Annotated in this window: 94 protein-coding genes and 1 pseudogene (2 of these 95 only partly in view); 31 read left to right on the top strand and 64 right to left on the bottom strand. The window is 62.5% G+C overall.

From position 1 onward, the window contains the following. The 4 genes from ftsH to MKD49_RS17460 form a co-directional block, all read left to right on the top strand. Positions 1–1393, top strand: partial view of an ATP-dependent zinc metalloprotease FtsH gene (gene ftsH, locus MKD49_RS17475; RefSeq protein ID WP_121038211.1) — the 3' portion only. The gene continues 497 nt to the left of window position 1, outside the view; only the last 1393 of its 1890 coding nucleotides appear in the window; its start codon lies beyond the left edge, outside the window; the stop codon is at positions 1391–1393. Positions 1394–1651: 258 nt separating this feature from the next. Further along, complete coding sequence (gene folP, locus MKD49_RS17470; RefSeq protein ID WP_121038214.1) at positions 1652–2500, top strand: dihydropteroate synthase; 849 nt, start codon at positions 1652–1654, stop codon at positions 2498–2500. A 140-nt stretch (positions 2501–2640) separates the two neighbouring features. Then, positions 2641–3975, top strand: a complete 1335-nt coding sequence (gene glmM, locus MKD49_RS17465; protein WP_034340380.1) for a phosphoglucosamine mutase — start codon at positions 2641–2643, stop codon at positions 3973–3975. 25 nt (positions 3976–4000) lie between these two features. Then, positions 4001–4693: a response regulator gene (locus MKD49_RS17460; RefSeq protein WP_034340383.1), complete on the top strand. Its 693-nt coding sequence runs from the start codon at positions 4001–4003 to the stop codon at positions 4691–4693. Positions 4694–4760: 67 nt separating this feature from the next. Here the strand turns inward: MKD49_RS17460 and MKD49_RS17455 are convergent, their stop codons facing one another. The 3 genes from MKD49_RS17455 to MKD49_RS17445 all read right to left on the bottom strand — a co-directional run bounded on the left by MKD49_RS17455 (position 4761) and on the right by MKD49_RS17445 (position 9814). Next, a complete protein-coding gene (locus tag MKD49_RS17455; protein WP_252696922.1) occupies positions 4761–6062 on the bottom strand; it encodes a cytochrome c in 1302 nt (433 codons plus the stop codon). Further along, the gene (locus MKD49_RS17450; RefSeq protein ID WP_371925481.1) at positions 6059–6793 is read right to left on the bottom strand and encodes a cytochrome c; all 735 of its coding nucleotides are present in this window, start codon (positions 6791–6793) and stop codon (positions 6059–6061) included. Before MKD49_RS17450 ends, MKD49_RS17455 begins: the two co-directional genes overlap by 4 nt. Before the next feature lie 546 nt (positions 6794–7339). After that, complete coding sequence (locus MKD49_RS17445; protein ID WP_252696920.1) at positions 7340–9814, bottom strand: penicillin-binding protein 1A; 2475 nt, start codon at positions 9812–9814, stop codon at positions 7340–7342. Between the two features lie 326 nt (positions 9815–10140). On the opposite strand from MKD49_RS17445, the gene MKD49_RS17440 reads away from it, so the two are divergent. Then, on the top strand, positions 10141–12063 hold the full coding sequence (locus MKD49_RS17440) for an ATP-binding cassette domain-containing protein (RefSeq protein ID WP_121038227.1): 1923 nt from the start codon (positions 10141–10143) through the stop codon (positions 12061–12063). Between the two features lie 15 nt (positions 12064–12078). Here MKD49_RS17440 and MKD49_RS17435 read toward each other — a convergent pair whose 3' ends face one another. Then, positions 12079–12927, bottom strand: a complete 849-nt coding sequence (locus tag MKD49_RS17435) for a SirB1 family protein (protein WP_034340401.1) — start codon at positions 12925–12927, stop codon at positions 12079–12081. Positions 12928–13038: 111 nt separating this feature from the next. Next, a complete protein-coding gene (gene murJ / locus MKD49_RS17430) occupies positions 13039–14592 on the bottom strand; it encodes a murein biosynthesis integral membrane protein MurJ (RefSeq protein ID WP_252696919.1) in 1554 nt (517 codons plus the stop codon). A gap of 374 nt (positions 14593–14966) precedes the next feature. Here murJ and rpsT point away from each other — a divergent pair, with 374 nt between their 5' ends. Then, a complete protein-coding gene (gene rpsT / locus MKD49_RS17425) occupies positions 14967–15233 on the top strand; it encodes a 30S ribosomal protein S20 (protein WP_006463174.1) in 267 nt (88 codons plus the stop codon). Positions 15234–15404: 171 nt separating this feature from the next. Here the strand turns inward: rpsT and MKD49_RS17420 are convergent, their stop codons facing one another. The 3 genes from MKD49_RS17420 to MKD49_RS17410 all read right to left on the bottom strand — a co-directional run bounded on the left by MKD49_RS17420 (position 15405) and on the right by MKD49_RS17410 (position 16959). After that, positions 15405–15878, bottom strand: coding sequence for a DUF192 domain-containing protein (locus MKD49_RS17420; RefSeq protein ID WP_134134743.1), 474 nt, complete (start codon positions 15876–15878; stop codon positions 15405–15407). A 169-nt stretch (positions 15879–16047) separates the two neighbouring features. Continuing rightward, positions 16048–16218, bottom strand: a complete 171-nt coding sequence (locus tag MKD49_RS17415; protein WP_006463172.1) for a hypothetical protein — start codon at positions 16216–16218, stop codon at positions 16048–16050. Positions 16219–16398: 180 nt separating this feature from the next. Further along, entirely contained in the window at positions 16399–16959 is a 561-nt protein-coding gene (locus MKD49_RS17410; RefSeq protein ID WP_209568601.1) for a pseudouridine synthase, read from the bottom strand. A 236-nt stretch (positions 16960–17195) separates the two neighbouring features. Between MKD49_RS17410 and icd the strand changes: the two genes are divergently transcribed. Then, positions 17196–18452: an NADP-dependent isocitrate dehydrogenase gene (icd, locus tag MKD49_RS17405; protein WP_121038241.1), complete on the top strand. Its 1257-nt coding sequence runs from the start codon at positions 17196–17198 to the stop codon at positions 18450–18452. Positions 18453–18630: 178 nt separating this feature from the next. Here the strand turns inward: icd and MKD49_RS17400 are convergent, their stop codons facing one another. Further along, positions 18631–18837: a cold-shock protein gene (locus MKD49_RS17400; RefSeq protein WP_006463169.1), complete on the bottom strand. Its 207-nt coding sequence runs from the start codon at positions 18835–18837 to the stop codon at positions 18631–18633. A 337-nt stretch (positions 18838–19174) separates the two neighbouring features. Here MKD49_RS17400 and clpS point away from each other — a divergent pair, with 337 nt between their 5' ends. Together clpS and clpA are read left to right on the top strand one after the other, a co-directional pair. Further along, positions 19175–19489 (top strand): ATP-dependent Clp protease adapter ClpS, encoded by a 315-nt coding sequence (gene clpS / locus MKD49_RS17395; RefSeq protein WP_034330154.1) that lies wholly within the window; start codon positions 19175–19177, stop codon positions 19487–19489. Next, on the top strand, positions 19486–21789 hold the full coding sequence (clpA, locus tag MKD49_RS17390) for an ATP-dependent Clp protease ATP-binding subunit ClpA (protein ID WP_039788676.1): 2304 nt from the start codon (positions 19486–19488) through the stop codon (positions 21787–21789). The genes clpS and clpA overlap by 4 nt, the downstream gene beginning before the upstream one ends. Positions 21790–21932: 143 nt before the next feature. Here clpA and MKD49_RS17385 read toward each other — a convergent pair whose 3' ends face one another. The 21 genes from MKD49_RS17385 to MKD49_RS17285 all read right to left on the bottom strand — a co-directional run bounded on the left by MKD49_RS17385 (position 21933) and on the right by MKD49_RS17285 (position 43504). After that, the gene (locus MKD49_RS17385) at positions 21933–23024 is read right to left on the bottom strand and encodes a M48 family metallopeptidase (RefSeq protein ID WP_199725002.1); all 1092 of its coding nucleotides are present in this window, start codon (positions 23022–23024) and stop codon (positions 21933–21935) included. 11 nt (positions 23025–23035) lie between these two features. Continuing rightward, positions 23036–23485: a dUTP diphosphatase gene (gene dut / locus MKD49_RS17380; protein ID WP_034330145.1), complete on the bottom strand. Its 450-nt coding sequence runs from the start codon at positions 23483–23485 to the stop codon at positions 23036–23038. Positions 23486–23563: 78 nt separating this feature from the next. Continuing rightward, positions 23564–24760: a bifunctional phosphopantothenoylcysteine decarboxylase/phosphopantothenate--cysteine ligase CoaBC gene (gene coaBC, locus MKD49_RS17375; RefSeq protein ID WP_121038247.1), complete on the bottom strand. Its 1197-nt coding sequence runs from the start codon at positions 24758–24760 to the stop codon at positions 23564–23566. A gap of 55 nt (positions 24761–24815) precedes the next feature. Further along, positions 24816–25331: a signal peptidase II gene (gene lspA / locus MKD49_RS17370; RefSeq protein ID WP_039788672.1), complete on the bottom strand. Its 516-nt coding sequence runs from the start codon at positions 25329–25331 to the stop codon at positions 24816–24818. 74 nt (positions 25332–25405) lie between these two features. Continuing rightward, positions 25406–28300 carry an isoleucine--tRNA ligase gene (gene ileS / locus MKD49_RS17365; RefSeq protein WP_121038250.1) on the bottom strand — a complete coding sequence of 965 codons (2895 nt, stop codon included), beginning with the start codon at positions 28298–28300 and terminating at the stop codon, positions 25406–25408. Between the two features lie 137 nt (positions 28301–28437). Further along, positions 28438–29415 carry a bifunctional riboflavin kinase/FAD synthetase gene (locus tag MKD49_RS17360; protein ID WP_252696918.1) on the bottom strand — a complete coding sequence of 326 codons (978 nt, stop codon included), beginning with the start codon at positions 29413–29415 and terminating at the stop codon, positions 28438–28440. 184 nt (positions 29416–29599) lie between these two features. Continuing rightward, a complete protein-coding gene (locus MKD49_RS17355; protein ID WP_034330133.1) occupies positions 29600–30301 on the bottom strand; it encodes a GntR family transcriptional regulator in 702 nt (233 codons plus the stop codon). A gap of 34 nt (positions 30302–30335) precedes the next feature. Next, positions 30336–30713: an oxalurate catabolism protein HpxZ gene (gene hpxZ, locus MKD49_RS17350; RefSeq protein WP_088755978.1), complete on the bottom strand. Its 378-nt coding sequence runs from the start codon at positions 30711–30713 to the stop codon at positions 30336–30338. Next, the gene (locus MKD49_RS17345; protein WP_252696917.1) at positions 30710–31393 is read right to left on the bottom strand and encodes a cysteine hydrolase family protein; all 684 of its coding nucleotides are present in this window, start codon (positions 31391–31393) and stop codon (positions 30710–30712) included. The genes hpxZ and MKD49_RS17345 overlap by 4 nt, the downstream gene beginning before the upstream one ends. Continuing rightward, a complete protein-coding gene (locus MKD49_RS17340; RefSeq protein ID WP_252696916.1) occupies positions 31390–32958 on the bottom strand; it encodes an ABC transporter ATP-binding protein in 1569 nt (522 codons plus the stop codon). The genes MKD49_RS17345 and MKD49_RS17340 overlap by 4 nt, the downstream gene beginning before the upstream one ends. 1 nt (position 32959) lies before the next feature. After that, complete coding sequence (locus MKD49_RS17335) at positions 32960–33655, bottom strand: cysteine hydrolase family protein (protein WP_252696915.1); 696 nt, start codon at positions 33653–33655, stop codon at positions 32960–32962. Positions 33656–33679: 24 nt separating this feature from the next. Continuing rightward, a complete protein-coding gene (locus MKD49_RS17330; RefSeq protein WP_034330120.1) occupies positions 33680–34600 on the bottom strand; it encodes an ABC transporter permease in 921 nt (306 codons plus the stop codon). After that, positions 34593–35741 (bottom strand): ABC transporter permease, encoded by a 1149-nt coding sequence (locus MKD49_RS17325; protein ID WP_252696914.1) that lies wholly within the window; start codon positions 35739–35741, stop codon positions 34593–34595. The genes MKD49_RS17330 and MKD49_RS17325 overlap by 8 nt, the downstream gene beginning before the upstream one ends. Positions 35742–35769: 28 nt before the next feature. Then, positions 35770–36867 carry a BMP family ABC transporter substrate-binding protein gene (locus MKD49_RS17320; RefSeq protein WP_034330116.1) on the bottom strand — a complete coding sequence of 366 codons (1098 nt, stop codon included), beginning with the start codon at positions 36865–36867 and terminating at the stop codon, positions 35770–35772. Between the two features lie 272 nt (positions 36868–37139). Beyond that, entirely contained in the window at positions 37140–37997 is an 858-nt protein-coding gene (locus MKD49_RS17315; protein ID WP_252696913.1) for an ABC transporter ATP-binding protein, read from the bottom strand. Beyond that, positions 37994–38842: an ABC transporter permease gene (locus MKD49_RS17310; protein WP_252696912.1), complete on the bottom strand. Its 849-nt coding sequence runs from the start codon at positions 38840–38842 to the stop codon at positions 37994–37996. The genes MKD49_RS17315 and MKD49_RS17310 overlap by 4 nt, the downstream gene beginning before the upstream one ends. Before the next feature lie 7 nt (positions 38843–38849). Next, positions 38850–39863 (bottom strand): ABC transporter substrate-binding protein, encoded by a 1014-nt coding sequence (locus MKD49_RS17305; RefSeq protein ID WP_121038277.1) that lies wholly within the window; start codon positions 39861–39863, stop codon positions 38850–38852. A gap of 22 nt (positions 39864–39885) precedes the next feature. Beyond that, entirely contained in the window at positions 39886–41715 is a 1830-nt protein-coding gene (gene atzF, locus MKD49_RS17300; RefSeq protein WP_252696911.1) for an allophanate hydrolase, read from the bottom strand. Between the two features lie 327 nt (positions 41716–42042). After that, complete coding sequence (locus tag MKD49_RS17295; protein WP_252696910.1) at positions 42043–42324, bottom strand: helix-turn-helix domain-containing protein; 282 nt, start codon at positions 42322–42324, stop codon at positions 42043–42045. Then, positions 42321–42659 carry a type II toxin-antitoxin system RelE/ParE family toxin gene (locus MKD49_RS17290; RefSeq protein ID WP_252696909.1) on the bottom strand — a complete coding sequence of 113 codons (339 nt, stop codon included), beginning with the start codon at positions 42657–42659 and terminating at the stop codon, positions 42321–42323. Before MKD49_RS17290 ends, MKD49_RS17295 begins: the two co-directional genes overlap by 4 nt. 119 nt (positions 42660–42778) lie before the next feature. After that, a complete protein-coding gene (locus MKD49_RS17285) occupies positions 42779–43504 on the bottom strand; it encodes a 16S rRNA (uracil(1498)-N(3))-methyltransferase (protein ID WP_034329720.1) in 726 nt (241 codons plus the stop codon). A gap of 161 nt (positions 43505–43665) precedes the next feature. Here MKD49_RS17285 and tkt point away from each other — a divergent pair, with 161 nt between their 5' ends. The 5 genes from tkt (at position 43666) to MKD49_RS17260 (ending at position 49106) form a co-directional block, all read left to right on the top strand. After that, positions 43666–45708: a transketolase gene (gene tkt / locus MKD49_RS17280; RefSeq protein WP_371925491.1), complete on the top strand. Its 2043-nt coding sequence runs from the start codon at positions 43666–43668 to the stop codon at positions 45706–45708. Positions 45709–45722: 14 nt separating this feature from the next. Beyond that, positions 45723–46250 (top strand): GNAT family N-acetyltransferase, encoded by a 528-nt coding sequence (locus MKD49_RS17275; protein WP_252696907.1) that lies wholly within the window; start codon positions 45723–45725, stop codon positions 46248–46250. 192 nt (positions 46251–46442) lie between these two features. Continuing rightward, entirely contained in the window at positions 46443–47456 is a 1014-nt protein-coding gene (gene gap / locus MKD49_RS17270) for a type I glyceraldehyde-3-phosphate dehydrogenase (RefSeq protein WP_034329725.1), read from the top strand. Between the two features lie 226 nt (positions 47457–47682). Continuing rightward, a complete protein-coding gene (locus tag MKD49_RS17265; protein ID WP_034329726.1) occupies positions 47683–48198 on the top strand; it encodes a hypothetical protein in 516 nt (171 codons plus the stop codon). Between the two features lie 179 nt (positions 48199–48377). Beyond that, positions 48378–49106, top strand: coding sequence for a class I SAM-dependent methyltransferase (locus tag MKD49_RS17260; RefSeq protein WP_121040297.1), 729 nt, complete (start codon positions 48378–48380; stop codon positions 49104–49106). 90 nt (positions 49107–49196) lie between these two features. On the opposite strand, the gene glnE is transcribed toward MKD49_RS17260, so the two are convergent. Next, on the bottom strand, positions 49197–51911 hold the full coding sequence (gene glnE / locus MKD49_RS17255) for a bifunctional [glutamate--ammonia ligase]-adenylyl-L-tyrosine phosphorylase/[glutamate--ammonia-ligase] adenylyltransferase (protein WP_121038295.1): 2715 nt from the start codon (positions 51909–51911) through the stop codon (positions 49197–49199). Positions 51912–52222: 311 nt separating this feature from the next. Here glnE and MKD49_RS17250 point away from each other — a divergent pair, with 311 nt between their 5' ends. The 4 genes from MKD49_RS17250 (at position 52223) to aroG (ending at position 60542) form a co-directional block, all read left to right on the top strand. Continuing rightward, the gene (locus tag MKD49_RS17250) at positions 52223–56527 is read left to right on the top strand and encodes a YhdP family protein (protein WP_252696906.1); all 4305 of its coding nucleotides are present in this window, start codon (positions 52223–52225) and stop codon (positions 56525–56527) included. Positions 56528–56623: 96 nt separating this feature from the next. After that, positions 56624–57430, top strand: coding sequence for a carbon-nitrogen hydrolase family protein (locus MKD49_RS17245; protein WP_252696905.1), 807 nt, complete (start codon positions 56624–56626; stop codon positions 57428–57430). Between the two features lie 25 nt (positions 57431–57455). Next, complete coding sequence (gene tldD / locus MKD49_RS17240) at positions 57456–58916, top strand: metalloprotease TldD (protein ID WP_134134763.1); 1461 nt, start codon at positions 57456–57458, stop codon at positions 58914–58916. A gap of 552 nt (positions 58917–59468) precedes the next feature. Further along, positions 59469–60542: a 3-deoxy-7-phosphoheptulonate synthase AroG gene (gene aroG / locus MKD49_RS17235; RefSeq protein ID WP_121038307.1), complete on the top strand. Its 1074-nt coding sequence runs from the start codon at positions 59469–59471 to the stop codon at positions 60540–60542. A 513-nt stretch (positions 60543–61055) separates the two neighbouring features. Here the strand turns inward: aroG and MKD49_RS17230 are convergent. From MKD49_RS17230 to MKD49_RS17215, 4 genes are all read right to left on the bottom strand, one after another. Then, complete coding sequence (locus MKD49_RS17230) at positions 61056–61694, bottom strand: type VI secretion system amidase effector protein Tae4 (protein ID WP_034333604.1); 639 nt, start codon at positions 61692–61694, stop codon at positions 61056–61058. Continuing rightward, positions 61691–62242, bottom strand: coding sequence for a PAAR domain-containing protein (locus MKD49_RS17225; RefSeq protein ID WP_252696904.1), 552 nt, complete (start codon positions 62240–62242; stop codon positions 61691–61693). The genes MKD49_RS17230 and MKD49_RS17225 overlap by 4 nt, the downstream gene beginning before the upstream one ends. After that, positions 62239–62652 (bottom strand): PAAR domain-containing protein, encoded by a 414-nt coding sequence (locus MKD49_RS17220; RefSeq protein ID WP_252696903.1) that lies wholly within the window; start codon positions 62650–62652, stop codon positions 62239–62241. Before MKD49_RS17220 ends, MKD49_RS17225 begins: the two co-directional genes overlap by 4 nt. Before the next feature lie 222 nt (positions 62653–62874). Beyond that, positions 62875–63360 carry a YajQ family cyclic di-GMP-binding protein gene (locus tag MKD49_RS17215; RefSeq protein WP_034333613.1) on the bottom strand — a complete coding sequence of 162 codons (486 nt, stop codon included), beginning with the start codon at positions 63358–63360 and terminating at the stop codon, positions 62875–62877. A 135-nt stretch (positions 63361–63495) separates the two neighbouring features. Between MKD49_RS17215 and murB the strand changes: the two genes are divergently transcribed. Then, positions 63496–64527, top strand: coding sequence for a UDP-N-acetylmuramate dehydrogenase (gene murB, locus MKD49_RS17210; RefSeq protein ID WP_252696902.1), 1032 nt, complete (start codon positions 63496–63498; stop codon positions 64525–64527). 77 nt (positions 64528–64604) lie between these two features. Here the strand turns inward: murB and MKD49_RS17205 are convergent, their stop codons facing one another. The 3 genes from MKD49_RS17205 to argF all read right to left on the bottom strand — a co-directional run bounded on the left by MKD49_RS17205 (position 64605) and on the right by argF (position 67281). After that, positions 64605–64919 (bottom strand): pyrimidine/purine nucleoside phosphorylase, encoded by a 315-nt coding sequence (locus MKD49_RS17205; protein WP_145606412.1) that lies wholly within the window; start codon positions 64917–64919, stop codon positions 64605–64607. A 42-nt stretch (positions 64920–64961) separates the two neighbouring features. Next, positions 64962–66296 carry an argininosuccinate synthase gene (gene argG / locus MKD49_RS17200; protein WP_121038321.1) on the bottom strand — a complete coding sequence of 445 codons (1335 nt, stop codon included), beginning with the start codon at positions 66294–66296 and terminating at the stop codon, positions 64962–64964. A 70-nt stretch (positions 66297–66366) separates the two neighbouring features. After that, positions 66367–67281: an ornithine carbamoyltransferase gene (gene argF / locus MKD49_RS17195; RefSeq protein WP_252696901.1), complete on the bottom strand. Its 915-nt coding sequence runs from the start codon at positions 67279–67281 to the stop codon at positions 66367–66369. A gap of 340 nt (positions 67282–67621) precedes the next feature. On the opposite strand from argF, the gene MKD49_RS17190 reads away from it, so the two are divergent. Beyond that, on the top strand, positions 67622–69832 hold the full coding sequence (locus MKD49_RS17190) for a TonB-dependent siderophore receptor (protein WP_252696900.1): 2211 nt from the start codon (positions 67622–67624) through the stop codon (positions 69830–69832). Between the two features lie 11 nt (positions 69833–69843). On the opposite strand, the gene rsgA is transcribed toward MKD49_RS17190, so the two are convergent. From rsgA to MKD49_RS17175, 3 genes are all read right to left on the bottom strand, one after another. Continuing rightward, positions 69844–70791 carry a ribosome small subunit-dependent GTPase A gene (gene rsgA / locus MKD49_RS17185; protein ID WP_121038330.1) on the bottom strand — a complete coding sequence of 316 codons (948 nt, stop codon included), beginning with the start codon at positions 70789–70791 and terminating at the stop codon, positions 69844–69846. After that, a complete protein-coding gene (locus MKD49_RS17180) occupies positions 70791–71147 on the bottom strand; it encodes a 4a-hydroxytetrahydrobiopterin dehydratase (protein WP_134221799.1) in 357 nt (118 codons plus the stop codon). The genes rsgA and MKD49_RS17180 overlap by 1 nt, the downstream gene beginning before the upstream one ends. Positions 71148–71209: 62 nt before the next feature. Then, positions 71210–72520: a M48 family metallopeptidase gene (locus tag MKD49_RS17175; protein ID WP_252696899.1), complete on the bottom strand. Its 1311-nt coding sequence runs from the start codon at positions 72518–72520 to the stop codon at positions 71210–71212. Positions 72521–72694: 174 nt separating this feature from the next. On the opposite strand from MKD49_RS17175, the gene orn reads away from it, so the two are divergent. Further along, positions 72695–73264: an oligoribonuclease gene (orn, locus tag MKD49_RS17170; protein WP_008326970.1), complete on the top strand. Its 570-nt coding sequence runs from the start codon at positions 72695–72697 to the stop codon at positions 73262–73264. A gap of 107 nt (positions 73265–73371) precedes the next feature. Here the strand turns inward: orn and MKD49_RS17165 are convergent, their stop codons facing one another. Next, the gene (locus tag MKD49_RS17165) at positions 73372–74067 is read right to left on the bottom strand and encodes a UPF0149 family protein (protein WP_121038339.1); all 696 of its coding nucleotides are present in this window, start codon (positions 74065–74067) and stop codon (positions 73372–73374) included. A gap of 136 nt (positions 74068–74203) precedes the next feature. On the opposite strand from MKD49_RS17165, the gene MKD49_RS17160 reads away from it, so the two are divergent. The 3 genes from MKD49_RS17160 (at position 74204) to MKD49_RS17150 (ending at position 78950) form a co-directional block, all read left to right on the top strand. After that, a complete protein-coding gene (locus tag MKD49_RS17160) occupies positions 74204–75217 on the top strand; it encodes a serine/threonine protein kinase (protein WP_252696898.1) in 1014 nt (337 codons plus the stop codon). Between the two features lie 31 nt (positions 75218–75248). Then, a complete protein-coding gene (locus MKD49_RS17155) occupies positions 75249–75818 on the top strand; it encodes a DNA-3-methyladenine glycosylase I (protein ID WP_034330504.1) in 570 nt (189 codons plus the stop codon). Positions 75819–75974: 156 nt separating this feature from the next. After that, positions 75975–78950 (top strand): DNA translocase FtsK, encoded by a 2976-nt coding sequence (locus MKD49_RS17150; protein WP_252696897.1) that lies wholly within the window; start codon positions 75975–75977, stop codon positions 78948–78950. Between the two features lie 103 nt (positions 78951–79053). Here MKD49_RS17150 and MKD49_RS17145 read toward each other — a convergent pair whose 3' ends face one another. Further along, complete coding sequence (locus MKD49_RS17145) at positions 79054–80487, bottom strand: NAD-dependent succinate-semialdehyde dehydrogenase (protein ID WP_134134773.1); 1434 nt, start codon at positions 80485–80487, stop codon at positions 79054–79056. A gap of 315 nt (positions 80488–80802) precedes the next feature. Here MKD49_RS17145 and MKD49_RS17140 point away from each other — a divergent pair, with 315 nt between their 5' ends. Next, positions 80803–82242 carry a YihY/virulence factor BrkB family protein gene (locus MKD49_RS17140; protein WP_252696896.1) on the top strand — a complete coding sequence of 480 codons (1440 nt, stop codon included), beginning with the start codon at positions 80803–80805 and terminating at the stop codon, positions 82240–82242. Here the strand turns inward: MKD49_RS17140 and MKD49_RS17135 are convergent. The 4 genes from MKD49_RS17135 to MKD49_RS17120 are packed head-to-tail and all read right to left on the bottom strand — an operon-like array spanning position 82239 to position 85374. Next, on the bottom strand, positions 82239–82916 hold the full coding sequence (locus MKD49_RS17135) for a glycosyltransferase family 2 protein (RefSeq protein ID WP_121038351.1): 678 nt from the start codon (positions 82914–82916) through the stop codon (positions 82239–82241). The genes MKD49_RS17140 and MKD49_RS17135 overlap by 4 nt on opposite strands. Positions 82917–82952: 36 nt before the next feature. Continuing rightward, positions 82953–83546, bottom strand: a complete 594-nt coding sequence (locus MKD49_RS17130; RefSeq protein WP_252696895.1) for an SAM-dependent methyltransferase — start codon at positions 83544–83546, stop codon at positions 82953–82955. Beyond that, positions 83543–84328 (bottom strand): PIG-L deacetylase family protein, encoded by a 786-nt coding sequence (locus MKD49_RS17125; protein WP_252696894.1) that lies wholly within the window; start codon positions 84326–84328, stop codon positions 83543–83545. The genes MKD49_RS17130 and MKD49_RS17125 overlap by 4 nt, the downstream gene beginning before the upstream one ends. Beyond that, positions 84316–85374, bottom strand: a complete 1059-nt coding sequence (locus MKD49_RS17120; RefSeq protein WP_252696893.1) for an acyl-CoA dehydrogenase — start codon at positions 85372–85374, stop codon at positions 84316–84318. Before MKD49_RS17120 ends, MKD49_RS17125 begins: the two co-directional genes overlap by 13 nt. 321 nt (positions 85375–85695) lie before the next feature. On the opposite strand from MKD49_RS17120, the gene MKD49_RS17115 reads away from it, so the two are divergent. Further along, entirely contained in the window at positions 85696–88017 is a 2322-nt protein-coding gene (locus MKD49_RS17115; protein WP_252696892.1) for an FdhF/YdeP family oxidoreductase, read from the top strand. 129 nt (positions 88018–88146) lie between these two features. Beyond that, on the top strand, positions 88147–88341 hold the full coding sequence (locus MKD49_RS17110) for a helix-turn-helix domain-containing protein (protein ID WP_252696891.1): 195 nt from the start codon (positions 88147–88149) through the stop codon (positions 88339–88341). A 172-nt stretch (positions 88342–88513) separates the two neighbouring features. Here MKD49_RS17110 and MKD49_RS17105 read toward each other — a convergent pair whose 3' ends face one another. The 17 genes and pseudogenes from MKD49_RS17105 to folD all read right to left on the bottom strand — a co-directional run bounded on the left by MKD49_RS17105 (position 88514) and on the right by folD (position 107180). Continuing rightward, positions 88514–89584 (bottom strand): asparaginase, encoded by a 1071-nt coding sequence (locus MKD49_RS17105; RefSeq protein WP_034337408.1) that lies wholly within the window; start codon positions 89582–89584, stop codon positions 88514–88516. 284 nt (positions 89585–89868) lie between these two features. Beyond that, the gene (locus MKD49_RS17100; RefSeq protein ID WP_252696890.1) at positions 89869–90936 is read right to left on the bottom strand and encodes a GGDEF domain-containing protein; all 1068 of its coding nucleotides are present in this window, start codon (positions 90934–90936) and stop codon (positions 89869–89871) included. Positions 90937–91495: 559 nt separating this feature from the next. After that, positions 91496–92395 (bottom strand): lipid A hydroxylase LpxO, encoded by a 900-nt coding sequence (lpxO, locus tag MKD49_RS17095; protein ID WP_039785901.1) that lies wholly within the window; start codon positions 92393–92395, stop codon positions 91496–91498. A 398-nt stretch (positions 92396–92793) separates the two neighbouring features. Next, the gene (locus tag MKD49_RS17090; RefSeq protein WP_121038368.1) at positions 92794–94104 is read right to left on the bottom strand and encodes a D-amino acid dehydrogenase; all 1311 of its coding nucleotides are present in this window, start codon (positions 94102–94104) and stop codon (positions 92794–92796) included. 192 nt (positions 94105–94296) lie between these two features. Further along, positions 94297–94725: a hypothetical protein gene (locus MKD49_RS17085; protein WP_121038371.1), complete on the bottom strand. Its 429-nt coding sequence runs from the start codon at positions 94723–94725 to the stop codon at positions 94297–94299. A 23-nt stretch (positions 94726–94748) separates the two neighbouring features. Further along, complete coding sequence (locus MKD49_RS17080; protein ID WP_121038374.1) at positions 94749–95168, bottom strand: DNA polymerase III subunit chi; 420 nt, start codon at positions 95166–95168, stop codon at positions 94749–94751. A 72-nt stretch (positions 95169–95240) separates the two neighbouring features. Continuing rightward, positions 95241–95596 (bottom strand): annotated as a pseudogene (locus MKD49_RS17075) (transposase); the annotation flags it as partial. Between the two features lie 109 nt (positions 95597–95705). Then, positions 95706–96383 carry a DUF1028 domain-containing protein gene (locus MKD49_RS17070; protein ID WP_252696889.1) on the bottom strand — a complete coding sequence of 226 codons (678 nt, stop codon included), beginning with the start codon at positions 96381–96383 and terminating at the stop codon, positions 95706–95708. Positions 96384–96396: 13 nt separating this feature from the next. After that, entirely contained in the window at positions 96397–96813 is a 417-nt protein-coding gene (locus MKD49_RS17065) for a RidA family protein (protein WP_121038381.1), read from the bottom strand. A 44-nt stretch (positions 96814–96857) separates the two neighbouring features. After that, positions 96858–98177, bottom strand: a complete 1320-nt coding sequence (locus tag MKD49_RS17060) for an NAD(P)/FAD-dependent oxidoreductase (protein ID WP_252696888.1) — start codon at positions 98175–98177, stop codon at positions 96858–96860. Positions 98178–98296: 119 nt separating this feature from the next. Then, a complete protein-coding gene (locus MKD49_RS17055; RefSeq protein WP_252696887.1) occupies positions 98297–99028 on the bottom strand; it encodes a class II aldolase and adducin N-terminal domain-containing protein in 732 nt (243 codons plus the stop codon). A 24-nt stretch (positions 99029–99052) separates the two neighbouring features. Next, entirely contained in the window at positions 99053–99883 is an 831-nt protein-coding gene (locus MKD49_RS17050) for an ABC transporter substrate-binding protein (RefSeq protein WP_121038389.1), read from the bottom strand. Between the two features lie 42 nt (positions 99884–99925). Continuing rightward, positions 99926–100798, bottom strand: a complete 873-nt coding sequence (locus tag MKD49_RS17045) for a phytanoyl-CoA dioxygenase family protein (RefSeq protein ID WP_252696886.1) — start codon at positions 100796–100798, stop codon at positions 99926–99928. A gap of 27 nt (positions 100799–100825) precedes the next feature. Continuing rightward, positions 100826–102346: an amino acid ABC transporter permease/ATP-binding protein gene (locus MKD49_RS17040; protein WP_252696885.1), complete on the bottom strand. Its 1521-nt coding sequence runs from the start codon at positions 102344–102346 to the stop codon at positions 100826–100828. Positions 102347–102776: 430 nt separating this feature from the next. Continuing rightward, positions 102777–103769: a LysR family transcriptional regulator gene (locus tag MKD49_RS17035; protein WP_252696884.1), complete on the bottom strand. Its 993-nt coding sequence runs from the start codon at positions 103767–103769 to the stop codon at positions 102777–102779. Between the two features lie 420 nt (positions 103770–104189). Further along, entirely contained in the window at positions 104190–106265 is a 2076-nt protein-coding gene (locus tag MKD49_RS17030) for a M3 family metallopeptidase (protein ID WP_252696883.1), read from the bottom strand. Positions 106266–106334: 69 nt separating this feature from the next. After that, positions 106335–107180: a bifunctional methylenetetrahydrofolate dehydrogenase/methenyltetrahydrofolate cyclohydrolase FolD gene (folD, locus tag MKD49_RS17025; RefSeq protein WP_209531613.1), complete on the bottom strand. Its 846-nt coding sequence runs from the start codon at positions 107178–107180 to the stop codon at positions 106335–106337. A 298-nt stretch (positions 107181–107478) separates the two neighbouring features. On the opposite strand from folD, the gene gshA reads away from it, so the two are divergent. The 4 genes from gshA to lpdA form a co-directional block, all read left to right on the top strand. Further along, positions 107479–109074, top strand: coding sequence for a glutamate--cysteine ligase (gene gshA, locus MKD49_RS17020; protein ID WP_204725156.1), 1596 nt, complete (start codon positions 107479–107481; stop codon positions 109072–109074). Between the two features lie 546 nt (positions 109075–109620). Beyond that, positions 109621–112317 (top strand): pyruvate dehydrogenase (acetyl-transferring), homodimeric type, encoded by a 2697-nt coding sequence (aceE, locus tag MKD49_RS17015; RefSeq protein ID WP_121038407.1) that lies wholly within the window; start codon positions 109621–109623, stop codon positions 112315–112317. A gap of 203 nt (positions 112318–112520) precedes the next feature. Continuing rightward, on the top strand, positions 112521–114188 hold the full coding sequence (gene aceF / locus MKD49_RS17010; RefSeq protein WP_252697037.1) for a dihydrolipoyllysine-residue acetyltransferase: 1668 nt from the start codon (positions 112521–112523) through the stop codon (positions 114186–114188). Positions 114189–114218: 30 nt separating this feature from the next. Next, positions 114219–114509 carry the 5' portion of a dihydrolipoyl dehydrogenase gene (gene lpdA, locus MKD49_RS17005; RefSeq protein WP_134134784.1) on the top strand. 1485 nt of this gene lie beyond the right edge of the window, so only the first 291 of its 1776 coding nucleotides appear in the window; the start codon lies at positions 114219–114221; its stop codon lies off the right edge, out of view.

Below are 114509 nucleotides of genomic sequence, written 5' to 3'. Positions count from 1 at the left end.
GGAAGAAGTCCAGGAGCTGGTCGAATTCCTGCGTGACCCGACCAAGTTCCAGAAGCTGGGCGGCCGCATCCCCCACGGCGTGCTGATGGTCGGCCCCCCGGGTACCGGCAAGACCCTGCTGGCCCGCGCCATCGCCGGCGAAGCCAAGGTGCCGTTCTTCACCATCTCGGGTTCGGACTTCGTGGAAATGTTCGTCGGTGTCGGTGCCTCCCGTGTGCGCGACATGTTCGAGAACGCCAAGAAGCACGCTCCCTGCATCATCTTCATCGACGAAATCGACGCCGTCGGCCGCCATCGTGGTGCCGGCATGGGCGGCGGCAACGACGAACGCGAACAGACCCTGAACCAGATGCTGGTGGAGATGGACGGCTTCGAAGCCAACTCCGGCGTCATCGTGATCGCTGCCACCAACCGCGCCGACGTGCTGGACAAGGCGCTGCTGCGTCCGGGCCGCTTCGACCGCCAGGTGATGGTCGGCCTGCCCGATATCCGTGGCCGCGAACAGATCCTCTACGTCCACATGCGCAAGGTGCCCATCGCCCCTGACGTCAAGGCTGACATCCTGGCCCGTGGCACCCCCGGTTTCTCCGGTGCCGACCTGGCCAACCTGGTCAACGAAGCCGCGCTCTTCGCTGCGCGCCGCAACAAGCGCCTGGTGGAAATGCAGGACTTCGAAGATGCCAAGGACAAGATCGTCATGGGTCCGGAACGCAAGTCGGCCGTGATGCGCGAGGAAGAACGCCGCAACACCGCTTATCACGAGTCCGGCCACGCGGTTGTCGCCAAGCTGCTGCCCAAGGCCGATCCGGTCCACAAGGTCACCATCATGCCGCGTGGCTATGCCCTCGGCCTGACCTGGCAGCTGCCGGAACATGACCGCGTGAACATGTACAAGGACAAGATGCTGGAAGAGATCTCGATCCTCTTCGGTGGCCGTATCGCTGAAGAAATCTTCATGCACCAGATGTCCACCGGCGCGTCCAACGACTTCGAGCGCGCCACCAAGCTGGCCCGCGCCATGGTTACCCGCTATGGCATGTCCGTGACCCTGGGCACCATGGTGTATGAAGATTCGGAGCAGGATGCCTACTTCGGCCGCATGTCGTCCAAGACCGTCTCCGAAGCCACCCAGCAAAAGGTGGACGCTGAAATCCGCAGCATCCTGGACGAGCAATATGCCCTGGCCCGCCGCCTGCTGGAAGAGAACCGCGAGAAGGTCGACGTCATGGCCAAGGCCCTGCTGGAATGGGAAACCCTGGACGCTGATCAGGTCAACGACATCATGAATGGCGACGAACCGCGTCCGCCGCGCAATGGTGTGCCGGTCAAGAAGTCGCCCTCGGACAACAACCGTTCCGGCGACGTCTCGCCCAACGCCACTGCCCCGGCCTGAGGCGTGCAGCGCAAGGCGCAGGGCGTGAATGCCTGAAGCCGCAGACCCGATGAAGGTGAGGAGAAATCCTCACCTTTTTTATTTGGCGAATGAATTTGGCAGATGAAAAACCGTGCAGCCGATGGCGCCCCTGCCGGACAAAAGTGTAAAGGCGGTCCATCGGCGGTGTATCATGCTGCCGCACAGCGATGGTGCGCGGCGCAGCATGCTTAGGGCCGCCACCTCGGGCAATTCATCCGCATTACCTACCACAGCAAGATGACGCAAGCTTTCCTCAAATGCGGCAGGTTCCGCCTGCCGGTCCAGCCTGGCCGCCGGCCGCTGGTCATGGGCATCCTCAACGTGACGCCCGATTCCTTTTCCGATGGCGGTCGCCATCATTCGCTGGAACTGGCCCTGACCCATGCCGAACAGATGATTGCCGACGGCGTCGACATCATCGACATCGGTGGCGAGTCCACCCGCCCCGGCATTGCGCCGCTGTCGCTGCAGGAAGAGCTGGAGCGCGTCATGCCGGTGATCTATGCCCTGCGCGACTGCGGCAAGCCCCTGTCCCTGGATACCTACAAGCCGGCCGTCATGCGCGAAGCGCTGGTCGCCGAGGTGGACATGATCAACGACATCAACGGTTTCCGTGCCGAGGGGGCCATCGATGCGGTCAAGGACAGCGAAGCCGGCCTGTGCGTGATGCACATGCAAGGCCAGCCCCAGACCATGCAGCAAGAACCCCGATATGAAGATGTGGTCACCGAGGTCGAGCAATTCCTGCAGACCCAGGTCGGCCTGATGAAGGCGGCCGGTATCGGACGTGAACGAATTTGCATCGACCCCGGTTTTGGTTTCGGCAAGACTGTGGAGCATAATCTGGCTTTGCTCAGGAACACGCGCCGATTGATCGACACGCTGGACCTGCCGCTGCTGGCCGGCATGTCGCGCAAGTCCATGATCGGTGCGGTCACCGGCAAGCCGCTGGAACGCCGCATGGCCGGCAGTATCGGTGCGGCGCTGGCGGCGGCGCAGCAGGGGGCGATGATCATCCGCGTGCACGATGTGGCCGAAACGGTCGATGCGCTGGCCATGTGGCAGGCAGGACGTGGCGACCTTTGATGCGGGCGGCGCTACGTGTGCGAACGTGATCGAAACTCAAGCACGACAACAGATTTCATGGGAAACAGGCCAGTGCGCTCGCCGGGCCTGCAAGACATCAATCAGCAGAAGCGTTAAGCATTAAGCGATAAGGGACCAACATGGCAGGAAAATACTTCGGCACCGATGGCGTGCGCGGTCGCGTGGGCGTGGCCCCGATCACACCGGATTTCGTCATGCGCCTGGGCTATGCGGCAGGCAAGGTCCTGGCCAAGTCCAAGGATGGCGTGGCCCGTCCCACGGTGCTGATCGGCAAGGACACCCGGATCTCCGGCTACATGCTGGAAGCCGCGCTGGAAGCCGGCTTCGCCGCTGCCGGCGTGGACGTCTGGCTGGCCGGCCCGCTGCCGACCCCGGCCGTGGCCTACCTGACCCGCGCCCAGCGTCTCTCGGCCGGTGTGGTGATCTCGGCCTCGCACAATCCCTATCACGACAATGGCATCAAGTTCTTCTCGGCCAAGGGCAACAAGCTGCCCGACCAGGTCGAGGCGGATATCGAAGCGGCGCTGGAGCAGCCCATGGAGTGCGTCCCCTCCGAGAAGCTGGGCAAGGCGCGCCGCCTGTCGGATGCGGCCGGCCGCTACATCGAATTCTGCAAGAGCACCTTCCCCAGTGCCATGGACCTGCGCGGCATGCGCCTGGTGGTGGACTGTGCCAACGGCGCGGCCTACAACATCGCGCCGCACGTATTCCATGAGCTGGGCGCGGAAGTCATCACCATCGGCAACCAGCCCGATGGCCTGAACATCAACGAGGATTGTGGTGCCACCGCGCCTAAATCGCTGGTGGCCTCGGTGCGTGAATACCGGGCCGACCTCGGCATTGCACTCGATGGCGATGCCGACCGTCTCATCATGGTCGATGGCAGCGGCCGTATCTACAACGGTGATGAACTGCTTTACCTGATGGTCAAGGACCGCCTGAGCAGCGGCGCGGTCGATGGCGCAGTCGGTACCCTCATGACCAACATGGCCCTGGAAGTGGCCTTCAAGAAGATGGGCGTGCCCTTCGCACGTGCCAAGGTGGGCGACCGCTACGTGCTGGAAGTGCTGCAGGAGAAGGGCTGGCTGCTCGGCGGCGAAGGCTCCGGCCACCTGCTGGCACTGGACAAGCACACCACCGGCGACGGCATCGTCTCGGCGCTGCAGGTGCTGTGTGCCTTGAAGCGCGCCGGCCAGACCCTGGCGCAGATGACCGGCGACATCACCCTGTATCCGCAATCGCTGATCAATGTGAAGATTCCTGCCGGCTACGACTGGAAGTCCAACACCGCCCTGCAAGCCGAACAGGCCGCCGTGGAAGAAGAACTGGGCGAGCGCGGCCGCGTGCTGCTGCGTCCGTCCGGCACCGAGCCGCTGATCCGCGTGATGGTGGAGGCGCAGGAAGCCGAGCTGGCGCGCAGCATGGCCCAGCGTATCGCGGCCAAGGTGCTCTGAGTCAGTTGTTGCGGATCCAAGGACGATGTCAAAAGAGCTCCCTCATATCCTGATGGTCGAAGACGAACCCAGCATCGCGGAGCTGTTGCGCTTCACGATGCAGGGCGCGGGCTTTGCCACCACCATCGCCACCGACGTGGCCCAGGCCCGCAAGCTGATTGCCGAGTCGCTGCCTCATGTCGTGCTGCTGGACTGGATGCTGCCAGACAGCTCCGGCCTGGTGCTGCTCTCGGAGCTGCGGCGCGACCAGCGCACGGCGGCGCTGCCGGTCATCATGCTCACCGCCAAGGGCATGGAAGAAGACAAGGTCAAGGGCTTGAACGAAGGTGCGGATGATTACGTGACCAAGCCGTTCTCTCCCAAGGAACTGGTGGCGCGCGTGCAGGCCCTGTTGCGCCGAAAGGCGCCGGAGATCGGCAGCCAGGCTCTCAAATACCGCGACATCAGCATTGACGTCGAACGCCGCCAGGTGGCGGTGGCGGGCCGGGCGGTGGCGCTGGACCAGGCCGAATTCAAGCTGCTGCGCTATCTGGTGGCGCATCCGGAACGTATCTTCTCGCGTGCCCAGTTGCTGGACAAGGTCTGGGGTGACCACACCTTCATCGAGGAACGCACGGTGGATGTGCACATCATGCGGCTGCGCAAGTCGCTGGGAGATCTGGCGCATTACGTGCAGACGGTGCGCGGGATGGGGTACAAGCTGAGCGCCGAGCAGTGAGGTGAGCTACCCGCTGGCAGCGCGATGAATGAAAAGGCGATCCCCGGATCGCCTTTTTTGCGTCTGCTCAGTCCAGCGGCACGCTGCGATAGCGGTTCACGTCTGACGCCGAGACGAATCCGCCTTGGTTGCCCCAACTGTTGCGGACATAGGAGACCAATGCCGCCACTTCCTGGTCGCTCAGTTGCGGACCGAAGGGCGGCATGCCGAAGGGATAGGGATTGCCGGCCGTCGAGGGCGGGAAGCCGCCATTGAGCACCGCACGGATGGCATTGACCGGCTGTGGTCCGCCGATGGCGTGGTTGCCCGCCAGCGGCGGATAGTCCGGGGCGCTGCCTTGACCCTTGCCGCCGTGGCAGTCCACGCACAACTCCCCATAGAGCTTCTTGCCCTGTTTGATGATGCGTTCCGCCTCGGCGGGCTCCGGCTGCGCGGCGGCGCTGGCAGCGGGCAGGGGCTGGGGCGGCAGCGACTTCAGGTAGACCGCCATCGCATTGATGTCCTCATCGTTCAGATACTGCAGGCTGCGCCCGACGATTTCCGACATCGGCCCCAGCGAGGTGCCGCGCGGCGAGACGCCAGTCCTGAGCAGGGCGGCGATGTCGGCTTCACTCCAGCCGCCCAGGCCGTGTTCGCCACCATGCAGGGGCGGTGCATACCAGTCCAGCGCGGGGATCATGCCGCCGGCCAGATCCAGCGGTGCGATGCTGGCCGCCACCACGTTGCGGGCGCTGTGGCAGGCGCTGCAATGGCCAGCGCCGCGCACCAGATAGGCACCGCGATTCCACTGGGTGGAGCGCGCCGGATCAGGCTGGTAAACAGCCGGTGTGAAGAAAAACGCACGCCATAGCCCCAGCAGCGGGCGCTGGTCGTAAGGGAAGCGCAAGTCATGTGAACGATTGGGCTGATTTACGGGGGGCAGCGTGCGCAGCCAGGCGAACAGGGCGTCGCTGTCTTCGCGGCTGAGCTGGGTGTAGCTGGTGTAGGGGAAGGCCGGAAAGAGGAAGCGGCCATCGCGTCCGCGCCCGTGGTGCAGGGCACGCCAGAAATCGTCGGCGCTCCAGTCGCCGATGCCGTTGGCGCGATCGGGTGTGATGTTGGTGGTGTAGATCGTGCCGAAGGGTGTCGGCAGGGGGCGTCCCCCGGCATAGGCCGCGCCGCCGCGCACGGTGTGGCAGGCCATGCAATTGCCGGCGCGCGCCAGGTACTGGCCCCTGGTCAGCTGCGCCTGATGGTCGGTCACCGGGACGACCACGCCAGGATCTTCACTGCGCAGGCTTTGCCAGGCGATCACGCCGCCGGTCAGCGCCACCACGGCCAGCACGCTGCCCAGCAGGATTCCCAGGCCCAGGCGCAGGGTCTTGTTCATCGTGCCGCTCCTGCACTGGCGGAGGAAGCTGGCATGCTGCCGCAGGCCACCGGCAAAGGTTTGGGCAGCACGCGCTCAGGCGCATAGTCCGCCGGGACCGGCTGGGAGGACAGCCAGCTGCTGGCGGCATTGATTTCTTCCGGGCTCAATGCCCTGGCGATCTCGCCCATGCAATCGGGGGCCTTGGCGGTGCGTTCGCCATTGCGCCAGGCGCCCAGTTGCGCATTGATGTAGTCGCGCGGCAGGCCCAGCAATCCCGGAATGCCGGGCTGCACGCCGGTCAACCCGGCACCGTGGCAACTGGCGCAGGCCGCAATGCCCTGGGCTGGCTTGCCCTGGCTGACCAGCAGGCGTCCGCGTTCCAGCACCGTGGCGCTCACATCGGCCGGCACCGGGGGCGGATAGGGCGGATGCTGGTCGGCGAAGAACAGGGCGATCTGCTGAAGATAATCGTCAGAGAGATGGCCCAGCAGGTAATTCATCATCGGATAGCGGCGTCGGCCATCGCGGAAACTCTGCAGCTGGTTCAGCAGATAGCCCTCCGGCTTGCCGGCGATGCGCGGATAGTAGCCATCGGCCGTGGCGCGCCCTTCCTTGCCATGGCAGGCGATGCAGGCGGCCATGCGTTCGGCCATGCCCGGTATGGCGCGCGGCTTGTCCGCGGGCGTCTGGGCCATGGCTGCGCCGCCCGCGATCAGTGTCCCCAGGGCGGCGGCTGCAAGCTTCTTCATATTTGTTGTGGGCAAGCGCATCGGCCTATTGTAGTCCATGCGTGCGCCGCGCTTGCGGCTTTGCAAGGCCGGGCGCAGCGGATACAATAGCGGCCTTGTTGGCCCCCGTAGCTCAGTGGATAGAGCGATCCCCTCCTAAGTCAAATTGGGCAGCGGATGCCGAAAGGCGCCGCCTGAATGGAGTCAAAGTCGGTGAACCCTGACAGCGCATGCATGCACGTTTGCAGCGGCTGCTGGCAATACCGAGCCAAGCCGGTTTCCTGCGAAGCCGGAAGGTGTAGAGACTAGACGGCTCCGGCCTTCCGACCTTGCCGTCAGGGCAGGGTCCATGGCCAAGGTATAGTCCAGACTACAAACATCCGGTTACACGACGTTCATGTATCTGATGGTGGCGAAAGCCATAGTGGTATGAAGGGATAGGTCACACGTTCGATCCGTGTCGGGGGCACCAGACAAAAGGAAACGGGCACTTCTTCGGAAGTGCCCGTTTTTTTTGTGCTGCCGATTGGTTGAATGAAGTTGCCAGGCCAGTGGCCTGGCATTGCCTCAATGACCCTGGTTGGTATTGTCCAGGAAGCGTCTTGCGCTCTCGCTCTGAGGCCGGTTTGCTGAGCCGCCAGGCGCTGCCCCCGGCGCTCCCTGCGACGTGCCCGGCACGTTCGGTGCCGGTTGCGCATTGCCCGGTGCAGCCGGAGTCTGGCTGGGTGTCCAGCCGAAGAAGTTCGAGATCGCATCCACCACCGTCACGCCCACATTGGTCACCAGGCCGTTGTTGGGCGTGAAGTTGTCGTAATAGGGCTCGCCATCGATGAAGCGGATGCCTTCCGGTACCGGCAGGTCGAACTGCGGCACCCCCTTCAAGGCCTTGGCCATGTAGTCGACCCAGATCGGCAGCGCCAGCTGTGCGCCGAATTCCTTGCTGCCCAGGCTCTTGGGCTGGTCATAGCCCATCCAGGCCACGGTGGCCAAAGTGCGCTGGTAACCGGCGAACCAGCCGTCGACGGCATCATTGGTGGTACCGGTCTTGCCGGCCAGGTCGGTGCGGCCGATGCTGTTGCTGCGTGCGCCGGTGCCGCCCTGGGCCACCGCCTTGAGCATGCTGGTCATCATGTAGCTGTTGCGTTCCGAGACCACGCGCGGTGCGCCATTGCCCACGATCAGCGGCTCCGCCTTGGACAGCACCTTGCCGCGCGCATCGGTGATCTGCGAGATCAGGTAGGGCTGGATCTTGTAGCCGCCGTTGGCAAACACCGAGTATGCCGCCGACAGTTGCAGCGGATTGGTCTGCCCTGCACCCAGCGCCATGGGCAGGTAGGGCGGGACCTTGTCGGCATCGAAACCATAGGTGCCGGTGATGAAGTCCTTGGCATAGGGAACGCCGATGTAGTCCAGCGTGCGGATGGCCACCAGGTTCACCGACTTCTGCAGGGCAGTGCGCACGGTGATGGGGCCGGCCGGGGTTTCGTCATCCTTGGGTTCCCAGTTCGGCTGGCCGGGGCCGGCCGGATAGGAAACCGGGGCATCGTTGACGATGGAAGCCGGTGCAAAACCCTTCTCCAATGCAGCCGAATAGATGAAGGGTTTGAAGGTCGAACCCGGCTGGCGCCAGGCTTGGGTCACGTGGTTGAAATTGTTCTGGGTGAAGTCGAAACCACCCACCAGGGCGCGGATGGCACCATCCTGCGGCACCACCGAGACCAGCGCCGCTTCCACCTGCGGCAACTGCACCACCTGCCAGTTCTGCTTGGCATCCTGCATCACGCGGATCAGGGCACCCGGCGCGATGCGGATCTCCTTCTTGGCCTTCTCCGACAGGGCCGCGGCCACGAAGCGCAGGGCTTCGCCCTTGATGCTGATCTTGTCGCCGCTGCGCAGCACCGCATCGATCTGCTTGGGGCTGGCAGCCACCACCACGGCGGCCAAGATGTCGTCGTTGTCGGGATGGTCGTCCATGACGTCGTCGATGGCCGAGGCGCGGTCGTCCGCATTGGCGGGCAGCTCGATGGTTTCTTCCGGACCGCGATAGCCGTGGCGGCGGTCGTAATCCATTACGCCCTTGCGCACGGCCAGGTAGGCCGCCTGCTGGTCGGCTGCATTGACGGTGGTGTAGACGTTGAAGCCCTGGGTGTAGGTGTCTTCCTTGTACTGCGCATACACCATCTGGCGCACCATTTCGTTCACGTATTCGGCGTGGATACTGTACTGGCTGCCCGGTGCGCGTACCTTCAGTTCTTCCTTGGCGGCCTTTTCATATTGCGCCTTGGTGATGAAGCCCACTTCCATCATGCGCTGCAGGATGTATTGCTGGCGGATGTGCGCGCGCTTGGGGTTGACGATGGGGTTGTAGGCCGAGGGGGCCTTGGGCAGGCCGGCCAGCATGGCGGCTTCGGCCAGGGAAATATCCTTCAGGTCCTTGCCGAAGTAGGTGCGGGCGGCGGCGGCGAAGCCGAAGGCGCGCTGGCCCAGGTAGATCTGGTTCATGTAGACCTCCAGGATCTGGTCCTTGGTCAGGGCATGTTCGATCTTGTTGGCCAGCAGCACTTCGTAGAGCTTGCGGGAGAAGGTCTTTTCCTTGGTCAGGAAGACGTTGCGCGCCACCTGCATGGTGATGGTGCTGGCCCCCTGCGAGGCACTGCCGCGCAGCACGTCGGTGGCCAGGGCGCGGGCGATGCCGATCCAGTCGATGCCGCCGTGCTCATAGAAACGATAGTCCTCGATGGCCAGCACGGCATTCTTCATGTCGGCCGGGATATCTTCCAGTTTGACCAGGCTGCGCTTTTCTTCACCAAACTCGCCGAGCAGGACCTTGTCCTCGGACCAGATGCGCAGCGGCACCTTGGGACGGTAGTCGGTGATCAGGTCCAGCGAAGGCAGGCGCGGGTTGATGAAGATCAGTGCATACACCACCAGCAGGGCAGCGGCGACGCCGAGACCGAGGATGGACAGACCGATGAACTTGGCGATGTTGGGATTGAGGAAGCCGCGCTGGCGGCGCAGGTCCGGCAAAGAGGAAAAAGGCATGGGATGAGCGGGAATCGGAATGCGCTATCTTACCGCATCGCACCGCCGGCCCGGCGTGCGCGCCACGGGCAATGCTTAACCAGTTGTAACATGGCGCCCGGACGACGGGGAAATTCGAGCTTTTGTCGTTATTTTTCATCAATCCCGTTGCCAAAGTGCAAGCCGCAGCCGTTCCAGCCCATCGGAAGGGGCAAGGGCGCGCTTAAATCAGCATTTGTGCGGCGCAGTCGGTACAATGCCGCTCTCGCGCTTTTTCCTGCATCAAGCGCCTTTCGCATTCATCCTGCGCGGCTTGGGCCGACGCATTCACGCAGATCACGCACGCTATGGCAGTCATTTCCCTCTCCGACGCACAACTGGCCTTCGGCCACGTCGCCCTCCTGGATCACGCCGAATTCTCGCTGGAGACCGGCGAACGCATCGGCCTGATCGGCCGCAACGGCACCGGCAAGTCCTCGCTGCTGAAGATCATTGCCGGCCGTTCCAAGCTCGATGATGGCCTCTTGGTGATGCAGCAGAACCTGAAGATCGCCTACGTCGACCAGGAACCGCATTTCCCGGAAGAGATGACCGTCTTCGACGCCGTGGCCTCGGGCCTGGGCGAGCTGCCGGCGCTCTTGGCCGAATACGAAGCCATCACCGGCCAGTTCGGCGGCGACAATGACGACGCCCTGCTGGAACGCATGCACCAGATCCAGACCGTGCTGGATGCGGCCGACGCCTGGTCTATCGGCAACAAGGTCGAGACCACCCTGGACAAGCTGAACCTGAACCGCGACGCCCGCATCGGCGAGCTCTCCGGCGGCATGAAGAAACGCGTGGCGCTGGCCTGCGGCCTGGTCGGCAACCCCGACGTGCTGCTGCTGGACGAACCGACCAACCACCTCGACTTCGGCTCCATCCTGTGGCTGGAAGGCCTGCTGCGCGACTTCAAGGGCAGCATCCTCTTCATCACCCACGACCGCAGCTTCCTGGACAACGTCTCCACCCGCATCATCGAACTGGATCGCGGCAAGATTCTTTCCTTCCCCGGCAACTTCACGACCTACCAGGCCCGCAAGGCCGAGCTGCTGGCCAATGAAGAAGTGGAAAATGCCAAGTTCGACAAATTCCTGGCGCAGGAAGAAGTCTGGATCCGCAAGGGCGTGCAGGCCCGCCGCACCCGCGACGAAGGCCGCGTGCGCCGCCTCGAAGCCCTGCGCGTGCAGCGCAGCGAGCGCCGCGAGCGGCAGGGGCAGGTGAAGCTGGAAGTGGGTACCGGTGAACGTTCCGGCAAGATCGTGGCGGAACTGGAAAACGTCAACAAGGCGTACGGCCCCAAGACCATCGTGCGCGACTTCAGCAGCATCCTCATGCGCGGCGACAAGGTCGGCCTGATCGGCCAGAACGGTGCCGGCAAGACCACCCTGCTCAAGCTGATCCTGGGCGAGGAAACGCCCGACAGCGGCACCGTGAAGCAGGGGACCAAGATGCAGGTCGCGTATTTCGATCAGATGCGCGCGCAGCTGAATGAAGAAACGACCCTGGCCGATACCATCGCGCCGGGCAGCGACTGGGTGGAAGTCAACGGCCAGCGCAAGCATGTGATGACCTATCTGTCGGACTTCCTGTTCGCGCCGGAACGCGCCCGTTCGCCGGTGCGCACGCTCTCCGGTGGCGAGCGCAACCGCCTGTTGCTGGCGCGCCTGTTCGCCAAGCCGGCCAACGTGCTGGTGCTGGACGAGCCGACCAACGACCTCGATATCGATACCCTGGAACTGCTGGAAGAATTGCTGGAAGAATATGAAGGCACCGTCTTCTTGGTCAGCCACGACCGCATGTTCCTGGACAACGTGGTCACGCAGGTGATCGCCTCCGAAGGCAATGGCGTCTGGCGTGAATACGTGGGCGGTTATTCAGACTGGGAGCGCCAGCGCCCGGCGCAGACATCGGCAGGGGCCAAGGCTGCTGCCAAGGCGGCCGACAAGAACGAGGTCAAGGCCGAGTCCACCATGGCCGCACCGGCCGCAGCACCTGCGCCGGCCAAGAAGAAGCTGAGCTACAAGGAACAGCGCGAGCTGGAAGAACTGCCCAAGCGCATCGCCGCGCTGGAAGCGGAACAGAAGGAGCTGTCGGCGAAACTGGCCGATCCGGATCTGTACAAGAAGGGGGCCGATGAAGCCGTCAAGCTGAACCAGCGCTTCGCCGAGATCGACGAAGAACTGCTGGTGAGCCTGGAACGCTGGGAAGAGATCGAAGGGAAGCAGTAAGCCCGAACGGGCTGTTCAGCTCGGCTTGCGCAATGCTTCGCGCAGGTCGGGCAGCATCTCCCGCAGGTTGGGCGCGTCCTCGGCATGGGGACGCAGGGCCAGATAGGCTTCCAGATCCTCCAGCGCCGCCTGGGCTTGCCCGAGGTTGGCATAGGCCAGCCCACGGTCGCGTTTCTCGGTGATTTCCTCGGGCAGCAGGATCACCAGCCTCTCCTGTACATCCAGCACCTGTTGCCAGCGCTGGCTTTCCATGAAGATGGCCTTGAGGTTGCGCAGCATGCGCGCCAGGATCTCGCGTGGATGGGCCGCGCGCAGGTAGGCCGCCAGCGGCAGTTCATCCCCGAAATCTTCTTCCGGCTGATGCGCCAGATAGGGCTCCAGCCGCTCTTCCAGTTCCTGCCGCGACAGGCTCGCGCCATTCATGGGATCGAGCACGATTTCACCGGATTGCACCGACAGCTTCATCAGGAAGTGGCCGGGGAAGGAAACCCCCTTCATCTCCAGGCCGATCTGCTGCGCCAGTTCGATATAGACCACCGCCAGCGAGATCGGAATGCCGCGCCGCGTCGAAATCACGCGGTGGATATAGCTGTTGTCGGGATCGTAGTAATTGTTGACGTTGCCGGCGAAGGCCATTTCCTGGAAGAAGAAATGGTTCAGCATGCGCAGCTTCTGGATCTGCGAGGCATCCTGGGGCAGGCGCTGCCTGAGCTTGAGCGCCAGCGTGTCGAGCGCCATCTCTTCCTCGGCAAAATCCATTTCCGGATAAAAATCCTGTCCCAGCGTCAAGGCGGATTCGAACAGCGGAATCGAATCGTCCTGGCGCACCAGCGAAGCAAAATAGTCGAGGGAGGTGAGCGTCATGTCACCCATGCTATCAAAATATTGCGCGCTGCGTCAGGTCTGCCGGGCGGGGAATGAAATTTCTTGTTTCAGACCGCCCCAGGCTTGTGCTGAAGCGGCCTGCAAGGCTGATCAGCGGCGCGCGATGCGCTTGAATTCACGCAGGCGGAAGCCCATCGCGAACAGCGGGCCGAAATAGGCCACCGCACACACCGCCAGCACCAGCATCAGCGCCCCGATGCGCAGCAGCGGATGAGCGCGCAGGGCGACCCAGTCGAAGTGGCCGGAAATCCACAGCGCCACCCCGGCCATCACCAGCAGCGCGCCGGTCAGGCGCACCAGGAACAGTCCCCAGCCCGGACGCGGCACGTAGATCTGGCGGCGGCGCAGGCCGATGTAAAGACACAGGGCATTGAGGCAGGCCCCCAGACCGATCGACAAGGCCAGGCCGGCGTGCGAGAACAGGGGCACGAAGACGCTGTTCATGAGCTGGGTGGCGATCAGCACGCCCACGGCGATGATGACGGGGGTGCGGATATCCTGCTTGGCATAGAAGCCGGGGGCCAGAATCTTCACCACGATCAGGCCGATCAGGCCGACACCGTAGGCCACCAGTGCGTGGCCGACCATGGTCACCGACAGAGCATCGAAGCGGCCATAGTGGAACAGGGTGGCGGTGAGCGGCTCGGAGAGCGTGGCCAGGCCCACGGCCGAGGGCATGGCCAGCATGAAGGTCAGGCGCAGGCCCCAGTCCAGCAGGGCGGAATATTCATCCATGTCGTCGGCAGCATGGGCGTTGGCCAGGCTGGGCAGCAGGATGGTGCCGAGCGCCACGCCCAGCAGGGCGGTGGGAAATTCCATCAGGCGGTCGGCATAGCTGAGCCACGAGACGCTGCCGTGTTCCAGGCGCGAGGCGATGTTGGTGTTGATCATCAGGCTGATCTGCGCGGCCGAGACGGCGAAGACGGCCGGGCCCATCTTCTTGAGCACGCGCTTGACGCCTTCGTCGCGCAGGCCCAGCAGGGGATTCCAGTACAGGCGCGGCAGCATGCCGATCTTGATCAGCGCCGGCACCTGGATCGCCACCTGCAGGATGCCGCCCACCAGCACCGCGAAGGCCATCGCATAAATGGGCTGTTCCATGAAGGGGGCCACGAAGAGCGAGGCCACGATGAAGGCGACATTGAGCAGCACCGAGGTGACTGCCGGGATCTTGAATTCCTTCCAGGTATTGAGGATGCCGCCGGCCAGCGCCACGAAGGCCATGAAGCCGATGTACGGGAACATGATGCGGGTCATCAGCACCGAGGCATGGAAGGCCTCCGGGTTGTATTGGAGTCCGGTGGCGATGAAATAGACCACGAACGGGGTGGCGATGATGCCGGCCACGCAGGTGATCAGCATGACCCACATCAGTGCCGTGGCCACGTGGTCCACCAGGTGTTTGGTCTCCTCGGGACCGCGGCGGTTCTTGTATTCGGCCAGGATGGGCACGAAGGCCTGCGAGAAGGCGCCTTCGGCGAAGAGCCGGCGCAGCAGGTTGGGAATGCGGAAGGCGATGTTGAAGGCGTCGGTGTAGGCCGAAGCGCCGAAGGCGCGGGCGAACAGGATTTCCCGGGCCAGCCCGGTGATGCGCGAGAGCATCGTCATGCCGGAGATGGCGGCGAGGGTTTTATGCAGATTCATGGAGCGGCATTATAGCGGTGGGCAGCGGTGCTTTTGCTGGAGTGGCAAGGATTGGTGCGGGAGCACGACAGGGGGCGGGCAGGCCCGGACACGGGTGGTTCGGAGGCGATATGAAGGAAAAGACAATCCCCCTGCTGCACGGCGCAATAGACTCGCTGCCTTGGCCACAGGTTCGGCGGCAGGCATGAATTTCTTTGCGGAAATCGGGATGAGTGCGGTGGCATCGCAACGGATGGCACCGTGTTTACAGCAGAAGCAGACAAGTTGATTGCCTTGTCACGGGAATCTCGTTATAATCCGATGCTTTACAGAATTTGGCATCGCGAGTCCTCGGGGTTTGCGGCGCAAACGACTCTCGATTTAGGATAATTTTCATGGCAAATACCGCACAGGCACGTAAGCGTGCTCGTCAAGCAGTCAAGCAAAACGCTCACAACTCGAGCCAGCGCTCGACCCTGCGCACCGCAATCAAGGCAGTTCGCAAGGCGATCGCCGCCGGCGACAAGGCTGCAGCAACCTCCGTGTTCCAATCTTCCGTGTCGACCATCGACAGCATCGCCGACAAGAAGATCATTCACAAGAACAAGGCCGCTCGCCACAAGAGCCGCCTGGCTGCTGCCCTGAAGGCCCTGGCTGCTTAATTGCATCCTGGCTTGAACTGAAGCGCGGCGTTGCCCGCTTCAGGCTGCAGTACAAGAAAACCGCTTGATTTCAAGCGGTTTTTTGCGTTTGGGCGACGGTTTTCCATGGCCGTCTCCAGTATGTCGCTGGCGAGATAACGGGCTGCAGCCACACGCTGCAGCCCGGATGCCTTATTGGGGCAATCCCTCGATCCTGGTACCGGGCTTGATGTTCTTCTGCTTGAACCAGCCCTTGTTCATCTCCAGCGCATAGACCGCCGCGCGCTTGGCACAGTGCGAATCCAGGGTCTGTTCCTTCATTTCCTCGATGTTGATGATGACGCCTTTTTCGTCCATGAAGGCCACCGACAGCGGGATCAGCGTATTTTTCATCCACATGCATACCCCGGCCGGCTGGCCGAACAGGAACAGCATGCCCTCGTTGTCGCCCATCTTCTCGCGGAACATCAGGCCTTGCTCGCGCTCGGCTTCGGTCTGGGCCACTTCGGCCTTGATCAGGTGGATGCCGATATTGAGCTGGGTGGTCGGGAATTTGCGCACCTGCGGCGTCTGCGCGCCGGCGGTGGACAGGCAGCCGACAGCCAGCAGGGCGACGGCGCTGTGCATGAAGCAACGGGAAAGTCGGGAAAGTGAAGATTGGCGCATGTTCTTTATCAATCGGGATTCGGATCGGGCAGGATAGCAGCAGCGGGGCGGGCGTGTGCAGCGGGAGCGGGGCGCTGGCCGGCGTGGATGGCTACGGGGCGCGTCGCCTGAACCGCGCGGACATGAAAAAAGGCAGGACCAGCCTGCCTTTTTTGAGTGCGGACGCTAATTACTTAGCTTCAGCTGCCTTCTTTGCCTTCTTTGCCTTCTTTGCCTTCTTGGCCTTCTTTGCCTTCGGAGCAGCGGCTTCAGCCTTCGGCGCTTCCGGAGCGGCCGGAGCTTGTGCGAAAGCAGCAGTGGCGAACAGACCAGCGATCAGAGCGGCGATCAATTTTTTCATTTTGCGTCCTTCAATTCAACATGTTAGGGATGTGAGGCAAACGATGATTCGTGCGAATCACTGCCAATAACGGCGCGCGCGTATGAAGGTTGACACCATTTCGGATCTTTTTTATGAGGTTTCGGGAAGAAGTGTGCAGCCCTGAGTGCTTCAAACCTTGTCAGATTGTTCACGCAGCGCTCAGGCATCCAGTTCCTGTGGATCGACTTCGCGCCATTCGCCGGGCATCACCGGATGGGTCGCCAGCGAGAACGGGCCGATGGCGATGCGCACCAGTCGCAGCGTCGGCAGGCCCACGGCCGCCGTCATGCGGCGCACCTGGCGGTTCTTGCCTTCGCTGATGGTCAGGGCGATCCAGCTGGTGGGCTGGTTGGCACGCTGGCGGATGGGCGGCGTGCGTGGCCACATCCAGGCCGGCTCCTGGATCAAGCGGGCCTCTCCGGGTTGGGTGACGAAGTCGCCCAGGTCCAGCGGATCGCGCAGGCGCTGCAGCGCCTCCGGCGTGGCCAGGCCTTCCACCTGTGCCAGGTAGGTCTTGGGCTGCTTGCGGCGCGGATGGGCGATGGCGTGCTGCAGCTTGCCGTCATCGGTGAGCAGCAGCAGGCCTTCACTGTCGGCATCGAGCCGGCCTGCAGGGTAGATGTCGGGAAGGTCGAGGTAATCGGCCAGCGTCTGGCGCTCGGGATGGGCGGAGAACTGGCTCATCACGCCGAAGGGTTTGTTGAAGAGGATCAAAGGCATGCGCTAGTGTCGCAAAAAGATGGCCTTGCGTAAAATCCTGATGCATAATCAATCAGGCAAGTCATGTGTCTTATATAAGACCTGCTGATTGCAATCCGGAATTTTTCCGGCTGAAAATCCGGAAATCTCTTAAAATTCCCCGCTTGTATGGCAATTCATGCAAGGTCCTTGCCGATGTGCATGGGCTTTGCCGCTGATGCTTCCCAACGCTACCGCCTCAACCGTCGGAGACCACGATGTCGTACCAACATATCCAAGTGCCTGCAGAAGGGTGCAAGATCACCGCCAACGCCGATGACACTCTCAATGTCCCCAACAACCCCATCATTCCTTTCATCATGGGCGATGGCGTGGGCGTGGACGTCACGCCGGTGATGCTCAAGGTGGTCGATGCCGCGGTGGAGAAGGCCTACGGCGGTGCGCGCAAGATCCACTGGATGGAAATCTATGCGGGCGAGAAGTCGACCAAGCTCTACGGTGCCGATACCTGGCTGCCCGAGGAGACACTGGACGTGCTCAAGGAGTATCTGGTCTCGATCAAGGGGCCGCTGTCCACGCCGGTCGGGGGCGGCATCCGTTCCTTGAACGTGACCATGCGCCAGCAGCTGGACCTCTATGTCTGCCTGCGTCCGGTGCGCTATTTCAAAGGCGTGCCCTCGCCGCTGAAGGAGCCCGAGAAGACCGACATGGTGATCTTCCGCGAGAACTCCGAAGACATCTACGCCGGTATTGAATGGCAGGCCGGTACCCCGGAAGTGAAGAAACTGATCGAGCTGCTCACGCGCGAGATGGGGGTCAAGAAGCTGCGCTTCCCTGAGACCTCGGCGCTGGGCATCAAGCCGGTCTCGCGCGAAGGTACCGAGCGACTGGTGCGCAAGGCCATCCAGTACGCCATCGACCACGACAAGCCTTCGGTGACGCTGGTCCACAAGGGCAACATCATGAAGTACACCGAGGGTGCTTTCCGTGACTGGGGTTATGCGCTGGCCGGCCGCGAATTCGGGGCCGAACTGATCGACGACGGCCCGTGGATGCGCCTGAAGAACCCCAAGACCGGCCGCCAGATCGTCATCAAGGATGCCATCACCGATGCCTTCTTCCAGCAGGTGCTGATGCGCCCGGCGGAATACAGCGTCATCGCCACCATGAACCTGAACGGCGACTACATTTCGGACGCCGTGGCGGCTCAGGTCGGCGGTATCGGCATTGCTCCGGGCGCCAACATGTCCGATTCGGTGGCCGTGTTCGAAGCCACCCACGGCACCGCACCGAAGTATGCCGGCAAGGATTATGTGAACCCCGGTTCCAGCATTCTTTCGGCAGAAATGATGCTGCGCCACATGGGCTGGATCGAGGCCGCGGATCTCATCATCACGGCCATGCAGAAGTCAGTCTCGGCCAAGCGCGTGACCTATGATTTCGCGCGTTTGCTGGAAGGGGCGACGCAGGTTTCCTGCTCCGGTTTCGGTGAAGCGCTGATCGAAAACATGTAAGCCGGACGGACTGCTTCTGCAGCGTGATTTGCTGCAAATCAATGATGAAAAAACAACACTCAGCCAGGCATCTACCTGGCTGTTTGCATTTCGGTTACGTAGTCATTGCGGGCGCAGCAATGGCGGCGCCCCAATGAAAAAAGCCCCGCAAGAGCGGGGCTTTTAGAGAAACCGGGGTTTAAGCGGCGTTCTGGATGTTCGAAGCTTGCTTGCCTTTGGGGCCTTGCGTAACGTCAAACTGGACTTTTTGACCTTCTTTCAGGGTCTTGAAGCCGTTCATCTGGATTGCGGAGAAGTGAGCGAACAGATCTTCGCCGCCGTCATCCGGAGTGATAAAGCCAAAGCCTTTGGAATCATTGAACCACTTGACAGTACCTGTTGCCATAAAAGCATCTTTCAAAATTAACTATTCACACGAGCCGTCAAAGCAAGAAGCATCGCGCGTCACGCAGCCCCCCTTAAACCTGCCCCCTATCGTATCGATGAGTTGTTACATTTAGTAACTACTAATCAATGAATTCCATTGTTCTCGGTCGAAATCCAAAAGTCAAGCAGTTTTCACGTTCCGCTTTGTGGCCCTGTTTGAGCGATGGAGAAAGAAACCCTTGATTTAGGATAAATCATCGTCATCTGCGCAAGGTCCGGAAAACAAGTAATATCTATCTCATCTAGAGGTTACGTGATCATTGTGCGTTGCACAGCTTTGATGGTCGAATAAACGCATGGCAACCAAGCACGAAAATGATGGCGGTACAGTCCTGGAACGGCAGGAGGCAAAACTCAAGCCGCCCCCGATGTACCAGGTTTTATTGTTGAACGATGACTATACGCCGATGGAATTCGTCGTCGCAGTCATCCAGCAGTACTTCAACAAGGACCGTGAAACCGCGACGCAGATCATGCTCAAGGTTCACCGCGATGGGAAGGGAATGTGTGGTGTGTATCCCAAAGATATCGCATCCACAAAAGTGGAACTCGTTTTAACCCACGCTCGAAAAGCAGGGCACCCCCTGCAATGCGTGATGGAGGAAGCATGATTGCGCAGGAACTCGAAGTCAGTTTGCACATGGCCTTTGTCGAAGCCAGACAATCGCGTCATGAATTCATTACCGTGGAACACTTGCTGCTCGCGCTGCTGGACAATCCTTCGGCGGCCGAAGTGCTGCGCGCCTGCTCGGTGAACATTGATGATCTGCGCAAGACGCTGACCAATTTCATCACCGACAACACGCCCACGGTCCCCGGCACCAATGAGGTGGATACCCAGCCCACGCTGGGCTTCCAGCGCGTCATCCAGCGCGCCATCATGCACGTGCAGTCGGCCTCCAACGGCAAGAAGGAAGTCACCGGCGCCAATGTGCTGGTGGCCATCTTCGGCGAGAAGGATTCGCACGCGGTCTACTACTTGCACCAGCAGGGCGTGACCCGTCTGGACGTGGTCAACTTCATCTCGCACGGCGTGCGCAAGGATCAGCAGGCTGATCCGCAGAAGGCCCCGGAAGGCGCGGAAGACGTGCAAGCCGAAGGCCAGCAGAAGGAAAGCCCGCTGGACCAGTTCACCCAGAACCTGAACAAGGCGGCCGCCGAAGGCAAGATTGATCCGCTGATCGGCCGCGATTCCGAGGTCGAGCGCGTCATCCAGACCCTGTGCCGCCGCCGCAAGAACAATCCGCTGCTGGTGGGTGAAGCCGGTGTGGGCAAGACCGCCATCGCCGAAGGCCTGGCCTGGCGCGTGACGCAAGGCGACGTGCCCGAGATACTGAAGAATGCCGTCGTCTATTCGCTGGACATGGGCGCGCTGCTGGCCGGTACCAAGTACCGTGGCGATTTCGAGCAGCGCCTGAAGGCCGTGTTGAAGCAATTGAAGGACAGCCCCAACGGCATTCTCTTCATCGACGAAATCCACACCATCATCGGTGCGGGTTCGGCGTCGGGCGGTACGCTGGATGCGTCCAACCTGTTGAAGCCTGCGCTGTCGAGCGGCCAGTTGAAGTGCATCGGCGCGACCACCTACACCGAATTCCGTGGCGTCTTCGAGAAGGACCACGCGCTGTCGCGTCGCTTCCAGAAGATCGATGTGAACGAACCGACCGTGGAGCAGACCGTGCAGATCCTGCGCGGCCTGAAGTCCAAGTTCGAGGAACACCACGGCGTGAAGTATTCTGCTTCGGCCCTGACCTCGGCAGCCGAACTGGCGGCACGCTTCATCAATGACCGTCACTTGCCCGACAAGGCCATCGACGTGATCGACGAAGCTGGTGCTGCCCAGCGCATCCTGCCCAAGTCCAAGCAGAAGAAGACCATCGGCAAGCCGGAAATCGAGGAAATCATTTCCAAGATCGCCCGTATCCCGCCGCAGTCCGTGAACCAGGATGATCGCGCCAAGCTGCAGACCATCGATCGCGACCTGAAGAACGTTGTGTTCGGGCAGGATCCGGCCATCGAAGCACTGGCCTCGGCCATCAAGATGGCACGTGCCGGCCTGGGCAAGACCGACAAGCCGATCGGTTCCTTCCTGTTCTCCGGTCCGACCGGCGTGGGCAAGACCGAAGTGGCCAAGCAGCTGGCCTTCATCCTCGGCATCGAGCTGGTACGGTTCGACATGTCCGAATACATGGAGCGCCACGCCGTGAGCCGCCTGATCGGCGCGCCCCCGGGCTATGTCGGTTTCGACCAAGGCGGCCTCTTGACCGAAGCCGTCAACAAGAAGCCGCACGCCGTGCTGCTGCTGGATGAAATCGAAAAGGCGCACCCTGACATCTTCAACATTCTGTTGCAGGTGATGGACCATGGCACGCTGACCGACAACAATGGCCGCAAGACCGACTTCCGCAACGTGATCATCATCATGACCACCAACGCGGGGGCCGAGAGTCTGCAGAAGCGCACCATCGGCTTCACCGAGAAGAAGGAAGCCGGCGACGAAATGGCGGACATCAAGCGCATGTTCACCCCGGAGTTCCGCAACCGTCTGGATGCCATCATCAGCTTCCGCCCACTGGACGAGGAAATCATCCTGCGCGTGGTCGACAAGTTCCTGATGCAACTGGAAGAGCAGCTGCACGAAAAGAAGGTGGAAGCCGTCTTCTCGGACAACCTGCGCAAGTTCCTGGGCAAGAAGGGCTTCGATCCGTTGATGGGGGCACGCCCGATGTCGCGCCTGATCCAGGACCTGATCCGCAAGGCGCTGGCCGACGAACTGCTGTTCGGCAAGCTGGTCAGCGGTGGCCGCGTGACGGTGGAGATGGACGACAAGGAGCAGATCAAGCTGGACTTCCCCGAGGGTGACGATTCGTCCCCGCCGGAAGAGCCGCAAGAGAAGCTCGAAGTCGAATAAGCGCATCAAGCAAGCCATCAAGGCCACGTCGGGAAACCGGCGTGGCCTTTTGTTTTGCAGCTTGCTTCACTTTCATTACGCAAACAAAAACGGCGCGGTTTTCACCGCGCCGTCTTCACTTCAACTACTTCATATCACCGCATTTACGGCACCAGCGGCTTGCCCGCCTCCTGCTTTGCCTTCACGATTTGCGTGACCTTGTCGATCATCGAGAGGCGATAAGCGGTAGCCGGATGCAGCGCCGTGTAGCCGTTGGGCACGCTGGCCGGATACTGGTCGGCCAGGCGCTTCCAGAACGCCGGCACGTTGTCGATGCTGTAGCCGGCGCGCGCCAGCAGGTACAGCGAGAGCGTATCGGCAGCTGCATCCAGGTCTTGCGGATAGACGCGGATGCCGGCAGTGCCGGCCGTGGTGGTCGGGTCCGGATGTGGCAGCAGCAGGTTGTCGATCACTTCGGCAATCGTCGAAACCATGCGCTGGCGGATGGCGTGGCCGAGGATGTTGTGCGCCATCTCCTTGGCGATCAGGTAGGCCAGTTCATCATCGGACTGGGTGAACTTGAGCATGCCGCGGGTAATGAGCACGCGGCGGCCATCGGCATAGGTGTTCACGTTGTCGGCATTGCCCAGCTCGATGCTGAAGGCGCAGGCGAAGGTCAGCGGCACATTGACGGTGGTGTTCTGGCCGTTGCGCTGCACGCCCAGCGCAATGGGGGCCTTCTTGACCACCAGCGGACTCAGCAGCACGGCGGCCTGGCGTTCGGCATCGGTGCCTTGCGGCATCGGCTTGCCTGCCACCGAGATCAGGAAGTCGCCCCGCTGGATGCCAGCCTGGGCAGCACCGCTGCCGGGCAGCACGCCGGTGACCTGCAGGCGGTCGTCGTAGCCCAGGCTACGCGCGGTTTCTGCATATTCGATGGGGAAGGAATAACGGTTCTTGGCGGTGAAGCCCAGCAGGTTGCGGGCATTGCCACGGCAGAGCTGGGCGTTGCTGGTCAACAGCGGTGCAGCGACGCGGTAGAGCCGGTCCTGCTGCGCGATCAGTTCGCGCAATTGTGCCTGCTGGGGATTGTCGGCCACCGGGCGCGGGGCCTGGGTCGTCGTGGTCACCGGTTTGGACGGCGTGGTGGTGACCGGTCCGGGTTCCTGGGTGGCGCAGGCGGCCAGGAAGGCCAGCGGGGCCAGGACGGCGAGGGTTTTCAGTTTCTGCCACTGGGGCAGGGGGGATACGAGCATGCGGTTCTCCATCAGTGTTTGCCTGTGCTGCCGAAACCACCGGCGCCGCGTTCGCTGCTGTCGAATTCATCTACCACATTGAAGCCGACCTGCAGTACCGGCACGATCACCAGCTGCGCCAGGCGTTCCATGGGGTTTAGGACAAACTCGGTACTGCCGCGGTTCCACGTCGAGATCATCAACTGGCCCTGGTAATCCGAATCGATCAGCCCGACCAGGTTGCCCAGCACGATCCCATGCTTGTGCCCCATGCCGCTGCGCGGCAGGATCACGGCCGCGTAATTCGGATCGGCCAGGTGGATCGCCAGTCCGGTCGGGATCAGGTGCGTGGAACCCGGCGCCAGGGTCAGCGGCGCATCGATGCAGGCCCGCAGGTCCAGGCCGGCGCTGCCAGGGGTGGCGTAGGCAGGCAGTTGGTCTTTCATGCGGGGGTCGAGGATCTTGATGTCGATGGTCTTCATGATGCGTAATCGGATTCAAATACAAAACGTACGGAAACGTACAAAAGACACGGCCCGCAAGAGGCGGGCCGTGCACCGTCAGGCCGCCATGCGGCGCGCGATCTCGCGTACCAGCTGGCGGGCCAGGGTCTGCTTGTCCGCACGGGGCAGGGCGCTGTGGCCCTGGGCGTCGAACAGCATGAGCGCGTTGTCATCGCGGCCAAAGGTCTGGTGGCCGATATTGCCGACCAGCAGCGGAATGTTCTTGCGGATGCGCTTGGCCGCGCCGTATTGCTCCAGGTTCTCCGATTCGGCCGCAAAGCCCACGCAGTAGGGACGCTGGGGCAGGGCGGCAACGGTGGCCAGGATGTCGGGATTCTGGACGAATTCCAGTTGCGGGGTATCGTTTTCGTCCTGTTTCTTCAGTTTCTGCTCGCTGGCATTGGCCACGCGCCAGTCAGCGACGGCCGCAACGGCGACGAACAGGTCTTTTTCCTTCACATGGGCTAATACCGCCTCATGCATCTGCAGGGCCGTCTGCACATCCACGCGCTGCACGCCATAAGGCGTCTCCAGCGCCGTCGGGCCGGAGACCAGGGTGACTTCCGCACCCGCTTCGCGGGCAGCACGCGCAATCGCGTAGCCCATCTTGCCGGAAGACAGATTGGTGATGCCGCGCACCGGATCGATGGGCTCGAAGGTCGGCCCGGCCGTCAGCAGCACGCGGCGGCCCGCCAGCAGCTTGGGCTGGAAGGCCGCGACGATCTCCTCCAGCAATTGCGCCGGCTCCAGCATGCGGCCTTCGCCGACTTCGCCACAGGCTTGCGCGCCCGCATCCGGGCCCAGCAGCAGGATGCCGTCGTCGCGGATCTGGCGCACGTTGCGCTGGGTGGCCGGGTTCTGCCACATCTCCACGTTCATGGCCGGGGCCACCATCAGCGGTACCCGCGCCGGACGCGCCACGCACAGGGTCGAGAGCAGGTCGTCGCAATGCCCGTGGGCCAGCTTGGCGATAAAGTCTGTGGAGCAGGGCACGATGACCACCGCATCGGCATCGCGGGTGAGATTGATGTGCGGCATGTTGTTGTCCATGCGCGCATCCCATTGGTCGGTATAGACCGGGTTGCCGGTCAGGGCCTGCATGGTGACGGCGGTCATGAAGTGCGTGGCCGCCTCGGTCATCACCACGTGCACCGTGGCACCGGTGCGGCCCAGTTCGCGCGCCAGCATGGCGGCCTTGTAGCAGGCCACGCCGCCGGTCAGGCCCAATACGATTTTCTTGCCAGCCAGATCCATTGTTTGCTCCCGGAATGCGGCGTACCGCAGGCGTGTTCAGACTTGCGGACTTGCCTTACTTCTTGGAGACGCGGCGCAGTTCGTCCACGACGAACAATACCGCACCCACGCAGATCGCACTATCGGCCAGGTTGAAGGCCGGCCAGTGCCAGTTGCCGACGTAGACGTCGAGGAAGTCGATCACGTGGCCATACACCACGCGGTCGATCACGTTGCCGATCGCGCCACCCAGGATCAGGGCCAGGGCCCAGCAGAACATGCGTTGGCCGGGATGCTTGCGCAGCAGGTGGATGATGAACACCGCCGCACCGATGCCGATGGCGGTGAACAGATAACGCTGCCAGCCACCGCTGGCGGCCAGGAAACTGAAGGCCGCGCCCTTGTTGTAGACCAGCACCAGGTTGAAGAAACCGGTCACCGGCACCGACTCGCCATAGTGGAACAGTTTCAGGATGGTGATCTTGGTGAGCTGGTCCAGCAGCAGCACGATGGTGGCGATGCCCAGCCAGGGCAAGAGCCCTTGGGTGGTGGACGAAGAACCGGAAGAGGAGGAGCGCTTTTTGGTTGCCATGGATGTTCTTGTTGGAGTGGACGGCCCGCTGCATTCAAGTGCAGCGGGCCGCTAGCAAGGCCGTCCCGCCCGTATCAGGCGAACAGGCGCTTTTCGCCCTGGCCGAACAGGTTGCTGTAGCAGCGACCGCACAGGCCCGGATGATCGGCATGAGACCCGACATCGGCGCGATAGTGCCAGCAACGTTCACATTTCTGATGCGCCGACGGCGTGACCACCACCGCTTCCTCTTCCACCGTGGCCACCGGGGTGACGCGGGCAGCCGAGGTGATGAGGACGAACTTCAGGTCATCGCCCAGGCTTTCCAGCAGGGCCGCCTTGTCGCCGGCGACCTTCAGTTCCACTTCCGCCTGCAGGGAGGAACCGATGCTGCCGGCGATACGCACTTCTTCCAGCTGCTTGGTGACCGCTGCGCGCACTTCGTGCAGCACCGCGAACTTGTCCAGCAGGGCCTGTGCATCGGCCACTTCCGGCAGGGCGTAATAGACCTGCGAGAAGATGGTTTCGCCGCTGGCCTCGAAGGCGTCCTTGCCGGCAAAGAAGCGCCAGGCTTCTTCGGCCGTGAAGGACAGGATCGGTGCCATCAGGCGCAACAGCGACTGCGTGATGTGCCACACGGCGGTCTGGGCCGAGCGGCGTGCGGCCGACTCCACGCCGCTGGTGTAGAGGCGGTCCTTCAGGATGTCCAGGTAGAAGCCGCCCAGGTCTTCCGAGCAGTACATCTGCAGCTTGGCCACCACCGGGTGGAATTCATAGGTCTCGAAGTGCGCCAGCACCTCCGCCTGCAGGCGCGCCATGTTGGCGATCGCATAGCGGTCGATTTCCAGCATCTCGGCCACCGGCACGGCGTGTTGTGCAGGATCGAAGTCGGAGGTGTTGGCCAGCAGGAAGCGCAGGGTGTTGCGGATGCGGCGGTAGGCTTCCACCACGCGCTTGAGGATCTCGTCCGAGATCGACAGCTCGCCCGAATAGTCGGTCGAGGCCACCCACAGGCGCAGGATTTCCGCGCCCAGCGAATCCGAGACCTTCTGCGGCGCGACCACGTTGCCCTTGGACTTGGACATCTTCTTGCCCTCGCCATCGACCACGAAGCCGTGCGTGAGCAGGGCCTTGTAGGGCGCGCGGCCATTGAGCATCGACGAGGTCAGCAGCGACGAGTGGAACCAGCCGCGATGCTGGTCCGAGCCTTCCAGGTAGAGGTCGGCCGGGAACTGCGACTGCTGTGCGTGCGAGCCGCGCAGCACGGTCTGGTGGGTGGTGCCGGAATCGAACCAGACGTCCAGCGTGTCGCGGTTCTTGAGGTAGTGCTCGGCTTCGTCACCCAGCAATTCCTTGGGATCCAGGGCCTGCCAGGCTTCGATGCCGCTCTTCTCGATGCGTTGGGCGACCTGCTCGATCAGCTCCGGCGTACGCGGATGCAGTTCACCCGTTTCCTTGTGCACGAAGAAGGCCATCGGCACGCCCCACTGGCGCTGGCGCGACAGGGTCCAGTCCGGACGGTTGGCGATCATGCCGTGCAGGCGCGCCTTGCCCCAGCCGGGGAAGAAGGCGGTGTCCTCGATGCCTTGCAGCGCGGTCTGGCGCAGGCTGGGGCCGCCGTCCTTGGGCGTGTTGTCCATGCTGGCGAACCACTGCGAGGTGGCGCGATAGACGATGGGGGTCTTGTGGCGCCAGCAGTGCATGTAGCTGTGGTCGAACATGACCAGCTTGAACAGCGAACCCACTTCTTCCAGCTTGCCGCAGATGGGCTTGGAGGCTTCCCAGATGGTCAGGCCGGCAAACAGCGGCAGCCAGGAGGCATAGCGGCCATCGCCCATGACCGGGTTGAGGATGTCGTCGTCCTTCATCCCGTGCGCCTTGCAGGAGATGAAGTCTTCGATACCGTAGGCCGGTGCCGAGTGCACGATGCCGGTACCGCTGTCGGCGGTCACGTATTCACCCAGGTAGATCGGCGACAGGCGGTCATAGCCGGCATCGGCCTTGGCCAGCGGATGATGGAAGCGGATCAGGGACAGCTTCTCGCCGGTGGTGGTGGCGATGATCTTGCCTTCCAGGCCGAAGCGCTGCAGGCAGGATTCCACCAGGTCCTTGGCCAGGATCAGCAAGGTGGCTTCGCCGTTGCGGCTGGTCTCGACCAGCGCGTACTCGAATTCCGGATGGACGTTCAACGCCTGGTTGGACGGGATGGTCCAGGGCGTGGTGGTCCAGATGACGATGTAGCCGTTGCGGGTCGGCAGGTCGGCCAGGCCGAAGGCGGTGGCGATCTTGTCGTGTTCGGCAAAGGGGAAGCCGACATCGATGGCCGGGTCGCGCTTGTCCTGGTATTCCACTTCAGCTTCGGCCAGCGCCGAGCCGCAGTCGAAGCACCAGTTCACGGGCTTCAGGCCGCGATAGACGTAACCCTTCTCCAGGATCGTGCCGAGCGCGCGCAGCTCGTCGGCTTCGTTGGAGAAGTTCATGGTCTTGTAGGGGTTGTCCCACTCGCCGAGCACGCCCAGGCGGATGAAGTCGGCCTTCTGGCGTTCGATCTGCTCACCCGCGTAGGCGCGCGCCTTGGCCTGCACTTCGGCCACCGGCAGGTTCTTGCCGAACTGCTTTTCGATCTGGATCTCGATGGGCATGCCGTGGCAATCCCAGCCCGGCACGTATTGGGCGTCGAAGCCGGCCATGTTGCGGGCCTTGACGATCATGTCCTTCAGGATCTTGTTGACGGCGTGGCCGATGTGGATGTCACCGTTGGCATACGGCGGGCCGTCATGCAGGATGAATTTCGGGCGGCCGGCCGAGGCCTTGCGGATGCGCTCGTAGACCTTCTTTTCCTGCCATTCCTTGACCCATTGCGGCTCGCGCTTGGCGAGGTCGCCGCGCATCGGGAAGCCGGTTTCGGTCATGTTGACCGGATACTTGGAGGGGGCCTTGCCGGCTTTTTCCGGTTTGCCGGGCTTGGCGGAGGATTCGTTGTTGGACATGACAAAGCTTTCGTTGAATGCAGGTTGATTCAGGGGGCCCGGCAAGGCGTCACAAGCAGGGCGCGTTGCGGCAGGCAGGATGCAGGATGGGGCGGCTGGACAGCTGCGGGAGCGGGGCTCCGGCAACCGCCCAGCGTTCAAATTCGGTCGGTGGCCGAGACGGCGAAGCCGGCGTTTTCACGGAACCAGGCGCGGGCATTGTCCACGTCACGGGCAATGGCCGTGGTCAGCGTAGGCAGGTCGACATACTTTTCTTCGTCGCGCAGCTTCTTGAGGAATTCCACCCGCACCAGCTTGCCGTAGCAATCGCCCTTGAAATCGAGCAGGTGCGTTTCCAGCAGTACCCGGCCGCTGTCGTCCACCGTCGGGCGCACGCCCAGGCTGGCCACGGCCGGCAAGGGCTGCTCGGCCAGTCCGTGCACCTGCACTACGAAGATGCCCGAAAGCGCCGGACGCTTGTGGCCCACGCGCATGTTCAGCGTCGGGAAACCGATGGTGCGCCCCAGTTTCTTGCCGTGCACGACCCGGCCGCTGATGACATAGGGATGGCCCAGCAACTGCTGCGACAGGGTGAAATCGCCTTCGGCCAGCGCCGCGCGCACGGCCGAAGAGGAGATGCGCACACCGGCATTGGTCACCGTGGGCAGGGCATGGACCTCGAAGCCATACTGCTTGCCGGCCGCGATCAGGGTATCGAGCGTGCCGGCGCGGCGCGCGCCGAAGCAGAAGTCGTCACCGACCATCAGCCAGCGCACGTGCAGGCCCTGCACCAGGATCTTCTCGATGAAGTCCTGCGGGGAGAGGGCGGCGAAATGGCTGCCGAAATGCTCCACCACCACGCGGTCGATGCCGGAATTGGAGAGCGCTTCAAGCTTGTCGCGCAGGTTGGCGATACGCGCCGGGGCGCGTTCGGGGGTGCCGGCCAGCTGGGCGAAGAATTCACGCGGATGCGGCTCGAAAGTCATCACCGCCGCGTCCAGCCCCAGTTTGGCGGCGGCCTCGCGCACGCGCGCCAATAGGGCCTGGTGGCCCAGATGCACGCCGTCGAAATTGCCGATGGTCAGCGCGCACGGGGCGCGCGATTCGGCTGTGGGAAGTCCGCGAAATACCTTCATTGAGCCGCTGGAAAGATGCGCTGTTGCAAAAGCCTTCCATTATAAATGGTTTCGGAGGCTTTCCTTGATTTGGTGGCGGCTTGGCACGGATCAAGCCGCCTGAAGCGGACAGGCAGCGCAGTTTTTCATATTTCACCAGGGAAATGTTGACAAACTTTCATATGAAAGTTTCTTCCCGGCAGCGTCAGCGGGCCAGCGCCGCTTCGGGCTCCTGGAGCTGGCGTGCCTCGGCCAGCATCCAGATGGTGATCTTTCTGACTTCCAGCTTGCTCTGGGTGATATGGGCGCGCAGCAGGATCTGCGCTTCGGTGGCCTTGCGCTTGGCGATCAGTTGCAGGATCTTGCCGTGTTCCTCGTAGGTGGCTTCGATGCGCTTCTTCTTGAGGAAGTCCAGGCGACGCACGATGCGGATCTTTTCCGTCACCTCGGTATGCACCCGGGTCATCTCCACATTGCCGGCGGCGGCCACCAGGTTGGTGTGGAAGGCTTCGTCCAGCTCCGCCACCTTGACGGCATCGGTATGGCGCGCTTCGGGTTCGGCCAGCCAGATGGCGTTCAACTGCTCCAGTTCTGCCGTCGGCTCCTGCTGGCTGCAGAGTTTCTCCAGCGCGGCCATCTCCAGCACGATGCGCAGGTCATAGAGATTGTCGAGGCGGTCGAAGTCGATCGGGCAGACCTTCCAGCCACGCCGGAATCCCACTTCCAGATAGCCCTCGCGCTGCAGCCTGAACAGCGCATCCCGCAAGGGCGTGCGCGAGACGCCCTGGCGCTGGGCCATCTCGGTCTCGGTGAAATTGTCCCCGGGCAGCAGGCGGAAACTGAAGATGTCGTCCTTGATCCGGTGATAGACCTGTTCGGCGAGCGGGTTGGCGACGGTGACGGTCATGGTGCGGGCATTCTGGTTCGAGGGGGCTGCGGACTCATGCCATCAGGCTGACATGGGCGGCGACGATGCGCCAGCCTTCGTCCATGCGCACCCAGGTCTGCATCTGGCGGCCGATACGATCGGACGTATGGTCGGTGAATTCGGTGGAGACCGTAGCATAGTCGCTGCCGAAGGTGGTGACAACGGTGCGATGCAGCTTGCGCGAGGCCGGCACCGGTGTGCAGGTCTTGCGGTACTGGCGGATCGCCTCGCCGCCCAGCAGCACTTCGCCCACGCCGTAGCGCACCGTTTCGGGGGCATACCAGAACCAGCGGTCCAGGGCCGGGATGTCGTTGATGAGCAGGGCGTATTCGTAATCCGTAAACGCTTGTTCGACCTCGGCCACCACGTGGGGCAGGTTCACTTGCATCATGGCGTTTCTCCGGTATAGGCGGCCACGGCGCTGTGCAGCTGCGCCAGCGGCGTGCGCCAGCCGACGATGCCGCCCTGGGCGGTCAGCATCTCCAGCGTGGCGCGATGAAATTCAGGGAAGTAACTGGCGCAGGCATCTTCCACCACCAGGCATTCATAGCCGCGGTCATTGGCCTCGCGCATCGAGGTCTGCACGCACACTTCCGTAGTGACGCCGGCCACCAGAAGGTGAGTGATGCCGCGCTCCTGCAATTGTGCGTGCAGGTCGGTGGCGTAGAAGGCCCCCTTGCCCGGTTTGTCGATGACGATCTCGCCATCCAGGGCAGCCAACTGCGGCAGGATCTGGTTGCCGGGTTCGCCCCGCACCAGGATCCGGCCCATCGGCCCGACATCGCCGATGCCCAGCGCCGGGTTGCCGCGCAGGCGCTTGGCGCGCGGACAGTCCGAGAGATCCGGCAGGTGCGATTCACGCGTGTGGACCACCAGCATCTGCGCCTGGCGCGCCAGCGCCAGCAGGGCCGCCACGGTCGGCACGATCGCGCCCAGGGGCCGCACATCGTTGCCCAGCGCACTGCCGAAGCCGCCTTCTTCCACGAAGTCGCGCTGCATGTCGATGACCACCAGCGCGGTGCTGCGCGGATGGAACTGATAGGGATAGGGGAAGGCGTCGATACGGATCATGCGGCCTCGGCGTGGGTAGATTGTTCGGAGTGGCCCGCCATCCAGCGGCCCAGGGCGGCGCGGTCCGCTCCTTGCGTGGCCACGTCCTGCGCCACGTGCACGATGCGGCCCTCGGTCATCACCAGGATGCGGTCGGACAGTTCCAGCAGTTCGTCCAGGTCTTCGCTCACCAGCAGCACGGCCGCGCCGCGTGCGCGCGCTTGCAGCAGACGTGCGTGGATATCGGCCACCGAGGCGAAGTCCAGTCCGAAGACCGGATTGGCGACGATGAGCACATTGGCCGCGCCTGCATCGCCCTCTTCGCCGAGCTCACGCGCCAGCACGGCGCGCTGCACGTTGCCGCCGGAGAGCGTGCCGATGGGGCGTTCCGGTGCGGGCGGCTTGACGTTGAAGGCCGCGATCAGGGATTGCGCCTGGCGCTTCATGGCGCTGCGGTCGACGCGCCAGCCGCCGCGCTTGAAGGGGGCGACATCGAAATTGCGCAGCGCCATGTTCTCGGCCACGCTCATGCCTGCGATGCAGGCGTTGCGCAAGGGTTCTTCCGGTAGCGCGAAGACACGCAGCCGTCGCATCTCCTCACGCGTGGCGGCATAGGGCGCATCCTCGATGCGGATCTCGCCCAGCAGGTGGCGACGCTGGCCCAGCAGGGCTTCCACCAGTTCCTTCTGGCCATTGCCGGAGATGCCGGCCAGGCCCACGATTTCACCACGCTTCACTTGCAGCGAGAGGCCCCGCACGGCAGCCACGCCGCGGTCGTTGTTGACGGTCAGTTCCTTCACTTCGAGCCCGAAGCTGGCGTCTGCTGGCACTGCGGGACGCTCCACCTGCGTTTTCTCGGCGCGGGCGTGGCCCATCATCCAGTGCGCCAGGGCATCCGGCGTCGTCTCGGAAACCCGGGCACTGCCGACCATGCGACCCTTGCGCAAAACCGTCACATCGTCCGCATAGGCAGTCACTTCGTGGAACTTGTGGGTGATCATCAGCACCGTCAGTTCCTGCTGGCGGGTGAGGGCATGCATGAGTCCCAGCACTTCGTCGGCTTCCTGCGGTGTCAGTACCGAGGTCGGTTCATCGAGGATCAGGAAACGGCGGCGCAGATAGAGCTGCTTGAGGATTTCCAGTTTCTGCTTTTCGCCCGCGGAGAGGCTGCTCACCGCGCGCTCCAGCCCGAGTTTGAAGGGCATGCGCGCCATGAACTCCTCCAGCACAGCGCGCTCGCTGCGCCAGCGGATACGCCAGGGAAGATCGCCGCGTGCCAGCAGCAGGTTCTCGGCCACGGTCAGGCTGGGGGCCAGCGTGAAGTGCTGGTAGACCATGCCGATGCCGAGCTGGTTGGGTACGCGCGCACTGCGGATCTCCACCTCGCGGCGGTCAGCCACGATGCTGCCCTGGTCCAGCGGGCTGTAGCCGACCAGGCCCTTGACCAGCGTGCTCTTGCCCGCACCGTTCTCCCCCAGCAGCGCGTGGATGGTGCCGGCACGGATCTTCAGTGACACCTCATCGAGCGCGCGAAAGCTGCCGAAGGATTTGCCGGCATTGATGATCTCCAGCTCCAGGGCGTGCATGTCAGGCCCCGATCACATCGATCAGTGCGGCCGCATCGGAGACCGCGCCGAACACGCCACCCTGCATCTTGATCATCGACAGCGCCGCCAGGTGGTTGTTGTGGTCGGTCGCGCCGCAGCAGTCCGAGAGCATCACGCATTCGAAGCCACGATCATTGGCTTCGCGCATGGTGGTATGCACGCAGACATCGGTGGTGATGCCGGTGAGCACGATGTTGCGGATGCCGCGCGTGTGCAGGATCATTTCCAGGTCGGTGGCGCAGAAGGAACCCTTGCCCGGTTTGTCGATGATGATCTCACCGGCCATGGGGGCCAGTTCGGGAATGATTTCCCAGCCCGGTTCGCCGCGCACCAGGATGCGGCCACAGGGACCGGCGTCGCCGATGCCCACGCCGTTGGTGCCGATCTGGCGCGAGCGCCAGCGCTTGTTGGCCGGCAGGTCGGACAGGTCGGGACGATGGCCTTCGCGGGTATGGATGATGGTATAGCCGCCGGCACGCATGGCGGCCAGCACTTTCTTGATCGGTTCGATGGGCGCGCGCGTGAGCGAGAGGTCATAGCCCATCTTGTCGACGTAGCCGCCGATGCCGCAGAAGTCGGTCTGCATGTCGATGACGATGAGCGCGGTATTGGCCGGGGTCAGGGCGCCGTCATAGGGCCAGGGATAGGGTTCGGCCTGGATGTAGCGTTCGGACATGGTTTCTCCTTGGGGCAAGTGGATTTATCGGGTCAGGCTCAGTTCGCCCGGCGCACTCGAGAGCGTGCGGTCAGGCCGGCAGGTGAGGATCATGATCAAGAGCGTGAGCGCATACGGTGCGGCGTTGAAGAGGTAATAGCCGGAGGTCACGCCCACCGCCTGCAAGGCCGGCCCCAGTGCGCCGGCGGCCCCGAACAGGAGTGCGGCCAGCAGGCAGCGCCACGGCTGCCAGCGCGCAAAGATCACCAGCGCCACGGCCATGAGTCCCTGGCCGCTGGAAAGTCCCTCATTCCAGCTGCCGGGGTAATAGAGCGACAGGTAGGCACCGCCGATGGCAGCCAGGAAACCGCCTGCGGCCGTGGCCGCAATGCGCGTGCCGGTGAGGCGGTAACCGAGCGCGCGAGCGGTCTCGGCGTGGTCGCCCACCAGCCGCAAGGCCAGCCCCCAGCGCGTGGCCGACAGGCCCCACTGCAGCACCAGTGCGAGCGCCACGCCGATGAAGAACAGCGCATTGATCTGCAGTGCATGGTGCAGGCGGTCATTGCTGCTCCATGCACCCAGATCGATGGAGGGCAGCATCGGTGCCTGCGGCTGGATGAAAGGCTTGCCGAGGAAGAAGGCCAGGCCTGTCCCCAACAGCATGAGCGCGATGCCGAAGGCGATATCGTTCACGCGCGGCAGCGAGCACACCACGCCGTGCAGTACCCCCAGCAAGAGTCCGGCGCAGCCCGCCGCCAGCACGCCCAGCCAGGCCGAGCCGCTGTAGAAGGAGGCCGCGTAGCCGGTCATGGCACCGCAGACCAGGATGCCTTCCAGGCCCAGGTTCACGCGTCCGCCTTTTTCAGTCAGGCATTCGCCGAGGCTCACGAAGAGAAACGGTGTCCCCACCCGGATCGCGCCCGCAAAGAGCGCCAGCAGCAGGGTGGTGAGATCGATGTCATGCATGGCCGGCCTCCTTGGCGGGGATGACTTGCGCCTGTTGCTGCCAGCGCAGCTTGAGCGCGGACAGACGCCCGGTAATGGCTTCCCAGGCCAGCAGGTTGCAGAACAGCAGGCCCTGCAGGACCAGCGTGGTGGCGTCCGGCAGGTCCAGCCGCCGCTGCAGCAGGCTGCCGCTGGCTTCCACGCCACCGATGACGAGCGCGCAGACGATGATGGCCAGCGGATTCTGGCGCGCCGCAAAGGCCACCAGGATGCCCGAGAAACCGTACCCGGCCAGCAGCGCACTGGTGGCGCTACCCTGCACGGCACTGACTTCGAACATGCCTGCCAGTCCCGCTGCCGCACCACCGAGGGCGCAGGCCGTCAGGATAAGTCGATTGACCGGCAAGCCCACCAGCCGCGCGGTACGGACATTGCCGCCAACCACGCCCATGGCGAACCCGGAGACGCTATGGCGCAGGAACACCCAGGCCGCCACGCAGGCCAGCGCACCCCAGGCCAGGCCCCAATGCACTTCCAGTCCCGGCAGCGAACCCACCAGATAAGGATCGGGCAGGGGCAGGGTAGAGGGTTTGTTGAGACTGGCCGGATCACGCAGCGGCCCCTCCACCAGATGCTTGAAGACCGCCACTGCGAGATAGGACAGCAGCAGGCTGGAGATGGTCTCATTGACCCCGCGCCATTGGCGCAGACCGCCGCACAGCGCGATCCACAGACCGCCGGCCAGTATCGCCGCCAGTGCCATGACGGCCAGCATTACCGGCGAAGGCAGTGCCGGCAGCAGTTGCGGCATCACTGCCGCCGCCAGTCCGCCCAGCGCCAGTGCACCTTCCCCGCCGATGACGATGAGGCCCACGCGCGCCGGCAAGGCCACGCACAGCGCCGTCAACAGCAGGGGCGCGGCGCGCTGCAGGGTGTTCTGCCAGGCAAACAGGGTACCGAACGCGCCCTGGAAGATCAGCAGGCAAGCCTCGCCCGCCGGCTTGCCCTGCACCAGCAGGAACAGCACGAACAGCAGCAGCGTCCCGGCCAGCGCGCACAGCGTGGGCAGGGCCGGCGCGCTGCCGTTGAGCAGCGCCGAACGCAAGCGGTGCCAGGGTGAGGTGGCGGCAGCCGCCACCCCGGGAGCGGGGAGGGATGTCATGAGACCGTCCTGCATCAAGGATCAGCAATCAGACCTGGCCGACCACGCCGGCCACCAGGTAATTCATCTTCTCCAGCGCCACGTCGGTCTGGACCTGGGTGGTGCCGGCCGGGATCACGGTATTGCCCTTGTTGTCCTTGATCGGTCCCTTGAAGATCTGGAACTTGCCGGCCAGCATCTGCGCCTTGATCTCGTCGGCCTTCTTCTTGGCCGGTGCGCTCACGGCTGCGCCATAGGGCGACATCTTGACGAAGTCGTCCTTCAGGCCACCGCGCAGGAAGTTGATCATCGGCTTGCCTTCCAGCGTGGCCTTGACGATCTCGGTGTAGGGCGTGGCCCAGTTCCACTCGGCACCGGTGAGGTAGCCCTTGGGCGCCAGCGAGGCCTGGCTGGCGTGGTAGCCGGTGGTCATGATGCCGCGCTTCTCGGCCGTCTCCACGATCACCTTGGGACCATCGACGTGACAGGTGATGACATCGCAACCCTGGTCGATGAGGCTGTTGGCGGCTTCGGCTTCCTTGACCGGCAGCGACCAGTCACCGGTAAAGATGACGTGGCAGGTGATGGACGGATCGACCGACTGCGCGCCCAGGGTGAAGGCGTTGATGTTGCGCAGGACCTGCGGAATCGGCTTGGCGGCGATGAAGGCCAGCTTCTTGCTCTTGCTCATGTGGCCGGCCACCACGCCCGAGAGGTATTCGCACTCTTCGATGTAGCCGAAGAAGCTGCCCACGTTCATGGGATGCTTGCCGGCGGTCCACAGGCCGCCACAGTGGGCGATGCGCACCTTGGGATATTTTTCTGCAATCTTGAGGACGTGCGGATCGAAGTAGCCGAAGGAAGTCGGGAAGAGCAGGGTCGCGCCATCCTGCTGGATCATGGCTTCCATGGTCTTTTGCACGGCCACGGTCTCGGGCACTTTTTCTTCCTCGATCACCTTCACGCCGGGCATCTTCTTGATGATGGCGGCAGCCTGCGCATGCGACTGGTTGTAGCCGAAGTCGTCGCGCGCGCCGACGTAGATGAAGCCAACGGTCAGCGGGCCTGCGGCCAGCAGTTCCAGCGGGAAGGCAGCGCCCAGTGCGGCAGCTCCGGACAGTTTCAGAAAATCGCGGCGGTTTTGCATGTTGTTGCTCCAGTGTGATCGTGGATGGTTGGGGTGGGGCGATATCTCGTGATGACAATCATTGACTGCTCTGGCCAGATGCACCATTTGGCCGTTCGACCTGAGTAGGCCCGCCAGGGCCGTATCGAAGGCGCTCGCAGGTGATTTACCTGAGCTGCGCCTTCGATACGCGGCCATGCCGCTACTCAGGACGAACGGGAGTCAGGGCGCAGCCTTGGTCGGGACTATTTTTCTTGCACATTCCGGTTTCCCTGCTTGGATAGGAAAAACATTTACGACAGCGTCAGTGAACCGGGGGCCTGCATGCGCGCCGGCTTGCGCACTTCGCGCTGGAAGATTTCCATGGACAGTTTCTTGGCCGCGATGAAGCCGGGCTGCGACAGCGTCTCTACCGTGCGGGGCCGTGGATCCTGGTAATGCAAGATGTCTGCCACCGCCGTCGGGCGCTTGGTCAGCAGCAGGATCTGGTCGGCCAGGTAGACCGCCTCTTCCAGGTCGTGCGACACCAGCACCATGGTGGTGCCGGTCTGCAAAAAGACTTGCTGCAGTTTCTCGCGGATGAACAGTGTCATCTCAAAATCCAGCGCCGAGAAAGGTTCGTCGAGGAACAGCACCTCCGGCCCCGGTGCCAGGGCACGCATGATGGAGGCGGTCTGCTGCTGGCCGCCCGAGAGTTCATAGGGATAGCGCATCAGGTCGAACTTGACGTCGAAGGACGCCACCAGTTCATCGACGCGGTGCTTGATCTCGGCCTTGGACTTGCCCTCCAGCTTCAAGGGATAGGCGATGTTGTCGATGGTGCGCAGCCAGGGGAACATGGCATCGCGGTAGTTCTGGAACACATAGCCGATCTTGGTCTGCGCCAGCGATTTGCCATCGAACAGGATCTCTCCGGCATCGATGGGAATGAGCCCGGCGATCATGTTGATGAGCGTGGACTTGCCGCAGCCATTGGGCCCGAAGACGGAGACGATCTGGTGCTTGGGGATGTCGAGGTCGAAGTTTTCATACAGGGGCCAGCCAGCAAAATACTTGGTCAGGCCGCGAATGGTGATGTGGGTGCCTGGCGGCCCTGGAACGAAGGGCGTTTCCGGGGGCAGGTCTACTTTGGGGCTGATCACGACGCTCATCTTCCGCTCCAGTGCACGATGCGTTTTTCAATGACGATGAAGACCACGTTGAGGGCATAGCCCAGCGCGCCTGCCGAGAGGATGGCGGCGTACATCTCGCGCACGTTCAAAACCTGCTGGGTATCGATGATGCGGTGGCCCAGGCCGTTTTCGGAGCCGATGAACATCTCCGCCACGATCACGATCACCAGTGCCATCGAGACCGCGCTGCGCAGGCCGACGAAGCTGGCTTGCAGGCTTTCCCAGATCAGCACGTCGCAGAAGATGCGCCAGCGCGAAGCGCCCATCACCTTGGCCGCCATCACCCGCTGCTTGCGCGCATTGAGCACGCCATAAGCGCTGTTGAAGAGCACGATAAGGAAAGCACCGAAAGCTGCGATGGCGACCTTGTTGATGTCGGAGACGCCGAAGATCAGCAGGAACAGCGGGATCAACGCGGAGGAGGGCGTGGAACGGAAAAAATCGATCAGGAATTCCACGCTGCGATAGGCGCGCTCGTTGCTGCCCAGGAGCACACCGATGGGCAGGCCCAGCACGGCGGCAATGGCAAAGGCTTCCAGCGTGCGGATCACGGTCACCGTGAAATCGAGCAGCAGCGGTCCCCCGGCCAGCCCCTTGAACATGGCCATGAGCGTGGCTTCGGGCGGCGGCAGCAGGATGGCCTTGATCCAGCCGGCCCGGACCACCAGGTCCCAGATCACGAACAGTGCGATGGGGCCGACGATGGGCAGCAGGCGGCCCAGGGCCGGGGCCTTGCGCGGCGCTTTGGGTGCTGGCGCAGCGGTGGACGCCGGGGAGGCGGGCTTGGGCGCCACGGTCACGGCAGGAGCGATGGTCTCGTTCATGATGGCCTCAGCCCTTGTAGATCAGGTTGTCGACCACGATGCGTTGCGAGAACACGCCCTTCTCGACGAACAGGTCGTAGAACTTCTGGAAGTAGGCCAGGTCGCTGGGCTTGAACTCGTTGTAGAGCATGTAGGCCGCCAGCGGCACTTCATTGGTGAGCGACCCTTCGATGGCGGTATAGCCCTTCAGGTAGGTGCGAGCCTGGTCCGGGTTGTTGCGCACCAGCTCAATGCCGCGTGCATAGGCGGCGATGTACTTGCGCGCCAGTTCCGGATTCTTCTTGATGAATTCGGTGGTCAGCGCGGCAGCGCCACCGTGCCAGGGAGCCATCGGATCACCCAGGATGTACTTGGCGATCACGCCTGCTTCCAGCACGCGGGTGGTGTTGTTCATGCGGCCCACGGTGCCGGTCGGTTCCAGCGTGTAGGCGGCATCGACCTGGCCGGCCGCCAGCGAAGCGACGTGCTGGCCGATGGGCAGTTCAACTACGGTTGCGCCAGTGGCACCGGCGCGTTCGAGTACCGTCTTGGCCAGGGTCACGTTCTGGATGCCGGGGCCGGAGGCGACCTTCTTGCCCTTGAGGTCGGCGATCGATTTGACTGGGCTGTCCTTGGGCACCAGGAATTCATCCAGAACGTATTTGGCATTGCTGGGATTGGTGGCAAAGATCTTGAACAGGCCCGGCTGGGCGATTTCGCCAATGGCCAGGTTGCCGGCCCCGGTGCCATTGGCCGAGCCATCGGCGCGGCCTGCCAGCATGGCTTCCATCACCTGCTGGGCCCCGGCGAATTTGAGGGCTTGCACTTCCAGTCCGGCCTGCTTGAAATAACCCGCTTCCACGGCGGCATAGAAGGGCAGGCCGGCGGCCACCGGCCAGTAGCCGATGCGGATGGGCACCGTCTGCGCGCGCAGGATGGCCGGGGCACCCGCGATGGCGGCGGTGGCGGCGACGGCGCCCGCCTTGGCGATGAAGCTGCGGCGGTTGGCATCGTGGACAGCGGTGGGGTTGTTCTTTTTCATGAGCAGCTCCGTGGTGAGGGTGTCAGTTCAGCGAATGGAGGTAATTGACCCAGCCGCCGTGGTGGGTGATGTCGGTCGCGCCCGCAATGCCGGCCGGCTCGCAGATGAAGCCCTTGACGCTGCTGCCGTCGGCCAGCTCCACCGTGCCGATGCCCAGCGGTGCCGGGATGGCGGCGACGAAGCCGCCGAACTGGCGCAGCGGCATTTCCCACACTTCCACTGCGATGGCGGCGCCCTCGCCTTCGGTGCGGGCCAAGCCAGGCTTGGGTGGGGTGGTACCCGCCAGGGCGTAGAGACGATAGTGGGCGGCGGTGCGGGTGACGACCACGCGGCGCGCACCGGCTTCCAGCAATTGCCAGTTCAGGGGCTGGCCGGCCAGGTGCGCGCCGACCACGCAGACCTTGATGGTACTTTCGTTGAAGGGCAGCGGGGTGGCCGCAATCGCATCGGCTTGCGCCGCGCCGCCCAGTTGCTGCTGCAGGCGCGCGCCGGCTTCGGCCAGCAAGTGGTCGGCACCGGCCGGGCCGATCAGGGTCACGCCGGCGGGCAGGCCATCGCGGCGCCACACGGCGGGGATGGCAAGGGCCGACATGTCCATCAAATTGACGAAGTTGGTGTAGTGGCCCAGCTGCGCATTGCGCACCACGGGATCGGCCTTGACGTCGGCGATGGTGGGAAAGGTGGTGGTAGTCGGCACCAGCATCAGGTCGCTGCCGTCAAGCAGGTTTTCGGCCTGGCGGCGCAGGTCGGCCAGGCGGTACTGGGCGTTGAAGCTGTCCACGGCATCGTAGTCGTCGGCCTGGGCGGTGATCTGGCGCACCACGGGGTGGATGGCTTCCGGGTTTTCCAGGAAGAAGTCGCCCAGCGCGGCGCGGCGCTCGGCCACCCACGGGCCCTGATAGAGCAGCTGGGCGGCCGCGCTGAAGGGGGCGAAAGGAATCTTCGCCAGGCTCACGCCGGGCAGGGCGGCGATCTGCGCCAGGCTGCGTTCCCAGGCTTCCTGGGCGACGCTGTCGCCAAAGAATTCACATTGCTCGGGAATGGCAATGCGATAACCGCGGCGTTTCACGCTCAGCATGGTGGGGCGGCGCGAATAGCCATCCTCGGCATCGAAACCGGAAGCGCTGTGCAGCACGCACCAGGCATCGGCCACGTCGTGGGCGAAGATGGAGATGCAATCCAGGGTGCGGCAGGCCGGAACCAGGCCGCGCGCGCTGATGAGGCCCTTGGTCGGTTTCAGGCCGACCAGGTGATTGAAGGCGGCCGGCACGCGACCAGAACCTGCCGTATCGGTCCCCAGCGAAAACATGACCTGCCCCAGCGCCACGGCCACCGCCGAACCCGAGCTGGAGCCGCCGGAGACATATTCCGGCTTGATGGCGTTGCGTACCGCGCCGTAGGGAGAGCGCACGCCGACCAGGCCGGTGGCGAACTGGTCCAGGTTGGTCTTGCCCACCAGCAGTGCGCCAGCGGCCTGCAGGCGCTGCACCACGGTGGCGCTCTCGCTGGCCAGGCGGCCGAATTCGGGACAAGCCCCGGTGGTGGACATCTCGGCCACGTCGATGTTGTCCTTCACGGCGAAGGGGATGCCGAACAGCGGCATGCTCTCCAGCACGGCTTCGCCCTTGATCTGCAGCATCAGGTCCAGCGCCGCGGCTTGTTGTTTCAGTTTCTTGGGCGGCACCCGGCTGATCCAGACTTCATCGCGTCCGGCGCTCTCGATGCGGGCCAGCAGTTCGGCCACCACCTTGCCGGGTGTGCTGCGGCCTTCTCGATAGGCCGCCAGGGTGGCGGCGATGGTGGTCGGGGCGGCCTCGGGGGCAGCTTGCTGCAGGGCATGGGAGGTGGTCATATTGGATATTCAAACTTGAATACAAGATTGAATATCTTTAAGCAGGAGGCGTGCCAGCTCGTCCGTCAGGCGGCTGAAAAATGGAAAAAGGCTTCACTACGCGGGTTTGCGAGGTGAAGTGCCGTAAGGCAAGTTGTGCGAGGGGAAATGAAGAGTTTTGTCAGCGAGACAAAATGGGGAGGCGTGCGCCGAACTTGGACGTCCGTAATGGCGGCCTGCACGGGAATCAGGCAAGTTGATCGTCGATGCCAGGTATGTTCACCGTGGCAACAAGGTTGAGACCCGGGCGGCTGCGCACGTTTCGTCAAACGAGGAGCCGCGGGATACTCAGGCAGATTCGATCACACGCATTTCAATGTGCAGGCCGGCGGCCGTGGCCATGTTCACCAGCGCATCGAGTCCGAAGAGGTTGATCTTGCCTCGCATCAGGTCGGAGACACGCGGCTGAGTCACCCCGAAGAGCTTGGCGGCTTGTGCCTGGCTCATTTCCGTGCGGGTGAGGTGGTTCTTGAGTGCCGTCATGAGGACGGAACGCAGCTTCATGTTTTCAGCTGCTTCCGGAGTGTCCTCGATGGCATCCCAGATGCTGGAAAATCGTTGCTTGCTCATTGCCCTAACTCCTTCAACAAATCGCGGTAACGCTTTGCGGCCAGGTCCAGATCTGTCTTGCTGGTCTTCTCGATCTTCTTCTGGAAGCAGTGAAGTACATAGACGGCATCGGCGAACTTGGCAACATAAATGACACGGAACGCGCCGGAGGCGTCCCGGATCCGAATCTCCTTCACGCCTTGGCCCACGGTGATCATGGGCTTCCAATCGTCCGGCTCCTGGCCGTTTTGTACCTGGTCCAGCTGATGACCAGCTTCCCGCCTTGCCTCAAGAGGAAAGGCTCGAAGGTCATCGAGGGCGCTGCCTCGGAACTCGACGGGTTTGGGATCGGACATGCGGTAATATACAATTTTTTATATATTCCCGCAACGGGGTCGCCGAATCATTGGTTCACCAAGAGGGAAATTCCGGAAATCGGCCGGGCCGCCGGAAAATTACCCGAATGAAGCTTTCTTCAAAGCTCCCCCCACACCGCATTCAAGGCAGCCAGTGCCGCCAGCCCGGCGGTCTCGGTGCGCAGCACCCGGCTGCCCATGGACAGCATCAGCGCGCCCTGGGCGCAAGCCAGGTTTTCTTCCTCCTCGCTGAAGCCGCCTTCAGGGCCGACCATGACGGTCACTGCCTGCGGCGGATGGTGGCGCGCCCAGCCTGACAGCGGCTCGGTCCCGCGCGGGGAAAGCAGGATGCGGCGATGCAGGTCGCTCTGGGCGATCCAGCGCTTGAAGTCGGTGACTTCACCCAGATGCGGCAAGCGATTGCGGCCGCATTGCTCGGCGGCAGCATGGATGATGCCTTGCCAGTGCGCCTGCTTCTTCTCGGCCCGGTCACCCGAGAGCCGCACCACGCAACGCTGCGCGGCCAGCGGCTGGAGGGCGGTGGCGCCCAGCTCCACGGCTTTCTCGACGATCCAGTCCATCTTCGAACCTTCAGGCAGGGCCTGGGCCAGGGTCAGCGCATAGGGCAGTTCGGCCTCGCGGGGTGAAAAAGTCTTCACTTCGGCGTGGACGCGCTTCTTTTCGAGGGTGCTCAGGCTGGCGGTGTATTCGCCGCCTTCGCCATTGAACAGGGTCACGGTATCGCCCGGTTGCAGGCGCAGCACCTGGATGTGATGGGCAATCTGCTCGGGCAGGACCAGGGCGGAGCCGATGCCGAGGGGGTGCGGGAAGTAAAAGCGGGGCATGGGGCAGGGTCCTGGAGGAAGAAGATCAAAAAGACATGAAAAAAGTTGTCAGTCCGGTCAGGGGCTGGTCCCGAATTTTAATCCCCCCGGCGCACTCTGGTAAAATACGGGCCCGCGCCGTTACCCGGGCTTCCGGGCCGGCGCATTGGCTTGAACATCCGATTTGTGCGCCTGCGGCGCCCCCCAGCACAGCAAACTCTGACCTCGACATGATTTCCACTCTCCCCACCGACAAGATGGCCAACGCGATCCGCGCGCTGGCGATGGACGCAGTTCAAAAAGCCAATTCCGGACACCCGGGCATGCCGATGGGGATGGCCGAAATCGCAGTGGCCCTGTGGGCCAAGCACTATCGCCACAATCCGTCCAACCCGCACTGGGCCAACCGCGACCGCTTCGTGCTCTCCAACGGCCACGGCTCGATGCTGCAGTACGCACTGCTGCACCTGACCGGCTACGACCTGTCGATGGACGACATCAAGTCCTTCCGCCAACTGCATTCCAAGACCGCCGGCCACCCGGAAGTTCACATCACCCCGGGCGTGGAAACCACCACCGGTCCGCTGGGCCAGGGCATCACCAATGCGGTGGGCATGGCGCTGGCTGAAAAGCTGCTGGCCGCCGAATTCAACAAGCCCGGCCTGGCCGTGGTCGATCATTACACCTACGCCTTCGTCGGCGACGGCTGCCTGATGGAAGGCATCTCGCATGAAGCCTGCTCGCTGGCAGGCGTCTTGAACCTGTCCAAGCTGATCGTGCTGTATGACGACAACGGCATCTCGATTGACGGCCACGTCGAAGGCTGGTTCAAGGACGACACCCCGAAGCGCTTCGAAGCCTACGGCTGGAACGTCATCCCGGCCGTGGACGGCCACAACGTCGAGGCCGTCAGCGCCGCGATCCACCAGGCCAAGCTGGCCGACAAGCCGACCCTGATCTGCTGCCGTACCGTCATCGGCAAGGGCTCGCCCAACCTGGCCGGTACCGACAAGGTCCACGGCGCCGCCCTGGGTGACAAGGAAATCGCCGCCGTGCGCGAAGCGCTGGGCTGGACTTCCGCTCCGTTCGAAATCCCGGCGGATGTTTATTCCGCCTGGGATGCCAAGTCCACCGGTGCCGACTTCGAAGCGAACTGGAAGCAGACCTTCGACAGCTACGCCGCCCAATACCCGGCTGAAGCCGCTGAACTGCTGCGCCGCCTGAAGGGCGAGCTGCCGGCCGCGTTCGAATCGACCGTGACCGCCTACATCAATTCCACGCTGGAAAAGAAGGAAACCATCGCCACCCGCAAGGCCAGCCAGAACGCCATCCAGGCTTACGCGCAGGCGCTGCCGGAATTCCTGGGCGGCTCGGCCGACCTGACCGGCTCGAACCTGACCAACTGGAAGGAATCGGTGGCCGTGCGCGCCGAACAGCGCGGCAACCACATCAACTACGGTGTGCGTGAATTCGGCATGAGCGCCATCATGAACGGCATCGCCCTGCATGGCGGCTACGTGCCCTTCGGCGCGACCTTCCTGACCTTCTCCGACTACAGCCGCAATGCCCTGCGCATGGCGGCCCTGATGAAGACCCGCGCGCTGTTCGTGTTCACCCACGACTCCATCGGCCTGGGCGAAGACGGCCCGACTCACCAGTCGGTGGAACACGTCTCCAGCCTGCGCCTGATCCCCAACCTGGACAACTGGCGTCCGTGCGACACCACCGAAACCGCCGTGGCCTGGGCTGAAGCGATCAAGCGCCACGATGGTCCGAGCACCCTGATCTTCTCGCGCCAGAACCTGCCCTTCCAGGAGCGCACCGACGCCCAGGTCAAGGACATCGCCCGTGGCGGCTACGTGCTGCGCGATGCGGCCGATGCCAAGGTGATCCTGATGGCCACCGGTTCCGAAATCGAACTGGCCACCAAGGCCGCTGACGCCCTGGCCGCCGAAGGCATCGCCGTGCGCGTGGTGTCGATGCCGTCGACCGACGTGTTCGACCGCCAGGATGCGGCCTACAAGGCCTCCGTGCTGACCCGCGGCGTGCCGCGCGTGGCCATCGAGGCCGGCGTCACCGCCTTCTGGCACAAGTACGTGGGCCTGGAAGGCGCCGTGGTCGGGATCGACACCTTCGGCGAATCGGCCCCGGCCGGCGTGCTGTTCAAGCACTTCGGCTTCACCGTCGAGAACGTGGTGGCCAAGGCCAAGGCAGTGCTGGCTTGAGCAGTCTGGTGTCCATGACTGAAGAAGTCCTGTTCCGCCGCGCCAGGAAGGGCGATGCGGCGTCGATCGCCGGCGTGCGCATCGACGCCTGGCGCGCCGCCTATCGCGGCCTGGTGCCCGACAGCTACCTCGATCACCTCAAGCCCGAGGAAAGCGTCAAGCTGTGGGAGCAGGTGCTGGAAGCGTCGTCGGACGCCGCCTGCACCTTCGTGGCCGAAAGCGGGGGCGAGATCATCGGCTTCGCTTCGGGCATGACCCTGGCCGAATTGCGTTTCGGCTGCGATGCCGAGCTGACCGCCATCTGCGTGCTGCCCGATGAGCAGCGCAAGGGGCTGGGCAAGCGGCTGCTGGCCAATGTGGCGGCCACCCTCATCGGTGCCGGTGCGACTGGCCTGATGGCCTGGGTGCTGAGCAAGAACGAAGGCGCCGGGGAATTTTTCGAGTCGCTCGGGGCCGAAAGGCTTTATGAACAAACGTTCACCTGGGATGATGGCAGTGAACTCGACGAGATCGGTTTCGTCTGGCGCAAGCTTCACTCCTGAGCGGGTGAGGGCGGCACGAGATTGAACGGCTGGATCAGCAGGGCAAAGAGGGACGGCAAGAACAACTGAACAAAAAGGCCGGAAAAGAAGGATCCATGTCCGATCGGCGGCCCCGAAGTGGGGCAAGCTGACGGCCTGGTCGCTTTCCCGACTACCGGTTTGCATTGATTTTTACTACTTGAGGAGAAGAGCATGGCAATTCGCGTAGCAATCAACGGTTATGGCCGCATCGGCCGCAATATCCTGCGCGCTCACTACGAAGGCGGCAAGAAGCACGACATCGAGATCGTCGCCATCAACGACCTGGGCGACCCGAAGACCAATGCCCACCTGACCCAGTACGACACCGCCCACGGCAAGTTCCCGGGCACCGTGACCGTGGATGGCGATTCCATCGTCGTCAACGGCGACCGCATCAAGGTGCTGGCCCAGCGCAACCCGGCCGAGCTGCCCTGGGGCGAGCTGGGTGTGGACGTGGTGCTGGAATGCACCGGCTTCTTCACCACCAAGGAAAAGGCCAGCGCCCACATCAAGGGCGGTGCCAAGAAGGTGATCATCTCCGCTCCGGGTGGCAAGGACGTGGATGCGACCGTCGTTTTCGGCGTCAACCACGGCGTGCTCAAGGCTTCCGACACCGTCATCTCCAACGCCTCGTGCACCACCAACTGCCTGGCTCCGCTGGTGCAGCCGCTGCATGACAAGATCGGCCTGGAAAACGGCCTGATGACCACCGTCCACGCCTACACCAACGACCAGGTGCTGACCGACGTGTATCACGAAGACCTGCGCCGCGCCCGTTCGGCCACCCAGTCCATGATCCCGACCAAGACCGGCGCTGCCGCCGCCGTCGGCCTGGTGCTGCCGGAACTGAACGGCAAGCTGGACGGCTACGCCATCCGCGTGCCGACGATCAACGTGTCCATCGTCGACCTGTCCTTCGTGGCTTCGCGCGACACCACCGTGGATGAAGTCAATGCCATCCTGAAGGCCGCTTCCGAAAACGGTCCCCTGAAGGGCATCCTGACCTACAACACCGACCCGCTGGTCTCGGTGGACTTCAACCACAACCCGGCATCGTCCAACTTCGACGCTACCCTGACCAAGGTCTCCGGCCGCCTGGTGAAGGTGTCTTCCTGGTACGACAACGAGTGGGGCTTCTCCAACCGCATGCTGGACACCACCGTCGCCCTGGCCAACGCCAAGTAAGACGCGTGTTCTGACGCACCGGCCGGGGTTCCCCGGCCGGGAGCGTCAATTTCAGGGCTGTTTCGGCTTCTTTTCCTCGTATGCAAGCTTGCTTGCCAAGGTGAAAATAGTCGAATCAGCCTGCAAAAGGAGTGAAAGGCTGTTGCAGGCACCGCTTGCAATGGCCTTTTTTCCGTTTGCGCATTGCCTGTCCACAACAAGAGCAACCGACCCAATGAGGGAACGCATGTCAGCAAGCTCATCCCAGGCCCGCCGCCTGTTGGCCAACCTGGCCCTGATTTCCGCCGTCAGCTTCTCGCTGTCCGCGTGCGACTACATCAGCAGCTTTTCCAAGCCCAAGCAGACCCCGGAAGAAGCCAAGGCCGAAGGCATCGCCCTGGGCGCCGGCTGCCGCCAGGCCGGCCAGAGCCTGGAAGACTGCTACCAGCGCAACCCCGACGCCCTGAAGGCCGGTATCTTCACCGGCTGGAAGGACATGCACGAATACATGGCCGCCAAGGGCATCCAGACCGTGACCCCGCCCGCGCCTGCGGCGGATGCCGCCAAGGATGATGCCAAGTCCAAGGATGGCAAGGACGGCAAGGACAAGGACGCCAAGGACAGTGACCGCAGCCGCGCCCGTGAGCGCGACGCCAATCGCGACAACGCGCGTTCGCGTGACCGCGAAAGCTCCTCGTCCTCGCGCGACAGTGGCAGCGACCGCCGTGCCAGCCGCGAAGAGAAAACGCCGCCCAAATATTGATCTCGCATGAACACTGGCCCGGGACAGTTGCAGTCCTGCTTGCCAGCCGGTAACATCTGATGCCCCGCAGGCGCTTGCCGGCGGGGCATTTTTCCATCAGCCGGCAGGGGGAACCGCCGGCGACCCGGATGCCAGCCGCCTCTGCCCGCGCATCCGGCCAGAACAACAAGCACAACGACATGAACTCACATTCACAGCCCTTGCCTCCGGCCATGCCGGAGCACGTTCCGGAGACCGCCTTCGGCCTCTGGTTCCTGCGTACACCGACCTGGACCCTGCACGTGCTGGAACGCGCCCTGCAAGATCTGGAGCGCCTCATTCCCGAGCGGCGCAGCAGCTATGCGGTGGTCGCCGACGTCGGCTGTGGCTGGGGGCGCTCGCTCAAGAAGCTGCACCAGCGCTTTGCCCCGCAGCGCCTGATCGGCATGGACATCGATCCCAACATGATCGCCGCCGCACGTGCCGAGACCGAGGCCGAGGGCCTGCGCGCCGAGTTCATCCAGTGCTCCAGCTCGCGCATGCGGCTGGAAGACAATAGCGTGGACCTGCTGTTCTGCCACCAGACCTTCCATCACCTGATCGATCAGGAAGAGGCCATCCGCGAGTTCTACCGCGTCCTCAAACCGGGCGGCATCCTGCTCTTTGCCGAGTCGACCAGGCGCTACATTCATTCGTGGATCATCCGCTTGTTGTTCCGCCATCCGATGGAGGTCCAGAAGACCGCCGGCGAGTACCTGGCCCTGGTGCGCAGCGCCGGCTTCGAGGTCGCGCCGGAGTCGATTTCCTATCCGTACCTGTGGTGGAGCCGGGAAGACCTGGGGATACTGGAACGCGTCTTCGGCATCAAGCCCAAGGCGGAGCGGGAAGAAACGCTGATCAATCTGGTGGCCGTCAAACCCATGAATTAAAGGGTTTCACGCACGATCCGGTGCAGATGAAGGGAAATGAAAAAACGAGAGGCAACTCTCGTTTTTTTCTTCATCCCGCCGGACATTGAATCAGCCGAAGACCTGCTGCCACAGCCGGATCACGCAAGCCCGTTCATGTTCCACCCGGATCGCATCGATGTGGGCGCGTTCGGAACCCTGCAGGCGGATCTGGTGCTGCAGCTTGCGGAACAGGCGGTAGGCATTGGCCGCTTCCGCCGCCAGCAGCGCATCAATCAGCCCGAGCTGCCCGGCCAGCTTGAGCAGGGCGATGTTGCCGATGTCGCCGGTCAGCTGCGGGTGGTCGCAGGCATGGCGCAGCACCAGGTATTGCACCATGAACTCGATGTCGATCATGCCGCCTTCATCGTGCTTCAGATCGAACATCATGCTGCGATTGGGATGGGCATCGCGCATGCGGCGGCGCATCGACAGCACTTCCTCTTCCAGTTTGTTCACATCGCGCGGCTGGCGCAGTACACGCTCACGCAGTGCCTCGAAACGCTCGCCGATGGCGGGATCGCCCGCACAGAAGCGCGCCCGGGTCAGGGCCTGATGTTCCCAGATCCATGCCGCATTGAGCTGGTACTTCTCGAAGGAGGAGACCGGTGATACCAGCAATCCGCTGGCGCCATCCGGACGCAGGGCGATGTCGATATCGAACAGGGTGCCGGCCGGGGTGTGGCTGGTCATCCAGGTGATGAAGCGCTGCGCCAGCTTGGCGTACAGGCCCGGGGCCTCCTGGTCCTCGTCGTCGTAGAGGAAGACCACGTCCAGGTCCGAGGCATAGCCCAGCTCCTTGCCGCCCAGCTTGCCGTAGGCGATCACGGCAAAGCGCGGTACCTCGACATGGCGCTGGGTGATGGTCTGCCAGATCGCTTCGAGAGTGACCTGCACCAATACGTCGGCCAGGGCCGAAAGTTCATCGGCCAGCTTTTCCACTGACAGATCCCCTTCCAGATCCTGCGCCAGCAGGCGGAACAGTTCGGCGTGATGCAGCTCGCGCAGGATGTCGAGCTGGCGTTCGGTATCGCCCTCGGCCGTGGCCAGCTGGCGACGGCAGGTGTCGGCGAAGGCATTCCAGTCGGAGGCGGCCTTGAGGTTGCGGTCGTCCAGCAATTCGTCCAGCAGCAGCGGGTGGCGCGTCAGGTAGGTGGCGGCCCAGCCGCTGGCACCGATCATGCGCACCAGGCGCTGCAGGGCGTAGGGATATTCGGTGAGCAGGGCCAGATAGGCGGCACGGCGGGCGATCGCTTCGAGGAAGTCGAGCAGGCGGCCCAGCGCCGGCAACTGGTCGTAATGCAGCGCGGCCAGCAGCGGCAGTCCATTGTTGATGACGGTATTGAGCCGGTTGCGGCTGGCCTCGGGCAGGCTTTGCATGCGCGGCGACTGCCAGGTCAGGTGCAGGCGGCGCGCACCGTTCTCGATGTCTTCCTCGGGGAAGCCGACCAGGCGCAGGGCGTCGGTGAGGCCTTCGAGATTGTCGTTCTCGCTCACCGCCACCGTGGGCCCATCGCTTTCGCCTTCGGATTGCTTGTCGGCGAAGATGGCATCGAACTGCGCGGCCACGATGGCACGCTGGTGTTCCAGCGCCTGCAGCAGTGCGGCGCTGTCGGCGTAGCCCATCATGTTGGCCACCAGCAGCAGGTCATCGGGATTGACGGGGAGGGTGTGGGTCTGCGCATCTTCCAGGTATTGCAGACGATGCTCCAGGTCGCGCAGGAAGGTGTAGGCGTCCAGCAACTGCTCCACCACGTCAGGAGCCAGCAGTTCCTTGGCCGCCAGCGTGCGCAGGGTGGCGCGGGTGGAGCGGTCGCGCAGCTCGGCATCGCGTCCGCCACGGATCAGCTGGAACACCTGGCTGGTAAATTCGATTTCGCGGATGCCGCCCCGGCCCAGCTTGACGTTGTTGCTGCGGTCGGGGTGGAGGGCTTCCTGGCGCTTGACCTCGGCGCGGATCTGGCCGTGCATGGAGCGCAGCGCATCGATGGAGCCGAAGTCCAGGTAGCGGCGGAAAATGAAAGGCCGGCTGATTGCTTCCAGAGTGGCGATGTCTTCCTCGGTGCCGGTCAGCGCCCGGGCTTTGGTCCAGGCGTAGCGCTCCCATTCGCGGCCCTGGCGTACCAGGTATTCCTCGACCATGTTGAAGCTGGCCACCAGCGGCCCGGAGTTGCCGTTGGGACGCAGCGCCATGTCGACGCGGAAGGTGAAGCCATCTTCAGTGATTTCGGCCAGCGCACCGATCAGCTTCTTGCCCAGGCGGACGAAGAATTCATGGTTGGAGAGCGATTTCTGGCCGGGCCCGGCTTGCGTATCGCCATCTTCCGGGTAGACGAAGATGAGGTCGATATCGGAAGAAACGTTCAGTTCACCCCCGCCCAGCTTGCCCATGCCCAGCACGATCATTTCCTGCGGGCGTCCTGATTCTTCACCCAACGGGGTGCCATGGAGGGCGGTCTGTTCCTGCATCAGGGCCGCCAGGTGGGTCTGCACGGCGAAATCGGCAAAACCGGTCATGGTGGCCACCACTTCGGCCAGGTCGGCGCGGCCATCCAGGTCACGCGTGATGAGGCTGCAGATGATCAGGTTGCGCAGACGCCGCATGGCGGCCGGCAGGCTCAGGCCGGCTTCCAGGTCGCGCGCCAGGCGCTGCTGCATGGCCTCGCGGTCCATGGGCTGGCGGGCGGCCTCGGCCACCAGGGCCGGGCGGGCCGGATCAGCCTGGGTCCAGCGGGTGTAGTAGCGGGAAGTGGAGGCGTCGACCAGGGAAGGATGATGAACAGGCATAAGAGACCGCAAAGCTCCGCGACAAGGTGTAAAAGGAAGAAAACCGCTGCTCCCCCGGCTTCAGGCCCGTCCCGCCGATGCCGACAATGCAGGCAAGGCGGAGGCCGGGGCAGGTTCCCCGGCATGCCAGCTGACTGCGGACTGACGATGGACGTAAAAAGGAGCGAATCCGGCGATTCTAGCCTCCCTTTTTAAACTTATCGCCGTTTTTGCCCCTCATAGCCCCTTTGCCAAGATGGCATGGGCTGGTTTTCCATGCGATCATGCTGCCTGCCCGATTCCATTTTTCTGCCGAGCCGCCTTGCAACCTGATGTCCCAAGAACAACATAACGCCGCACCGAAGCCTGGCCGTTGGGCGCTGTGCTGGCGATTTGCGCGGGGCAGCTATCGGCGCCTGAACCGGGCTACCCACCATGTCCTGGGTTTCACCCTCAAGCTGCTGCTGGCCGCCTACTTCGTCTTTTGCGCGCTGTTTCTGGTGCTGCGCTATGCGGTGCTGCCCGAGGTGGGCCACTACAAGCCCCGCATTGAAGCCCTGATCTCGCACCAGCTCGGCCGTGCGGTCAGCATCGAGACCATTGATGCTTCCTGGAGCGGATTGCGGCCCCAGCTCTCGCTGACCAATCTCACCGTCCACGACCAGCAGGGCGAAGCCGCCCTGAGCCTGCCGCGCGTATCGACCACGCTGTCCTGGAGCAGCGTCCTGGTGGCGTCGCTGCGTCTGGAAAACCTCAGTATCGAAGGGGCCGACCTGGCCATCCGCCGCGATGCAGCCGGCAAGCTGTATGTGGCGGGGATCCCGGTACCGGCCGGGGGCGATGGCAGCAACCTGGACTGGCTGCTGTCGCAGCGCGAAATCGTGATCCGTCACAGCAAGCTGCGCTGGGATGACGAATTGCGCCAGGCACCCGAGCTGGTGCTGGAAGATGTCAACCTGGTGCTGCACAACCGCTGGCTACGCCATCGGCTCTCGCTGCGCGCCATTCCGCCGCAGGATACGGCGGCTCCTCTGGATGTACGGGCCGATTTCAGCCATCCGGCCTTTGCGCGCAGTTCCGACATCGCGCGCTGGAAGGGCTTGCTCTATGCCGATCTGCGCAATACCGAGCTGTCGGTCTGGCGCGCCTGGTTCGATTATCCGATCGCCATCAACAGCGGCCGCGGCTCGGTGCGCGCCTGGCTGACGCTGGATCACGCCAAGGTCGCCAACTTTACCGCCGACCTCGGTCTCACCGATTTCAATGCTCGCCTGTCGCGCCAGCTGGAGCCGCTGTCCTTGAAACGCGTCAATGGACGCATCTCCGCCAGCGAAACCCTGGGGCCCAATGCTGAGGACGGCGTACCGACCTTCGGTGCCAACGGCCATCAGGTGACCCTGACCGATTTTTCCATCGAGACCCCGGACGGCTTCGTGCTGCCGCCGACCTCGATTGCCGAGAGCTATGAACCGGCCACGCCCCTGAAGGCCGAGCGCACCAGCGTCAAGGCCACCTATCTGAACCTGCAGACGCTGTCGCAGCTGGCCACCCGCCTGCCGCTGGCGCCGTCCCAGCGCAAGCTGCTGGACGACCTGGCCCCGCGCGGAGAGCTGCATGATTTCACCGTGCAGTGGCAGGGCACTTATCCCGAGCTGAGTTCCTACCGCGTCAATGGCCGCTTCAAGGGCCTGGGGCTGAAGGGCTTGCCGGCCCATGTCGAGCCGCGCAAGAACGCTGCCCAGCAAGCCCGCGCACAGTGGGCGGCCTTCCCCGGTTTCAGCAACCTGTCCGGCGAGATCGATGCCAGCGAGAAGGGTGGTTCGGTCAAGGTCGATGCGCAGCAACTGGCATTCGAGCTGCCGACCGATCTTTTCCGCGAATCCAGTCTGCCCTTTGACAGCCTCAAACTGCAGGCGCGCTGGCAATACCTGAAGGACCAGACCCTGCAGGTGGATCTTGACCAGATGCAGTTCGCCCAGCCCGGCGTGGCCGGCAGCCTGAGCGGGCAGCACCTGCTGCCGCTGCAGGGCCGCTCGGCCGGCAGCGTCGACCTGCATGGCGAGCTGACCAGCTTCGATGTGAAGGCGATTCGCCGTTACCTGCCGCAACACATGAGCGAACCGCTGCATCGCTGGCTCACCGAGGGCTTGCTGGCCGGCAATCTGAAGGAGGTGCAGTTCAAGCTCAAGGGGGCGCTGGCCGATTTCCCTTTCCACACCAGCAAGCCGGGCGAGCAGCCCAAGGGCGTATTCCAGCTGGCAGGCGAGTTCGAGGGGCTGAAGCTGAACTACACCCCCGGCCACGTTGGCCGGGATGGCAAGGAGCCGGAGTGGCCGCTGCTGGAGGAGGGCCGGGGGCGCATCAGCGTCGATCGCACTCGGCTGGAGATCAAGGCTGACAGCGCCCGTACCCTGGGCGCGCGGCTGGGACCGGTGACGGCGCGGGTGGCGGATGTCGATTCGCATGATGCCGTGCTGGAAATCGATGGCGTTGCCAATGGCCCCATGCCGGCCTTCCTGCAATACGTCAACCAGAGCCCGGTAGCGCGCTGGACCGGCAACGTCATGGAACACAGCACCGCCACCGGCGAGGCGCGTCTGGACCTGAAGTTCCAGATGCCGCTGCACCATGCCATTGATACCCGCGCACAGGGGGCCTTCAACTTCGCCAACAATGACGTCGACCTGCTGCCGGAACTGCCGCCCATCTATCGCACCAGCGGCAAGGTCGAGTTCAACGAGCGCGGCTTCACGCTCAATGGCGTGCGCGGCCAGTTCCTGGGCGATAACCTGGCCATCAGCGGCGGCACCCAGAAGGATGGCAGCAGCCAGGTACGTCTGGACGGTGCCATCAACATCGAGAACCTGCGCAAGCAATACCCCGAGCCTTCGCTGCAGCGCCTGCTGGCGCGCTTCTCGGGCGGCACCCGCTACAGCGCCACGGTGCTGGTGCGGCAGCATCAGCCGGAAGTCACGGTCGAGTCCAGCCTGGCCGGTCTCGGCGTGGACCTGCCGGTGCCCCTGCGCAAGGGCGTGCAGGACTCCCTGCCGATGCGCTTCGACCTGCTGCCGCAGGCCTCGTCCGATCCGCTGATCGAACGCGAGGAAATGCGTGTGTCGCTGGGCTCGAACGTGGCGTCGCGCTATGTGCGCGAGCGCGTCGCCGCCAAGGGCAATGAGTGGCGCGTCACCAGCGGCGGCATCGGCTGGAACCAGCCGGCACCGACTCCGGCCTCCGGTCTGAAGCTGGCTTTGGCCACCGACAGCCTGGATGCCGACGCCTGGCTGGCTCTGAAGAAGGACCTGGCGGGCAAGGACGCGGCGGCCGCTGGCAACGGCGCAGCCGCAGGCAATCGCCTGGGCAACAGCGATGTCACGCAATACCTGGAGCCGGACAGCGTCTCGGCCCGCGTCGGCGAACTGAACCTGATGGGCAAGAAGCTCAACAAGCTGATCCTGGAAGCGGCGCATCGCCGCAATGCCTGGCAGATCAATCTGGAGTCCCAGCAAGCCGCCGGTACCGTGACCTGGGACGAACCCGGCAGTGCAAGCGGGGCCGGCAAGGTCACGGCACGGCTGTCCTCGCTGGTCATTCCCAAGTCCAGCCCGACGGCCGACGCGGCCCAGCCCGCCAGTGCCGACAAGACCGACGACAACCTGCAGATGCCCGCGCTGGACATCCGCGCCGAGCAGTTCGAACTGGGCGGCAAGAAGCTGGGCCGGCTGGAACTCGATGCCAGCAACATCCTGACCTCGGTCGGCCGCGAATGGCGCATCAGCCGCCTGCTGCTGGCCAATCCCGACGCGCAGTTCCGGGCAGCCGGCAACTGGCTCACCTTCGGCAGCAATCACACCTCCAACTTCACCTATGCGCTGGATATCGAGGATGCAGGCAAGCTGCTGGAACGCTTCGGTTATCCCGGCACCATCCGCGGCGGGCGCGGCAAGCTCGACGGCGATCTCAGCTGGAAGGCACCGCCCTATGCGATGGACATGGCAACGCTGGCCGGGCAGGTGCACATGGACGTGCATTCGGGACAGTTCCTGAAGGTGGATCCGGGGGCTGCCAAGCTGCTGGGCGTGCTCAACCTGCAGGCCTTGCCGCGCCGGCTGACGCTGGACTTCCGCGACGTGTTCTCGGAAGGTTTTGCCTTCGACACCGTGGCAGGAACCGCCAGCATCGCCAAGGGCATCGCCAGCACGGACAATCTCAAGATGGCGGGCGTGACGGCCTCGGTGCTGATGAGCGGCTCGGCCGACATCGCCCGCGAGACCCAGGACCTGCATGTGGTGGTGATCCCCGAGATCAACCTCGGCACGGCCTCGGTGGTGGCGATGGCGGTCAATCCGGTGGTGGGGGTGAGTACCTTGCTGGCGCAGCTGTTCCTGCGCAATCCGGTGATGAAGTCGCTCAGCTTCGAATACAAGGTGACAGGTCCCTGGAGCGACCCCATCGTGGTCAAGCAGGGGCAGGTCTCGCCGGTGGATGCAGAACGTGCCCGCGAGGTGCTGCAGAAGGGCAAGGGCGGCAAGGAGGATGGCAAGCCGGGCAATGACGTGGTGCCGGCCCCTTCACCGGCCCCGGCGCAGCGGCGCGGCGCACCCGCGCCGGGACCGGCCATCAATTCCGGTGCCTGATCCTGGTCATGTCCCCGGCCTGGCCTGCGCGGCTGGCGCGGATGGGCGATACTGGCGGCATTCTTTCTTCACTCACCACGCTGGCAAGAGGCAGACATGAGCGATTCCTTCAAGGTGGCGGCGATCCAGATGGTCTCCACCCCCGAGCCATTGCAGAACTTCGATGCGGCCAGCCGCCTGGTGGCGCAGGCAGCGCAGCAGGGCGCGCAACTGGCGCTGCTGCCGGAATACTGGCCCATCATGGGCCTGCACGAGCGCGACAAGCTGGCCTATGCCGAAGCCGATGGCAGCGGTCCCATGCAGGAATGCATGAGCGCCCTGGCGCGCGAGCACCGGCTGTGGCTGGTGGGCGGCACACTGCCGCTGCAGTCGGCGGTTTCCGGCAAGGTGCTCAATACTTCACTGGTCTATGGACCGGATGGCCAGCGGGTGGCGCGTTACGACAAGATCCACTTGTTCAATTTCGTGCGGGGTGAAGAAAACTACGACGAAGCCCGCACCATCGAATACGGCAGCGAAGTGCGCAGCTTCGAGGCACCCTTCGGGCGGGTCGGCTTGTCGGTGTGCTATGACCTGCGCTTCCCGGAGCTGTACCGCGCCATGGGCGAGTGCGCCCTGATCGTGATGCCTGCCGCCTTCACCCATACCACCGGCCGCGCGCACTGGGAGCTGCTGCTGCGCGCGCGTGCCGTCGAGAACCAGTGCTACGTACTGGCCTCGGCGCAGGGCGGGCAGCACGTCAATGGCCGCCGTACCTGGGGCCACAGCATGCTGGTTGATCCCTGGGGCGAGATCGTCTCGGTGCTTCCTGAGGGAGAGGGGCTTGTGATCGGCGACATTGATCCCCATCGTCTACAATACGTTCGAGAAAGCTTGCCGGCGCTACGCCATCGCAAGCTTTGACCTTTTTGCCTTCCGACAAGACGCTATGAAATTATTTGAACCCAACATGGGCGCCCTGCAAGTGGCGCGCGACGTGCTGCTGACTCCCTTCGGCCTGGACGAATCCAAGCTGCTCAAGGCCTTGGGCAGCATGTTCACGCACAAGGTGGACTACGCCGACCTTTACTTCCAGTTCACCAAGAGCGAGGGCTGGAGCCTGGAAGAGGGCATCGTCAAGACCGGCAGCTTTTCCATCGACCAGGGGGTGGGCGTGCGCGCCGTGTCGGGCGACAAGACCGCGTTCTCCTATTCGGACGAGATTTCCGAATCGGCGCTGCTGGATGCCGCCGCCGCCACCCGCACCATCGCCCGCCAGGGCAGCGGCAAGATCAAGGTGGCCGGTGCCATGACGCCGGCCGGCGGCCGCGCGCTGTACCTGCCGCATGATCCGCTGACCTCGCTGGACGCCACGGCCAAGGTGCAGCTGCTGGAACGCATCGAACGCATCGCCCGCGCCAAGGATCCGCGCGTCAAGCAGGTCATGGCCAGCCTCTCCGGCGAATACGACGTGGTGCTGGTGGCGCGCGCCGATGGCGTGCTGGCTGCCGATATCCGTCCGCTGGTGCGGGTGTCGGTGACGGTGATCGCCGAACAGAATGGCCGTCGCGAGATGGGCAGCAGCGGTGGCGGCGGACGATATGACTACGGCTATTTCTCCGACACCCTGCTGGAGAAGTATGCTTCCGAAGCGGTGGCCACCGCGCTGGTGAACCTGGATGCGCGCCCGGCCCCGGCCGGTCCCATGACCGTGGTGCTTGGCCCCGGCTGGCCCGGCATCCTGCTGCACGAAGCCATTGGTCATGGGCTGGAAGGCGACTTCAACCGCAAGGGCTCGTCCACTTTCTCCGGCCGCATCGGGGAACGCGTCGCCGCCAAGGGCGTGACCGTGGTCGATGACGGCACCATCGCCGATCGCCGTGGATCGCTCAATATCGACGACGAAGGCAATCCGACCCAGTGCACCACGCTGATCGAAGACGGCATCCTGAAGGGCTACATCCAGGACACCATGAATGCCCGCCTGATGAAGATGGACGTCACCGGCAATGCCCGCCGCGAATCCTTCGCCCACTTGCCCATGCCGCGCATGACCAATACCTACATGCTGGGCGGTGACAAGGATCCGGGCGAGATCCTGGCCTCGGTCAAGAATGGCCTGTATGCCGTCAACTTCGGCGGTGGCCAGGTGGATATCACCAATGGCAAGTTCGTCTTCTCGGCCAGCGAGGCCTACATGATCGAGGATGGCAAGATCACCTATCCGGTCAAGGGCGCGACCTTGATCGGCAATGGCCCGGATGTGCTCAACCGCGTTTCCATGATCGGCAATGACATGCGCCTGGATTCCGGTGTCGGCGTGTGCGGCAAGGAAGGCCAGAGCGTGCCGGTCGGGGTGGGGCAGCCTACCTTGCGTCTGGATGGCGTGACCGTGGGCGGAACTGCCTGATCATTCATCGCTGCATCGTTTCTTGTGAAAACCGCCGGTGTCATTCACCGGCGGTTTTTTCATTTATGCGCCGGGAATATGACTTCCGGTGGCAGGGGAAAACGACGTGGCCAGATCAAATATTCACTTTTTTTGCAGGAAAGCCACAGTTGGCAAGACGATGGGGTGCGGGCAAGGCTTGCGCGAGGCCAGATTTTTTATTGTGTTTTTGGCGACGCTTATTGGCTATTTAGGCAATAAATACTCAATAAATATATATATATTGAATGAAATATGCATTTGCAGCGCAGCATATCGATTTCGTCTTGTTGCTTGCCAAAGCCCCTGATTTGTAGCACTATGAACGCCTGCTTCACTTAACCCATGACGCCAGACATGTCTTTCGCCCGCGCTTACTTTTATTTTTACTTTAGCTATTCCAGCCCCACGGCGGTGAAAAGCGGTAAGCGTTCGTAAAAAGACAAAACCGATTTCCTAAAAAACCGCCAGTGATGGCGGTTTTTTTTTGGTCAATATTCCAGCTGAATCATTGCAGTACACCAGGAGAAAAAAATGCCGCGCACTGACGATCTTCGCATCCGAGAAATGAAAGAACTGGTCCCCCCCTCGCATCTCATCCGCGAATTCGCCTGCACCGAAAAGGTCGAGCGCACCACCGCTGAAGCCCGCACTGCGCTGCATCGCATCCTGCACGGCCAGGACGATCGCCTGATGGTCGTCATCGGCCCCTGCTCCATCCACGACACCAAGGCCGCCATGGAATATGCGCGCCGCTTGGTGGTGGAGCGCGAGCGCCACAAGAACGAGCTGGAAATCGTCATGCGCGTCTACTTCGAGAAGCCGCGCACCACGGTGGGCTGGAAGGGTTTGATCAACGACCCGTACATGGACAACAGCTTCCGCATCAACGACGGTCTGCGCGCGGCCCGTGAACTGCTGCTGAACATCAACGACCTGGGCCTGCCGGCTGGTACCGAATTCCTGGACGTGATCAGCCCGCAATACATCGCTGACCTGATCAGCTGGGGTGCCATCGGTGCCCGTACCACCGAGTCGCAGGTGCACCGCGAGCTGGCCTCGGGCCTCTCCTGCCCGGTGGGCTTCAAGAACGGTACCGACGGCAACGTCAAGATCGCCGTGGATGCCATCAAGGCCGCATCGCAGCCGCACCACTTCCTGTCGGTGACCAAGGGTGGCCATTCGGCCATCGTCTCCACTGCCGGCAACGAGGACTGCCACATCATCCTGCGCGGCGGCAAGCAGCCCAACTATGATGCGCCCAGCGTGGAAGCGGCTTGCCAGGACATCGCCAAGAGCGGCCTGGCAGCGCGCCTGATGATCGACGCGTCGCACGCCAACAGCTCCAAGAAGCCGGAAAACCAGATCCCGGTCTGCGCGGACATCGGCCGCCAGGTGGCCGCGGGCGACACCCGCATCGTCGGCGTGATGGTGGAGTCGCACCTGGTCGCCGGCCGCCAGGACCTGGTGCCGGGCAAGGAACTGACCTATGGCCAGTCCGTCACCGATGGCTGCATCAACTGGGAAGAAAGCCTGCAAGTGCTGCAGGGCCTGGCGGATTCGGTCAAGCAGCGCCGTTTGGTGGGGGATGAACGGGACGCGGCTTGAGGGGTGTTGTTGAAGAGAGATTGATGCGCCGGTGATTGCTGGCGTGAGGTAGTGAACAAAGCCTTGGTGGGAGCCAGGGCTTTGTTGTTTTCGGCCCGGCATCCATTGTTCATGACCCTATCCGATCAATTGCCGACAACATAGCTGGCGAGATTCAGCAGCGCGGTCATCAATATGAGCGTCAGAAGCCTGCCAATTATCTTCTGTGTCGAAATTATTGTGGATGCTGATGAGCGTAGAGAAGCCACGTTAATGCCAGCATGAGGAAAGCCGATGCAAGCGACAAGCAAATCAAGAGACTGGATGCATGAGGTTTTCCAATGGTGACCGGCAGACTGACTCCCCAAAGAATTGGCATCGCGGCATAGATTGCAAGTGAAATCCCACGTAGTACGCCAGAGCATGATTCGATACAGACATTGGTATTGGCTAGGATTTCAAATAGCGAAGGGATCAAGTCGAAAATGTATCCGATCAGAAGTCCGACGCAGAACAGAAGAGTCTTTTTCACAATCACTTCACCTCAAAGAAGAGTATGAGCCTTGACTCTCTGAGGTCAGAGTAAAGGTGCGGCCAAGGCCGATGGATGCCCAGTGTGAATCGTGCGAATGTTTCAAGGGTTCCAGTGATTCCATTGTTGGTGAGACGTGATCCGTTCCATAAATCAATATGTCCGCCGCTTGCATTGCTGGTACTTTGCCCTTCATGCGTCCAATACGCGTGAAACATGATGATCCCCGTACGCCCTTTCACCTTCGATTCCCAATCTTTTCCTGTGACGTCTTCGGGTTGCTTGGGCAAACCGCAGAACGGCTGCAACTTGAGCCATTCGGCAAGTTCATAAGCCCGCACTGCTGCCGGCTTGCCATCCATCATGACACGCCCCAACGCTTTGGCACCTGGCATCGGCTTGACTGTCTTCTGAGAGAAGGAACGCATTTGAATGCCCACTTTGTGAAATGTGGCACTGACGCGCAAGGCGCACTGGTTGTCGTAGTCCCCTTTATCGTCAGGCCCCGGCTTGAAGGGAGCGCCACTCACGTAGTTGTCCCACAGGTCGGAGAACTTAACGGCAGGAACATCAATTTTGCACACTGAGTCCTTGATGGTGTTCGTCCGCACCTTGGCTTGTTGCACTAGTATCTTGCTCATGTTTGTGCCCCTTCCATCTTGATGAGAGCCTCGTCTCCCCAATAAACGACGTATTCATCTTCCCCATAGGTATCAATGCGCGGTAGCTGGCCGTCGGGCTCGGCCCGGCCAGAGAATGTACGCCCGTCCATCGTCTGGACGGTCCAGGGTACGCCTTCAATGGCCTGCGCAATAAGCTGGGGTTGTTCATCGTAGGGGGCTTCGTATTGCTCCGGCTCTTTGATAGGCATCCAAACGCCCTCAGCGTTGAGAAAGTGCTTTTCGGCGACAGCTTCACCGCCTGCATTGCCTACCCCGTCGATATCGTTGAGCGTAGAGTGCAACGGGCATCCAGCACTGGTCTTCATCCCATGAATCACCCGAGCCCGTCCATTGGTGAGCGTAGAGCGCGGAAAACCATCAGCAATGATGCAGTCCTTTCGGCAAGCCACCCGAGCCCCCTGAAAGGCATAAGCCCGCCCATGGCTGCGGCAAGTCTGGTCACCCTCAATTACCGTCCCCCCGCAGGCGGCTTTATCGCCATAGCGAATCCAGCCGATGATCTTCATGCGCCATCCCCTGTTGGCGCCAGGTAGCCAGCTTGCAGCAGCCCCGGTATGCCAGAATCGTCTGCGTATTCCCGAATTTGTGCCGTATTTTGCAGACTGCTTGTGACCGTGTCCCCATTGTCGGTCGTGCTGCCGACCATGGCCATCGGATGGCCTTTGCAGGTTAAAGCTGCGCCGGCACCTGAGATGATCCTGCTCTCCGTCCCGTCCTGATATCGCACGATGTCACCGACGCAGGCGATGCGGTGTCCCTTGATGTGCATGCTACTGCTTGCCGTAGCGACTTCCCCGCCAAGCCGCGTGGCCGAACCCAGCGTCGCCAGCGCATGGCTGCCCTTGATGGGTCGTTTGTCGATGCCGGCAAGAAAATCGTTCGCCAGGCGTTGTCCGTCAAATTCCTTGTGTTCCATCTTTGCTCCTTCCGTCAGTTGGCAACTTGCCCAAACAGCCCATCAGCCCTCGCTTCAAGAGACGCCGATATTTTTGGGTGGAAGGAGTGTAGATTTGGCAGCGCGGAAACCCGCTTGCCCTCGAGCAATCAGCTGCGTTTTCTCGAATACCATCGAGCTGGCGCCAAAAACAAACGCCGGCAAAAGCCGGCGTTGTCGGTACTGCAAAGGCAATTGCCCAGATCAGTCGCGGAAGTTGTTGAACTCCAGCGGAATCTCCTTGATCTCCTTGCGCAGCAGCGCCATGGCCGCCTGCAGGTCGTCGCGCTTGGCGCCGGTGATGCGCACGGCGTCGCCCTGGATGCTGGCTTGGACCTTCATCTTGCTGTCCTTGATGACGCGCACGATCTTCTTGGCATCGTCGCTTTCGATGCCGTTCTTCACCTTGATGACCTGCTTGACCTTGTCGCCGCCGATCTTCTCGATCTTGCCTTCGTCCAGGAAACGCACATCGACGTTGCGCTTGGTCATCTTGTTGGTCAGCACGTCGCGCACCTGGCTCAACTGGAAGTCCGAGTCGGCGAATGCGGTCAACTCACGTTCCTTCTGCTCGACGCGGGCATCGGTGCCCTTGAAGTCGAAACGGGTGGAAATTTCCTTGTTGGCCTGGTCCACGGCGTTCTTGACTTCCACCAGGTTGGCTTCGCAGACGGTATCGAATGAGGGCATGGCTTGTTCCTTATGTTCTTGCAGCCGGCGAAGGCCGGCGTCTGAGCCGTGATTTTAACGGAGTGAGGCTCGCGCCGCCATCGCCTGGGCGCTGACAGCGGATTTGCCGCGCGCGGGCGATATAATCCCACCCCTATGAGCACTTCTTCACTTCCCGTCCGCCACGACGTTTCCCTGCGCGCCCTCAATACCTTCGGCATCGAGGCCAGTGCCCATGCCTACCTGCCTGTGGAGGGCATCGAGCAGCTGCGCACCTTGCGCCAGGACGCCGGCCTCATGGCCTTGCCGCGCCTGGTCCTGGGCGGCGGCAGCAACCTGCTCCTGACGCAAGACTTCAGCGGATTGGTGCTGCATATGCAGAACCGGGGCATAGACATCACCGGCGAGGACGACAACTTCATCTACGTGCGCGCCGCCGCCGGGGAGAACTGGCACGTTTTCGTCCAGTGGACGCTGCAACAGGGGCTGGGCGGGCTGGAGAATCTTTCACTCATCCCCGGCAGCGTCGGTGCCGCGCCCATCCAGAACATCGGTGCCTACGGCATCGAGATCAAGGATCGCTTCCACAGCCTGCAAGCCTTCGACCTGATCAGCGGCGAACTGCTGACGCTGGATCGCGAGGCCTGCCACTTCGGCTACCGCGACAGCGTCTTCAAGCATGCGCTGCGCGACCGCGCCGTCGTCCTTGACGTGACATTCGCGCTGCCCCAGCGCTGGGAAGCCAACGCCAACTACGCCGACGTGGCCCAGGCCCTGCAGGAGCGCGGCATCACCGAACCCGGTCCGCGCGACATCGCCGAGGCCGTCATCGCCATCCGCACCCGCAAGCTGCCGGACCCCGCCCGGATCGGCAACGCCGGCAGCTTCTTCAAGAACCCCATCGTGCCGGCCCGCCTGCGCGATACCCTGCTGGCACAATACAGCAACCTGGTCAGCTATCGCGTCGATGACGACCATTACAAGCTGGCCGCCGGCTGGCTGATCGACCGCTGCGGCTGGAAGGGCAAGAGCATGGGGCGTGCAGGCGTGTATGAACAGCAGGCCCTGGTGCTGGTCAACCGGGGCGGTGCCACCGGGGCGGAAGTGGCCAGGCTGGCCAAGGCGATCCAGGATGATGTGAAGGAAAAGTTCGGCGTCCAGCTGGAGCCGGAACCGGTCTTCATCTGAGCGTACTCCTGTGTGAAGACGTAAAAAAGCCGTCCGGTATCGCTACCGGACGGCTTTTTATTTAGACGCCGAGAAGATCAGCCGAAGTGGCAGACGTAATCCAGGGTCTCGGTCACTTCGATGTCGAAGCTGGAGTTGCCCGGCACGCTGAAGGTGGTGCCTGCCGCGTAGGTGTTCCAGGCTTCTTCGCCCTTCAGACGCACGCGGCAGCTGCCGCCGTTGATTTCCATGATTTCCGGTGCACCGGTGCTGAAGTTCAGCGTCGAGGGCAGGATCACGCCCAGGGTCTTCTTGCTGCCATCGGCCAGCAGCACGGTGTGCGAGACACACTTGCCGTCGAAGTAGACATTGCCCTTTTTCAGGACGGTGACGTTGTCGAATTGAGTGCTCATCGAATCGCTTCCATTAAACGGTAAAGGTGAATCCAGCAGGAATTACTTTTCGTCCTTGCCCAGCAGCGGCAGCGACACGGCAGTGCTGGAATCCAGCAGGCCGGTGTTCTGGTAGATCGACAGCTTCTGGCGGGTGTCGGCGATGTCCAGGTTGCGCATGGTCAGCTGGCCGATACGGTCGATGGCGGAGAAGCTGCCTTCGCCCTTTTCCATGGTCAGGCGTTCCGGGTGGTAGGTCAGGTTGGGCGACTCGGTGTTGAGGATCGAGTAGTCATTGCCGCGACGCAGTTCCACCGTCACTTCGCCGGTGATGGCGCGTGCCACCCAGCGCTGGGCGGTTTCGCGCAGCATGATGGCCTGCGAATCGAACCAGCGGCCCTGATACAGCAGGCGGCCCAGCTTGCGGCCGTTGTCGCGGTACTGTTCGATGGTGTCTTCGTTGTGGATGCCGGTGACCAGGCGCTCGTAGGCGATGAACAGCAGGGCCAGGCCCGGGGCTTCGTAGATGCCGCGGCTCTTGGCTTCGATGATGCGGTTCTCGATCTGGTCGCTCATGCCCAGGCCATGGCGGCCACCGATGCGGTTGGCTTCCAGGATCAGCTCGGTCATGCTGGCGAAGGTCTTGCCGTTGAGCGCCACCGGACGGCCTTCTTCAAAGCGCACGGTGACGGTCTCGGCCTTGACTTCCACGTCATCGCGCCAGAACGCCACGCCCATGATGGGCTGCACGATCTTGATGCCGCTGTTGAGGAATTCCAGGTCCTTGGCTTCGTGGGTCGCGCCCAGCATGTTGGAGTCGGTCGAGTAGGCCTTTTCCACCGACATCTTGTAGTCGAAGCCGGACTTGATCATGAACTCGGACATTTCCTTGCGGCCGCCCAGTTCGTCGATGAAGGTGCTGTCCAGCCAGGGCTTGTAGATCTTCAGGTTGGGGTTCACCAGCAGGCCATAGCGATAGAAACGCTCGATGTCGTTGCCCTTGTAGGTGCTACCGTCACCCCAGATGTCGACGTTGTCTTCACGCATGGCCGACACCAGCATGGTGCCGGTCACGGCACGGCCCAGCGGGGTGGTATTGAAATAGGTGATGCCGGCGGTGGAGATGTGGAAAGCGCCGCTTTGCAGGGCAGCGATGCCTTCGTTGGCCAGCTGTTCGCGGCAGTCGATCAGGCGCGCCAGTTCGGCACCGTATTGCATGGCCTTCTTGGGGATGGCGTCATAGTCCGGCTCATCCGGCTGGCCCAGGTTGGCGGTGTAGGCGTAGGGGACGGCGCCCTTCTGGCGCATCCAGGTCAGCGCGGCGCTGGTATCGAGGCCGCCGGAGAAGGCGATGCCGACTTTTTGATTGACCGGGACGGATTGCAGGATGTTGGACATGATCTTGACGTTGCGATGAAGTGAAGTGTTGAGCGTGATTCTTGTGCTGGGGGAATGGGCAGCAGGCGGCTTAATCGAAGCGGCCGTGCACCAGGTATTCGAGCAGGGCCTTCTGCACGTGCAGGCGGTTTTCCGCCTCGTCCCAGACCACCGATTGCGGGCCGTCGATCACTTCGGCGGCCACTTCCTCGCCACGGTGCGCGGGCAGGCAGTGCATGAAGAGCGCATCCTTCTTGGCGCGCGACATCTTGGCCTGGTCCACGATCCAGCCATCGAAGGCCTTCAGGCGGGCATTGTTCTCGGCTTCGAAGCCCATGCTGGTCCACACGTCGGTGGTGACCAGGTCGGCATCCTGGCAGGCATCGGCCGGATCGGCGAAGAAGGTGTAATTCTTGTTGCCCGGCGAAACCTGGGCCGGATCGATGTCGTAGCCCTTGGGGGTGGAGACGTTGACGTGGAAGCCAAACACCTCGGCCGCCTGCAGCCACGAATAGAGCATGTTGTTGGCGTCGCCGACCCAGGCCACGATCTTGCCCTGGATGCTGCCGCGATGCTCGATGTAGGTGAACACATCGGCCAGCACCTGGCAGGGATGCTGCTCGTTGGTCAGGCCGTTGATGACCGGCACGCGCGAATGCCTGGCAAAGCGCTCAATGATTTCCTGGCCGTAGGTGCGGATCATGATGACGTCGCACATGCGCGACATCACCTGGGCCGCATCTTCCACCGGTTCGCCACGGCCAAGCTGGCTGTCGCGGGTGTTGAGGTAGATCGCCGCGCCGCCCATCTGGTGCATGCCGGCTTCGAAGGAGAGGCGGGTGCGGGTCGAGTTCTTTTCGAACACCATCACCAGGGTACGATCGGCCAGCGTGTGATGGGGCTCGTAATTCTTGAACTTACGTTTGATCACACGGGAACGTTCGATCACGTACTCGTATTCATCAAGCGTAAAGTCGGAAAACTGAAGGTAGTGTTTGATTGCCATAAATAAAAACGGCGGCCAGTGTGGCGCCTGCCGCCGATAGTCGTTAACTCCTTAGATTATAAGGGATTCGGCTTAAAAAGATACCCGCAGTACTTGCTGCAAAGAAACCCCCGGGGTTTCGCGAATTCGGGTCAAAGATGAAGTCCCGCGCACGGCATCGGGGATGCGCTTCGAATTCCTTCGATGCACGTGAAGAAATTTTTCGAAATCCGTATCCAGCTTTTTCGAGGAATGCTCACTAAGTGCGACAAAGAGCCTGATCTCACGCCGCAAATGAGAATTATTGCTATTCAGATGACTAGAATCCGCAGCTTTCCCTTGCCTGAAAGGAACAGCTGCCATGTCCCACGATTTTTCTTGCCCGCACCCGTTACAGGGTTTGCACCGGTCTTTTTCTTCATCACGTTCCTCGCCGCCCAAGCTGCGCGCCTTGCCGGCGGCGTTGGTGGCGGCCTTGTTCGCGTTTCCTGTTTCCGCTGCTGCCGCCGAGGCCACGGCCGAGCGCGAGGAGAGCGATGCTGCGCGCTTGCCTGCCGTCGAGGTCCGCAGCCAGCGCAATCTGCATGATCCCCGTCCCGGCACCTTGGGCAGCGCCACCCGCACCGCCACCGATGCGCGCGAGGTGCCGCAGACGGTGCAGGCGGTCGATGCCGCGCAGGTCAGGGCTTATGGCGGGCGCGGGCTGGCGGCGGCGTTGGCCGGCGTGCCGGGTATTTCCAATGTCTCCGATACGCGCTTCGATGCGTTCCGGCTGCGCGGCTTTTCCAATGCGGGCGATACCCTGCTCGACGGCATGCGCGATGATGCGCAATACGTGCGCAGCCTGGGCAACATTGATCGCATCGAGATCCTCAAGGGCCCGGCCGCCGTGCTCTACGGACGCGGCAGCGGCGGCGGCGTGATCAATCGCATCAGCAAGCAGCCGGAACGTGAAGCCTTCGGTCAGGCCACCGCCATTTGGGGCAGCCGTGGCCAGCAGGGCGGGGCGGTGGACTGGAATCGTCCGCTGGGCGAGCAATGGGCGCTGCGCATCAACGCCGGGCGTGAACACGAAGCCCACTTCCGCCACGACGTCCGCGGCACGCGCCAGTACTTCGCCCCGGCCCTGAAGTGGGAGTCCGGCCGCGACAGCTGGCTGCTGCAGGCGGACTACGATGAATTCGAACGGGTTCCGGATCGCGGCGTACCGGGCCGGGTCACGGCGTTGACGGGCAACGATACGGTTGCAGCCCTTGCCTTGCCGGTGGCGTCGGACCGCGCCTTCTTCGGTGCGGCCGGGCGCGACTTCATCCGCGATACCAGTCTCAGCCTGCGTTCCACCCTCACAAGGTCCATTGCGCCGGACTGGAGCGTGCGGCAGATGGTGAGCGTGTTTGATCTCAACAGCGACTTCGACAATACCTTCGTTACCCAAGGCTACGTCAGCGCCGGCCGCAACCTGGGCAGCGTGCAGCGCAGTCGCTTTCAACAGAACCTGCAGCAGCGCAATGTGCAGGCCAACCTGGAATTGCTCGGCACGCTCGGCAGCGGCATCCTCCGGCACGAGCTGCTGGCCGGTGCCGAATACGGCTGGCAGAAGCGCGAGCCTCGCTTGTGGATGGCCTCTGCGCTGCCGGTCTTGCTGAAAGATCCCGAGGTGAGCAACGGCACTCCCCAGCCGCAGCCCTGGCAGATGAACTACCACCGGGTCGATTCCGTGGGCTTGTATGCACAAGACCAGATTGCCATCGGGTCTCAATGGAAAATTCTCGCCGGGCTGCGCTGGGATCACTTCGAAGTCGATTCCCGCAGCCGCCTGCGTGACCTTCGCATCGAGCGTTCCAGCAATGCCGTGAGTCCGCGTGTGGGCGCGGTATGGGAAGCCCTGCCGGCGCATCACTTCTATGGATCGTGGAGCAAGAGCTATGCGCCGGTGGGCGGCGACGTGATCGGCTTGTCACCGGGGGCCAAGGGCAATGGCAACGACCTGGCCCCGCAATTCAGCCGCCAGCTGGAAGCCGGGGTCAAGAGCGACTGGTTCGGGCGCAGGATCAGCACGACGCTGGCCTGGTTCGAACTGGAACTCTACAACCGCACCGTGGCCGACCCGGTGCAGCCGGGCGTGTTCACCCAGAGCGGACTGGAGCGCAATCGCGGCATCGAATTGAGCGTGGCGGGGGAAGTGGCGCGCCACTGGTTCGTGCGCGGCGGCTGGACCCAGCAGAATTCAAGGGTGGTGCGGGCTGAGGCGCAGTATGCGGGCAAGCGCGCCTCCGGGGTCTCGGCCCGCAATGGCAGCCTGTTCGTGTCCTACGCGCCGCCCTTGGGATGGTTTGGCGAGGCAGGCGTGGTGCTGGAGGGCGCGCGCTTTGCCGATCGCGAGAACCTGCTGGAGCTGCCCGGCTACGTGCGCTGGGATGCGCTGTTGGGCTACCGGATGGAGCGCACCGAATACACGCTGGCGGCCACCAACCTGGCCAACCGGCGCTATTACGTCAGCGCCACCGGGGCCACCCAGATCGTGCCGGGGGCACCGCGCGCGGTGGTGCTTACGGCTGCCTACAAGTTCTGAAGAGGGGCAAGTCAGTACAAGGTCTGTGAAGATTCATGCACCAGCTGCGCATACAGCTGGTGGCGCATCCCCGCAATCTCGCCGGCCTGCACTGCCTCCAGCACCGCACAGCCCGGCTCGTTGAGATGGTGGCAGTTGTAGAAGCGGCACTTGCCCAGATAGGGGGTGAAGTCGCGGAAGGCGCGTTCCAGCATGCCTTCGGAGAGCTGATACAGGCCGAACTCCTGGAAGCCCGGCGAATCGATGATGCTGGCCTCCTGCTCCATCTGGTACAGCCGGGTGAAGGTCGTAGTGTGCTTGCCGGTATCGAGGGCGGCCGAGATTTCGCGGGTGGCGATGTCAGCGTCCGGCACGATCAGGTTGATGATGGAGGACTTGCCCATGCCCGACTGGCCGATCAGGATGGTGCTCTTGCCGGCCAACAGCGGCATGAAGGCCGCACGCGTCTCTTCCGGCTGGGCCTTGGCCGAGACCTCGTGCACCGGATAACCCAGGCGCGCATACACCTGCAGGCGCTCGCGTGTCTTGGGCAGGGCTTCGGTGATGTCGGTCTTGTTCAGGATCAGGTGCGCGGAGACACCGGCCGACTCGGCCGCCACCAGCGAGCGCGAGACCAGGTCATCCGAAAAGCTCGGTTCGGTCGCCACCACGATGAAGAGTTGATCCACATTGGCCGCCAGCAGCTTGGACTTGTACTGGTCCGAGCGATAGAGCAGGGTGCGGCGTTCGTCGATGCTTTCCACCACGCCCTGGTCGGCCGAGGTGCGGGCCAGGCGGATGTGGTCGCCGACTGCCACATCGCTCTTCTTGCCACGGGTGACGCAATTCAGTTTCTGTTCAGCGGCCTGCACCAGATAGTGACGGCCGTGGGCGGCAATGACCAGCCCCTGTTCCAGCTCAGCCTTGTTCGTCGCTGATCCTGCCCTGGCGCTGCGTGCGCCTTGCTTGCGGACTCCCATCAGGCCGGGGCGCGCTGGGCGAAAATGGCGTCGACCTTGGCCGCGCAGATGAAGTCATTGGCCGACAAACCGCCACGGCCTTCATTGACGCTATGGGTATCGAACTTCACGTTGCAGCGGTTGTAGGTGACGGTCAGTTCCGGGTGGTGGTCTTCGGCGTGGATGATCCACGCGATCGCGTTGACGAAGGCCAGGGTCTCGTAATAGTTGCCGAAGGCGAAGCTGCGCGCCAGCTTGCCGCCGTCGATCTTCCAGTCGGGCAGGGCGGCCAGGTGGGCGGCGATGGCCGCGTCGTCCAGCGCAGCGATGGGCTGGACGCTGCGGGCGGCGGCGAGGGTGCTTGCGGTGATGCTCATGGGGGTTCTCCTGCGGCGGGCTGTTTCATTCATCCAGCCCGCCTTTTAGATGATCAAAAAATTCAGTGGCTGCCCGCGGCGGCGGCTGTTCCCGACGTTGCGCGATGGGCGGCGATGGCAGCGTGCAGGTGCTGGATGCGCAGCGACGCCGGCGGATGCGAATCGTAGAAAGCCGAGTGCAGCGGATCGGGGGTGAGGGTGGAGGCATTGTCCTCGTACAGCTTGACCAGTGCCGATACCAGATCCTGGGCATCGGTGTGCTGTGCGGCGAAGGCATCGGCCTCGAACTCGTGCTTGCGCGAGGAGAGCGAAGACAGCGGCGAGAACAGGAAAGTGAAGATCGGCAGCACCAGCATGAACAGGATCAGGGCCATGGCATCGTTGCTGCCCAGCAGCATAGGCTCCACGCCCAGGCCGGTGTAGAACCATGCTTGGCCCTTCAGATAGCCCAGCAGCGCCAGGAAGGCCAGCGACAGGCCGAACATGACGACCACACGCTTGACGATGTGCTTGAGCTTGAAGTGGCCCAGTTCGTGGGCCAGCACGGCTTCGATCTCATGCGGGGCCAGGCGCGCCAGCAGGGTGTCGAAGAAGACGATGCGCTTGCCCGAGCCGAAGCCCGAGAAGTAGGCATTGCCATGCGCGCTGCGCTTGGAACCGTCCATCACGAACAGGCCCTTGGATGCGAATCCGACGCGCTGCATCAAGCCTTCGATGCGGCTGCGCAGGCTGTCATCTTCCAGCGCGGTGAATTTGTTGAAGAGCGGCGCGATGAAGCTGGGATAGATCACCAGCATGAGCAGCTGGAAGGCGCACAGCACGATCCAGGTATAGAACCACCAGAGCGCGCCGGCCTTTTCCATCAGCACCAGCACCACCCACAGCAGCGGCAGGCCGATCACGGCACCCAGCAGGGTTTGCTTGATCATGTCGCTGAAGAACAGGCCATGCGTCATCTTGTTGAAGCCGAAACCGGCTTCCAGCCTGAACTGGCGGTAGTAATCGAAGGGCAGGTCCACCGCACCGGAAATGAGGCCAAATCCCGCCACCAGCGCGATCTGGTACACCATGCCCGGCTCGCCGGTCCAGCCCAGCAGCAGGCTGGAGAGCCACTGCAGCCCGCCCAGCAGGGTGAAGCCAATCAGCACGGCAGCATTGACGATCAGCGTCACCAGGCCGAACTTGGTGCGCGCCACCGTGTAGTCGGCCGCCTTCTGGTGGGCCGACAGCGGGATCTTCTCCGCGAACTCGGGCGGCACGGCCGCGCGGTGGGCGATCACATGGCGAATATGGCGCGAGGCCAGCCAGAAACGCACGCCCAGGCTGATGGCCAGGAATACGACGAACAAAACTGAAAACGAAAGTGAAGACATGCTTTCCCTGTGCGAAAATGGCGGAAGTTCGAGGCCCAGGCCCGCGTCCTGCCCCAGCCGGCAACGGTGGCAGGCCTGTTGGCCGTGCCGTCCGGTGCGATCCGGGCGAGCGAACCCAGCAATGAACCCTGCAGTAGATGGGGCCAGGCCCCATCCCGTCAATAAGGAAGAATTATGTCACAAGCCCCCGCCGCGCCTGTCCGGCCCAATGAAATGAACCTGGTCTGGGTCGATATGGAAATGACCGGCCTGGATCCGGACAAGGATCGCATCATCGAAGTGGCCGTGGTGGTTACCGATGCAGAACTGAACGTGCTGGGCGAAGGCCCGGTGCTGGCCATCCACCAGTCCGACGAGCTGCTGGACGGCATGGACGCCTGGAACAAGGGCACCCACGGCCGTTCCGGCCTGATCGACCGCGTCAAGGCGTCCACCGTCACCGAAGCCGACGCCGAACAGCAGATCATCGCCTTCCTGAAGCAATACGTCCCGGCCGGCAAGTCGCCCATGTGCGGCAATTCGATCTGCCAGGACCGCCGCTTCATGGTGCGCGGCATGCCCAAGCTGGAAGAATTCTTCCACTATCGCAACCTCGATGTGTCGACCCTGAAGGAACTCTGCAAGCGCTGGAAGCCTGAAATCGCCACCGGTTTCAAGAAGCGCCAGATGCACACGGCCCTGGCCGACATCCTGGAGTCGATCGAAGAACTGAAGTACTACCGCGAACACTTCATCAAGGAGTGAGGCCGTAGCATCCGGCCCAGGCAGGGTGGTTGGCAGCAACGCCATCCTGTATGAAACAAAAAGGCGCGCCCGGCATCCGGCGCGCCTTTTTCATGGTGCCGGGTGAATCATTCTTCCGAATCTGCGCCGCAGCACTTCTTGTATTTCTTGCCACTGCCGCAGGGGCAGGCATCGTTGCGGCCGGTCTTGGGCGCATCGCGCTGCACCTGCTCGACCGCCGACTTGCGCTTGGGCGCCCAGTAGCGGTGGATGTGCGGAATGGCCGACTCGATCTCGATGGCCAGCTTGTGGGTCTTGAGCGGGTCGTCGATGAGCTTGGTTTCTTCCTCTTCCAGCTCTTCCGAGCCCAACAGGTAGATGGGACGCATCAGCGGGGCCAGGTTGGAGTGGAAAATTTCGTCCCACTGCGCCGCGCGCAACTGGATGCCTTCCCAGAACCCCCAAGCCCAGGCTTCCGCATCCAGCAGCGGTTTGCCTTCGTGCTCGCGCTCGCAGAACAGAGGTTCATATTCCTTGGGGGCGACTTCGAAGGTGATGGCGATTTCGTTCATGGTGCGCGCGATCAGGCTGGTGATGCGCTCGGCTTCCTTGCCGTTCTTGAACTTGGGGGTGTCTTCCGGACGGCTGCCCCAGACGCGCGGCAGCCATTCGGCCATCAGCACTTCCTGCGGACCGATGGCCAGGGCCGTCAGGTAGCCGTGCAGGGTGTCCATGGTCATCACATCGTCGGCGCAGCGATCGGAGAGGAGAAAATCGTCGAGTTCGTCGAATTCGGCGTCGGAAAGGGGCTGGTCGAGATGCATGATGGTTCCAATGACTGATGCTAAAGGCAGGAGTGTAAAGGCATTGGCCCGGGGGCGCGAGTGTTGCCGGTCGGTTGCTGCCCGGAATGCTGCAATCGGTTGGGGCGGGCAGGCTGGTGGACAGTACAATAGACGGATGAATTCCCCCGCCCAATCTGCTGACCTCCCCGACGCCACTTCCTTCGCCACGCTCTCGCCCGATACGGTACTCGATGCCCTCGACGGGCTCGGTCTGTATGGAGACGGCCGCCTGCTGGCCCTGAACAGCTATGAAAACCGCGTCTACCAGGTCGGCATGGAAGGCGGCCCGCCGCTGGTGGCCAAGTTTTATCGTCCCTTGCGCTGGAGTGATGAGCAGATCCTCGAAGAACACGCTTTTTCGCAGGAATTGGCCGACGAAGAAGTGCCGGTGGTGCCGGCCATGCGTCTCGACAATGGTGCCACCCTGCATCGCCACGCCGGGTTCCGTTTTGCCGTATTCCGCCGCCACGGTGGCCGTGCACCCGAGCTGGACGATGCCGATACCCTGGAGCGTCTGGGCCGCTTCATCGGCCGCATTCATGCGGTCGGCCTGCGCAGCCCGTTCCAGTCCCGCCCGGCGCTGGACATCGCCAGCTTCGGCGAAGAACCGCGCGACTGGCTGCTGGCGCACGATTTCATCCCCATGGATGTGGCCACGGCCTGGCGCACCACGGTCGAGCAGGCGCTTGATGGCGTGCGCCGCTGCTACGAGCGGGCAGGGGAGATCCGCACCCTGCGCCTGCATGGTGATTGCCATGTCGGCAACGTCTTGTGGACCGATGCCGGCCCGCATTTCGTCGATTTCGACGACAGCCGCAGCGGCCCGGCCGTGCAGGATCTGTGGATGCTGCTCTCGGGCGAACGGCGCGAGATGGTCGGCCAGCTGGCCGACCTGTTGGCAGGATATGAAAGTTTCTGCGAATTCGAGCCACGCGAGCTGTATCTCATTGAAGCCCTGCGCACGCTGCGCCTGATCCATTATTCCGCCTGGCTGGCGCGGCGCTGGGATGACCCGGCTTTCCCGGTGGCCTTCCCCTGGTTCAATACCCAACGTTACTGGCAGGACCGCATCCTGGAATTGCGCGAACAGATCGCGCTGATGGATGAACCGCCCCTGTGGCCGGTGTGAATCCGGCGAAATGAACGAAAACAACATCATCATGACGCAAACACTTGTCCGCTGCGGCTGGGTCAACCTGGCCAATCCCCGCTATGTGCAGTATCACGACCATGAATGGGGTGTGCCCTGCCACGATGAAACACGTCTGTTCGAGATGCTCAACCTCGAAGGTGCCCAGGCCGGACTGTCCTGGGAAACCGTGCTCAACAAGCGCGACAGCTACCGCGAGGCCTTCGACGACTGGGATGCCGAGAAGATCGCCCGTTATGACGAGCGCAAGGTGGCGCAATTGCTGAAGAATCCGGGCATCGTGCGCAACCGTCTGAAAGTGGCCGCCACCATCGGCAACGCGCGTGCTTACCTGCAACTGCGCGAGGAAGTAGGCGGGCTCGATGCTTATCTGTGGGGCAAGGTCGATGGCCAGCCCATCGTCAACCGCTGGGCTTCGCTGGCCGATTGCCCGGCCAAGACGCCGCTGTCGGACGCCATTTCCAAGGAGCTGGCCAAGCGCGGCTTCAAGTTCGTCGGTTCCACCATCATCTACGCCTATCTGCAAGGCGTGGGCGTGATCAACGATCACGTGGTGGATTGCCATTGTCATGGCCGTTGAGGCCGGGCGTGCTCTGCACCAAAAGGCCAGCCGATGGGCGGCGGCAGGGCACCGGTTTGGTTTACACTCGCAGCCTGCGATGCAGCATCAGCTTGCACTGCATGGATTCACGAGGCCGGCTGGCGCACTGCCAGGCCGGTGAAGTTTGGGAGTAGCATGATTTTCGTCAAATGGTTTGGCTGGTCGGTCCTCTGGCTGCTGCCGCTGCTGCTGCGCACGGTAGCGCGCGCGCTCGGCCGCAAGTCCGTCTTCGGCGGACGCGGTGCCATTCGCCTGTGGTGCGGCAGCCTGCTGCTGCTGGCCGCCAGCAGCGCGGTCGAGTCGCTGGTGCGTTCACAACTGGTTGCGGGCGATGATGGCCCGGGCGGAGCGCTGTTCGGCGCGGCCCTGATGGATGCGCTGGGCGGCAAGATCAGCCGTGGCATTGCCGCAGTCCTGATGCTGGGTTTGCTGGCGCTGGGCCTGAAATGGCTGCTGGGTGCCATGTTTGGCCGAGGCGCACCGGCTGGCCGCGACGAGCACCCCGAGCTGGACCTGGGGCCGCCGCGCCGTGGCAGCGCCGAAAGTGAACGATTGCGCATGAGCAGCCTGCACGGCAGCGCCGGACCCGCCCGCAGCAGTTTCCCCGCCAGTACCGAACGCCGTGCCCCGATGCCGCGCACGCCTGCTCCCGGTTCCGCATCGGCCAAGCGCATGCCGCCGGCCTCGCCCTTCGCCCCGCGCCCCCGTCCGGCCCGCCTGACGCCGGCCCCGGCACCGGAGCGTCCGGCCGGGAACGCTCCGCGTGACGACTGGAAAGTGCCACTGTCGGCCCTCACCGGCGGCAGCCGCAACAGCCAGGCAACGCCTGCCGGCAGCGCGCAGGGCGGCAAGTGGCCTTCCATCAATCCGCGCCAGACGGACCCGGCGGCCAAACCGCGTCCGGAATCCGAATGGGCCGCCTTCGAAAGCCTGCGTCCGACCGAAGCCATGCTGGCCCGTGCCGCTGCCAGCCGTGCCATCTCGGCGGCCAGCGCGGCGGCCGATGCCAGCCTGTCGCGTGCGGCTACGCCGTCGCCGCCGATCCGTCCGATTCCACCGTCCATTGCACGCGGCAATCCGGCACCGGCCCAGCCTACCCGCAGCATTCGCATCAGCAGCGTGGGCCGTGCTCCTGAGCCGGGCAGTGTGCCCGGCAAACCGGTCGAGCGTGCCGATGTCGTGCCCACGCGCCTGATGCGTTCCCTGCAGCAGGCCAGCGGCGAGCAGGAAACGCCGCCCGCTGCGCCGTTGCCACCACAGGTGCAGCCCATCGTGCCGCTGAGTCCGCAGGGGCAGCCCTTGCCGGAATCCTTGGGACCGCTGCCCGCGCCCGTCCCCGTGCCGCCCGCGGCGGTTACCCCCGCCGCGCCACCCTTCATGGCACCGATGGCGGCCCCCGAGCCTGCGCCGCCGCTGCCCGAGCCGCAGCCGGAACCGATCGACCTCGGTACCTTCAATGCCCCCTGGTTCGACATGCTGCCCGACCCCGCGCCCGAAGCGCCGCCGGCCCAGCCCGCTGCGGCCTTCAGCGTGCGCATGCCCGAAGCGGCGCCAGCCTACGTGCAGCCGGTGGCCATGGCGCCCGAGGGCTACGTCGATGAGCCGCGCGTGGACATCCCCTTGCCGTCATTGGACCTGCTCGATGAAGTCCCCGAATCGCGCATCGAGGTCGACCCCGAGCAACTCCAGGAAACCGGTCGCCTGATCGAACAGCGCCTGCGCGAATTCAAGGTGCCGGTCACGGTGCTGGGGGCGGAGGCCGGTCCGGTGATTACCCGTTTCGAAGTGGAGCCGGCACAAGGCGTACGTGGCGCTCAGGTGGTGAACCTGGTGAAGGATCTTTCTCGTGCCCTGGGTCTGACCTCCATTCGCGTGGTCGAGACCATTCCCGGCAAGACCTGCATGGGCCTGGAGCTGCCCAATGCGCGCCGGCAGATGATCAAGCTCTCCGAGATCGTGCATTCGCAGGCTTATCGCAAATCCGCTTCGCACCTGACCATTGCCATGGGCAAGGACATCACCGGCACGCCCGTGGTGACCGACCTGGCGCGCGCGCCGCACATGCTGGTGGCCGGTACCACCGGGTCGGGCAAGTCGGTGGCCATCAATGCGATGATCCTCTCGCTGCTCTACAAGGCTACGCCCGAGGAAGTGCGCCTCATCATGATCGACCCCAAGATGCTGGAGCTGTCGATCTATGAAGGCATTCCGCACCTGCTGGCCCCGGTGGTGACCGACATGCGCGAGGCCGCGCATGCCCTGAACTGGGCGGTGGAAGAGATGGAGCGCCGCTACAAGAAGATGTCCAAGCTGGGCGTGCGTAACCTGGCCGGCTACAACCAGAAGCTCGATGATGCCGCCACCCGTGGCGAGAAGATTCCCAATCCCTTCAGCCTCACGCCCGACGCGCCCGAGCCGCTGGAAAAGCTGCCCACCATCGTGATCGTCATCGACGAACTGGCCGACCTCATGATGGTGGTCGGCAAGAAGGTGGAAGAGTTGATTGCGCGCCTGGCACAGAAGGCACGCGCAGCCGGCATCCACCTGATCCTGGCCACGCAGCGGCCGTCGGTGGACGTCATCACCGGCCTCATCAAGGCCAACATCCCGACCCGCGTGGCCTTCCAGGTGTCGTCCAAGATCGACTCGCGCACCGTGCTGGACCAGATGGGGGCCGAATCGCTGCTGGGCCATGGCGACATGCTGTTCCTGCCGCCGGGCTCGGGCTACCCGCAGCGGGTGCATGGCGCCTTCGTCTCGGATGAAGAAGTGCACCGCGTGGTGGAATACCTGAAATCCTTCGGCGAACCGCGCTACATCGAGGAAATCCTGGCTCCGCCGATTTCGGAAGACACGGCCCAGGCCGACATGTTCGCCGGCGGCGAGGGCGGCGATGCCGAAGCCGACCCGCTCTACGACGAAGCGGTGGCCTTCGTGCTCAAGACGCGCCGCGCTTCCATCTCCTCGGTGCAGCGGCAATTGCGCATCGGCTACAACCGCGCCGCGCGGCTGGTGGAGCAGATGGAAACGGCGGGCGTGCTCTCGGCCATGTCGCGCAATGGCAGCCGAGATATCCTGGTGCCGCCCTCGGGGGGCGGCGCCGAAGAATAAGAAGTACAGCCCCAAAAGAAAATCGGCGGACCCTTGCAGGTCCGCCGATTTTTTTTCATCACGCAGGGCGATCATTGCGGCAGGTCAGGCGACCTGCCCGGCATCAGACATCCAGCTGCGTCACCAGCTTGGTGTTGATGTAGGCCTCGATGGCCTCGGTGCCGCCTTCGGAACCGTAGCCGCTGTCCTTGATGCCGCCGAAGGGCAGTTCCGGCAGGGCCAGGCCCAGGTGGTTGATGGTCAGCATGCCGCTTTCCACGCGCGCGGCCAGGGCGTGCTTGGTCTTGGCCGACTTGGCGAAGGCGTAGGCGGCCAGGCCGAAGGGCAGGCGGTTGGCTTCGGTGATCACTTCATCCAGGGTCTCGAAGGAATTGATGATGGCCAGCGGACCGAAGGGCTCCTCGTTCATCACGCGGGCGTCCAGCGGGACATTGGTCAGCACGGTCGGCTGGAAGAAATAACCCTTGTCGCCGATGCGCTTGCCACCGGTGCGCAGTTGCGCGCCTTGCGAGACGGCATCATCGATCAGCGCTTCCAGCGCCGGGATGCGGCGCTTGTTGGCGACCGGGCCCATGCCCACGCCAGCTTCCAGGCCATTGCCTACCTTCAGCTGTTCGGCATAGGTGACGAACTTGTCGACGAAAGCGTTGAAGACACCCTTCTGCACCAGGAAGCGGGTCGGCGAGACGCACACCTGGCCGGCATTGCGGAACTTGGAGGTGGCCAGGGTCTTGGCGGCCAGTTCCACGTCCACGTCATCGAACACCATGGCCGGTGCGTGGCCGCCCAGTTCCATGGTGGCGCGCTTCATGTGCTGGCCGGCCAGGGCTGCCAGCTGCTTGCCCACCGGAGTGGAACCGGTGAAGGAAATCTTCTTGATCACCGGATGCGGGATCAGGTATTCCGAGATCTCGGCCGGCACGCCGTAGACCAGGTTGATGACACCGGCCGGCACGCCTGCATCGGCGTAGGCGCGGATCAGTTCGGCCGGGGAGGCCGGGGTTTCTTCCGGGGCCTTGACGATGATGGAGCAGCCTGCAGCCAGGGCCGCCGAGAGCTTGCGCACCACCTGGTTGATCGGGAAGTTCCACGGGGTGAAGGCGGCTACCGGACCGACCGGCTCCTTGATCACCATCTGGTAGGCACCCGGCACGCGGGCCGGCACCAGGCGGCCGTAGGTGCGGCGGGCTTCCTCGGCGAACCAGTCGATGGTGTCGGCCGCGCCCAAGGTTTCCATCTTGGATTCACCCAGCGGCTTGCCTTGTTCCAGGGTCATCAGGCGCGCGATATCGTCGGCGCGCTCGCGCAGCAGGTCAGCGGCACGGCGCATGATCTTGGAACGCTCGAAGGCGGACATGTTGCGCCAGGTCTCGAAGCCCTTTTTGGCGGCTTCCAGGGCGCGATCCAGGTCGCTGCGGTCGGCGTGGGCGATCTTGCCGATCACTTCCTCGGTAGCCGGATTGACGACATCGATGGTGCGGCCGGAGGCGCTGGCGGTCCATTCGCCGTTGATGAAAAGCTGTACGTCCTTATACATGGGCAATCCTCGTTCGTCAGGTTGGGGAAGGGCCGGCGCTGCCCGGTTCGGCCCAATGGGCTACACGCAGGGCAGGCGCGATGGCCTGGGAAGAATGCAGACAGACCGGCTTGCGCCGCTCTGGTTCACACGCAATGCGAAGCCAGTGAAGCTTGTTGCGAAGACCACCTTTATACCACGCGCTTCATTTTCACGTCGGCCACCAGAGCGCCGACAGCGGCTTCCTACAAGGCTGGACGGGCAGCTCGGAAGCAGGAACAATCGTTCATACGCACCGGTCACACTGCCACAACAATATGCCCAGCCGAGGACTTCATGAGCAGCTCTTCCGACCCGTTTCGTCCCGTCCGCACCCCGCCAGCCGCTGCCCGTCCTCAATCCGCGGAGGAGCCAGGCGGTCCTTCCCCGGGCGGCCTGGTCGCCGCTGCCCTGTTGAGCGCCGGCGCAGGTCTGTGGCTGGGAAGAAAGCGCCGCCAGAAGCGCGTGACTGCGTCGCCGACAGCGCCCCGGATGGTGGCCTCCCGTGCAGAGGAGGAGAACAGCAAGGCGCCTACCGGCCATTCCGCGACGGCTCATCACGATGCACTGCCGCAAGGACTGGAACGGGCCTTGCGGCTGGTGACGCTGGCCATGCCGCTGATTGCCGCCTGGCGCAAGGGATCGGCCCGTGCCAAGGCGGCCGCCGCCAAGGCCAAGACCGATACACCGCTGCCGCCGGATGCCCCCGCGCGGATCGACATCGTCAAGGCCAAGCTGGAACCGGCGCCCTCGGATTATCTGGACCCGGCGGCCGAGGTCAAGATGATCAAGGGCGGCACGCGCGCCCAGCAGGCCTGGCAGATGACGGTGGCCGCCGTCAATGCGTGGATCGATGACTTCGCTCCCAGCATGGGGGCGGCCATCGCCTACTACACCATCTTCTCGATTGCTCCCATGCTGGTGATCGCCATCGCGGTGGCCGGCATGCTGTTCGGCCACGATGCCGCGCAGGGCGAGATCGTCAACCAGATCCGCGACATCGTCGGCACGGAAGGCGCGTTTGCCATCCAGGGTTTGCTGAAGTCGGTGAGCCAGCCGCGCGAGGGCATGATCGCCGCCGGCATTTCGGTAGTCACGCTGGTCATTGGTGCCACAGCGGTGTTTTCGGAATTGCAGAGTGCGCTCGACCGCATCTGGCGCATCCCCGTCGCCAAGCGCAAGAGCGGCCTGTGGCAACTGGCACGCACGCGGCTGTTGTCCTTCGGCCTGATCATCGGTCTGGGCTTCCTGCTGATCATCTCGCTGGTGGTCAGTGCGGCGCTGGCGGCGCTGGGACGCTGGTGGGGCGGCTGGTTCGAAGGATGGCAACTGCTGCTGCAGATGCTCAACTTCGTGCTGTCCTTCGTGGTGTTCTCCACGCTCTTCTCGATGATCTACAAGTTCATGCCGCGCGTGACGCTCTCCTGGCATGACGTGTGGATCGGTGCCGTGGCCACCACCGTGCTCTTCATCATCGGCAAGTATCTGATTGGTCTGTATCTGGGCAGCACCGGCATGACCTCCGGCTTCGGGGCGGCCGGCTCGTTTGCGTTGCTGCTGCTGTGGATCTATTACTCCGCGCAGATCTTCCTGCTCGGTGCCGAGTTCACATGGATCTACGCCAACAACTTCGGCTCACGCGCGAAACGCCAGCGGCTGGTCAATACGGTGGAAGACCATCACGTGAGCATCGAGCAGGCGCAACAGGTGGTGCGTGCGGGAGACAATCCCCGCTAAGCCGGCAGGATGGCCGCGCACTCTTCGGCGGCCCACAGCCGCAGCGTATCGCCAAAGCCGCCGCGCGCCTTGCTCTGCTTGCGGGTGCTGGTGACCACCCGCACCCGCGCACTCCAGGCGATCTGCGCATCGGTGGCCTGCAAGGCCTGCACCAGTCCCACATCCTCATGACAGGCCAGCGGCGGAAAGCCGCCCGCGCGCAGATAGGCCTGGGCGCAGACACCCAGATTGGCACCGTGGATATGGCGATGGCCATCCTCATCGTGATAGTCGCGCGCGAAGCGTTGCTGCACCTCCGGCGGGTGATCGCGCCAGTGGTCGGGCGTGACCGTGCCGCAGACCGCATCCGCCTTCAGCGCCAGTTGTGCCGCCAGCCAATCGGGGGCAACCCGCGTATCGGCATCGGTAAAGGCTAGCCAGCGTGCGCCCGCAGCGATCAGTGCGCGTGCACCGTGATGCCGCGCCAGGCCGACATTGCGCACCTGCAGCGGCAGCACCGTCACCGGATGGCGGCGTGCGATTTGCTCGGAGCCGTCGCTGCAACTGTCGAGTACCACCACGATACTCACCGCTTCACCCTGCAGCTGAGGATGTGCAGCCGCCTTGCGCACCGCCTGCAGGCAGGCGTGCAGGCTGGCTTCTTCGTCGTGCGCGGGGATGACGATGCCGATCATGCTCGGTTCTCCGGAAAGTGGTGGGTGCAGTGCGGGTCAGATCCTGCGCCAGAGGTCGATGAGGATGTCTTCATCCTCGTAGCAGGCCTGGCGCTTCAGTCGCGCGTGCGCATCGATGAGCTGGTGCATGGGCCGCGTGGCCAGCAGGCGGTCATCGAAGTCCTTCTTCCAGTGGCAAGCCAGCAGGTGTCCGCCCGGCGACAGGCTGGCTGCGGCCAGTGCCGCCATCTCGGCCATGTTGGGCGCATCGAAGTAGTAGCAAAGTTCGGAAAACACGATCAGGTCTACCGCCGGCATGTCATGTTCGGCCGCGGGCCATTGTTCGGGCAGCGACTGCCGCCGCACCTGTACATGCGACAGGTGCGCCGTCTTCTCGCGCGTGATGCGTACCGCTTCCGCGCTGAAATCGGAGGCCATCAGCCACTTGCAACGTGCGGCCAGTTGCAGCGTCAGTTCGCCGCTGCCACAGCCGGGCTCGAAGATGGCGCTGCATTGCTGGCGCGGCAGGATGGCCTCGACCAGGGCACGTTTGCGTTGTTCGTACCAGCTGTCCCGCGTCTTCCACGGATCGTCGCTGGCAGCATAGAGCTGATCGAAATGGCGCGTGTCCGGAAGCTGTGCTGCCCTCATAGGAAGAACACCTCGTAAGGCCGCACGAAATGCGCCAGCACACCGGCCGGCAGCACCGGATCGCGTTCGCCGTCGCTGCCGATCTGGCTGTGATAGCAGCGCAGGGCGCGTCGCTTCATCATGCCGGTGCCGGTATCGAAGGCCAGCTTGCGGGCGCGGCCCCAGGGGAATTCTCCGCCCAGCGGCTGTACCCAGTGCCAGCCCCAGATCGGCACTTCCACCAGCTTGCAGCCCAGTTCGTGTTCCAGCTCGGCGGCCACTTCGCCCACGGTCTCGTGGTCGGGATGGCCGTCCAGCCGCCACGGCGCGAAGACGATGTCGGTATGGCGCAATTGCGCGATCAGCCAGGCCTTCAGTTCCAGCCTGTGCTGGCGGATCTGGCCGTCGGGAATGCGCGCGCGCAGGATCTGCGCCTGCCCCGCTCCCAGGCATTCCAGCGCGGCCATGCTCTCGGCGGGACGCAGCAGCGGCAGGCGTGCTGCCAGCGGCGACGAGGGCGGGTGACTGCGTTCGCCATCGCTCACGGCGACCACGGCGATCTCGCGCATCATCCCGGCCAGTTGGGCGATCAGCCCGCCGCATCCGAGCGTTTCGTCGTCGGGATGCGGTGCCAGGATCACCGCACGTGATCGGGCGGGCACCAGCTGGCTCAGTTCCAGTTCCGGCAGGGCATGCAGGCGCTGGCAGGATTGCCACACATCCTCGGCGGTGCCGTTGGCGATGTCGATATGGCGCACAGGAGCGGCCGTCCTGGCCGATGGGGGCGGCTTTACAGTAAGCATGGGGAGGACTCCTCTTCAAGACTGGCCTTGGCCAGCGCGGTCATGTCGCGTTCGGCGTGGCTCTGGCGCAGCCACACCGGCAGATCGGCCAGCAGGCGCGCACTGTGCCGGCTGCCGCAATAGGGATGGGGACCGAGGGCAGCCCCGAGGTCCTCGATGATCTGCAGGCAGGCACGCTCCACGGTCAGGCGCGTGCTCAGGGCGTCCTGCATGGCATTGGCACGCGGATGGGCATCGATGCGCGCGGCGCTCTCGCGCAGGCAGGCCGCTGCTGCATGCCCGGCACACAGTGCGCTGCCCAGCCGGGCCAGCGCATGGCTGTCCGCACGCTGCGCCAGGCTCTGGCGCAGCACGGAGACCAGCGCGGTAGCAGCGCCGTGCCAGCAGGCGGCAATGCCGATGCCACCCTGCCAAAAACCGGGACGGTCCAGATAGAAGCCCGGACCGCCGATCACCTGCGCCGTGACCGTACGCAATTGCAGGCGCGCAGTGCGGGTGGCAGCCATGCCGATGGCAGCCCAGTCGTCCTCGATGATGCTCACGCCCGGCTGGCCCAGTTCAATGGCCAGCAGCCAATAGCGGTCTTGCTCGTCGCGATGGCCGAGCAGCGCATGCGTGACGGCGGCTGCGCCCGAGCACCAGGATTTTTCGCCGTCCAGAATGACCTGATCACCTTGCTCACGCAGGTGCAGGCTGCCGGGCCGGCCTTGCGCGCACCACACGCCCCAGATCGAATGCGGTGGTACCGGGGCGTGGGCTTCAGCCAGGATGGCGAGGGCATCGGTATGCGCTTCGAACAGCTTCGCCACCGACAGGTCCTGCGCGGCCACGGCCGCCAGTGCCTGCCAGCGCGCAAGCGTCTCGCCGTGGCCCGGCAGGGGCAGACGGTCCAATCCCGCTACCACCAGCTGGCGCAGCAGCCGCGCGGCCACGACGGGTAGCGGGGTGTGCGGGGTTTGGTGCAAGGCAGGCGCAATGAATTCCTCCAGCGCTGCAGGCAGCGAGGGGCAGGGTGGGGCGTAGCGTCGGGTGGAGCTGCACATCATGATGAGGGGCACAGAGGCGCACGGGCTGTGCAATGGTGAAGAGTATGAGTGCCTTCGCATCTGCAAGCTGTCGGTGCGCTGCTGTGTTTGACGTAGGAATCCGGTAAGCGCGGGTTTCCCGTTGAGCCTGTGCGCGCACGCGCTGACGCCATCTGTAGGAATCCGATGCGCTGTAAAACCGTCACGCGCCTACAGCCAAATTGCGCGCTCACTTTCATCATGACGATCCGGACGCAGAAGTCTTCCATGCGCCGCGCCAAAGGGCGACCACGTGACCATGCAGTGCGCCCCCCACGAATGCATCACGCTCGGAGAAGCGACATGAAAACCAAGGATATCCCCGAAGAAGCGACGTTCGACGAATACAACAATGCCGCCGGCGGCTGGGGCTCGGTCAAGGCGCTAGGTGCCATCCTGCAGCAGGAGCACGTCATCGCCACCGGCACGCGCATTCTCATGAAGCAGAACAAGCCGGACGGCTTTGCATGCGTCAGCTGCTCCTGGGCCAAGCCGGCTGATCCGCATCTGTTTGAATTCTGCGAGAACGGTGCCAAGGCCACCGCCTGGGAGATTACCGGCAAGCGCGCCACCCCCGAATTCTTCGCCCAGCATACTGTCACCGAGATGGAGAGCTGGAATGATCTCGAATTGGAATCCACCGGCCGCATCACCGAGCCCATGAAATACGATGCCGCCAGCGACCGCTACCTGCCGGTCTCGTGGAACGAAGCCTTCGATGACATCGCGGCGCAACTGCGTGCCATGGATCCGAAGAAGGTGGTGTTCTACGCGTCGGGCCGGGCCTCGCTGGAGACCTCGTACATGTATCAGCTGATCGCACGCATGTACGGCACCAACAACTTGCCCGACAGTTCCAACATGTGCCACGAGTCCACCTCCGTGGCACTGCCGCAGACCATCGGCGTGCCCGTGGGAACGGTCAGGCTGGACGATTTCGAGCAGACAGGGTGCATCCTCTTCTTCGGCCACAACACCGGCACCAATGCGCCGCGCATGCTGCATCAGCTGGAAGAGGCGCGCAAGCGCGGCGTACCGGTGATCACCTTCAACCCCTTGCGCGAGCGCGGACTGGAACGCTTCGTCAACCCGCAGTCGCCCAAGGAGATGATCACCCCGGCGCACACCGACATCAGTTCGCAATATCTGCAGATCAGGATCGGCGGTGACACGGCGGCCGCCATCGGCATGGCCAAGCGCATCCTGGAACGTGACGAACGCGCCCGCACGCAAGGCTTGCCACGCCTGCTGGACCAGGCCTTCATCGATGAGCACACCAGCGGCTTCGACGAGTTCGCCGCCGCTGCACGTGCCGCCGAGTGGGCCGAGATCGAACGCCACGCCGGCGTCTCGCGCGCAGAGCTGGAGCTGGCGGCCGATACCTATGCCGCTGCGGATAGCGCCATGCTCATGTATGGCATGGGCATTACCCAGCATCGTGAAGCGGTGCGTGCCATCCACATGCTGACCAATCTGCTGCTCATGCGCGGCAATATCGGCAAGCCGGGCGCGGGCATCTGCCCCATCCGCGGCCATTCCAACGTGCAGGGCCAGCGCACCGTCGGCATCACCGAAAAACCGGAGATGGTGCCCAATGACAAGCTGCGCGCGCTCTATCATTTCGAGCCACCGATGGAAAAGGGCCTCAACACGGTGGAAGCCTGCGAAAAGATTCGTGATGGCGAACTGTCCGCCTTCTTCATGCTGGGCGGGAATTTCGTGCGGGCCATTCCCGATCATGGGGTGATGGAACCCGCCTGGCGCAAGCTGCCGCTGACGGTGCAGGTGGTGACGCACTTCAACCGTTCCTGCGTCATCCATGGCAAGACGTCCTACCTGCTGCCCTGCCTCGGCCGCATCGAGATCGACCAGCAACGCGGCGGCGAGCAGGCCGTGTCCGTGGAAGACAGCACCGGCTGCATGCATGGCTCGCGCGGGCGGGTCAAACCGGCCTCGCCGCATCTGCTGTCGGAACCGGCCATCCTGGCCGAACTGGCCAAGCGACTGCTGCCGGTCAATCCGCAGGTGGACTGGGATGCGTGGGTCGGCGACTACGCCCTGATTCGCGATGCCATCGAGGCCACCTATCCTGACATCTTCCGCGACTTCAATGCACGCATGTGGACGCCAGGCGGTTTCGCGCGCCCGCTGGCGGCGCGCGAACGGCAATGGAAGACTCCCAACGGCAAGGCCAACTTCAAGACTCCAGACGGCTTTGATCCTGATCCCGACATGCCTGGCGATGCCCCCGGCGTGTTGCGGCTCATGACCACGCGCGGTGACAGTCAATTCAATACGACCGTCTATTCGCTGGATGACCGCTTCCGTGGCGTGTGGGGCACGCGTCGCGTGCTGCTGATGAATCTGCGCGATTTGCAGCAGCAGGGATTGGGCGCAGGGGATTTCGTCACGGCCGAGACGGTGTCGGATGACGGCGTGCAGCGCCGCGTCGATCATCTGCGCGTGGAGCCTTTCGATATTCCGGTGGGCTGCGTGATGGGTTATTTTCCTGAACTCAACCGGCTCATCCCGCTGTTTCACCATGCACGCGGCAGCAAGGTGCCGGCGGCGAAGTCGATTCCGATTCGCTTGATTCCGGAGATTGGGGAGCCGGTGTTGTCGTGATTTGTTGTGCGTGCGCGTTCGTCGAACTATCTCGGAAATTGATAGAAACAGAATGAGTCGACTTGCGCTGTTGTCATGCATCAGCCATCACGCGATCTCACTTACGTACCCAATGAGGTCTTCGCTTTGATGATCCATCATCAATGGACCGCCATCCGCAGCTGGCGCGAGCATTTGAATCTGACCCAGCAAGAAGTCGCTGCCCGCATCGGTATCTCGCAGTCTGCGTATGCGCAGCAGGAAAGCAGCAAACGCTTGCGTCCAATGTCCCTCGAAAGAATTGCCGCGGCGCTTGGCCTGAGCGTCGAACAGCTCGATTTCTGACGCAACCTACCACAAGAAAAAAGGCCCCGCCAAAGCGGGGCCAAGAGGGAACTGAGGAAACCTCAGGGTTACAACACAAAAACACCTTGCGTACTGCCGTTCAGCTATTGGCTGATAAAAAATTTATATTGTTTATAAATAATCGTAAATCAGCCGTCGGAAATTTCTCCGGTCAATACTTCCACATGATCTTCTGCAATTCCTTGGGATCATTGGTACGGGTCAGGGCCAGCTCGGCCAGGATGCGTGCCTTCTGGGCATTCTGGTCATCGGTGACCACCCAGTCGTACTTGTCATCAGGCTGCTCGCCGTTGCGGATCACCACGCCGCTGCCGGTGCGCGAGGCGCGGATCACCTGCACGCCCTTGCTGCGCACTTCCTGCAGCACCGGCACGATCTGCTCGGCCACGCTGCCGTTGCCGGTGCCATCATGGATGATGGCCTTGGCACCTGCTGCCACGAAGGCGTCATACGCCGTGCGGCTGACGTTGCCGTAGTTGTAGACGATGTCCACGCGCGGCAGGCTGCTGATCTTGTCGATGTCGAACTCGGTCTGCGTGGTGTGCGGACGCGCCGGCAGGCGGTAGAAGCTCAGCTTGTTCTCCACCACATAGCCCAGCGGACCATAGGGCGAGCGGAAGGTCTCGACCTTGAAGGTATTGCTCTTGGTGACGTCGCGGCCGGAATGGATCTCGTCGTTCATCACCACCAGCGTGCCCTTGCCAGCCGCTTCCTTGCTGCCGGCCACCAGCACCGCGTCATACAGGTTCAGCGCACCATCCGCGCCCAGCGCGGTGCCGGGCCGCATGGAGCCGACCACCACCACCGGCTTCTCGCTCTTCAACACCAGGTTCAGGAAATAGGCCGTCTCTTCAATGGTGTCGGTGCCGTGGGTGATGACGATGCCGTCCACGTCGCTCTGCTTCAGCAGTTCCGAGACGCGCTTGCCCAGCTTGATCAGACGCTCGTCATTGAAGCTCTCGCTGCCGATCTGGAAGATCTGTTCGCCGCGCACGTTGGCGATCTTGGAAATTTCGGGGACGGCGGCGATGATCTTGTCGACCGGGACCACGGCCGATTGATAGGCGGCCGTATTGACGCTGGATGCGCCCGCGCCGGCGATGGTGCCGCCGGTGCCGATGACGACCACGTTGGGCTTCTTGTCCTGGGCGTGCGCCGCAAAGGCGCAGGCCAGCGAGAGGATCATGACCGAACCGATTTTTTTGAAGTGTGCCTGCTGCATTGTTGTAAGTCTCCTGGTTGCCACGGTGAGGCCGCGGGCGATCGCCAATTTTTCTAAGTCTCTGTGCGGCGGATCGCGCGGATGAATTCGCGCACGGGGCGTCGAACGTTGGCGATCATACGAAAGCGCCGCGCCGCTGTCTCATGCTTTTAAAACATGAACGAATGCACGGCATGCATGAGCCCGCCCAATACCCATGCGGCTTGCAGGACAGCACATGGAAAATGCGAACGAAAAAAAAGACCGCTCGCGCGGCCCCTGGTACAGGAACGCCCGGCGGTCCGTCAGAAGAATTCCACCGTATCGTTGGTCGTGATGCCCGAACGCAGCACGCCCGAATTCACCAGTTCCTGGTAGTAGCAGATGCGGTTGCGGCCGCTCTTCTTGGCGTGATACAGCGCCTGGTCGGCATGGCCCAGGATCACCACCGGCGTTTCGCGCGCGATGTTGACGAAGCCCAGGCTCACCGTGACCTTGCCGACCTGCGGGAAATCATATTCCTGCACGTTCTGGCGGAAGCGGTCGAAGATCTTGCGCGCATCGGTGAGGGTGGTCGAGCGCAGCAGGATCACGAATTCCTCGCCGCCAAAACGGAAGATGCGGTCATGCGCCCGGAACGAGGCGCGCAGGATGTTGGCCACCAGGATCAGCACTTCATCGCCATACAGGTGGCCGTAGCGGTCATTGACCTGCTTGAAGTGATCGATGTCGACCACCCCCAGCCAGTGGCCCTTGGGTTCGTCATTGCTGTCGTGCCGGCGTTCGTCGCGGTCCACGGAATGGGCTTCGTGCGGCGCGATGGCGAAGGCGTAGCGGGTGAACTGCTCGTCGAAGGTCTTGCGGTTGAACAGGCCGGTGAGCGCGTCGCGCTCGCTGTAATCCAGCAGGCTCTGGTAATTGCAATAGACGTGGAAGATGCCGCGGATCACATCCAGCATGGTCGGTGCAAAGGGCTGCTGGCTGCGGATCTCCAGGCAGGAATTCATCTTCCCATGCAGCCAGACCGGCAGCCACAGTACGTGTTCGCCCTCGGGCGTGGTTTCGTCGAACTCGTTGAGATGATTGCGGATACAGGCCAGCATGGCCGGATAGGCCGATAGTGGTTCCTTGGGATCGTCGCTGGTCAGTTCGGCGATGGTGTGGACCGTGCCATCGCGGATGACCATCTTTTCCTGCACGAAGTATTCATCGCGCAGCGTGAAGATGTCGAGCATGCGGATGGTCTCGACCTCAGTGAGCTGATACAGCGCGGAGATGACGGAGATGGCCAGGCGGGAGTGCTCCCGGTGGGCCGTGATTTCTACCAGATGCTTGAGCAGCGGTTTTTTCATCTCGTCGTCGATGTCCTGCATGAGCCCATTGTTCTATGTATGGTCGGTACTCGGCTGTGCTTGCCCGGCGTCTTCGACTGCGGGCTGGCTGACATGCCATGAAGCAGTGCCCGGCCATCGGCAGGAGCGTAGTCAGGAGCAAGGCATGTCGCAGCGGAATGAAGACGATCCCGGTGCAAGATTCACGCCATCAAGCTAGCACGGAAGCACAAGGATTTTACAGGCGGCAAGCATGGGAATGAAGCAGTTTCTGCATGTCACTGCAGAAAATTTGCGCTTTGATTGCCGTATGGAAACTTTAGATCTCGCGTGACTTTCACTTACGTGGGGCTTGGTGAGTATTGCGTGCGTTCTTGCCAGCCAATCCCGCAGTATCAGGCTGGAGCCCAAGCGCATGGCGGAATTGCGGCGATGCGTCATTTTCAGGCAGGCACGTCGTCAGCTTCTCAGCTGCCGAAAATCGATGAGCGGTTTTTGGGGTTTACTTACAAAAAATCGCCGGGCAACAGCCGGCGATATTTGTTTATATCATTTGTAATAGTGTTCCGGATTTCCGATTGCAGGAGCCCGGTTTGCTGCTTCAGGCATAAATGATCAGCAGCGCCACGGCGATGATCAGACCAAACTTGGTGATCTTGTAGACGGTCTTGTTCCAGTTCTTGAAGCGGCGGCGATACTGCCCGGCCAGCCAGACGAAGCGGAACAGCTTGTTGACGCGCCCGGTCTGGTCGCCGGTCTCATTGGGCGAGGCAGCGGCGGTCATCATGGTGCGGCCGAGGAAGCCATTGATGGCTTCTGCCCAACGATAGCGCAGCGGACGCTCGACATCGCAGAAGAGGATGATACGGTTCGTCTCGGAGCCGTTCTGTGCCCAGTGGATGAAGGTCTCATCGAACACCACGCTCTGGCCATCGCGCCAGCTGTAACGCTGGCCGTCGACTTCGATGAAGCAGCGGTCGTCGTTGGGCGTGACCAGGCCCAGGTGGTAGCGCAGCGAACCGGCGAAGGGATCGCGGTGCGGATTGAGCGTGCCGCCCGGAGCCAGTTCGGCAAACATGGCGGCCTTCACCGACGGGATGCGCTTGAGGATTTCCACGGTCTTGGGGCAGAACTTCTCGGCCGAGGGATGGCTGGCGTTGTACCACTTCAAATAGAAACGCTTCCAGCCAGCCTTGAAGAAGGAGTTGAAGCCGGCATCGTCATTCTTTTCCGCCGCCTTGATCTTGGCCATCTCGCGCAGCGCCACGGCTTCGTCGCGGATCACTTCCCAGTTCTGGTCGATGAGGGCGAGGTCATCGAACTGCTTCACGGCCGGGTAGGGGACGGCCGGTACGCGCGAAAAGGCGTACATGAACAGGTTGATCGGCGACATGATCGAGGAGTGATCGAAGAACTGCCGCAGGAAGGGCAGGCGCACGCGTCCACGGAAATGGATGAACAGGATGGAAAACAGATAGATGAAGACAATTGCCCACTTCATTGCAGGGTCCTTTGATGTTGCCGGCCTTTTCGAATCAAATGAAGGAAAAGGCTGAGACGGATATCCGTCCATATGGGGTCAGGGCCGGGAAGATCAACGACAGCGCTCGGCCAATGGCGGAACGGCTGACAGCAAACCAGGCTGGAAGACGCCGTGATGCTGCAAGATGCGCGATGATGAGCTGAAATCCCGGTGGCTGCGCACGCCCGGCAGGATGCCGGCAACGCAGAGCAAGCGAGGATTCTACACCAAGGGCTCGTCAGAGTTTGTAAGGGCGCTGATTGCCCTATGTGAAGATTCCTGCAACAAACGCATGCGCTGACCCAGATCAAGCGGGCAAAAAAAAGGACCGGGCAATCCGGTCCTTGCGGGGGCGTGAACTAGAGGCCCTAAAACGCTCAAGCGGCCTGGGTCACCACCTGGCGTGCGCGGTTCCAGCGCGGCAGGCCGGTGAAGGCGAAATCGATTTCCGGCACGTGGCCGGAGACGATCTCGGCAATCGCCCGGCCGGAGCCGCAGCCCATGGTCCAGCCCAGGGTGCCGTGGCCGGTATTGAGGTACAGGTTGGCGAACTTGGTCTTGCCCACGTAGGGGACGTTGGATGGGGTCAGCGGGCGGAGGCCGGTCCAGTAGGTCGGGTTCTCGTAGTCGCAGCCATCCGGGAACAGTTCACGGGTGCGGCGGGTGATGGCTTCGCAGCGGGTGGTGTTGAGTTCGCGGGTGTAGCCGTTCAGTTCGCAGGTGCCGGCCACGCGCAGGCGGTCGCCGAGGCGCGAAACCACCAGCTTGTAGCCGTCGTCGGTGAGCGAGACGGTGGGGGCGGCGTCCGGGTTGGTGATCTGGTAGGTGGCCGAATAGCCCTTGCCTGGGTAGAGCAGCAGGTCGATGCCCAGCGGCTTGACCAGTTGCTGCGAGAAGCTGCCCATGGCAACCACGAAGGTATCGGCCTTCAGGACTTCATGGCGGCCGTCCGGGTTGATGACTTCCACCCCGGTCACGCGGGCGGCGGCACCAGCGCCTTCGGTGATGAGGCGGGTGATGCTGGTGGAGTAGCGGAATTCGACGCCGGCTTCTTCACTCTTCTTGGCCAGGCCGGTGGTGAGCTTGAAGACGTCGCCCGATTCATCGGTGGCGGTGAAGTCGCCGCCGACGATCTTGTTGCGGATCGAAGCCAGGGCCGGTTCGATGCGCACGACTTCATCAGCACCGATGGATTCGCGCGGGCAGCCCAGGTCGCGCATGAGCTTGGCGGCGGGCAGCGAGTCCTGGAATTCCTTTTCTTCGGTGTAGAAGTGCAAGATGCCGCGGGTCAGGTGGTCGTACTGGATGCCGGTTTCGGCGCGCACGGCTTGCAGGGTCTGGCGGCTGTATTCGCACAGGGCGACGATGTTGCGGATGTTCTCGTCGGTGCGGGCGGCGGTGCATTCACGCAGGAAGGCCACGGCCCACTTCCACTGCAGCCATTCGGGACGGAAGCGATAGAGCAGCGGGGCGTCTTCCTTGCCCAGCCATTTGAGCACCTTCATCGGGGCGGCCGGATTGGCCCAGGGTTCAGCATGCGAGACCGAGATCTGGCAGCCGTTGGCGAAGCTGGTTTCCTGCGCCGCGCCGGGCTGGCGGTCGATGACGGTGACGTCGTAGCCCTGCTTCTTCAGGAACCAGGCGGAAGCGGTTCCGATAATGCCTGCGCCCAATACGATCACTTTCATCTCACTCTCCCGGTTTTGCATGAACTTGCTGTGGTTGTTCGGACGTTCGCATTTGCGAATTCAAATGCGAACAATGCAAGCATTGTAAGAAAAGCGTGATTGCCGATGTGATCAATACTGGCTGGAATTTTTATGAATAAAAAGACTGTTGCGATATTTTTATTCAAAAGTAAAAGAAAATTCCAGCAAGATTTACATTTTTGAAGATGTAAAGCGCGCCATCTCTTCCGCCACGGCGCGCTCGACCGTTTCGGTGAGGGCATCGCGCAGGCCTTCCCTGACGCGCTGCATCACGATATCGGAAAGATGGTCCAGCGCCAGCGCCATCTGGTCCTGCAGGTGTTGGTGCAGCACGGTATCGACGCGTTCCAGCAGGCTTTGCAGGACGTTTTCGCGGATTTCCTGTTCCCACTGGCGGTATTGTTCGGCGGCCGGGGTCACCGGGGGCAGGGGGGCCATCACCGGGGCCGCCGCTGCGGGCGCCTGGTAATGAGTATTCGCGGGCTGGGTGTGGAAGGCGCCCGGCTGCATGGGGGCGGCGTAATCCGGAGCGGGGGACGCGGCCGGTGCGAGCGGGATGATCTCGGTGAGCAGGGGGATGCTGTTGTCGTCGTGGTTCATGGCGTGAGCGGGCGGGGGCGGGCTCAGGCGGCCACGTGGTGCGAGAGGGGATAGCCGCGTTCCTTGTAGAAACGGTAGCGGTCGCGGCCGGCGGCCTTGTCGGCGTCGTCGGCGGAAATGATTTCCAGGAGGCGTTCGAAGCGCGCGAAATGCGCGGGGGTGTCGCTGCCCAGGTTGATGAGGATCTGGTGGTGCGGCAGGTCGGCGCTGTCGTCGGCGGTCAGGATGATGGGCGTCTGCGCGGCCAGCGGGTCGCCGGCCATCACGTGCGGCAGGAAATCCTGCTCGGAAAAGCTCCAGAGCGCCTGGTCCAGCTGCTGCAATTCGGCGCGGTTGGGGGTACGCAGTACCAAGGTGGCACCGGAAGCGCGCGCCTTGCGCACCAGACGGCACACGTAGGCGATCTTTTGCGGGACGTTGCTGTGAAAGTCGATTCGGGTCATCCCGTCAGTATAGTGGGTCGCGGTGCAGCAGGCTATCGGAGTGCCGAAGAAGGCCCCTGTCTGCCGGATTTAGGTACGTCCGAGCGCTTGCGGCCCCCTTTTTTTGACGCGTCGGCCGAATGTTGGTGTGCTCGGACAATGGTTGAATCGATCAGGATGTGTTCGATTTCCGTTTCACCAGCCATTGCAAGTGCGATTCGCTGCCAGACACCGTTGCGCCTCCAGCGCGAGAAACGCATGTACACGGTATGCCACCGACCGGACTCGACTGGCAGATCGCGCCAAGGGCCACCTGTGCGAGCGATCCACAGCACCGCTTCGAGAAACCATCGATTGTCGAGCGCTGTTCGTCCTCGGTCGCCTTCCTCGACTGGCGGAATTGCATCGACCTTCTTCCCTACATTGTCATTTAGCAGTCTTCTAACCATCCCGTTTCGCTCGCGCAAAAACAAGATGTAAACACATTTCAGCAAATGCAAGCAGACACTGGTCGCCGCATTTGTTTTGACCGTACGGTAGCCAACGCGGCCAGTGCGTTTATCGATTGTCTCCAGGCACTCCATAGCCAGGCGCATTGGCCGGATCCAGGGCACGGTCGAGGTAGTCATTCATCTGCGGGTGATAGGCCTGCCAAAGTGTTGCCAGCTTTCCGATTGGATCGTCGTCTGCCCAGTCCACGCGCAAGTTGACGATGGGCCAGACCAGATCGTCTGCCACGATCAAGGCCGATGAGTGCAGCGGACCTGCCTCTCCGCCGGCATCAAGGCCCGCCTGCATTGCTGCAATCAGGCGATCCGCAAGGTGACCGGGAGCTGACTCGAAAGCCGCTATCATTGCCTCGATCACCGACGGACTCGCCAGCATGTTGCCTGCCGCTACACACTGCTCGCCGGCGACGGCCGCATGCACACCGAGCGTGCGGTTACCGCTGAAGTGGGCCGTGCGGCCCTGATGATCGATGGCGATCAGTTGCCGGAACGGGCTGTAGGCATTGGTAGCGAGCACGTGCTTCAACGCCTCATCCGGGAGGCAGCCCTGCTCCAGCTGATCGAGCGTCAGCGGTCCCAACGCGGGCAACGTGATGTTTTGTGACGAGACCGCGCCGACACCGCTGCGTATCCATGGACAGCGCGCACCCACAGCAATACTGGATGAACTGATGGCGATACCCAACTGTCCGGTATCGGCGCAGCGGCCGGCAATAGAAAGCGTCATGAAGATGCTCCGTCTAGTTGGGAATGACCGCGATGACATCGATCTCCATCAGCCATTGCGGCTGGCCGAGGGCGACCACCACCAGGCCCGTCGAGATCGGGAAGACACCCTTGAGCCACTTGCCAACTTCTTGATAGACGGGTTCACGGTAGCGGGGATCGGTCAGGTAGGTCGTCGTCTTTACGATATGCGACAGATCGCTCCCAGCCTCTTCAAGCAGTTGCTTGACGTTTTTCATGGCTTGCTCTGCTTGCGCACGGGGGTCGCCAAGTCCCACCAGATTGCCCTCAAAGTCGGTCCCGACCTGGCCTCTGACATAAACGGTGTTGCCGGCACGAACTGCCTGGCAAAGATCGTTATCCAGGTTCTGGTTGGGATAGGTTTCGCGCGTATTGAACATGCGAATGCGGGTATGCGTAGGAGTGGTCATGTTGGCTAGGTACTGTCTATCAATGGGCTGATGAAAATCTCGGATCAGGCGACTGCTTGATGGCTTGCAGCGCTGAATTCTTGCGCAGTGCCGTCCTCTTGCGGCGAAGATTTGAGGGCGTGATGCTGCTCATACTGACGCTGTATGGCAATGTGGTCTGCCACATGCTTGGCGTCATGCCACACGCCCCAGATAAAGGCCGAGCCACGGCGGGACAGCCACGGCAGACCGATAAAATAAATGCCGGGCTCTGCACCCACACCTCGCTGGTGCCGGGGCTTGCCATTGGGATGCAGGGTGTCGACCTCCAGCCAACGGTAATCCGTCGCATAGCCGGTAGCCCAGATGATTGACGTCACCCCGGTCTTCTGCAAATCGAGTTCAAGCAAGGGTTCCGTGATGCATGCCGCATCGGCCACACGCTGCCGAGCCTGAGGATCGGGGGGCAAGTCCAGGCCATTGCGGTTGACATAGGCATCGGCCGCATCCAACAGGGAGAAATAGCTGTCGTCACCGCGGTTCAGGTTATCCACCAAATCAGGATTGAAGCTCACTTTGCCGTGTTCAAAGGATGCCGTGTGTCCCACCAGGGTGATGCCACTCTGCGCGAGTTGCCTGAAATCGATAGTGTGACCTCCACGTGCACCACTCACGGTGATGGTGACATGCTCCCGACCGGGTTGCATGGCTTCGGAATCCCACATGCCGAGCACCCCTAGCCACCAGCAGAAATCGCGGTTGCGATAGGAGCGGGGAGGGCGCTCATGCGGTCCGACTGAGAGATACACGTCGCGGCCGGCAGCGTGCAGCTCTTCGGCAATCTGCACTCCGGAGGAACCGGCACCCACCACCAGCACATTGCCTTCGGGTAATTGAGCCGGATTGAAATAGTGCGCCGAATGAATCTGGTACAGCGCCGGATCTGCAGGGGCGATTGACGGCACCACCGGCTTTTGGAAAGGGCCGGTCGCAATGACCACGCGCTTGGCCAGGTAAGTACCTTCCGACGTCTCGACCGTGAAACCGGGACCGCCGGCATTGCGGATGACGCGCTGTACTTCGACGCCGGTATGAATGGGTGCCGATATCTTGTCGGCATACTTTTCAAAGTAATTTACGACCTGATCCTTACTGGCGAAAGCGTCCGGCGGAAGATCAAATTCAAGGCCCGGGAAACGGTCATGCCATGCGGGGCCATTGGCCACCAGAGAGTCCCATCTGCCGGTGCGCCACGCTTCGGCGATACGGTTCTTTTCAAGCACCACATGGGCCACGCCAAGCCGGCCCAGATGCTCACTCATGGCCACACCGGCCTGGCCAGCCCCGACAACGAGCGTGTCAATTTCATGCATTATCTTGGTCATTGCTAATCTTTCGGACAGAATTTTTCACTCCATCGCGGCATCATTGAGCCCAATTTCAATCCAGTTGCCATGTGCAGCGCCGGTCAGAAAACAAGCTTTCACATCGCCGGACGACCAGCTCAATCAGCTAGCGAGGGATCGTCTTTCATCATCAAATATTTCATTTCTTCAAAATGCTGCTGAGAAAAATCCGGTATTTTTTCCCAGCTCCGTGCGGTTTTTTCTGCGACCGCCTCGGACAGAATCTTCAGCGGCTGCCCCGTTGACCATGCCGTTACCAGGATCTGGCAGGCGCGTTCGAGCGTCCATATATCGTCGAACGCTTCACCAATGGTCTTGCCAATCACCATCACGCCATGGTTACCCATCAACAGACGGGTCTTGTCCTGGAGCAGTCCGGCCAATCGGGCTCCTTCTTCGACCGTATCGGCCATCCCTCCGTACATATCATCAACGGCGACGCGGTTGAAATAGCGAGCCGTATTCTGATCAACAGGAGGGATGTGCGGATTTTTCAGCGTGGCCACACTGGTCGTATAGACCGGATGAAGATGCAGCACTACCCGCGCCTGAGGCAGCTTCTGGTGAATTTGCCCATGAATTGCCCAGGCAGTTGCATCGACATCCGTGCGCTCTCCGCAAGATGGGTCGTCTGTATCCAGCAACAGCAGATCGCTCGCACGGATACGTGAAAAATGCATCCATTTGGGATTCAGCAGGAATTGCTTTCCATCCGCCGACAGTGCCGCACTGAAGTGGTTGGCGACCGCCTCATGCATCCCGAGATGCGCGATGATGCGAAAGGTGGCAGCCAGATCGATGCGCACCTGCTCTTCATGGTTTAACGACATGGTGGTTCGCCTCGCTCAATTCACTCAAGGTTTGGGCATCAGTTCTTCCAGGTCTTTTTCAGCAGGTGCTTCGAACTTGTATTTCTTCAGCAAGGCGGCGTATTCAGGCGATGTCTTGAACTTGTTCAAGGCGTCAACCAGGGCCTTCTTCACTTCGTCGTTGCCTTTTTTCACGCCGAAGCCGTTGAGCACCGGATAAATCAATGTGTCCGAGGAAATGACGATGCGGTCACCCAACTTCTCCACTGCGCCACGTGCCACGGCAGCGTCGGTAATCTGCGCTTCGACGGCGTGCGATAGCAGCGCCTGGGTGGTTTGGGGATCGGTTTGGAATTCGCTGATCTCAATGGGCTTCTTCCCGTTCTTGACGCAATAGTCAGCGGACAGCTTGCGCAATTGCTGCAGCCATGAAGTTGCCCCCATGGAGCCTACCTTGTGGCCACAGAAATCCTCTGGCTTCTTGGGCTGATAATCGCTGCCCTTGAGCGCCAGGATCGATTCGCCGCTTTTCAGGTAAGGGATCATGTCGATCACCTTGACACGTTCAGCGGTGATGTACATGGAGGAATTGATGATGTCAAAGCGGTTGCCTTGCAAGCCTGTGATCAGATTCGGGAAGCGGGTATCAATCGTTTCAACTTTGCGTCCCATCACTTTTGCAAGCCCATCGACGAGTTCGATGTCGAATCCGACGGGCTTGTTGTTTTCCATGTATTCATAAGGAAAAAAGGTGACGTCGGATCCCACCGTGATTTTTCCGGGTTGTTGAAAAGCGGCGGCATTCAACGAAGTCAGTGCAATCGCTGCTACGCCCACTGTACGGAAGATAGCCTTGAAAACGGAACGCTGAGTCATGATGGTTATGTCCTTGTTGAGATGAGTTGAAGCGATTGATGGTCAGGCCATGGCGTGCTTGGCGGCTTGTTGTTGCACAAAGAACGATGCACCACGAGGTTTCTCGGGCAGACGCAACTGGTTTTCGGTGCAGCGCACGATTCCACTTTCGTTGCCCGATACCAGCAGGCCTGCATGTTGGCTAGGGAGCGGGTTTTCACAAAATGGCAGTGCATCTTCAGCAGCGTAGACGCTGATGAACAGGGTGCGTGGCTGTTCGGTGTTGTTCGGCTTGGAGGCATGCAGCAGGCGGGTATGCATGAAACACACCGATCCCGATGGGGCATAACAGGCAACAGGCGTCTGGCAATGCGCTTGCACGACGGTATCGTCGACAAAGCCGGTGAACTGGTTGTTTTTCCAGTGGGACCAGAGCGGTCCCTTGTGACTGCCGGGCACCACCAGCAGGGGGCCGTTATCCGGCGTGACGTCACTCACCATCAACAACGCCGTGACCAGGTCATCGTTGCTGTGCGGCGTGAATGGGAAATCCTGATGCCAGTCCACCACCGTCTTGGTATGCGGTAGTTTGGAATTGACTTTGCTGTGGTGGAAGCGGGTACCCGAGCCACCGATCAACTGTGCTGCGATGGCCGCCATGCGCGACTCGAAAGCGATTTTTCGATAGGCAGAAGAAATCTCCGTGGGTGAACTGACACGCCGCAGAGAAGGATGATCAGCCCGGTGATCGTCTTCGATATCGAAGCGGGAACGCCCATCCTGCGTCTTTCCCCATGGCTGTTTTTTCGTCCGGCTTTCCTCTACCCATCGCTCGAAATCGTTGCTCAGCGATGCAACTTCGGTGTCGGACAACACGCCCTCGATCACCAGAAAACCTTGCTGATGATATTGATCGATCTGGTACTGCTCAAGCATTTCAGACTCCCTGATAAATGACAGACGCTAAGCTAAAGAAACATCTTTGAGGAAAGCCTCCACCCGCGCATTGCTTCCTTTTCTGAAGACCTCCGGCGTGTCATCGCACACCACACGGCCTTTTTCCATGAAGACGATGCGATCAGAGACCTTGAACGCAAAATTCATTTCATGCGTCACGATCACCATCGTGATGCCTTCTTTGGAAAGGGCCTCGATGACTTGCAGGACCTCGTTCACTTTTTCCGGGTCCAGTGCCGAGGTCGGTTCATCGAACAACATGATCTGCGGGCGCATCATCAATGCCCGGGCAATGGCCACACGTTGTTGCTGGCCTCCCGATAACTGATGCGGATACTTGAATGCGTGTTCCAGCATGCCGACCTTCAGGAGCAGTGCGTAGGCCTGTTCCTTTAGTTCCTCGGTCGGCGCAATTCCGTGATAGCGGGGTGCCAGCAAGAGATTGTTCAGTACCGTCAGATGGGGGAACAGATTGAAGCTCTGAAAGACCATGCCAATTTGCCGGCGATGCGCAGTGTTCTCCACCAGCCTTGGCTTGTGAATCCCTTGCCGGAGGAGGTGGATGAATGGCTGGCCGTTGATCTTGATATCGCCGTTATCCAGTTTTTCCAATCCGATCAACAGGCGGATGAGCGTTGTCTTCCCTGAGCCAGAAGGCCCGATCACGGAGACCACCTGTCCTGGCGCAATCGACAGGTCAACCGCGCCCAGCACCTCAACATTGTTGTAAGCCTTATGCAATCGGGAAGCTTCCAGGGCGGGACCTTGCAAATCGCTTTGCTGTCTGAGCCCTTGCACGACCTTGTTCCTGGCCAGCTCAAAGAATGCCGCATCGGGGGTGCGAGCGATCTTGCGTTTGGTGACGTCAAGCAGATGCTCGACTTGTTTCAGGAGGAAATCGAATACCGTGACGATCATCACGTAGTAAATGGCCACCGCAGTCATGGTTTCCATGACCAGGAAATTCTGCGAATACAGTCGTTGACCCACCATCAGAATTTCAGTCAAGGAAATCACTGAAACGAGCGAACTCAGCTTGACGATGGCAATGAATTCATTGGTCAGGGAAGGCAGGGCAACACGGATTGCCTGCGGCACGACAATGCGGCACTGGATGCCAAAGAACCGCAGGCCGAGTGCGACTGCCGCCTCATATTGCCCCTTCGGAATCGATAGCAGACCACCACGGTGAATTTCGGCGATATAGGCAGTCTCGCTCAACACCAGGCCAATCAGGCCGGCCCAAAAGGGATCGTTGAGAACGGCACCACTCGATGGTATCGCCTGGGGCAGGTTATAGATGAAGATCAGCAGCACGAGCAGCGGCAGGCTGCGAAATAACCAGATATAAAAGCGTGCCGGTACGCTGAGAAAACGATTTGAAGATTGCTTGGCCAATGCCAGCACAAAGCCGATGACGACGCTGATGAGCCAGGCACCAATACTCAGCTTGATCACTGTCACTGTCGCGAACCAGAAGTCCTGCTGGCGCAACAGGCTGAACATGTAATTCCAGTCAAATTTCATATTGTTTTTTCAGGACCAGTGGCCACGACAATCAAAGAAAAAAATGACCGAGACGCTAGTGGATCTCGATTGGTGGCCAGTATCTTTCCATGCTTTGAGGTGCGTCAATTAACAAATAGTTATGCGCTGCTTAGGCTCACCCTATACAGATGAACGTGCACAGCGATGTGGAATTTTCGCGCATGAAGGTGCGTCATTTTGGTTGGTGGGGACGCCAATTTAGTGCGCCATTCCCGCTATTGGTGCCACGGATGAACGGCGAAAAGACGCGTTGGAGAGGACGTTGATGAGGACGGTATCCGGCGCTGAAATCATCGCCGTGAGTTGCTGGAGATCCGTCGCCAGTGGGTGCTCACTGGTCGATGGTCGTCATTCAATCAGGGAAAATCTGTGGAAGACGGGAGGAGGGAAGTGAAGGCAGGATGGGTGATCAGGCTACGAAGAAATTCGCCTCTCGTCGATCTTGCTGAACCGGAGGGGCATTTGCCTCCTCAGGTGGGACGGCAGGGGGCGTCAGATCCACGCTGTGACAATAGTCCATGAAGAGCCGGGACGTTGGTGAGGGCTGGCTATTCTTGAGATAGGCCATCACCAGCGTCGATGTGGGCATGTCATCTTCGATGTCGAGCTGCACCAGGCGCTGGCCATCGTAGGTGTTTTCCGTATAGGGCCGTGTCACCAGCAGGGAAAAGCCGAGGCCCTGGCCCACCATACAGCGCACCATCTCGATCGATGGCGAGCTATATGCCACGGTCGGATAGAAACCACGATTCTTGAAAATATCAACGAAGTAGTTACGACTCGGCACCACATCCAAAAGAATCATTGGCTCATGACTCAATTCTTCCAAGGTAACTGTCGCCTGCTTTGCCAGGCGATGCCCGGCAGGAAGTAATGCGTAAGGCTTGTGTGGCGCATTCAGCGCTTCCTTGTTGATCGAATTGCCCAATTCCAGATCGTAGAGGAACACCAGATCAAATCTTCCGCGGTGCAGCCCTTGCATCAGTTCATGTTGCTCGCCATCCTGAAGCTGTATGGTGATTTGCGGATAGATTTTCTTGAATCCCGAAATCAGTTTCGGCAAGTAGAGGGGCGCGGCCGACTCAAAGCAACCCAGCGCGATAGTTCCCGAGACCAGATTCCATTCAGTCGTTGAATTCTGTTCCAGATCATTGGAAAGCTGCAGCAGTTGCTTCGCCTTTTCATAAACCCTGCGGCCGTTTGGAGTAAGGGACACGCCCTGCGCATGGTGTCGTATGAACAGGGGCTGGTCCAGTATCTCTTCCAGAGACTTGATGGCGACTGAAATGGAGGGCTGAGAAATATGCAGCTTCCTGGCCGCTTCTACGATACTGTCCTCCTCCACCACGGCGACAAAATATTTAATTTGTTTCAGCGTGAAGCGCGAGTTTAGTTGACTCATAGGAGCAGCCCTTTCAGAAAACGGCATTGCATAGTTTTTTCCAAAGCAAGGACTGTACCCGGTGGGTGGCCGGGCTCTGCGTCCAGTTGTGGTGCTCACCAGGGTGGTGCGGCAGGGGAGCTATGCTCAATGCCAAATCGGACTGTGGGTACACCACGCTGGTGCGATTGGGTATCCCGGGTAGCGTATTGAGCTTGTTCGGAGATTGCGCTATGTAATGGGGGAGCGCGAAGCCTTGGCGCGACGCTTTCTTTCGACGCTGGAAAAAATGTAAACAGACCCTGGAAAGCTGCCTCGCGCATTTTCGATAAGCGTCGTCACTCATCTCTGGGCCGATACAGGTGAGAAAGTCCCACAAACAACAAAGCCCCGGTTTCCACCGAGGCTTTATTTACTTTTACTATATGAAGAACTGGTAACTCAGGCGGCCATGCCGCTATGCCGCAGCAAGGCATCAATGCTCGGCTCCCGCCCACGAAACGCCTTGAAGGACTCGATGGCCGGACGCGAACCGCCCACGGCCAGGATTTCCTGCTGGAAGCGGCGACCGGTTTCCAGCGAGATCACGTTGCCGCTGCCGGCAGCCGCTTCCTCAAACGCACTGTACGCATCCGCCGACAGCACTTCAGCCCACTTGTAGCTGTAGTATCCCGCCGCATACCCGCCTGCGAAGATGTGCGAGAAGGAATGCTGGAAGCGGTTGAATTCCGGCGGGCGGATGACGGCAACGCGGTCACGCACGCTGTCGAGCAGTTGCTGCACGGTTTGCTGGCCACCAGCTTCATATTCGTGGTGGATCAGCATGTCGAACAGCGAAAACTCCACCTGGCGCAGCATCTGCAGGCCGGACTGGAAGTTCTTGGCGGCGATCATCTTGTCATACAGCGCGCGCGGCAGCGGCTCGCCGGTCTCGGCATGCGCAGTCAGCTGCTGCAGCACATCCCATTCCCAGCAGAAGTTTTCCATGAACTGCGAGGGTAGTTCCACCGCATCCCATTCCACGCCGGAAATGCCGGACACGCCCACTTCATCGACCTGCGTCAGCATGTGATGCAGGCCATGGCCAAATTCGTGGAAGAGGGTGATCACTTCATCGTGCGTGAACAGGGCCGGCTTGGCCACCCCATCGACTACCGCGGGTTCGGTGAAATTGCAGACCAGGTAGGCGATCGGGGTTTGCACGCCTTGCGCAGTCAGGCGGCGCGCGCGCGCATCATCCATCCAGGCGCCGCCGCGCTTGCCGGAGCGGGCATACAGGTCCAGGTAGAACTGGCCCACCAGCTGGCCATCACGCTCGATGCGGTAAAACTTCACATCCTTGTGCCACACCGGCGCGGTATCGGGCTTGATCTGCACGCCGAAGAGCTGCTGCGCCACCTGGAACAGGCCGCCGACCACCTTGGGCTCGGGGAAATATTGCTTCACTTCCTGTTCCGAGAAGGCGTAGCGCTGCTCGCGCAGCTTTTCGGAGGCATAGGTGCTGTCCCAGGCCTTCAGTTCCTCCAGTCCCAGCTTCTCGCGGGCGAAGGTTTTCAGTTCTTCATAATCCTTCTGGCCGAAGGGGCGGGCGCGCTGGCCCAGGTCTTCCAGGAAGGCGATCACTTCGCCGGGCGACTTGGCCATCTTGGCCACCAGCGACACTTCGGCAAAGTTGGCGTAGCCCAGCAATTGCGCTTCTTCCTTGCGCAGTTGCAGGATCTGGTCGATGTTGCCGCTGTTGTCCCATTCCGGCTTGACCCCCAGCTCGGACGCCTTGGTGGCGTTGGCGCGGTAGATCTTCTCGCGCAGCGCGCGATTATCTGCATATTGCAGCACCGGGAAATATGAGGGGAAGTGCAGCGTGAACTTGTAGCCGGGCTTGCCATCCTTCTCGGCGGCGGCCCGTGCAGCTTGCTTCACATCGGCCGGAAGCCCCGACAATTCGGCCTCGTCCTCGACGAAGAGGGCGAAGTCATTGGTGGCGTCCAGCACGTTTTCGGAGAAACGGGTGGTCAGCATGGCCTGCTTTTCCTGGATCTCGGCGAAGCGTTCCTTCTTGTCGTCGGCCAGTTCGGCACCGGACAGGCGGAAGTCGCGCACGGCATTGTCCACCACCTTGCGGCGCGCGGCCGACAGGGAGGCGAAGGCCGGGCTGGACTGCAGGGCCTTGTACTTCTCGAACAGCGCCAGGTTCTGGCCCAGCGCAGTCCAGAATTCCACCAGGCGCGGCTGGTTCTCGTTGTAGGTGGCGCGCAGGGCCGGGGTGTCCATCACCGAATTGAGGTGGCCGACCACGCTCCAGGCGCGGCCCAGCTTTTCGGTGGCGGACTCCAGCGGCTCGACGAAATTGTCCCAGGTGACTTCGGCCATCGGTGCTTCCAGTTCGGTGACCAGGCGGCTGGCGTCGGCCAGCAGCTTGTCCAGCGCCGGTGTGACGTGCTCCGGCTGGATGGCATCGAACTGGGCATAGCCCGAGAAATCGAGCAGGGGATTGGCGGCGATGTCAGTGGTGGTCATGGGCTCTCGTTTCTCTGAAAACATCCGGCAGCCAGGCTGCCGGAGGGTAATGCGCTAAGGGCGTGCCGATCAGCTGCGTTCGGCGGCTTCGATGGTGTTGACCAGCAACATGGTGATGGTCATCGGACCCACGCCACCCGGCACCGGGGTGATCCAGCCGGCGACTTCCTTGGCATTGGCGAAATCGACGTCGCCGCACAGCTTGCCGTTGTCATCGCGGTTCATGCCGACGTCGATGACGACTGCGCCAGGCTTGACCATGTCGGCGGTGACGATGTTGCGCTTGCCGGTGGCGACTACCAGGATGTCGGCCTGGCGGGTGTGGTGGCCGAGGTCACGGGTCTTGGAGTTACAGATAGTGACGGTGGCACCGGCTTGCAAGAGCAACATCGCCTGCGGCTTGCCGACGATGTTCGAGGCACCGACCACCACCGCATTGGCGCCACGCACCGGGTAGTCGATCGATTCCAGCATCTTCATGACGCCGTAGGGAGTGCAGGGGCGGAACAGCGGCTGGCCGGTCATGAGCAGGCCGGCGTTGCTGACGTGGAAACCGTCCACGTCCTTTTCCGGGGCGATGGCTTCGATCACCTTGTGGGCATCGATATGGGCCGGCAGCGGCAGCTGCACCAGGATGCCGTTGATCTTGGGATCGGCGTTGAGGGCGTCGATGCGGGCCAGGAGCTCGGCTTCCGTCATCGAGGCTTCATATTTTTCCAGCACGGAGTGCAGGCCATTGTCCTGGCAGGCCTTGACCTTGTTGCGCACGTAGACCTGGGAAGCGGGGCTGTCGCCCACCAGGATCACGGCCAGGCCGGGTTGCTTGCCTTGGGCGGTGAGGGCGGCGGCGCGCTGGGCCACTTCGGCGCGCAGTTGTTGGGAGAGCAGGTTTCCGTCGATCAGTTGGGCAGACATGGCAGATAAGGCTTTAGAAAGTGAAGGGCAGGGCTGGAAAGAAGGCGCCCGGTCAGGCCGGGACCACTCGAACTCAAGGCGCAAAGCACCGGAACCCGTGATTATAAAGCCAGGCGGCAGGCCGGACGAAATGCCGGCGCGAGATGGCATATTGCTTGATTGCAAATACTTTTTGCATCAATTTCCTTCATCTTGGCATTTGGGGGGGCGCACGACGGGGATTTGCAATTTCGGTTATGCTCCCGCATCCTGAAGCCCCAGCTGCTAATACATAGCGACAAGAACCAAGGACTACCGCATGACCGATCTCCTCACCCGCCGCCTGCAACAGCTTTCCCAGCCGCATCATCTTGCGCTGCTGGGCCAGGGCCTGCGCGGCGTGGAACGGGAGACGCTGCGCGTGGACCGCCAGGGCCAGCTGGCGCGCACGCCCCATCCGCCGGCGCTGGGTTCGGCCCTGACCAATGACCTGATCACCACCGATTATTCCGAAGCGCTGCTGGAATTCATCACCCCGGCCATGCCCGACATCGCCGATGCCCTGCAGCGCCTGGACGAGATCCACCGCTTTGCCTACACCAAGCTGGACGGCGAATTCCTGTGGAATGCCTCGATGCCCTGCGTTCTGCCGCCGGAAGACGAGATTCCCCTGGCCTGGTACGGCAGCTCGCACATCGGCATGTTGAAGCACGTCTACCGCCGTGGCCTGGCGCTGCGCTATGGCCGCACCATGCAGTGCATCGCCGGTATTCACTACAACTTCTCTTTAAGTGAAGACTTGTGGGAAGTCCTGCGGGACGGCGACGACACCGTCGATCCTTCCCTGTCGCGCCGCGATTACCAGTCCGAGCGCTACATTGCCCTGATCCGCAACTTCCGCCGCTACAGCTGGCTGCTGATGTACCTGTTCGGTGCGTCGCCGGCGGTGGCGACCAATTTCCTGCGCGGCCGGCCGCATCAGCTGGAGACGTTGTCCGAAGACACGCTCTTCCTGCCCTACGGCACCAGCCTGCGCATGAGCGACCTGGGCTACCAGAACCACGCCCAAGCCAACATCACCCCGCACTACAACAACCTGCCGGCCTACATCCGCAGCCTGGCGCATGCGGTCAGCGAGCCGTATCCGCCGTATGAAGCCATCGGCACCAAGCGCGATGGTGAATGGGTGCAGATCAATACCAACATCCTGCAGATCGAAAACGAGTTCTACTCGTCGATCCGCCCCAAGCGCGTCATCAACAGCGGCGAGCGCCCGGTGCAGGCGCTGTCGGCGCGCGGCGTGCAGTATGTGGAAGTGCGCTGCATGGACATCGATCCCTTCAACCCGCTGGGCATCGGCCTGGAAGCGGCGCGTTTCCTGGATGTGTTCCTGCACTTCCTGGCGCTGGAATCGAGCTGCCTGACCTCGGACGAGGAGGGCGTGGAAAACCGTGCCAACTTCCTGGCCACCGTCAAGGAAGGCCGCCGTCCCGGCTTGAAGCTGCAGTTCAAGGGTGAAAGCCTGCTGCTCACCGACTGGGGCCAGCAACTGCTGGACCGCATGGAGCCGGTCGCCGAGCTGCTGGACCGTCATCTCGGTGGCACCCAGCACCGCGACAGTCTGGCCGTGCAGCGCGCCAAGCTGGCCGATCCCGACAGCACCCCCTCGGCGCGCGTACTGCGCGAGATCCGCGAAGCCGGCAATTCCTTCCCGGCTTATACCTTGGCCCACAGCCAGCGCCAGGCCGCCGAACTGATCGCCCGTCCGCTCTCGTCCTCCAGGACGGCTGACTTCGTGGCCATCGCCCAGGCTTCGCTGGATGCCCAGCGCGACATCGAGCGCACCCAGGTCGGCGACTTCGATACCTTCGTGGCCGCCTACCGGGCTAGTACCCTGGGCAATATCGCCATCTGATACCGGACCTTCCGCTTCATTTATGGTGGGCAATCCCTGAACGATATGCAAAATGGCAACGCCTCGTCCCTCGACGAGGCGTTTTTGCTTGTCGGCCGGAAAGGCAGGTCATTGCTGCCTTGGCAATTCTTTCCGTTCACTTTTACGGTGCGAAAAATGCCGTTTGAGGCTCTCCTGGCAGCCTTTGCGGCATTGCAAACAGGGCAAGAAACCCTCGCTCACAAGGGCATATAGTAAAAATACGAGGCCCTGGAAGCCCCTATTCATGCCGCTTTGCAGCATATTTTCGCATTATGAAATTGATTATCGTAATTTGAAAATCAAAAATTCCCTGATAAAATTCGTCGTCCACACGGCTGGAAGACCGTACATTTAAGCCTGTTTCGCCTCCAACGCCTTGCCCCACGGGCCGGGAAGGATTGCAGCACAGGCAACACATGGCGCTTTTCCTGCAACACCTGCCGGCGGCATTGCGTACCGAATGAACCGACCGACCCGCCTGGTCCACCCGACCGGACGGATCTCTCAACAACCAGGAGACATGACATGTCAGCCCAAATCGATCAAGTTCTGGCGCAGGCCGCCAACGATCCCGATGTGATGGAAACCCAGGAGTGGCTTGACGCCCTCGAAGCCGTGATCGAAAAGGAAGGCCCGGACCGCGCCCACTACCTGATGGAACGCATGGTCGATCTGGCGCGCCGCCGTGGTGCCCACATCCCCTTCTCCAGCAACACGGCCTACGTCAACACCATTCCGGCCGACCAGGGCGAGCACTGCCCGGGCAACCTGGAATATGAAGAGCGCCTGCGCTCCTGGATGCGCTGGAACGCCATGGCCATGGTGGTCAAGGCCAACCGCGTGGATGGCGACCTGGGTGGCCACCTGTCTTCCTTCGCGTCGCTGGCCAACATGCTGGGCATCGGCTTCAACCACTTCTGGCACGCCCCGACCGAAGAGCACGGTGGCGACCTGCTGTACATCCAGGGCCACTCCTCGCCCGGCATCTACGCGCGCGCCTTCCTGGAAGGCCGCCTGACCGAAGACCAGCTGATCCACTTCCGCCGCGAAGCCGACGGCCATGGCCTGTCGTCCTACCCGCACCCCAAGCTGATGCCGGAATTCTGGCAGTTCCCGACCGTCTCGATGGGCCTGGGCCCCTTGATGGCGATCTACCAGGCACGCTTCCTGAAGTACCTGCACGCCCGTGGCATTGCCAAGACCGACAACCGCAAGGTCTGGGCCTTCTGTGGCGACGGCGAAATGGACGAACCGGAATCGATGGGTGCCATCGGCATGGCCGGCCGTGAAAAGCTGAACAATCTGGTCATCGTGGTCAACTGCAACCTGCAGCGCCTGGACGGTCCGGTGCGCGGCAATGGCAAGATCATCCAGGAACTGGAGTCCGACTTCCGCGGCGCCGGCTGGAACGTGGTCAAGGTCATCTGGGGCAGCGGCTGGGACGAGCTGCTGGCCAAGGACAAGGACGGCATCCTGCAGAAGGTCATGATGGAAACCGTCGACGGCGAGTACCAGAACTACAAGGCCAAGGACGGCGCCTTCGTGCGCAAGCACTTCTTCGGCAAGCATCCCAAGCTGCTGGAAATGGTCTCCAAGATGTCGGATGACGACATCTGGCGCCTGACCCGCGGCGGCCACGACCCGCACAAGATCTACGCGGCCTTCAAGGTCGCGCAGGAATCCAAGGACCAGCCGACCGTGATCCTGGCCAAGTCCATCAAGGGCTATGGTTTCGGCAAGGCCGGCGAAGCGCGCAACACTGCGCACAACACCAAGAAACTGGACGACGAAGCCATCCGCGCCATGCGCGACCGCTTCCAGCTGCCGATCTCGGACGCCGAACTGCCCAACATCCCGTTCTTCAAGCCGGCTGACGATGCGCCGGAAATGCAGTACCTGCACGAGCGCCGCAAGGCCCTGGGCGGCTACCTGCCGCAGCGCCGTGTCCACGCCGACGAAAAGCTGCCGGTGCCGGAACTGTCGGCCTTCCAGGCCATGCTGGAACCCACGGCCGAAGGCCGTGAGATCTCCACCACCGCCGCCTATTCGCGCGTGCTGACCGCACTGCTGCGCGACCCCAACCTGGGCCCGCGCGTGGTGCCCATCATGGTCGACGAGTCCCGTACCTTCGGTATGGAAGGCCTGTTCCGCCAGATCGGCATCTTCAGCCAGGTCGGCCAGCTGTACGAACCGGTCGACAAGGACCAGGTGATGTACTACCGCGAAGACAAGGCCGGCCAGATCCTGCAGGAAGGCATCAACGAAGCCGGTGGCATGAGCTCGTGGATCGCTGCGGCGACCTCGTACTCGACCAACAACCGCGTGATGATTCCGTTCTACACCTACTACTCCATGTTCGGTCTGCAGCGTATCGGCGACCTGGCATGGGCAGCCGGTGACATGCGCGCTCGCGGCTTCCTGATCGGCGGCACCGCCGGCCGTACCACACTGAACGGTGAAGGCCTGCAGCACGAAGACGGCCACAGCCACGTGTTCGCCTCGGCGATCCCGAACTGCATTCCCTACGACCCGACCTTCGCCCACGAAGTCGCCGTGATCATCCATGACGGCCTGCGCCGCATGGTGGCCAACCAGGAAGACGTGTTCTACTACATCACCGTGATGAACGAGAACTACGGCCACCCTGGCATCAAGCCGGGCCAGGAAGAGGGCATCATCAAGGGCCTGTACCTGTTGAACGAAGGCGGCAAGGAAAACAAGCTGCGCGTGCAACTGCTGGGTTCGGGCACCATCCTGCGCGAAGTCATCGCTGCGGCCGACCTGCTGCGCGATGACTGGAAGGTCGACGCCGACGTCTGGTCGGCACCGTCCTTCACCCTGCTGGCCCGCGATGGCCAGGATGTGGAGCGCTGGAACATGCTGCACCCGGCCGAGGCCCCGAAGAAGAGCTACTTCGAGCAATCGCTGGAAGGCAGCGAAGGCCCGATCGTGGTCTCCACCGACTACATGCGCACCTACGCCGAGCAGGTCCGTGCCTTCGTGCCGAAGGGCCGTTCCTACAAGGTGCTGGGCACCGACGGCTACGGCCGTTCGGACACCCGCGCCAAGCTGCGTGAGTTCTTCGAAGTGAACCGTTACTTCGTGACCGTGGCCGCACTGAAGTCGCTGGCCGATGAAGGCAAGATCAAGCCGGAAGTGGTGGCGCAAGCCATCGCCAAATACGGCATCGATCCGAACAAGCCGAACCCGGTGACCCTGTAAGGACTGCCTGACCGACCATCCCCGCCTCAGCCTGCTGATCGCGGGGATGTGTCGTGTCTGGAACTGCCACCCAAGGGGAAGGTCTGCCGCCCGATGATGTGATGGCGCAAGAAGCCAGCGTCGTGCGGTACAGCCAGTACCTTCCCACCTGCGAATACTTCTCCTGGTTCAAGGCCAGGGAACAGAACAACGGAGCGCATCAGATGAGTCAAGTCGAAGTAAAAGTCCCGGACATCGGCGATTTCAAGGAAGTCGAAGTCATTGAGGTGATGGTCAAGGTCGGTGACACGATCAAGGTCGACCAGTCGCTGATCACGGTTGAATCCGACAAGGCCAGCATGGAAATCCCGTCCAGCCAGGCCGGCGTGGTCAAGGAAATCAAGGTCAAGGTCGGTGACAAGGTCGCCGAAGGTTCGCTGCTGGTGATCGTCGAAGGCGAGGGCGGTGCAGCGGCCCCTGCCGCCGCACCGCAAGCCGCCGCCGCTGCGCCGGCCGCCGCGCAGGCTTCCGCACCTGCACCGGCTCCGGCCGCGGCGCCTGCCGCCGCCGGCGGTGGCACCGTCGAGATCGAAGTCCCCGACATCGGCGACTTCAAGGAAGTGGAAGTCATCGAAGTCATGGTCAAGGTCGGCGACACCGTCAAGGCCGAGCAATCCCTGCTGACCGTGGAATCCGACAAGGCCAGCATGGAGATCCCCTCCAGCCACGCCGGCGTCATCAAGGAACTGAAGATCAAGCTGGGTGACAAGGTCGCCAAGGGCAGCATCATCGCCACCATCGAAGCTGCAGGTGGCGCGCCGGCTGCTGCCGCCGCTCCTGCCGCCGCCGCTGCACCTGCCGCCGCGCCGGCCGCTGCACCGGCTCCTGCTGCAGCACCCGCGCCGGCCGCTGCCGCCGTGCCCGCCATCGCTACCGCTTCGGCCACCAGCACCGGCGGCAAGGCCCACGCTTCGCCTTCCGTGCGCAAGTTCGCCCGCGAACTGGGCGTGGATCTGTCGCGCGTGCCGGCTACCGGTCCCAAGGGCCGCATCCTGCAATTGGACGTGCAGAACTTCGTCAAGGGCGTCATGGCCGGTTCCACCTCGGTGGCCGCTGCCGCACCGGCGACCAATGGCAGCGGTTCGGGCATGAACCTGCTGCCGTGGCCGTCGCTGGACTTCAGCAAGTTCGGTGAAACCGAACTGCAACCGCTGTCGCGCATCAAGAAGATCAGCGGCCCCAACCTGCATCGCAACTGGGTCATGATTCCCCACGTGACGCAGTTCGACGAAGCCGACGTGACCGAGCTGGAAGAATTCCGCAAGACCTCCAACGATGCCTTCGCCAAGGCCAAGTCGCCGGTCAAGCTGACCATGCTGGCGTTCGTCATCAAGGCCAGCGTCTCGGCCCTGAAGAAATTCCCGGCCTTCAATGCGTCCCTGGACGAGAAGGGCGAGAACCTGATCCTGAAGAAGTACTACAACATCGGCTTCGCCGCCGATACCCCGAATGGCCTGGTGGTTCCGGTCATCAAGAACGCCGACCAGAAGAGCATCGGCCAGATCGCTACCGAAATGGGCGAACTGTCCGCACAAGCCCGCGACGGCAAGTTGAAGCCCGCCGACATGCAAGGCGCGACCTTCACCATCTCCTCGCTGGGTGGCATTGGCGGTACCGCCTTCACGCCCATCATCAATGCGCCGGAAGTGGCCATCCTGGGCTTGTCCAAGTCGATCACCAAGCCGGTGTGGGATGGCAAGCAGTTCGTGCCGCGCCTGATGCTGCCGACCTCGCTGTCCTATGACCACCGCGTCATCGACGGCGCCATGGGCGCGCGCTTCTCGGCTTATCTGGCCGACGTGCTGGGCGATCTGCGCAAGTCGCTCCTCTAAGCCACCACCGAACATTACGGAGTCAGGACAATGAGTCTATCTGAAGTCAAGGTCCCCGATATCGGGGATTTCAAGGAAGTCGAAGTCATCGAGGTGATGGTCAAGGTCGGCGACACCATCAAGGTGGATCAGTCGCTGATCACCGTCGAATCCGACAAGGCCAGCATGGAAATCCCGTCCAGCCAGGCCGGCGTGGTCAAGGAAGTGAAGGTCAAGGTCGGTGACAAGGTCGCCGAAGGCTCGCTGCTGTTGCTGGTGGAAGCCGCTGGTGAAGCGGCTGCCGCACCGGCACCGGCCGCTGCACCCGCTCCGGCTGCCGCG

The sequence above is a fragment of the Herbaspirillum sp. WGmk3 genome (genome assembly GCF_023952535.1).
Classification (GTDB): Bacteria; Pseudomonadota; Gammaproteobacteria; order Burkholderiales; family Burkholderiaceae_D; genus Herbaspirillum; species Herbaspirillum huttiense.
The sequence above is the reverse complement of the archived record's forward strand: the minus strand, read 5'-3'. Positions and strand labels throughout refer to the sequence as shown.

What these genes read in the sequence shown, in the direction of transcription:
- folP (WP_121038214.1), top strand. Translation starts at nt 1,652, where the DNA reads ATGACGCAAGCTTTCCTCAAATGCGGCAGGTTCCGCCTGCCGGTCCAG.
- glmM (WP_034340380.1), top strand. Translation starts at nt 2,641, where the DNA reads ATGGCAGGAAAATACTTCGGCACCGATGGCGTGCGCGGTCGCGTGGGC.
- MKD49_RS17460 (WP_034340383.1), top strand. Translation starts at nt 4,001, where the DNA reads ATGTCAAAAGAGCTCCCTCATATCCTGATGGTCGAAGACGAACCCAGC.
- MKD49_RS17455 (WP_252696922.1), bottom strand. Translation starts at nt 6,062, where the DNA reads ATGAACAAGACCCTGCGCCTGGGCCTGGGAATCCTGCTGGGCAGCGTG.
- MKD49_RS17450 (WP_371925481.1), bottom strand. Translation starts at nt 6,793, where the DNA reads ATGAAGAAGCTTGCAGCCGCCGCCCTGGGGACACTGATCGCGGGCGGC.
- MKD49_RS17445 (WP_252696920.1), bottom strand. Translation starts at nt 9,814, where the DNA reads ATGCCTTTTTCCTCTTTGCCGGACCTGCGCCGCCAGCGCGGCTTCCTC.
- MKD49_RS17440 (WP_121038227.1), top strand. Translation starts at nt 10,141, where the DNA reads ATGGCAGTCATTTCCCTCTCCGACGCACAACTGGCCTTCGGCCACGTC.
- MKD49_RS17435 (WP_034340401.1), bottom strand. Translation starts at nt 12,927, where the DNA reads ATGACGCTCACCTCCCTCGACTATTTTGCTTCGCTGGTGCGCCAGGAC.
- murJ (WP_252696919.1), bottom strand. Translation starts at nt 14,592, where the DNA reads ATGAATCTGCATAAAACCCTCGCCGCCATCTCCGGCATGACGATGCTC.
- rpsT (WP_006463174.1), top strand. Translation starts at nt 14,967, where the DNA reads ATGGCAAATACCGCACAGGCACGTAAGCGTGCTCGTCAAGCAGTCAAG.
- MKD49_RS17420 (WP_134134743.1), bottom strand. Translation starts at nt 15,878, where the DNA reads ATGCGCCAATCTTCACTTTCCCGACTTTCCCGTTGCTTCATGCACAGC.
- MKD49_RS17415 (WP_006463172.1), bottom strand. Translation starts at nt 16,218, where the DNA reads ATGAAAAAATTGATCGCCGCTCTGATCGCTGGTCTGTTCGCCACTGCT.
- MKD49_RS17410 (WP_209568601.1), bottom strand. Translation starts at nt 16,959, where the DNA reads ATGCCTTTGATCCTCTTCAACAAACCCTTCGGCGTGATGAGCCAGTTC.
- icd (WP_121038241.1), top strand. Translation starts at nt 17,196, where the DNA reads ATGTCGTACCAACATATCCAAGTGCCTGCAGAAGGGTGCAAGATCACC.
- MKD49_RS17400 (WP_006463169.1), bottom strand. Translation starts at nt 18,837, where the DNA reads ATGGCAACAGGTACTGTCAAGTGGTTCAATGATTCCAAAGGCTTTGGC.
- clpS (WP_034330154.1), top strand. Translation starts at nt 19,175, where the DNA reads ATGGCAACCAAGCACGAAAATGATGGCGGTACAGTCCTGGAACGGCAG.
- clpA (WP_039788676.1), top strand. Translation starts at nt 19,486, where the DNA reads ATGATTGCGCAGGAACTCGAAGTCAGTTTGCACATGGCCTTTGTCGAA.
- MKD49_RS17385 (WP_199725002.1), bottom strand. Translation starts at nt 23,024, where the DNA reads ATGCTCGTATCCCCCCTGCCCCAGTGGCAGAAACTGAAAACCCTCGCC.
- dut (WP_034330145.1), bottom strand. Translation starts at nt 23,485, where the DNA reads ATGAAGACCATCGACATCAAGATCCTCGACCCCCGCATGAAAGACCAA.
- coaBC (WP_121038247.1), bottom strand. Translation starts at nt 24,760, where the DNA reads ATGGATCTGGCTGGCAAGAAAATCGTATTGGGCCTGACCGGCGGCGTG.
- lspA (WP_039788672.1), bottom strand. Translation starts at nt 25,331, where the DNA reads ATGGCAACCAAAAAGCGCTCCTCCTCTTCCGGTTCTTCGTCCACCACC.
- ileS (WP_121038250.1), bottom strand. Translation starts at nt 28,300, where the DNA reads ATGTCCAACAACGAATCCTCCGCCAAGCCCGGCAAACCGGAAAAAGCC.
- MKD49_RS17360 (WP_252696918.1), bottom strand. Translation starts at nt 29,415, where the DNA reads ATGAAGGTATTTCGCGGACTTCCCACAGCCGAATCGCGCGCCCCGTGC.
- MKD49_RS17355 (WP_034330133.1), bottom strand. Translation starts at nt 30,301, where the DNA reads ATGACCGTCACCGTCGCCAACCCGCTCGCCGAACAGGTCTATCACCGG.
- hpxZ (WP_088755978.1), bottom strand. Translation starts at nt 30,713, where the DNA reads ATGATGCAAGTGAACCTGCCCCACGTGGTGGCCGAGGTCGAACAAGCG.
- MKD49_RS17345 (WP_252696917.1), bottom strand. Translation starts at nt 31,393, where the DNA reads ATGATCCGTATCGACGCCTTCCCCTATCCCTATCAGTTCCATCCGCGC.
- MKD49_RS17340 (WP_252696916.1), bottom strand. Translation starts at nt 32,958, where the DNA reads ATGCACGCCCTGGAGCTGGAGATCATCAATGCCGGCAAATCCTTCGGC.
- MKD49_RS17335 (WP_252696915.1), bottom strand. Translation starts at nt 33,655, where the DNA reads ATGTCCGAACGCTACATCCAGGCCGAACCCTATCCCTGGCCCTATGAC.
- MKD49_RS17330 (WP_034330120.1), bottom strand. Translation starts at nt 34,600, where the DNA reads ATGCATGACATCGATCTCACCACCCTGCTGCTGGCGCTCTTTGCGGGC.
- MKD49_RS17325 (WP_252696914.1), bottom strand. Translation starts at nt 35,741, where the DNA reads ATGACATCCCTCCCCGCTCCCGGGGTGGCGGCTGCCGCCACCTCACCC.
- MKD49_RS17320 (WP_034330116.1), bottom strand. Translation starts at nt 36,867, where the DNA reads ATGCAAAACCGCCGCGATTTTCTGAAACTGTCCGGAGCTGCCGCACTG.
- MKD49_RS17315 (WP_252696913.1), bottom strand. Translation starts at nt 37,997, where the DNA reads ATGAGCGTCGTGATCAGCCCCAAAGTAGACCTGCCCCCGGAAACGCCC.
- MKD49_RS17310 (WP_252696912.1), bottom strand. Translation starts at nt 38,842, where the DNA reads ATGAACGAGACCATCGCTCCTGCCGTGACCGTGGCGCCCAAGCCCGCC.
- MKD49_RS17305 (WP_121038277.1), bottom strand. Translation starts at nt 39,863, where the DNA reads ATGAAAAAGAACAACCCCACCGCTGTCCACGATGCCAACCGCCGCAGC.
- atzF (WP_252696911.1), bottom strand. Translation starts at nt 41,715, where the DNA reads ATGACCACCTCCCATGCCCTGCAGCAAGCTGCCCCCGAGGCCGCCCCG.
- MKD49_RS17295 (WP_252696910.1), bottom strand. Translation starts at nt 42,324, where the DNA reads ATGAGCAAGCAACGATTTTCCAGCATCTGGGATGCCATCGAGGACACT.
- MKD49_RS17290 (WP_252696909.1), bottom strand. Translation starts at nt 42,659, where the DNA reads ATGTCCGATCCCAAACCCGTCGAGTTCCGAGGCAGCGCCCTCGATGAC.
- MKD49_RS17285 (WP_034329720.1), bottom strand. Translation starts at nt 43,504, where the DNA reads ATGCCCCGCTTTTACTTCCCGCACCCCCTCGGCATCGGCTCCGCCCTG.
- MKD49_RS17275 (WP_252696907.1), top strand. Translation starts at nt 45,723, where the DNA reads ATGACTGAAGAAGTCCTGTTCCGCCGCGCCAGGAAGGGCGATGCGGCG.
- gap (WP_034329725.1), top strand. Translation starts at nt 46,443, where the DNA reads ATGGCAATTCGCGTAGCAATCAACGGTTATGGCCGCATCGGCCGCAAT.
- MKD49_RS17265 (WP_034329726.1), top strand. Translation starts at nt 47,683, where the DNA reads ATGTCAGCAAGCTCATCCCAGGCCCGCCGCCTGTTGGCCAACCTGGCC.
- MKD49_RS17260 (WP_121040297.1), top strand. Translation starts at nt 48,378, where the DNA reads ATGAACTCACATTCACAGCCCTTGCCTCCGGCCATGCCGGAGCACGTT.
- glnE (WP_121038295.1), bottom strand. Translation starts at nt 51,911, where the DNA reads ATGCCTGTTCATCATCCTTCCCTGGTCGACGCCTCCACTTCCCGCTAC.
- MKD49_RS17250 (WP_252696906.1), top strand. Translation starts at nt 52,223, where the DNA reads ATGTCCCAAGAACAACATAACGCCGCACCGAAGCCTGGCCGTTGGGCG.
- MKD49_RS17245 (WP_252696905.1), top strand. Translation starts at nt 56,624, where the DNA reads ATGAGCGATTCCTTCAAGGTGGCGGCGATCCAGATGGTCTCCACCCCC.
- tldD (WP_134134763.1), top strand. Translation starts at nt 57,456, where the DNA reads ATGAAATTATTTGAACCCAACATGGGCGCCCTGCAAGTGGCGCGCGAC.
- aroG (WP_121038307.1), top strand. Translation starts at nt 59,469, where the DNA reads ATGCCGCGCACTGACGATCTTCGCATCCGAGAAATGAAAGAACTGGTC.
- MKD49_RS17230 (WP_034333604.1), bottom strand. Translation starts at nt 61,694, where the DNA reads ATGAGCAAGATACTAGTGCAACAAGCCAAGGTGCGGACGAACACCATC.
- MKD49_RS17225 (WP_252696904.1), bottom strand. Translation starts at nt 62,242, where the DNA reads ATGAAGATCATCGGCTGGATTCGCTATGGCGATAAAGCCGCCTGCGGG.
- MKD49_RS17220 (WP_252696903.1), bottom strand. Translation starts at nt 62,652, where the DNA reads ATGGAACACAAGGAATTTGACGGACAACGCCTGGCGAACGATTTTCTT.
- MKD49_RS17215 (WP_034333613.1), bottom strand. Translation starts at nt 63,360, where the DNA reads ATGCCCTCATTCGATACCGTCTGCGAAGCCAACCTGGTGGAAGTCAAG.
- murB (WP_252696902.1), top strand. Translation starts at nt 63,496, where the DNA reads ATGAGCACTTCTTCACTTCCCGTCCGCCACGACGTTTCCCTGCGCGCC.
- MKD49_RS17205 (WP_145606412.1), bottom strand. Translation starts at nt 64,919, where the DNA reads ATGAGCACTCAATTCGACAACGTCACCGTCCTGAAAAAGGGCAATGTC.
- argG (WP_121038321.1), bottom strand. Translation starts at nt 66,296, where the DNA reads ATGTCCAACATCCTGCAATCCGTCCCGGTCAATCAAAAAGTCGGCATC.
- argF (WP_252696901.1), bottom strand. Translation starts at nt 67,281, where the DNA reads ATGGCAATCAAACACTACCTTCAGTTTTCCGACTTTACGCTTGATGAA.
- MKD49_RS17190 (WP_252696900.1), top strand. Translation starts at nt 67,622, where the DNA reads ATGTCCCACGATTTTTCTTGCCCGCACCCGTTACAGGGTTTGCACCGG.
- rsgA (WP_121038330.1), bottom strand. Translation starts at nt 70,791, where the DNA reads ATGGGAGTCCGCAAGCAAGGCGCACGCAGCGCCAGGGCAGGATCAGCG.
- MKD49_RS17180 (WP_134221799.1), bottom strand. Translation starts at nt 71,147, where the DNA reads ATGAGCATCACCGCAAGCACCCTCGCCGCCGCCCGCAGCGTCCAGCCC.
- MKD49_RS17175 (WP_252696899.1), bottom strand. Translation starts at nt 72,520, where the DNA reads ATGTCTTCACTTTCGTTTTCAGTTTTGTTCGTCGTATTCCTGGCCATC.
- orn (WP_008326970.1), top strand. Translation starts at nt 72,695, where the DNA reads ATGTCACAAGCCCCCGCCGCGCCTGTCCGGCCCAATGAAATGAACCTG.
- MKD49_RS17165 (WP_121038339.1), bottom strand. Translation starts at nt 74,067, where the DNA reads ATGCATCTCGACCAGCCCCTTTCCGACGCCGAATTCGACGAACTCGAC.
- MKD49_RS17160 (WP_252696898.1), top strand. Translation starts at nt 74,204, where the DNA reads ATGAATTCCCCCGCCCAATCTGCTGACCTCCCCGACGCCACTTCCTTC.
- MKD49_RS17155 (WP_034330504.1), top strand. Translation starts at nt 75,249, where the DNA reads ATGACGCAAACACTTGTCCGCTGCGGCTGGGTCAACCTGGCCAATCCC.
- MKD49_RS17150 (WP_252696897.1), top strand. Translation starts at nt 75,975, where the DNA reads ATGATTTTCGTCAAATGGTTTGGCTGGTCGGTCCTCTGGCTGCTGCCG.
- MKD49_RS17145 (WP_134134773.1), bottom strand. Translation starts at nt 80,487, where the DNA reads ATGTATAAGGACGTACAGCTTTTCATCAACGGCGAATGGACCGCCAGC.
- MKD49_RS17140 (WP_252696896.1), top strand. Translation starts at nt 80,803, where the DNA reads ATGAGCAGCTCTTCCGACCCGTTTCGTCCCGTCCGCACCCCGCCAGCC.
- MKD49_RS17135 (WP_121038351.1), bottom strand. Translation starts at nt 82,916, where the DNA reads ATGATCGGCATCGTCATCCCCGCGCACGACGAAGAAGCCAGCCTGCAC.
- MKD49_RS17130 (WP_252696895.1), bottom strand. Translation starts at nt 83,546, where the DNA reads ATGAGGGCAGCACAGCTTCCGGACACGCGCCATTTCGATCAGCTCTAT.
- MKD49_RS17125 (WP_252696894.1), bottom strand. Translation starts at nt 84,328, where the DNA reads ATGCTTACTGTAAAGCCGCCCCCATCGGCCAGGACGGCCGCTCCTGTG.
- MKD49_RS17120 (WP_252696893.1), bottom strand. Translation starts at nt 85,374, where the DNA reads ATGATGTGCAGCTCCACCCGACGCTACGCCCCACCCTGCCCCTCGCTG.
- MKD49_RS17115 (WP_252696892.1), top strand. Translation starts at nt 85,696, where the DNA reads ATGAAAACCAAGGATATCCCCGAAGAAGCGACGTTCGACGAATACAAC.
- MKD49_RS17110 (WP_252696891.1), top strand. Translation starts at nt 88,147, where the DNA reads ATGATCCATCATCAATGGACCGCCATCCGCAGCTGGCGCGAGCATTTG.
- MKD49_RS17105 (WP_034337408.1), bottom strand. Translation starts at nt 89,584, where the DNA reads ATGCAGCAGGCACACTTCAAAAAAATCGGTTCGGTCATGATCCTCTCG.
- MKD49_RS17100 (WP_252696890.1), bottom strand. Translation starts at nt 90,936, where the DNA reads ATGCAGGACATCGACGACGAGATGAAAAAACCGCTGCTCAAGCATCTG.
- lpxO (WP_039785901.1), bottom strand. Translation starts at nt 92,395, where the DNA reads ATGAAGTGGGCAATTGTCTTCATCTATCTGTTTTCCATCCTGTTCATC.
- MKD49_RS17090 (WP_121038368.1), bottom strand. Translation starts at nt 94,104, where the DNA reads ATGAAAGTGATCGTATTGGGCGCAGGCATTATCGGAACCGCTTCCGCC.
- MKD49_RS17085 (WP_121038371.1), bottom strand. Translation starts at nt 94,725, where the DNA reads ATGAACCACGACGACAACAGCATCCCCCTGCTCACCGAGATCATCCCG.
- MKD49_RS17080 (WP_121038374.1), bottom strand. Translation starts at nt 95,168, where the DNA reads ATGACCCGAATCGACTTTCACAGCAACGTCCCGCAAAAGATCGCCTAC.
- MKD49_RS17070 (WP_252696889.1), bottom strand. Translation starts at nt 96,383, where the DNA reads ATGACGCTTTCTATTGCCGGCCGCTGCGCCGATACCGGACAGTTGGGT.
- MKD49_RS17065 (WP_121038381.1), bottom strand. Translation starts at nt 96,813, where the DNA reads ATGACCACTCCTACGCATACCCGCATTCGCATGTTCAATACGCGCGAA.
- MKD49_RS17060 (WP_252696888.1), bottom strand. Translation starts at nt 98,177, where the DNA reads ATGACCAAGATAATGCATGAAATTGACACGCTCGTTGTCGGGGCTGGC.
- MKD49_RS17055 (WP_252696887.1), bottom strand. Translation starts at nt 99,028, where the DNA reads ATGTCGTTAAACCATGAAGAGCAGGTGCGCATCGATCTGGCTGCCACC.
- MKD49_RS17050 (WP_121038389.1), bottom strand. Translation starts at nt 99,883, where the DNA reads ATGACTCAGCGTTCCGTTTTCAAGGCTATCTTCCGTACAGTGGGCGTA.
- MKD49_RS17045 (WP_252696886.1), bottom strand. Translation starts at nt 100,798, where the DNA reads ATGCTTGAGCAGTACCAGATCGATCAATATCATCAGCAAGGTTTTCTG.
- MKD49_RS17040 (WP_252696885.1), bottom strand. Translation starts at nt 102,346, where the DNA reads ATGAAATTTGACTGGAATTACATGTTCAGCCTGTTGCGCCAGCAGGAC.
- MKD49_RS17035 (WP_252696884.1), bottom strand. Translation starts at nt 103,769, where the DNA reads ATGAGTCAACTAAACTCGCGCTTCACGCTGAAACAAATTAAATATTTT.
- MKD49_RS17030 (WP_252696883.1), bottom strand. Translation starts at nt 106,265, where the DNA reads ATGACCACCACTGACATCGCCGCCAATCCCCTGCTCGATTTCTCGGGC.
- folD (WP_209531613.1), bottom strand. Translation starts at nt 107,180, where the DNA reads ATGTCTGCCCAACTGATCGACGGAAACCTGCTCTCCCAACAACTGCGC.
- gshA (WP_204725156.1), top strand. Translation starts at nt 107,479, where the DNA reads ATGACCGATCTCCTCACCCGCCGCCTGCAACAGCTTTCCCAGCCGCAT.
- aceE (WP_121038407.1), top strand. Translation starts at nt 109,621, where the DNA reads ATGTCAGCCCAAATCGATCAAGTTCTGGCGCAGGCCGCCAACGATCCC.
- aceF (WP_252697037.1), top strand. Translation starts at nt 112,521, where the DNA reads ATGAGTCAAGTCGAAGTAAAAGTCCCGGACATCGGCGATTTCAAGGAA.